The 115,343-nt window shown below is 38.9% G+C and carries 119 protein-coding genes (2 of these 119 cut by a window edge); 77 read left to right on the top strand and 42 right to left on the bottom strand.

Annotation, left to right across the window (positions count from 1 at the left end):
• Window positions 1-337 carry the 5' end (the start) of a hypothetical protein gene (locus tag ACF8EG_RS17095; RefSeq protein ID WP_180208908.1) on the bottom strand. It extends 374 nt beyond the left edge of the window, so the window shows 337 of its 711 coding nt (coding positions 1-337); it begins with the start codon at window positions 335-337; its stop codon lies off the left edge, out of view.
• A gap of 308 nt (window positions 338-645) precedes the next feature.
• Between ACF8EG_RS17095 and rdgC the strand changes: the two genes are divergently transcribed.
• Together rdgC and ACF8EG_RS17085 are read left to right on the top strand one after the other, a co-directional pair.
• Window positions 646-1,617 carry a recombination-associated protein RdgC gene (gene rdgC, locus ACF8EG_RS17090; protein WP_138937744.1) on the top strand — a complete coding sequence of 324 codons (972 nt, stop codon included), beginning with the start codon at window positions 646-648 and terminating at the stop codon, window positions 1,615-1,617.
• Window positions 1,618-1,832: 215 nt separating this feature from the next.
• A complete protein-coding gene (locus tag ACF8EG_RS17085; RefSeq protein WP_138937745.1) occupies window positions 1,833-2,273 on the top strand; it encodes a hypothetical protein in 441 nt (146 codons plus the stop codon).
• Between the two features lie 54 nt (window positions 2,274-2,327).
• Here the strand turns inward: ACF8EG_RS17085 and ACF8EG_RS17080 are convergent, their stop codons facing one another.
• Together ACF8EG_RS17080 and ACF8EG_RS17075 are read right to left on the bottom strand one after the other, a co-directional pair.
• Window positions 2,328-3,332 (bottom strand): hypothetical protein, encoded by a 1,005-nt coding sequence (locus tag ACF8EG_RS17080; protein WP_138937746.1) that lies wholly within the window; start codon window positions 3,330-3,332, stop codon window positions 2,328-2,330.
• 2 nt (window positions 3,333-3,334) lie between these two features.
• Window positions 3,335-4,282: a hypothetical protein gene (locus ACF8EG_RS17075; RefSeq protein ID WP_155006934.1), complete on the bottom strand. Its 948-nt coding sequence runs from the start codon at window positions 4,280-4,282 to the stop codon at window positions 3,335-3,337.
• 290 nt (window positions 4,283-4,572) lie between these two features.
• Here ACF8EG_RS17075 and ACF8EG_RS17070 point away from each other — a divergent pair, with 290 nt between their 5' ends.
• The 13 genes from ACF8EG_RS17070 (at window position 4,573) to ACF8EG_RS17010 (ending at window position 23,024) form a co-directional block, all read left to right on the top strand.
• Window positions 4,573-5,394, top strand: a complete 822-nt coding sequence (locus tag ACF8EG_RS17070; RefSeq protein WP_138937748.1) for a DotI/IcmL/TraM family protein — start codon at window positions 4,573-4,575, stop codon at window positions 5,392-5,394.
• Between the two features lies 1 nt (window position 5,395).
• Window positions 5,396-6,598: a DotH/IcmK family type IV secretion protein gene (locus ACF8EG_RS17065; RefSeq protein ID WP_138937749.1), complete on the top strand. Its 1,203-nt coding sequence runs from the start codon at window positions 5,396-5,398 to the stop codon at window positions 6,596-6,598.
• 10 nt (window positions 6,599-6,608) lie between these two features.
• The gene (locus ACF8EG_RS17060) at window positions 6,609-8,249 is read left to right on the top strand and encodes a hypothetical protein (protein ID WP_180208906.1); all 1,641 of its coding nucleotides are present in this window, start codon (window positions 6,609-6,611) and stop codon (window positions 8,247-8,249) included.
• Between the two features lie 136 nt (window positions 8,250-8,385).
• Window positions 8,386-9,858, top strand: coding sequence for a hypothetical protein (locus tag ACF8EG_RS17055; protein WP_258486290.1), 1,473 nt, complete (start codon window positions 8,386-8,388; stop codon window positions 9,856-9,858).
• Window positions 9,859-9,868: 10 nt separating this feature from the next.
• Window positions 9,869-10,444 carry a hypothetical protein gene (locus ACF8EG_RS17050; protein WP_086048467.1) on the top strand — a complete coding sequence of 192 codons (576 nt, stop codon included), beginning with the start codon at window positions 9,869-9,871 and terminating at the stop codon, window positions 10,442-10,444.
• A gap of 185 nt (window positions 10,445-10,629) precedes the next feature.
• A complete protein-coding gene (locus tag ACF8EG_RS17045; RefSeq protein ID WP_392419628.1) occupies window positions 10,630-11,064 on the top strand; it encodes a hypothetical protein in 435 nt (144 codons plus the stop codon).
• Between the two features lie 20 nt (window positions 11,065-11,084).
• A complete protein-coding gene (locus tag ACF8EG_RS17040) occupies window positions 11,085-11,801 on the top strand; it encodes a hypothetical protein (RefSeq protein ID WP_193286188.1) in 717 nt (238 codons plus the stop codon).
• Window positions 11,791-12,993, top strand: coding sequence for a hypothetical protein (locus tag ACF8EG_RS17035; protein WP_258486292.1), 1,203 nt, complete (start codon window positions 11,791-11,793; stop codon window positions 12,991-12,993). Before ACF8EG_RS17040 ends, ACF8EG_RS17035 begins: the two co-directional genes overlap by 11 nt.
• 3 nt (window positions 12,994-12,996) lie before the next feature.
• The gene (locus ACF8EG_RS17030) at window positions 12,997-13,176 is read left to right on the top strand and encodes a hypothetical protein (protein WP_086048464.1); all 180 of its coding nucleotides are present in this window, start codon (window positions 12,997-12,999) and stop codon (window positions 13,174-13,176) included.
• On the top strand, window positions 13,166-16,369 hold the full coding sequence (locus ACF8EG_RS17025; protein WP_392419626.1) for a hypothetical protein: 3,204 nt from the start codon (window positions 13,166-13,168) through the stop codon (window positions 16,367-16,369). Before ACF8EG_RS17030 ends, ACF8EG_RS17025 begins: the two co-directional genes overlap by 11 nt.
• Window positions 16,370-16,464: 95 nt before the next feature.
• Window positions 16,465-18,474, top strand: coding sequence for a trypsin-like serine protease (locus tag ACF8EG_RS17020; RefSeq protein ID WP_171055897.1), 2,010 nt, complete (start codon window positions 16,465-16,467; stop codon window positions 18,472-18,474).
• A gap of 258 nt (window positions 18,475-18,732) precedes the next feature.
• Window positions 18,733-20,901: a hypothetical protein gene (locus ACF8EG_RS17015; protein ID WP_138937757.1), complete on the top strand. Its 2,169-nt coding sequence runs from the start codon at window positions 18,733-18,735 to the stop codon at window positions 20,899-20,901.
• 104 nt (window positions 20,902-21,005) lie between these two features.
• Window positions 21,006-23,024, top strand: coding sequence for a hypothetical protein (locus ACF8EG_RS17010; protein WP_138937758.1), 2,019 nt, complete (start codon window positions 21,006-21,008; stop codon window positions 23,022-23,024).
• Window positions 23,025-23,256: 232 nt separating this feature from the next.
• Here ACF8EG_RS17010 and ACF8EG_RS17005 read toward each other — a convergent pair whose 3' ends face one another.
• Complete coding sequence (locus ACF8EG_RS17005) at window positions 23,257-23,913, bottom strand: hypothetical protein (RefSeq protein ID WP_258486309.1); 657 nt, start codon at window positions 23,911-23,913, stop codon at window positions 23,257-23,259.
• Between the two features lie 168 nt (window positions 23,914-24,081).
• Here ACF8EG_RS17005 and ACF8EG_RS17000 point away from each other — a divergent pair, with 168 nt between their 5' ends.
• The 9 genes from ACF8EG_RS17000 (at window position 24,082) to ACF8EG_RS16960 (ending at window position 32,399) form a co-directional block, all read left to right on the top strand.
• Window positions 24,082-24,855, top strand: coding sequence for a hypothetical protein (locus tag ACF8EG_RS17000; protein ID WP_258486310.1), 774 nt, complete (start codon window positions 24,082-24,084; stop codon window positions 24,853-24,855).
• A 4-nt stretch (window positions 24,856-24,859) separates the two neighbouring features.
• A complete protein-coding gene (locus ACF8EG_RS16995; protein ID WP_025767536.1) occupies window positions 24,860-25,381 on the top strand; it encodes a hypothetical protein in 522 nt (173 codons plus the stop codon).
• Window positions 25,382-25,392: 11 nt separating this feature from the next.
• Complete coding sequence (locus ACF8EG_RS16990) at window positions 25,393-27,408, top strand: EAL domain-containing protein (protein ID WP_392419622.1); 2,016 nt, start codon at window positions 25,393-25,395, stop codon at window positions 27,406-27,408.
• Window positions 27,409-27,420: 12 nt separating this feature from the next.
• A complete protein-coding gene (locus ACF8EG_RS16985; protein ID WP_258486315.1) occupies window positions 27,421-28,845 on the top strand; it encodes a hypothetical protein in 1,425 nt (474 codons plus the stop codon).
• Window positions 28,846-29,348: 503 nt separating this feature from the next.
• Window positions 29,349-29,810, top strand: coding sequence for a hypothetical protein (locus ACF8EG_RS16980; RefSeq protein ID WP_258486325.1), 462 nt, complete (start codon window positions 29,349-29,351; stop codon window positions 29,808-29,810).
• A 135-nt stretch (window positions 29,811-29,945) separates the two neighbouring features.
• The gene (locus tag ACF8EG_RS16975) at window positions 29,946-31,379 is read left to right on the top strand and encodes an Eco57I restriction-modification methylase domain-containing protein (RefSeq protein ID WP_258486332.1); all 1,434 of its coding nucleotides are present in this window, start codon (window positions 29,946-29,948) and stop codon (window positions 31,377-31,379) included.
• Between the two features lie 397 nt (window positions 31,380-31,776).
• The gene (locus ACF8EG_RS16970) at window positions 31,777-31,944 is read left to right on the top strand and encodes a hypothetical protein (RefSeq protein ID WP_258486334.1); all 168 of its coding nucleotides are present in this window, start codon (window positions 31,777-31,779) and stop codon (window positions 31,942-31,944) included.
• A 5-nt stretch (window positions 31,945-31,949) separates the two neighbouring features.
• Window positions 31,950-32,234 (top strand): hypothetical protein, encoded by a 285-nt coding sequence (locus ACF8EG_RS16965; RefSeq protein ID WP_258486336.1) that lies wholly within the window; start codon window positions 31,950-31,952, stop codon window positions 32,232-32,234.
• A 9-nt stretch (window positions 32,235-32,243) separates the two neighbouring features.
• Window positions 32,244-32,399, top strand: a complete 156-nt coding sequence (locus ACF8EG_RS16960) for a hypothetical protein (protein WP_258486338.1) — start codon at window positions 32,244-32,246, stop codon at window positions 32,397-32,399.
• Window positions 32,400-32,801: 402 nt separating this feature from the next.
• Here ACF8EG_RS16960 and ACF8EG_RS16955 read toward each other — a convergent pair whose 3' ends face one another.
• A complete protein-coding gene (locus tag ACF8EG_RS16955) occupies window positions 32,802-34,046 on the bottom strand; it encodes a Y-family DNA polymerase (RefSeq protein ID WP_258486339.1) in 1,245 nt (414 codons plus the stop codon).
• Window position 34,047: 1 nt separating this feature from the next.
• Window positions 34,048-34,782 (bottom strand): S24 family peptidase, encoded by a 735-nt coding sequence (locus tag ACF8EG_RS16950; RefSeq protein WP_138937767.1) that lies wholly within the window; start codon window positions 34,780-34,782, stop codon window positions 34,048-34,050.
• A gap of 233 nt (window positions 34,783-35,015) precedes the next feature.
• Between ACF8EG_RS16950 and ACF8EG_RS16945 the strand changes: the two genes are divergently transcribed.
• From ACF8EG_RS16945 to ACF8EG_RS16915, 7 genes are all read left to right on the top strand, one after another.
• Window positions 35,016-35,615, top strand: coding sequence for a hypothetical protein (locus ACF8EG_RS16945; protein ID WP_258486341.1), 600 nt, complete (start codon window positions 35,016-35,018; stop codon window positions 35,613-35,615).
• Between the two features lie 161 nt (window positions 35,616-35,776).
• Window positions 35,777-36,715: an FtsH protease activity modulator HflK gene (gene hflK, locus ACF8EG_RS16940; RefSeq protein WP_025767526.1), complete on the top strand. Its 939-nt coding sequence runs from the start codon at window positions 35,777-35,779 to the stop codon at window positions 36,713-36,715.
• 1 nt (window position 36,716) lies between these two features.
• Window positions 36,717-37,697, top strand: coding sequence for a protease modulator HflC (gene hflC, locus ACF8EG_RS16935; protein WP_025767525.1), 981 nt, complete (start codon window positions 36,717-36,719; stop codon window positions 37,695-37,697).
• 77 nt (window positions 37,698-37,774) lie between these two features.
• The gene (locus tag ACF8EG_RS16930) at window positions 37,775-37,951 is read left to right on the top strand and encodes a hypothetical protein (protein ID WP_392419618.1); all 177 of its coding nucleotides are present in this window, start codon (window positions 37,775-37,777) and stop codon (window positions 37,949-37,951) included.
• A 191-nt stretch (window positions 37,952-38,142) separates the two neighbouring features.
• Window positions 38,143-38,574 (top strand): hypothetical protein, encoded by a 432-nt coding sequence (locus ACF8EG_RS16925; protein ID WP_025767523.1) that lies wholly within the window; start codon window positions 38,143-38,145, stop codon window positions 38,572-38,574.
• Between the two features lie 51 nt (window positions 38,575-38,625).
• Window positions 38,626-39,183, top strand: coding sequence for a restriction endonuclease (locus ACF8EG_RS16920; protein WP_145471819.1), 558 nt, complete (start codon window positions 38,626-38,628; stop codon window positions 39,181-39,183).
• A gap of 77 nt (window positions 39,184-39,260) precedes the next feature.
• Window positions 39,261-40,664, top strand: coding sequence for a DNA cytosine methyltransferase (locus ACF8EG_RS16915; protein WP_258486372.1), 1,404 nt, complete (start codon window positions 39,261-39,263; stop codon window positions 40,662-40,664).
• A 24-nt stretch (window positions 40,665-40,688) separates the two neighbouring features.
• On the opposite strand, the gene ACF8EG_RS16910 is transcribed toward ACF8EG_RS16915, so the two are convergent.
• Window positions 40,689-41,129, bottom strand: coding sequence for an HNH endonuclease (locus ACF8EG_RS16910; RefSeq protein WP_138937771.1), 441 nt, complete (start codon window positions 41,127-41,129; stop codon window positions 40,689-40,691).
• Between the two features lie 326 nt (window positions 41,130-41,455).
• Here ACF8EG_RS16910 and ACF8EG_RS16905 point away from each other — a divergent pair, with 326 nt between their 5' ends.
• From ACF8EG_RS16905 to ACF8EG_RS16890, 4 genes are all read left to right on the top strand, one after another.
• Window positions 41,456-41,731, top strand: coding sequence for a hypothetical protein (locus ACF8EG_RS16905; RefSeq protein ID WP_180208893.1), 276 nt, complete (start codon window positions 41,456-41,458; stop codon window positions 41,729-41,731).
• A 44-nt stretch (window positions 41,732-41,775) separates the two neighbouring features.
• Entirely contained in the window at window positions 41,776-42,315 is a 540-nt protein-coding gene (locus tag ACF8EG_RS16900; protein WP_392419615.1) for a hypothetical protein, read from the top strand.
• Window positions 42,316-42,568: 253 nt separating this feature from the next.
• Window positions 42,569-43,795: a hypothetical protein gene (locus tag ACF8EG_RS16895; protein ID WP_258486375.1), complete on the top strand. Its 1,227-nt coding sequence runs from the start codon at window positions 42,569-42,571 to the stop codon at window positions 43,793-43,795.
• A 170-nt stretch (window positions 43,796-43,965) separates the two neighbouring features.
• On the top strand, window positions 43,966-44,373 hold the full coding sequence (locus ACF8EG_RS16890; protein ID WP_025767516.1) for a hypothetical protein: 408 nt from the start codon (window positions 43,966-43,968) through the stop codon (window positions 44,371-44,373).
• Window positions 44,374-44,431: 58 nt separating this feature from the next.
• Here the strand turns inward: ACF8EG_RS16890 and ACF8EG_RS16885 are convergent, their stop codons facing one another.
• Window positions 44,432-45,388, bottom strand: coding sequence for a hypothetical protein (locus tag ACF8EG_RS16885; protein WP_138937776.1), 957 nt, complete (start codon window positions 45,386-45,388; stop codon window positions 44,432-44,434).
• Between the two features lie 694 nt (window positions 45,389-46,082).
• Here ACF8EG_RS16885 and ACF8EG_RS16880 point away from each other — a divergent pair.
• Complete coding sequence (locus tag ACF8EG_RS16880) at window positions 46,083-47,210, top strand: GIY-YIG nuclease family protein (protein ID WP_258486382.1); 1,128 nt, start codon at window positions 46,083-46,085, stop codon at window positions 47,208-47,210.
• Window positions 47,211-47,236: 26 nt separating this feature from the next.
• On the top strand, window positions 47,237-47,491 hold the full coding sequence (locus ACF8EG_RS16875; protein ID WP_392419613.1) for a hypothetical protein: 255 nt from the start codon (window positions 47,237-47,239) through the stop codon (window positions 47,489-47,491).
• A gap of 654 nt (window positions 47,492-48,145) precedes the next feature.
• On the opposite strand, the gene ACF8EG_RS16870 is transcribed toward ACF8EG_RS16875, so the two are convergent.
• Both ACF8EG_RS16870 and ACF8EG_RS16865 read right to left on the bottom strand, forming a co-directional pair.
• Window positions 48,146-48,535 (bottom strand): hypothetical protein, encoded by a 390-nt coding sequence (locus ACF8EG_RS16870; protein WP_392419612.1) that lies wholly within the window; start codon window positions 48,533-48,535, stop codon window positions 48,146-48,148.
• A 163-nt stretch (window positions 48,536-48,698) separates the two neighbouring features.
• Window positions 48,699-49,082, bottom strand: a complete 384-nt coding sequence (locus tag ACF8EG_RS16865) for a hypothetical protein (RefSeq protein ID WP_138937778.1) — start codon at window positions 49,080-49,082, stop codon at window positions 48,699-48,701.
• Window positions 49,083-49,213: 131 nt separating this feature from the next.
• Between ACF8EG_RS16865 and ACF8EG_RS16860 the strand changes: the two genes are divergently transcribed.
• The 14 genes from ACF8EG_RS16860 (at window position 49,214) to ACF8EG_RS16795 (ending at window position 64,457) form a co-directional block, all read left to right on the top strand.
• Window positions 49,214-50,164, top strand: coding sequence for a hypothetical protein (locus ACF8EG_RS16860; protein WP_392419611.1), 951 nt, complete (start codon window positions 49,214-49,216; stop codon window positions 50,162-50,164).
• Window positions 50,165-51,409: 1,245 nt separating this feature from the next.
• Window positions 51,410-53,596, top strand: a complete 2,187-nt coding sequence (locus ACF8EG_RS16855) for a hypothetical protein (protein WP_392419610.1) — start codon at window positions 51,410-51,412, stop codon at window positions 53,594-53,596.
• Window positions 53,597-53,794: 198 nt separating this feature from the next.
• A complete protein-coding gene (locus ACF8EG_RS16850) occupies window positions 53,795-54,361 on the top strand; it encodes a hypothetical protein (protein ID WP_258486399.1) in 567 nt (188 codons plus the stop codon).
• A gap of 322 nt (window positions 54,362-54,683) precedes the next feature.
• Window positions 54,684-55,238, top strand: coding sequence for a hypothetical protein (locus ACF8EG_RS16845; protein WP_138937781.1), 555 nt, complete (start codon window positions 54,684-54,686; stop codon window positions 55,236-55,238).
• Window positions 55,239-55,255: 17 nt separating this feature from the next.
• Complete coding sequence (locus tag ACF8EG_RS16840) at window positions 55,256-56,257, top strand: hypothetical protein (protein WP_258486401.1); 1,002 nt, start codon at window positions 55,256-55,258, stop codon at window positions 56,255-56,257.
• Window positions 56,258-56,854: 597 nt separating this feature from the next.
• Window positions 56,855-57,910, top strand: a complete 1,056-nt coding sequence (locus ACF8EG_RS16835) for a hypothetical protein (RefSeq protein WP_171055899.1) — start codon at window positions 56,855-56,857, stop codon at window positions 57,908-57,910.
• Window positions 57,911-58,101: 191 nt separating this feature from the next.
• Window positions 58,102-58,701 (top strand): hypothetical protein, encoded by a 600-nt coding sequence (locus tag ACF8EG_RS16830; RefSeq protein ID WP_138937784.1) that lies wholly within the window; start codon window positions 58,102-58,104, stop codon window positions 58,699-58,701.
• Between the two features lie 23 nt (window positions 58,702-58,724).
• Window positions 58,725-59,060 carry a hypothetical protein gene (locus ACF8EG_RS16825; RefSeq protein WP_258486404.1) on the top strand — a complete coding sequence of 112 codons (336 nt, stop codon included), beginning with the start codon at window positions 58,725-58,727 and terminating at the stop codon, window positions 59,058-59,060.
• Between the two features lie 144 nt (window positions 59,061-59,204).
• Entirely contained in the window at window positions 59,205-59,678 is a 474-nt protein-coding gene (locus tag ACF8EG_RS16820) for a hypothetical protein (RefSeq protein ID WP_258486405.1), read from the top strand.
• A 129-nt stretch (window positions 59,679-59,807) separates the two neighbouring features.
• Window positions 59,808-60,392: a hypothetical protein gene (locus ACF8EG_RS16815; RefSeq protein WP_258486406.1), complete on the top strand. Its 585-nt coding sequence runs from the start codon at window positions 59,808-59,810 to the stop codon at window positions 60,390-60,392.
• Window positions 60,393-60,451: 59 nt separating this feature from the next.
• Window positions 60,452-61,114: a hypothetical protein gene (locus ACF8EG_RS16810; RefSeq protein WP_258486407.1), complete on the top strand. Its 663-nt coding sequence runs from the start codon at window positions 60,452-60,454 to the stop codon at window positions 61,112-61,114.
• 56 nt (window positions 61,115-61,170) lie between these two features.
• Complete coding sequence (locus ACF8EG_RS16805; RefSeq protein ID WP_392419606.1) at window positions 61,171-62,052, top strand: DUF2971 domain-containing protein; 882 nt, start codon at window positions 61,171-61,173, stop codon at window positions 62,050-62,052.
• A gap of 48 nt (window positions 62,053-62,100) precedes the next feature.
• Window positions 62,101-62,802 carry a YiiX/YebB-like N1pC/P60 family cysteine hydrolase gene (locus ACF8EG_RS16800; protein ID WP_392419604.1) on the top strand — a complete coding sequence of 234 codons (702 nt, stop codon included), beginning with the start codon at window positions 62,101-62,103 and terminating at the stop codon, window positions 62,800-62,802.
• 38 nt (window positions 62,803-62,840) lie between these two features.
• Complete coding sequence (locus ACF8EG_RS16795; RefSeq protein WP_283658492.1) at window positions 62,841-64,457, top strand: DUF4365 domain-containing protein; 1,617 nt, start codon at window positions 62,841-62,843, stop codon at window positions 64,455-64,457.
• Window positions 64,458-64,533: 76 nt separating this feature from the next.
• Here the strand turns inward: ACF8EG_RS16795 and ACF8EG_RS16790 are convergent, their stop codons facing one another.
• Window positions 64,534-64,989: a hypothetical protein gene (locus tag ACF8EG_RS16790; RefSeq protein ID WP_138937792.1), complete on the bottom strand. Its 456-nt coding sequence runs from the start codon at window positions 64,987-64,989 to the stop codon at window positions 64,534-64,536.
• Window positions 64,990-65,600: 611 nt separating this feature from the next.
• Here ACF8EG_RS16790 and ACF8EG_RS16785 point away from each other — a divergent pair.
• From ACF8EG_RS16785 to ACF8EG_RS16760, 6 genes are all read left to right on the top strand, one after another.
• Window positions 65,601-66,221, top strand: coding sequence for a hypothetical protein (locus ACF8EG_RS16785; RefSeq protein ID WP_258486429.1), 621 nt, complete (start codon window positions 65,601-65,603; stop codon window positions 66,219-66,221).
• Between the two features lie 249 nt (window positions 66,222-66,470).
• Window positions 66,471-67,175 carry a hypothetical protein gene (locus ACF8EG_RS16780; RefSeq protein ID WP_392419601.1) on the top strand — a complete coding sequence of 235 codons (705 nt, stop codon included), beginning with the start codon at window positions 66,471-66,473 and terminating at the stop codon, window positions 67,173-67,175.
• Window positions 67,176-67,211: 36 nt separating this feature from the next.
• Window positions 67,212-67,565: a hypothetical protein gene (locus tag ACF8EG_RS16775; RefSeq protein ID WP_025767492.1), complete on the top strand. Its 354-nt coding sequence runs from the start codon at window positions 67,212-67,214 to the stop codon at window positions 67,563-67,565.
• A 29-nt stretch (window positions 67,566-67,594) separates the two neighbouring features.
• Window positions 67,595-68,551, top strand: a complete 957-nt coding sequence (locus ACF8EG_RS16770; RefSeq protein ID WP_258486434.1) for a hypothetical protein — start codon at window positions 67,595-67,597, stop codon at window positions 68,549-68,551.
• Between the two features lie 22 nt (window positions 68,552-68,573).
• Complete coding sequence (locus ACF8EG_RS16765; protein WP_025767490.1) at window positions 68,574-68,876, top strand: hypothetical protein; 303 nt, start codon at window positions 68,574-68,576, stop codon at window positions 68,874-68,876.
• Between the two features lie 569 nt (window positions 68,877-69,445).
• Window positions 69,446-69,745, top strand: a complete 300-nt coding sequence (locus tag ACF8EG_RS16760; protein ID WP_258486437.1) for a hypothetical protein — start codon at window positions 69,446-69,448, stop codon at window positions 69,743-69,745.
• Window positions 69,746-69,893: 148 nt separating this feature from the next.
• On the opposite strand, the gene ACF8EG_RS16755 is transcribed toward ACF8EG_RS16760, so the two are convergent.
• The 3 genes from ACF8EG_RS16755 to ACF8EG_RS16745 all read right to left on the bottom strand — a co-directional run bounded on the left by ACF8EG_RS16755 (window position 69,894) and on the right by ACF8EG_RS16745 (window position 73,040).
• Complete coding sequence (locus ACF8EG_RS16755; RefSeq protein ID WP_138937797.1) at window positions 69,894-70,304, bottom strand: ProQ/FINO family protein; 411 nt, start codon at window positions 70,302-70,304, stop codon at window positions 69,894-69,896.
• A gap of 1,671 nt (window positions 70,305-71,975) precedes the next feature.
• On the bottom strand, window positions 71,976-72,500 hold the full coding sequence (locus ACF8EG_RS16750; protein WP_392419599.1) for a hypothetical protein: 525 nt from the start codon (window positions 72,498-72,500) through the stop codon (window positions 71,976-71,978).
• A 12-nt stretch (window positions 72,501-72,512) separates the two neighbouring features.
• A complete protein-coding gene (locus ACF8EG_RS16745) occupies window positions 72,513-73,040 on the bottom strand; it encodes a hypothetical protein (protein ID WP_392419598.1) in 528 nt (175 codons plus the stop codon).
• 213 nt (window positions 73,041-73,253) lie between these two features.
• On the opposite strand from ACF8EG_RS16745, the gene ACF8EG_RS16740 reads away from it, so the two are divergent.
• Together ACF8EG_RS16740 and ACF8EG_RS16735 are read left to right on the top strand one after the other, a co-directional pair.
• Window positions 73,254-73,682: a hypothetical protein gene (locus ACF8EG_RS16740; protein ID WP_392419597.1), complete on the top strand. Its 429-nt coding sequence runs from the start codon at window positions 73,254-73,256 to the stop codon at window positions 73,680-73,682.
• A gap of 411 nt (window positions 73,683-74,093) precedes the next feature.
• A complete protein-coding gene (locus ACF8EG_RS16735) occupies window positions 74,094-75,401 on the top strand; it encodes a site-specific integrase (protein WP_171055900.1) in 1,308 nt (435 codons plus the stop codon).
• Between the two features lie 220 nt (window positions 75,402-75,621).
• On the opposite strand, the gene ACF8EG_RS16730 is transcribed toward ACF8EG_RS16735, so the two are convergent.
• A complete protein-coding gene (locus tag ACF8EG_RS16730; RefSeq protein WP_392419596.1) occupies window positions 75,622-75,885 on the bottom strand; it encodes a hypothetical protein in 264 nt (87 codons plus the stop codon).
• A gap of 619 nt (window positions 75,886-76,504) precedes the next feature.
• On the opposite strand from ACF8EG_RS16730, the gene ACF8EG_RS16725 reads away from it, so the two are divergent.
• From ACF8EG_RS16725 to ACF8EG_RS16690, 8 genes are all read left to right on the top strand, one after another.
• Window positions 76,505-77,416: a hypothetical protein gene (locus ACF8EG_RS16725; RefSeq protein WP_392419595.1), complete on the top strand. Its 912-nt coding sequence runs from the start codon at window positions 76,505-76,507 to the stop codon at window positions 77,414-77,416.
• Between the two features lie 2 nt (window positions 77,417-77,418).
• Entirely contained in the window at window positions 77,419-77,841 is a 423-nt protein-coding gene (locus tag ACF8EG_RS16720) for a hypothetical protein (RefSeq protein ID WP_086046987.1), read from the top strand.
• 326 nt (window positions 77,842-78,167) lie between these two features.
• Entirely contained in the window at window positions 78,168-79,775 is a 1,608-nt protein-coding gene (locus ACF8EG_RS16715; RefSeq protein ID WP_392419593.1) for an EAL domain-containing protein, read from the top strand.
• Window positions 79,776-79,830: 55 nt separating this feature from the next.
• Entirely contained in the window at window positions 79,831-80,394 is a 564-nt protein-coding gene (locus ACF8EG_RS16710; protein WP_138937805.1) for a hypothetical protein, read from the top strand.
• Between the two features lie 293 nt (window positions 80,395-80,687).
• A complete protein-coding gene (locus ACF8EG_RS16705) occupies window positions 80,688-82,007 on the top strand; it encodes a tyrosine-type recombinase/integrase (protein ID WP_138937806.1) in 1,320 nt (439 codons plus the stop codon).
• Between the two features lie 146 nt (window positions 82,008-82,153).
• Window positions 82,154-83,590: a DNA cytosine methyltransferase gene (locus ACF8EG_RS16700; protein WP_392419590.1), complete on the top strand. Its 1,437-nt coding sequence runs from the start codon at window positions 82,154-82,156 to the stop codon at window positions 83,588-83,590.
• A 297-nt stretch (window positions 83,591-83,887) separates the two neighbouring features.
• Window positions 83,888-84,520, top strand: a complete 633-nt coding sequence (locus ACF8EG_RS16695) for a hypothetical protein (protein WP_258486459.1) — start codon at window positions 83,888-83,890, stop codon at window positions 84,518-84,520.
• Between the two features lie 134 nt (window positions 84,521-84,654).
• A complete protein-coding gene (locus tag ACF8EG_RS16690) occupies window positions 84,655-85,407 on the top strand; it encodes a DNA/RNA non-specific endonuclease (RefSeq protein ID WP_025767473.1) in 753 nt (250 codons plus the stop codon).
• 27 nt (window positions 85,408-85,434) lie between these two features.
• Here ACF8EG_RS16690 and ACF8EG_RS16685 read toward each other — a convergent pair whose 3' ends face one another.
• Window positions 85,435-85,812: an H-NS family nucleoid-associated regulatory protein gene (locus tag ACF8EG_RS16685; protein ID WP_171055902.1), complete on the bottom strand. Its 378-nt coding sequence runs from the start codon at window positions 85,810-85,812 to the stop codon at window positions 85,435-85,437.
• A 540-nt stretch (window positions 85,813-86,352) separates the two neighbouring features.
• On the opposite strand from ACF8EG_RS16685, the gene ACF8EG_RS16680 reads away from it, so the two are divergent.
• Together ACF8EG_RS16680 and ACF8EG_RS16675 are read left to right on the top strand one after the other, a co-directional pair.
• The gene (locus tag ACF8EG_RS16680; protein WP_258486470.1) at window positions 86,353-86,901 is read left to right on the top strand and encodes a porin family protein; all 549 of its coding nucleotides are present in this window, start codon (window positions 86,353-86,355) and stop codon (window positions 86,899-86,901) included.
• A 180-nt stretch (window positions 86,902-87,081) separates the two neighbouring features.
• On the top strand, window positions 87,082-87,495 hold the full coding sequence (locus ACF8EG_RS16675; protein WP_180208873.1) for an H-NS family nucleoid-associated regulatory protein: 414 nt from the start codon (window positions 87,082-87,084) through the stop codon (window positions 87,493-87,495).
• A 613-nt stretch (window positions 87,496-88,108) separates the two neighbouring features.
• Here ACF8EG_RS16675 and ACF8EG_RS16670 read toward each other — a convergent pair.
• Genes ACF8EG_RS16670 through ACF8EG_RS16660 form a run of 3 tightly spaced genes read right to left on the bottom strand, consistent with a single transcriptional unit; the run spans window position 88,109 to window position 88,974 of the window.
• On the bottom strand, window positions 88,109-88,291 hold the full coding sequence (locus tag ACF8EG_RS16670; protein ID WP_180208872.1) for a hypothetical protein: 183 nt from the start codon (window positions 88,289-88,291) through the stop codon (window positions 88,109-88,111).
• Window position 88,292: 1 nt separating this feature from the next.
• The gene (locus ACF8EG_RS16665) at window positions 88,293-88,520 is read right to left on the bottom strand and encodes a hypothetical protein (protein WP_283658487.1); all 228 of its coding nucleotides are present in this window, start codon (window positions 88,518-88,520) and stop codon (window positions 88,293-88,295) included.
• A 1-nt stretch (window position 88,521) separates the two neighbouring features.
• A complete protein-coding gene (locus tag ACF8EG_RS16660; RefSeq protein WP_193286212.1) occupies window positions 88,522-88,974 on the bottom strand; it encodes a hypothetical protein in 453 nt (150 codons plus the stop codon).
• 179 nt (window positions 88,975-89,153) lie between these two features.
• Between ACF8EG_RS16660 and ACF8EG_RS16655 the strand changes: the two genes are divergently transcribed.
• The 3 genes from ACF8EG_RS16655 to ACF8EG_RS16645 all read left to right on the top strand — a co-directional run bounded on the left by ACF8EG_RS16655 (window position 89,154) and on the right by ACF8EG_RS16645 (window position 91,573).
• Window positions 89,154-89,678: a GNAT family N-acetyltransferase gene (locus ACF8EG_RS16655; RefSeq protein WP_138937814.1), complete on the top strand. Its 525-nt coding sequence runs from the start codon at window positions 89,154-89,156 to the stop codon at window positions 89,676-89,678.
• Between the two features lie 244 nt (window positions 89,679-89,922).
• Window positions 89,923-90,444, top strand: coding sequence for a hypothetical protein (locus ACF8EG_RS16650; protein WP_283658486.1), 522 nt, complete (start codon window positions 89,923-89,925; stop codon window positions 90,442-90,444).
• Entirely contained in the window at window positions 90,434-91,573 is a 1,140-nt protein-coding gene (locus tag ACF8EG_RS16645) for a hypothetical protein (RefSeq protein ID WP_392419586.1), read from the top strand. The genes ACF8EG_RS16650 and ACF8EG_RS16645 overlap by 11 nt, the downstream gene beginning before the upstream one ends.
• A 53-nt stretch (window positions 91,574-91,626) precedes the next feature.
• Here the strand turns inward: ACF8EG_RS16645 and ACF8EG_RS16640 are convergent, their stop codons facing one another.
• The 4 genes from ACF8EG_RS16640 to ACF8EG_RS16625 all read right to left on the bottom strand — a co-directional run bounded on the left by ACF8EG_RS16640 (window position 91,627) and on the right by ACF8EG_RS16625 (window position 95,850).
• On the bottom strand, window positions 91,627-93,624 hold the full coding sequence (locus ACF8EG_RS16640; protein ID WP_392419584.1) for a hypothetical protein: 1,998 nt from the start codon (window positions 93,622-93,624) through the stop codon (window positions 91,627-91,629).
• 255 nt (window positions 93,625-93,879) lie between these two features.
• The gene (locus tag ACF8EG_RS16635) at window positions 93,880-94,086 is read right to left on the bottom strand and encodes a hypothetical protein (protein ID WP_138937818.1); all 207 of its coding nucleotides are present in this window, start codon (window positions 94,084-94,086) and stop codon (window positions 93,880-93,882) included.
• 71 nt (window positions 94,087-94,157) lie between these two features.
• Window positions 94,158-94,691, bottom strand: a complete 534-nt coding sequence (locus ACF8EG_RS16630; RefSeq protein ID WP_283658483.1) for a hypothetical protein — start codon at window positions 94,689-94,691, stop codon at window positions 94,158-94,160.
• A gap of 7 nt (window positions 94,692-94,698) precedes the next feature.
• Window positions 94,699-95,850: a hypothetical protein gene (locus tag ACF8EG_RS16625; RefSeq protein ID WP_392419582.1), complete on the bottom strand. Its 1,152-nt coding sequence runs from the start codon at window positions 95,848-95,850 to the stop codon at window positions 94,699-94,701.
• 315 nt (window positions 95,851-96,165) lie between these two features.
• On the opposite strand from ACF8EG_RS16625, the gene ACF8EG_RS16620 reads away from it, so the two are divergent.
• Genes ACF8EG_RS16620 through ACF8EG_RS16610 form a run of 3 tightly spaced genes read left to right on the top strand, consistent with a single transcriptional unit; the run spans window position 96,166 to window position 97,387 of the window.
• Window positions 96,166-96,510 (top strand): hypothetical protein, encoded by a 345-nt coding sequence (locus ACF8EG_RS16620; RefSeq protein WP_086048417.1) that lies wholly within the window; start codon window positions 96,166-96,168, stop codon window positions 96,508-96,510.
• Window positions 96,503-96,949, top strand: coding sequence for a hypothetical protein (locus ACF8EG_RS16615; RefSeq protein WP_193286217.1), 447 nt, complete (start codon window positions 96,503-96,505; stop codon window positions 96,947-96,949). Before ACF8EG_RS16620 ends, ACF8EG_RS16615 begins: the two co-directional genes overlap by 8 nt.
• Before the next feature lie 21 nt (window positions 96,950-96,970).
• On the top strand, window positions 96,971-97,387 hold the full coding sequence (locus ACF8EG_RS16610; RefSeq protein WP_283658482.1) for a TraR/DksA C4-type zinc finger protein: 417 nt from the start codon (window positions 96,971-96,973) through the stop codon (window positions 97,385-97,387).
• An 84-nt stretch (window positions 97,388-97,471) separates the two neighbouring features.
• Here the strand turns inward: ACF8EG_RS16610 and ACF8EG_RS16605 are convergent, their stop codons facing one another.
• On the bottom strand, window positions 97,472-98,344 hold the full coding sequence (locus ACF8EG_RS16605; protein ID WP_392419579.1) for a hypothetical protein: 873 nt from the start codon (window positions 98,342-98,344) through the stop codon (window positions 97,472-97,474).
• Between the two features lie 328 nt (window positions 98,345-98,672).
• On the opposite strand from ACF8EG_RS16605, the gene ACF8EG_RS16600 reads away from it, so the two are divergent.
• Window positions 98,673-99,713: a toprim domain-containing protein gene (locus ACF8EG_RS16600; RefSeq protein WP_283658480.1), complete on the top strand. Its 1,041-nt coding sequence runs from the start codon at window positions 98,673-98,675 to the stop codon at window positions 99,711-99,713.
• A gap of 121 nt (window positions 99,714-99,834) precedes the next feature.
• Here ACF8EG_RS16600 and ACF8EG_RS16595 read toward each other — a convergent pair whose 3' ends face one another.
• From ACF8EG_RS16595 to ACF8EG_RS16560, 8 genes are all read right to left on the bottom strand, one after another.
• Window positions 99,835-100,242 carry a hypothetical protein gene (locus tag ACF8EG_RS16595; protein ID WP_283658479.1) on the bottom strand — a complete coding sequence of 136 codons (408 nt, stop codon included), beginning with the start codon at window positions 100,240-100,242 and terminating at the stop codon, window positions 99,835-99,837.
• Between the two features lie 24 nt (window positions 100,243-100,266).
• The gene (locus tag ACF8EG_RS16590) at window positions 100,267-101,010 is read right to left on the bottom strand and encodes a hypothetical protein (protein WP_258486505.1); all 744 of its coding nucleotides are present in this window, start codon (window positions 101,008-101,010) and stop codon (window positions 100,267-100,269) included.
• Between the two features lie 172 nt (window positions 101,011-101,182).
• A complete protein-coding gene (locus ACF8EG_RS16585; protein WP_257228260.1) occupies window positions 101,183-101,311 on the bottom strand; it encodes a hypothetical protein in 129 nt (42 codons plus the stop codon).
• 9 nt (window positions 101,312-101,320) lie between these two features.
• Complete coding sequence (locus ACF8EG_RS16580; protein WP_258486514.1) at window positions 101,321-101,692, bottom strand: hypothetical protein; 372 nt, start codon at window positions 101,690-101,692, stop codon at window positions 101,321-101,323.
• Window positions 101,693-102,136: 444 nt separating this feature from the next.
• Window positions 102,137-102,364: a hypothetical protein gene (locus tag ACF8EG_RS16575; protein ID WP_258486516.1), complete on the bottom strand. Its 228-nt coding sequence runs from the start codon at window positions 102,362-102,364 to the stop codon at window positions 102,137-102,139.
• A gap of 37 nt (window positions 102,365-102,401) precedes the next feature.
• Complete coding sequence (locus tag ACF8EG_RS16570) at window positions 102,402-102,584, bottom strand: hypothetical protein (protein ID WP_258486518.1); 183 nt, start codon at window positions 102,582-102,584, stop codon at window positions 102,402-102,404.
• 25 nt (window positions 102,585-102,609) lie between these two features.
• Window positions 102,610-102,789: a hypothetical protein gene (locus ACF8EG_RS16565; RefSeq protein WP_180208853.1), complete on the bottom strand. Its 180-nt coding sequence runs from the start codon at window positions 102,787-102,789 to the stop codon at window positions 102,610-102,612.
• Window positions 102,790-103,339: 550 nt separating this feature from the next.
• Window positions 103,340-103,555: a hypothetical protein gene (locus ACF8EG_RS16560; protein WP_180208852.1), complete on the bottom strand. Its 216-nt coding sequence runs from the start codon at window positions 103,553-103,555 to the stop codon at window positions 103,340-103,342.
• Between the two features lie 89 nt (window positions 103,556-103,644).
• Between ACF8EG_RS16560 and ACF8EG_RS16555 the strand changes: the two genes are divergently transcribed.
• Window positions 103,645-103,767: a hypothetical protein gene (locus ACF8EG_RS16555; protein ID WP_257228259.1), complete on the top strand. Its 123-nt coding sequence runs from the start codon at window positions 103,645-103,647 to the stop codon at window positions 103,765-103,767.
• Between the two features lie 514 nt (window positions 103,768-104,281).
• On the opposite strand, the gene ACF8EG_RS16550 is transcribed toward ACF8EG_RS16555, so the two are convergent.
• The 10 genes from ACF8EG_RS16550 to ACF8EG_RS16505 all read right to left on the bottom strand — a co-directional run.
• Entirely contained in the window at window positions 104,282-104,737 is a 456-nt protein-coding gene (locus ACF8EG_RS16550) for a hypothetical protein (protein WP_138937610.1), read from the bottom strand.
• 253 nt (window positions 104,738-104,990) lie between these two features.
• Window positions 104,991-105,563 (bottom strand): hypothetical protein, encoded by a 573-nt coding sequence (locus ACF8EG_RS16545; protein WP_258486529.1) that lies wholly within the window; start codon window positions 105,561-105,563, stop codon window positions 104,991-104,993.
• 15 nt (window positions 105,564-105,578) lie between these two features.
• Entirely contained in the window at window positions 105,579-106,088 is a 510-nt protein-coding gene (locus ACF8EG_RS16540; RefSeq protein WP_138937612.1) for a prepilin-type N-terminal cleavage/methylation domain-containing protein, read from the bottom strand.
• A gap of 114 nt (window positions 106,089-106,202) precedes the next feature.
• A complete protein-coding gene (locus tag ACF8EG_RS16535) occupies window positions 106,203-107,387 on the bottom strand; it encodes a hypothetical protein (RefSeq protein ID WP_180208849.1) in 1,185 nt (394 codons plus the stop codon).
• A 121-nt stretch (window positions 107,388-107,508) separates the two neighbouring features.
• Window positions 107,509-109,740: a GspE/PulE family protein gene (locus ACF8EG_RS16530; protein ID WP_258486540.1), complete on the bottom strand. Its 2,232-nt coding sequence runs from the start codon at window positions 109,738-109,740 to the stop codon at window positions 107,509-107,511.
• A gap of 8 nt (window positions 109,741-109,748) precedes the next feature.
• Window positions 109,749-110,588 carry a hypothetical protein gene (locus ACF8EG_RS16525; RefSeq protein ID WP_086048403.1) on the bottom strand — a complete coding sequence of 280 codons (840 nt, stop codon included), beginning with the start codon at window positions 110,586-110,588 and terminating at the stop codon, window positions 109,749-109,751.
• The gene (locus tag ACF8EG_RS16520; RefSeq protein WP_258486543.1) at window positions 110,581-112,188 is read right to left on the bottom strand and encodes a hypothetical protein; all 1,608 of its coding nucleotides are present in this window, start codon (window positions 112,186-112,188) and stop codon (window positions 110,581-110,583) included. The genes ACF8EG_RS16525 and ACF8EG_RS16520 overlap by 8 nt, the downstream gene beginning before the upstream one ends.
• Before the next feature lie 11 nt (window positions 112,189-112,199).
• Window positions 112,200-113,789: a type II secretion system protein GspD gene (locus ACF8EG_RS16515; RefSeq protein ID WP_180208846.1), complete on the bottom strand. Its 1,590-nt coding sequence runs from the start codon at window positions 113,787-113,789 to the stop codon at window positions 112,200-112,202.
• A gap of 12 nt (window positions 113,790-113,801) precedes the next feature.
• Window positions 113,802-114,332, bottom strand: a complete 531-nt coding sequence (locus ACF8EG_RS16510; protein ID WP_138937618.1) for a hypothetical protein — start codon at window positions 114,330-114,332, stop codon at window positions 113,802-113,804.
• A 3-nt stretch (window positions 114,333-114,335) separates the two neighbouring features.
• On the bottom strand, window positions 114,336-115,343 hold the 3' portion of the coding sequence (locus ACF8EG_RS16505) for a hypothetical protein (protein WP_258486550.1). 582 nt of this gene lie beyond the right edge of the window; the window shows 1,008 of its 1,590 coding nt (coding positions 583-1,590); the start codon falls outside the window, past its right edge; the stop codon is at window positions 114,336-114,338.

The following is a 115,343-nucleotide window of genomic DNA, read 5'->3' as shown; positions in this document are numbered from 1 at the left end:
ATGGGGCTAGCGAGAAACCGACCGTTGAAGTCATTCGCTTACCAGTTGCAGAGCGCCATTGACCACCAGCCAATGAACAGCTTGTAGTGTTGTAACTCAAGCTGACTGGCTTTTCAGAAATTAAGGAAAGAATTACCTCTTCGGCACTAGAGAGGCATTGATATTCAGAAGGGGCAATTGACTTGACTTGTTTTAAATCGAATGCACTTTCTAGTTGAATCATGGTTGAGTTATTGAAACTAGATTCAGGTGTCTGATAGTAGAAGCTGATGAAAGCTTCTTCACTATGAGATTCAAAGCTAAGCACTAAGAGTGAGGGAATGAGGAATCGTTTCATGTGAGTATTCATTATGTATCCGACCTTTTTAGGTAACTCATTCAATCATACAGAAAAATACTAGGGAATGAATACCGAACACATCGATTTATGTGAAATTAAATGCCTAAAGATTTAGCGATTTTAACAAGTAAAATCGAAACGATTTTGTATTATTTAGGTCAATCTTTGGTTAGACATTACCTATTGGGTAATATGATAATAGTTTAATAATTGTTCGTTTGGAGTTTCGATTCGATTAAATAATCGTAGTCGAACGTCAGATAAAATTTGAAAAGTTAGTCTTTCAATGCAAAGGAAACTTCTTAATGAAACCATTTTCTAAAGGCGTATTATACGCATACCCTCAACGCTTGGAGAGCGCAGAAGTTATGACGGAACTGAAGAAGTTACCGTTGGAACCTACAAGTGCATCCAATCCACATACATGTGGGTTTGTAAATGTTGAACATGACTTTCATCCAAAAGGCGACTATTTAAAAAAGCTTTTTGGTCAGGTTTACGTGAGCACTTTTGCCTTTGAGAAACGCGCCCCATCTACGCTTCAAGTTGACATATTAGAGAAGAAAAAAATCAAAGCTTACCAAGAAACCCTTAAAGAAGGGGAGTCGGTAACTCAGAAGAAAAGGCGTGAAATACGCCGAGAAGCCAAACGCGAACTTGTTAGTCAAGTGGACCCGCAGCAAAGTTATGTGTGCATTGCTTGGGACTTTGGACGCAACCAGGTGATCATTGATACTACCAATAAGAAAGAACTAACGACGATTTGTGACAAGCTTGCAACTTCGGACATCAATTTAACGCTTGAAAAGTTATCCATAGAAATTTCTGGATTTCTAACTGACATAATCGACCGTCCGAATGAGACGTTAACGGACGAGTTTGATGTTGGTGATAACGTCACGATGGCTGACCATTCCAAGGTAAAAGCTACTGTCAATTATCAGAACCAAGAAATTACGAATGATGAGATTGAACAGAATCGGACGAGAGAGAAAACCCCTGTTGCAGTTGGCTTGTTACACAAAGATGCGGTTTCATTTGTGCTTACAATAGAACACACTATTAAATCCTTAAAGGTAAAGAACACTGATAAGGATTACATTCTTAAACTACTTGAAAACGTTAGTGAAATTGAAATGAATGAACCTGAAAAACAGGATTATTTTCAGAAAATGGCTGCGCTACTAATGATGCTAAGGAATATCTTTGAAGATGTTCTTAAAATGAAAGATTCGAGTGGTTCATTGATGGAATATTTAGAATCTGGCGACAGTTAGATGTCGTCGTATTTAAATCATAATGAACGCCCATGTTTCTATCATTTTAATCGGCTTGATGCGTCGTTGATCTCAATTTGAAACTTTATAGACTTGTAAAGCACACAATTTAACCGTTAAAATCAGAGGCATGTCAGAAATTGGACAAAATACAATTATAATTTATTAAATCGCGCTCATGGTCGAGCGCCAATTGACAAGCAGCGATAACAGTTATGGATCTAGAAAATTTAAACAGCGCCGACATATGCAGATTGGTAATGAATGGGCGCATTAGCGCTAAAGTCGTTAACGATGAACTTCGATATCATCTTGATGACTTAGATGCTCACGACAATCTACTTGAACTAGTAACAGCAGCTCGCTGTACCGATCACTTAATTCAAGAAGCATTACAAGAATACGCGGAGACGCGTGGCTTTACTGATGAACCTATTAATGTTGATTTGCACACAAGCATGTTATCAGATCACAATTTCATTGAATGTGCTATCGACGTTGTTAAAAGTAGAACACTTAATATCGCCTTCAAATTTTTTGGTACAGACAGTTCAATGTCAAATCAAATACCAAGACTTGTCAAAAAGCATATCGATCTTTTAGCTGACCATAAAATGCTTGTTTCTGATGAAAAGCTTATAGGCATAACTGCCTGAATAAGTATTACGACACCAAAGAATCCTTACTGACGGCGCTCTATTGAGCGCCGTTTATTCGTTCTCAAGAGAGAAACTACCACAATACTTGATACAACATTTTTCAAATATCTGGTCCCGAAACTGGCTAGTAATCTCACCATCGGAATCGATTAAGGTATAAATTTCACTACCGAAGCCGCCACGGTGCGTGGTTAACAGACTAAGGAATTTGATGAGTTCATCCCTTGCGAATAGCTCACTCTCTTTGATAATGATATACGCATGATAGAAGGGGGAGCTTTTTAATATGTTTGTATGGCTAAATGCCATATACATTTCTAAGTTCAAAGGTAGGAGATAGTTATCTACCTCTGCATCACATTGAGCACGTTTAATCATCAAATCAAAACTATCAGGATCGAAATGGTCTATGTAGTCTTTCGATGTTAGTGCTTCAAGTAGGTACGAAACACCAGTAGAAAATGCGGTGTTTTTAACCTGCTTTAAAGCTACCAGTCGAGAAAGTAGCAATTGATATGCTCGACTGTTGTACAACCCCATAGCAATTGCAGTCGTTATGCTAAAACGTATTGCATTTTGGGACATTGTTGGGCTATTCCCGCGATAGTGGTAACAAAAATTATCCGCGCTTAGCTTTCCAAGTGCCATCCCCTTAAATTCTATTGAGCATTTAGCTAGTTTCGTGTTTTCATCATAAAAGCCGCACTCTTGTAACTTAAATCCATTCGGACGGTTTGCTAAATCGGTATTTTCCGAAATTAGCATTCGTTGTCGTTGAATCGAGTACATGTCAATGGCAGCAAAGCTTGGTGTAATTTTGCCATTATTATCTTTGACTAACGCCTGGTTAATCATTAAACGCGCAGCGAAAGTCAATTGTGCGATACCTTCATTGCTGACGTAATCGTTCATGTCTAGTAGCTCAATAATGTTTGACTTGAACATGCTTTCAATAAACGGGTTGTTGCTAAACTCAAGGGTTACTGAATCTACGTATCGGAAATCACCTCCAATGGAGCAAAGAGGCGATAAATTAATTTGTTTGACGTTGTACATGATTAGTTCCCCGTCGATGCAAGTTCAATAAGGCGATTAAGTGATGCTTTAATTTCTGGGTTTGTTGACTCGGTTAGAACTGCTTTTTCTCGAAAATTTGTGCCAATTTCGTATTGATCGGTCATTAAACAGTTCTCAATAAACTGAATTGCTAGTTCGGCATCATTAGGCAGAGAATCATAGAGCTTAAAAATCAAGAATTGTGCTTCCTCGGTGTTCAAATACTGAGGAAAGCCGCTATCAAGCCCTACACCGTTGGAAAAAACATATTCCGCTAATACTTGGATAGCATCGTTATCAGGCTCACCAACCAAAAACTCGAAAAGGACAATAGAAATATGGCTTGGTTCAACTCCTGGTTCGGGGAATTGGTTAATTGTCGCTTTAAGCAAAGCAGCATAAACATAACAGTAGATTTTTGAGTCAAAGACATCATCTGTCATGTTTAGTTGTGTCGCTGGCTCATATTTAAGGGACATTTCACAGAATGCTTGAGTCAGCTTTTTAAGCTTGAGCGAGTTGAGAGTCGATAACACGAGAGAGTGAGTTATTGGTAGATCTCCGTTATTAACCACAAAGCTATTAATTAATGAACCAAAGTCAGAGCGGCGAGGAAAAGACACCAATTCAATCATCAACATTTCCAAGAGTGCTACCTGAGTGTTCCATGTTTGATCATGTAACATTTTAACGCCTTGGATGTTGTCAGCTTTTCTTGCTTGAAGCTCGTTTACTTCAAGTTGATTTAATTTTTCAAGAACCGACAGATTAGCAGCACGATTATGTTTAAGTATCTCGTTATGTTGCTGAGTGCGTTGACCTTGCAGTTGTCTTTGTTGTTCCATCAATTTGTTGTTTAGAAATTCATGATGGCGACGTTTACGAAACTCTCTTCGGTCATGATTACGTGCTGCAATCCTGGCTTTGTATTGCTCTAAAAAAATACTCACTGGAAAATCTCTATTGTCTCTTCTTTAACCAGATTCTACAAAGGCATAACTTAAAGTCAATTTACTTGTTAATAATTAACAGGTTAAGTTCTTATCGACAGATTTCGGAACTAATTCTTGTCGTTTTCTTCCTAAGAAAGTTCTTATCGGCTGATTACTTTAACGAACGCAGCAAAAGAAAGTGATATGCAAAGTTTGTATTTGACTCGATATTATTTATTCAAGAGTATATAATCCAAGCATAAAGAGTACACATTATGAGTGTTTAATGGATTTATTGAGGGGCTTGGATGTTTGCAAAGAAAGATGGTGAGAATTCTCCTAAACAAGAAAGAATCCGCCAACAGGCAAAAAAGGTTCAGGAGTCCGCTAACAATGCAGCCAAGCAAGGGAAGACAGAAAAAATGCTTATGCTTGATTCAGGCGTACTAGAGTACGTAGTACTGAATCAAGCTTCCCGATTGAGACAGAGCGCTCAACTCATAAAAGCATTACTTGTAATGATCGCTATATGCCTAGTCATCATCTTTACTAAACAAAATCCTCCACTGCCTAAAGATCGATTCTTCGGGCAACAATCCGATGGTGGTTTCACTGAACTGAAGGAGTTAAGTGAACCGTTTACCAATATTACTGAGATGCGTAATTGGGCTGAAACATGCGTACTTGACTCGCTTGAGCTTTCATTTGACCAAAAGCTTAGTCGGATCAATAAGGTTCTAACACGTTGCTACAACCAACAAGGGCAAGCTGAATATACACGTTGGCTATTGGTTGGCAGTTCCTCAAGTAAAATGAAAGTTGCGAATGGCAGCGGCTTTGTAGAAATCCATGATGACAGTGAGTTTGCGCAAATAGTCCGTAAAAAGATTCGTATGTCAGGTTCTAAAATCTCTCCTGCTCGAGTTAAAGCGATTAAACCAAGAATTGTAGATGGAGAATCAATTGCTCGATGGGAAATGCAGATGCCTTTGGTCATTGCCAAATACGAAGGTCTAAGTAACCCAGGGACCGTGAGGTTTATTTCTAGAATTGTCCTAGAGCGAACAACTGACCAATCAAAAGAAAAAGGGGTCGCGATTTCCTCTTGGACACTAGTGCGTGGTGATTAGAATGCACTCAACTAGGCTTTCATCAATCATTGTTACCATAGCATTTGTTGTAAATAGCTCATTTGTGCTGGCTGCAAATGAAAAGCAACAGTTCACCGCCACGGTAGCTGATCTAACAAAAATGCTTGAGGGGCAGGTGGTTGTAAATAAGGCTGCTGAGAACGAAACATCGAATAGAGTTAGTTCAGGGAAAAAGTATGACTCTAGAACAGTAGTTCATGAATCTGACAGTTCTCAGAATCACAACCACAGCACGCAGGACGGTGACTGGCTGGAAGTAGCTAAGCTCATGAAGTCTGATCCTCTAAAGCAACAACAATATATTGCTGAGCGCTTAAGTGAAGTGAGTGACCCTGAGTTTGTCCTCCAAGAGTTAGTAAGAAGTGGGGAGCTTGCTCTTACCCCAGAAGAAATACGCTTTATTCTTTCAGCAATGGATTTGAAATCAAGGGCACTAAATACGCCATTAATGACCCCTGATGTAGTATCTGGCTTGGTAGAGTTCAATCCCAAAAATCGATATTCCACTTATGAATTTAACATTCATGAATCAGGGATAACTACGCTTGAGTTTTTTGATGCGAACGGTGAGCGATGGAAAATTGTTGATTTCACGCCAGCAAATGGGTTTAAGTTAGATCACGGTTATCATGACAATATGCTGACCATTCAGAGTGAAATTCCTTATAAACAAGCATATACCTACGTCCATCTCGACGGTTATAAAAATCAAATATCGATTAAGTTAAATTATAACAATCAAGTCAGAGATGGAATCAGAACCTTCACGATTCCCTTTTTATACAAAATTAATGAAGGAAGTGGTGAAACGAGCGTTTCATATACTCCTTTATCTTCTATTCGGGCGTCCGATGCCCCGACTGATACACAAAAGATTCCCGATCTTGTCTATCAAGACCTGATGTATATAGCCACAATGGGGTTCCCAGATGAAAACAGTCAATCTTACCCGTATTTCAAGAAGGTGTTTGTTGATAAACCTGAAATAGCACAGATTTGGAGCTATGGCTCCAAATATATAGTACGTAGCCGCTTTCAGCTTATGTCCCACCAATATCAAGCATACGTGCCTTCATCAGACGATGTGGCTGTCTATGTAGCCGATGAACTCGATACTGTCATTGATTTTAATGTTAGTGGCAAAACAGAGAGTGTCTACCTACCTGATTATCACTTGTATTAAGAGTCTATTCATGGAACCACTTTCAAACTCCGCAGATGAATCAAAAGTAGATGAAAATCTTGACTCTGACGCTTCACAAGGCGTCGGGGGGCAGAACATAAAAGATTTCGGAAAGAAGATTTCAAAAAGATCTGCCATTAATAAGGTCTTTTTTACTGGTCTTGGTGTAACCATTGTTTTAGTCGGAGGCTATTTATATATCGACACAAAAATGACTGAGTACGAAAGAAACTCGGGCAGCTCGGCTACTAAAGAAGAATCAGTACCGATAACTTCAGTCAGGACTACTCGAGGTACAGAACAAGATGTTCTTCATAATGAAGATCATATTGAAGCAACTAAAGCTGCAATTAAAGCTGAGCGCCAAGCTGCAATTGATAGTGGTGGAATTGATAAAAGTTCATCAATTGCAGATATTCAAGCTAATACAAGTTCTTACCGAACCGACCTTGATTCTGAAATTGCACAGGGTTCTGGTGGCACATCCTTTAGATTGAACTCTGATTTCGACAACTTCATTAAGAGTGAAAGTAGAAATTATGAGTTTGTTGATGAATCGGAGCCTGACAATTCGAAAGGCTCAAAGTCTCGTCCTGAGCATAAAAAGGAACCTGAGTCAGAATCAAAGAACAAAACGGCTACTGAAACGCCTCGTAATAAAAGAAAAAGTGTCCATCGAGGTATACAGAACCTAGCAGATATTAGAAAGAAAGCCGTGGCAGAGATCGTTAAAGGGACAAAAGAACCTTTAGAAGTATTGACCATTAAAAATAACAGTGAAACTCGTAGCCCAGTAAATACTGCTAGCAGATCTGCAGAGGAATCAACTAATAGCTCAACCACATCCACATCAGGTCAAAAATCACTATTTAATACATCTGGGTTCAACACCCAGGGTGCAAAAAACGGACAACGTAGCAAATACGATAACAATGTGAATCCGCTTTTAACATCTAACCCGCTTTCAAACCAACAAATGGCTAATGCACAAAGTGAGTCTAATGCTCACGCGTCTGAAGTATCGAACTATCGGTCGCCAGAACCATTGGGAAGCACCAACCCAGCGAGTAAGGGATTGATGATTGGCGACAAGATGCTCGGAGAAGCAACTCACGGTCTGCATTCAAGTAGTGAGTCAATGTATTTAATTGTTGAATTAATACAAGGACCGCTTAAAGGTGCGAAGGTGGTTTATAAGCCAACGTTGTCATATGACACATTTGTTTACCAGTCCAGTGAGATTCAATTCAATGGAAACAGGGCGGCATTTCCTTCAATTATTATCACCCCAGATGAAAACCAGACTGTTGGCTATCGTTCCGGTGTTGACTACCACACTCTATACAATCTTGGAATGGTGTTTGTTTATGGTATGACTAAAGGTGCTGCTGAATTCGTCAACAATGTTGCTGATGAAGTCGTTGTTGATGGTTCTACCGTCACTACGAGTACCCAATTTTCGACTGAAAAACTTTTGTGGTCTGCATTTGGTGGAGTGGCAGATGCTGCCGACCCAATAGTAGAAAAGCAATTAAATAAACCACCGACAGTTTGGGTCAACTCTGGTGACGTTGTTGGGATCATGATGGTTGGCGAGTGGAATCCTGAGTGGAGTCCGATCATTACTGTTCGTACAAACGGTATTTATTAGATGTTGTACTCAACAAGTACCTTCCAATGATTTTATAACCGTGACACTGTTTATATTAAGATTGATTCTATTGCTTGATAATTTCATTGAGCATATTTAACATATACACATTATGAAGTTTTAAGGGAATTTTATCGTGAGCGGAAAATCCGAGTTAGATGAAGTGAACACAAAAGAGTACGAACCAGTTGATTCAACAAATGGACTTGCTTCATTTGATGAGGATAGCGATTTTGAGCAGAGCTTTTCAGATGAAGAATTGTTCGCTGAATTCCAAGCAACTCCATCATCTGAGCAGCAATTCATTGATGAAATGAACAATGACACCTTTGTTACTCATGAAGCGTTCGAAATCGAAGAGGGGGGTGCCTCCGATGAAAAAGTGCTTCAAAGTGCTGTCGAGGCTTTTGGTGAAGAAGATTTGAACAATGAATTTTCTACCGAGGAATCGACAATTCGAGCTGCCATAGAGCCAAATATGGACTTTGAAAAAAATAGAAAAAGCGGTGGCAAAACTCAGAATAAACAAGTTAATGAACCTGAAGAATCACAAAATCATGAGTTTCAGAAGGCACCGGACGCGCCGCAAAATGATCCTGAATTAGATGATGATGAACTTGATTCCGATGACTTGCCTCAGAAGAAAAAGCCTATTCTTCTCTATGTCGTTGTATTTCTGGTGGTTGGTACAATTCTTGGTGGTGTTGCGTTCGGATTTAAATTGGTATTGGACAGCGCAAACTCGACTCCAAAAAGTGTAACCACAACCAGTCAGCCTGTACCATCTTCACGCGATCAAGCTCCTAAAGAACAAACTCCGGCTATCGAAACAAACTTCTCGACCTCTAGTGACGACATTACGGATGAGGTGTTCAACGGTATTGCTGGTCTTGAATCAGGGTCAGGCACATCTCAATCAGACGCATTGCTTATTGCAGACCAAGATCCAGCAGTTCGAAAGTTATTTGATGAGCAACAACAGAAAATCAATGAACTTCAATCCCAAATTTCACAAGAAAATACAAAGAAGAATGATCTAGCAAACTTAGCAACTAAAGCTGAAGCCGAGCGTAATAATGCCCTAAGACAGTTACAGACTGTTCAGAAAGACCTTGAACAACTTAAGCGAGAAAAATCGATTAACGATGCTGATTACCAAAAGGTAATTAATGGATTGAAAGAAGAAATTACGAATGTTGAAGGTGAGCTTGCTAAAAGTAAAAATATTATTGATAAGCAAAATATCGAATTGCAGGAAAGCAAGACAAGGGCATCATTACAAGCTTCTAGAGACAGCAAAGTTATTGCTGAGTTGGCAAAAAACGTAAAAAGTTTAACGGAACAAATTACGAAATTAAACACACCTAAGAAATCAGCGCCAAGGAATAGAAAGCCTTTAGCTGAATTAAGATTTATCGGTGCAAATTATGCTGAAAACTCAATGATCTTTGAAGTGTACCGTTCTGGTGTTAAGGACAATAAGCCAATTCAACTTTCAAAGGGTGAGCAGTTAAATGGTCGCGGAGTTATAGCCAATATTGATGATTATGGCTGTATCTCATTTACTACCGGTAAGCAATACCAGCCAATGAACGCTAAGTGTCGATAAGGCTTTTGTCATGGGTCCATCAGACGTACAACTGACTTATGCTTTCGCATACATCACATACGCACTACTTTTTGGTGGTGCAATGTATGGGATTATCCGCACTACTAAAGCCTTTATGATGATACCTAAGTTGGCAGAGCCAAACCGTTACCCAGAGGTTGTCCCTACTTTAGTTTTAACTCGGGGTATCAGTGGCTTAGCGTTTCTAGCAGTAAACGTGATTAACCTATCTCTTGCTGTGTCTCTTGGGATTACACAAGAGTACCTATATGACGCAGGTGATCTCTTAAGTTACGTTTCAACAAATCAACCATCGAATGATGAAGTTGCCCTTTCTCTATTGGTTAGCTCAATGCTTAGGATGACTGGAACCATTGGTCTAATGCATGGATGTAACGCGATAGGTGATATTGGGCACCGGGATGAGAGTGTAAAGAAAAAAGCAAATACCCGAGTCTTTTGGGGCTTCATTTGTGGAGTTGTACTTTGGACTCCTGAATTTTGGGCTGAGTTAGGAGGAAAGTATTTCGAACCGCTCAAGCACCTTTCAACATTATTAAAAGCAACAGAACTTGTTTCAGGATAGTGAGGTGGTGATATGCATTGATAATTTTCATATTCGAAAATCGCAATCAGTAAAATATAAAGTATTGAACAACGACATTTTATTATGATTAACGTCAGTCAGGAGCATCATTTATGCCTTTTCAATACTTGTTCATCAATAAATTAATTATTTAAATTGTTAATAAGTCACAAGAGGGACTTCCAATGAAAAAAACTGGGGAATTGCTTCTGAAATTCAAAGCAGTATTTACCACTTTATTTTTAACTACTTTACCAAGTATTGCGTTTGCTAGTGAAGAAGTTCAAGGTTTTGAAACCTACGGTAACAAGATACTTAGTGGATTCACATATGTTGCTGGTGCAATTTTATTCGCAGCATTCATTTGGGGGCTTATTAAGTTCACTACGGCAATGTTTAAAATTCCTGAGCTTCGTGATAACTCAAATGACCGTGAAGCTAAACAAAAGATTTTGCTCAATATGGGTGGTGGATTAGCTGCAATGGTTGCACCACTATCCATTGTTGCGTTTCTAATTTCGTTCTTTGGTACAGGCATGATCAAGTTTCAATTGTCGGAAGATAATGAAAATGCTGATTCATTAGGCGTCATCAACCAGTTAAAAGAAACATCGCAGTAATATTGCTTGGGGAAGCTCACATGTATTTTAGTATTAATAGATCAGTATGTGTAGACCATGCTAAAGAGCGTCAGGATGATGCATTTAAGTCTGTTGCCTTACAATATCTAAAATATCGAAAGCATACGTGTGAGCTTTGCCATTTTTCCGAACCTCGTCTTCAGCAAGTAATAACAAAGAACGGGTTTTATCGTGCCGAAGACTTTAGACAAGATAACTTTTTAGTCGTTTGTCCTCATTGTTATTATGGTTGTAGGTTGGGGTATGCGGCGGTTAATGATGCCATTGATGTCATTTATGCGCCAAATGTTTCTCAAATTGCATTAAACCAGATGAACCGACTTCTTACGTTTTATACTGACAATGAAGAAGGCAGTTATTTACATGAACTTAAAGAGACACTTAGCGAAGCTGAGCTAGATCTCTGTAATAGTATTTCACACAGTGCAACGTCCATATTGATTGAAATGGACGATACAAAAAATCTTGCTAAAAACGCGTACAAAGGGTTCGACCCTAGTAACTTAAACCATATTGTTTCTTTCTTATTTCAATCGGATGAGGCGACTTATCAGCAACGTGACAGATTTTTTGAACCATTTAGATACATGCTACGCCCTAAGATCGCTCGAAAATTAAATAAAACCTACTCACATAGTGTGTTTAAGCAATTTGCCCCTCATCTTGTTCAAGATAAAGCAAGTGAGTTTATAAAAATGGCACAAGATGGCTTCTAAACTTTGTTTACTAGGGTCTGAGTACCACCAGCAATTTGTGCTTGCTGACAGTATGCGAGTTAGCCAAATCATCGGTATTGAACAACTACAAGAGCAAATGTCTGATTGGTTACTCAACGATGAAGCAGTTTGCTTGATAACCAACCTTCCAGAAGACTTGGTAGTTACTTTGCTCGAAAGCGAATTTGTCACATCTCCTGAAAAAATAGAATCCATCAGCATCAGTTCACCTGAATTAGAGATATGGTTAAACCTAGCAGGTATTGACGCAAGGTTTGGTGATCCGTGTTTTGGTAATTCCAATCATAATGCAGACAATCTGTATTCGGTATTCACTCGTTATCTTGACTGTTCAATAGAGGTAAATGCATGTCTTCAGACTGCCGAAGATAACTCTCATCAGCATGAGCTTTCATGCGATGTAAGTGAACCTGTTGTTCGCCTATATCCAACAGGAGAAAGACAAGACACATTAGTATTTTGCCAACGTTTTTATGGTCTTCATTACGCATCAATCTTGTCTAAGGGTACATTGCCTCAAGGGGAACCTATCCAAGACCCAAGATTACTCCGATACCTCAGAGAATCTTTGAGTGAACAAATTTCGAAGGTTACTGTCCCTGGGTTTTGTAAAGTTACTTGCCAGAAGGATGTTGACCTTCTCGATATCCCTAAAGGGTATTCAAAATGGTTGAGTATAAATCAACTAAAGGCTCTGCTTAGTCATTATGATGAATCCTATTTTGAGTTAACTGACGTTTGGGTATTTAAAGAACATAAGTCGATTGAGAACGAGTTTATTACGGAACAATCTAACTGGTTGTCAGTAACTTTTGGTGTAGCACTATCAATAGAAACCACTCAGAAACCTGCCAATACTTGGACTCGTCTTTTCATTGCGTGTGAAGAGAAAGCATTCTGGTTAAATCTTATTCATGACGTACTAAGCCGCTTTGAAGTGACCGTAAGCGGTTATGGTGGCGGAGCTTTGAGCTTTTACTGTTGGAATGGAGAACTTGAACGAGTTTGTAATTTTATCCGACAGAGAGCCGCTGTTTTAAAGCATTGGGACAAACAAGTTGAAGCTAATATCCAAGAAATCATTAATGGGCTGGATGTGATCATAGGCTTTGAATCTGAAAGTATTGACCTAACAAATGACACATTAAACCAGCCCATCAGTGTGAGGTAAATCATGGATAAGTTAGTTGCTCTTATCGCTGAGTTAGAACACACAAACCGAGATACTTTTCAAACCTTGGACGCCATCGTTGATTTTAAAAGTAAAGACGAAAAACTAAATTGGATTCAAAAAACCATTGCTGAATTAGTTCAAAATAAGGACAAAAGGGAAGATCAATCTGATGCTCAATAAATTATCAAAGTTACCAATGATGATTAAACGAATTCTTTCCACTGACCAGAAGTCAATCTCTGAATATATTGATTTGGAAATGAACAAGATGGGGCATAAGTATGCTCTACAATGTACGTCGGGTGCATTAGTCTCTTTGATCAAAATTAATGGAATTGGTGTTGTCAGCGAGAAAGAAGAAAAGCACAAAGTTCAACGAGCATTGTTTGGTTTGATTAACCAGTTCTTCTTAAGTAAAGATGCTCCTATTGTTTCTGTGATGTATGCACAGACATCTGGGACGGTAGGTACTGAGCTTGATGCTGGCTTAAACCCCTCTAGACAGGCAGCTCATCGTTTAGGAATGGATGCTGACGCGATAATCGACGATATTGTCTCATCGAATGAACCACTTTGTCATACGGAAGAGATTTACCTTGCTGTATGGACGTTACCAAAATTTAATAAAGAGTTTAAAAAAAAGAAAGAGGTAACAGTTAGAACGGGTGAAGACAAATTAAGCTCTTTCTTCCGGGATAATCTTAGAGAGGGTGCCAACCCAATCACAACCAATACTGTAACCCTAAAGCAGCATAACGTTGACCTAAAAACAGTAAAAAACCGACTAACTGAAGGTGGGTTACTACATCAATTCTTAGAGCAGCTTGATGCACTTCAGTGGATGAAATTTAAATTAAATGACGGGAAAGTTTCTCGTCATGAGCCATTTGAATTATTCAACCACAATGATAGCCCGGTGCGTTATAGAGGTGGTAAAGTCAAATTTGACCTTAACACAGGTACAACTGCGCACTCCGCAATCTTCTTGCCTCCGCTTTCGGAACAATTACCAGAGTCGATTTTCATACCTTCTGAAGATGATGCAGATGGTATTTTGTATTCCAATGGTCGTTATCATGCTTGTTGTGAAATAACCACTTCTCCTGGGACGGTGGCTGATTTCAATAACCTTCGAAAAAACACGATTGGCATTGATTTCAGAATGACATTTATCATGTCTGAGGTAGATACGAGTGGCTACCAATCACTCAATCAGTCGGTAAACAACTTCTTTAGGGCAAATTACCAATGTAAGAAGGCTTACGATGAAATCCAATTTCAAAAGTACATGAAAACAGAAGAGGACGCTTCTGATGTAAACCTCCAAATTTTGGTTGTAATTTCTGCCGATGACCGCTCTACGCTGATGACTCATAGAAAACAAATGAACGATGCTGTTGTTGACTGGGGTCGTGCAGAAATCAGTTTGGATCTGAATGATCCTATGCAAACATTTGTAAGCTCTATTCCGGGGTTAAACTACAGATCATTCCATCTTGGTTGCTGGATTAGCTCAGACAGACTAGTTCGAATTCTACCGCTTGATCGCCCTGCAACATTCTGGGATTACGGATTGATTTGTTTTAGAACGGTAGATGGTAAGCCGTTTTTCTTCCAACCACACTCTAATTTGCAACATTACCACCTTTCACTTTATATCGCGCCTCCGAGACAGGGTAAATCGTTGCTAATGAATGCCCAAGGTATAGCAAGCATTTTAGGTGATGGGGTATCACAACTCGGTTTAATGGTGATACTTGATATCGGACCAACGTCACGAGGGGCTTTACAGCTTCTTAGATACATGATGGTTAAACGATATTCAAGAAGCTCCCAAACTAAGTCAATCCAACAAATCAGAGACTTCAAAGCGTATACAGAGAAGCTAATTATTGAGCATAAGTGGTCGCCCCTAACTGATGGTTGGTTTATCAATCCGCTAGAAACACGCTTGGGCTTTAACGTACCTACTGAGGATGAAAAATCCTTTATGCTCAATTTTTACTTAACTAACTGTACTAAGCCAGAAAGTGGGGAGCCACTTGATGGAACATCAAAGTTGTTAGAGGAATTGATTTCAGAAGTCTTTCAAAACAATATTAGTCGCAATGAAATGAAGATGTTCAACGGTACAATCGATAAAGAACTGACAAAAATTGCGCGTGAAAAATTGGGCATTGAGCCAAACGATGTTTCAAAACAAATTAGCTTGTTTCAGTTACGCGATATGCTTTTCCAACGCAATTTAACTGATGCTGCAATCAAGGCTCATAGGCTCGCGATGCCAACGGTGAGCAATATGGTTCAGACACTTACAAATAGTCCATCTATTAGGGATGGACATCCAAAAGAATTGATTAACGCTGTTAAAAACATGCTGAACACCCACATTCAGAAAATGCCTTATTTATCTAAAGCATCAACCATTGATTTTGAAACAGCAAAAATCATTAGTTTTGACATGAAGCCGGTATCCGAGTCCAAGTCTAACCAAGGTAAGTTAGATACATTTGCTCAATACCTACTTGCAATGCATGTTGGAATGAAGAAGTTTCGTACAGCGGAAGAACTGGTAAAACGAGCGCCACCACTTTATAGAGAGTATTGGAAGAACCAATTTTTTGAAGTATCACGTCTTAAAAAGTGCCTCTCTTTGGATGAGTGGCATACCTTATCTGTTAAGGCTACGGATAACGATGGGAACGAGTACTCTAAATCACAAGCAGGGGCAGAGTATATCGATTATCTAATCCGAGAAGCGCCTAAGTGGAATCTATCAATAAACATCGCTTCACACCGAGTCGCTGACTTTACAGATACTATGAAGTCGATGAGTACTAACCGCTTCTTCTTCGCAGGACTAGAGGAAAAGGAAATTAAGAGTGTCCGTACTCAAATGTCTCTTACTGATTCTGAATACAAACTCCTTGTTGACGGTATTCACGGTCCACAACCGGGTGTGGGTAATGAGTTGTTGTTCATTTTCCGTGCAAGAAATGTGAGTGGGTCAGGTGGAAGAGAAAAATTTTCTGCACGGCTCAAATTCCTTTGTTCTGGAATGCTTATGTGGGCGTTATCGACAGATAAGGAAGACATGCCTCATAAATTCCACTTGGAACAAGAGCATCCAGAAAAAGAGTGGTTAGAAGCGTTATACAAGGCATTTCCATCTGGAAGCATGAGTGAAATTCGTGAGCAAATCCGCAAAGAGATGCGCGAACAGTTAGATAGCTCACAAGAAGTAGAAGGACGTACTAACGATATAGAGGAACATCTATATAGTGAAGTAATAAAACACCTTGGTGCAAATCCGCATATTAAATCCATTACAAGAGAAATCTTATCTAGAAAAACTCCGGAAATGTGCGAATAAGACCAAAGTTGTTAATAATTAACATGTTTGATTGACTTAAGTTACTGGTCTGGTTACTGTTTATGCGAATCATACAGAAAAGGAATGTCCACATAATGATTAAATTACCTAAAACAACGTTAACGCTCATTCCGTTAACACTTTTATCAGGCAACGTACTGGCGATGAGTACCGACGCCCTTGTCAAACCACTGCATAACAGCCAGAACAACATGACTGAACTTCGTTCAATGAACGTAAGTTCAGACCCTTGTGATGATCCAGCTTTAGCTAATTTTGCTCAGTGTCAACTGGAAAACTCTGCGAACGAATTTCATTGGGTATCCGATGCAGAGTATCGCGATAATGTAGTGCAAGTTGTGTATTCTGACTCAACTTGTGGCGGTCTACTTATTGATGGTCGATTTATCCTTACAGCTCGTCACTGTACTCCGCTATACACGGAAAATGGAAATTGGGAGCAGGGCGATGTGCTTGAAGTTTATCAAGGCATCAAAACTCAAGCTGCTGAGTCTTTGGTGTTTAAAGGTACGCCAGAAGTGTTTATGCATGATACTACTCAACGCGTAGAAGATGGGATTAACTATCTTCAAAAACATTGGGCACATATCCCTGATGAAATTGAAGCAGAATGGTTAAGCCGTGATTCAAAGAATATTTCTGCCGGAGATCCACAAGCAGACACGTATTCAACTATTCGATCTATTCATAGCGCTAGTTCGTTAAATGATGTAGCAATTATCAAGTTACCTATAAGCATTGAACATTCCAGTAGCAACTCATTTGCTCTCGTAGATAATTTTGATATCAACAGTCCAGTCACTATGGATAACTACTCGACATTGGTCAGCAAGCCAATTGGTACGCAGTACAACTATCAGGGCTGGGGGCAAAACGCCTATGGCGCGACGCCTGAAAAGATGAAAAAGTGGAGCCTAACTCACTCAAAGGGTCAGTTGGATGGAACTTTTAGTACGTTTGCTTCTCTTGATAAATTCGATCTTCTTCAATCGTTTGAGTCGGATGTTAACTTCTTTGATACTTGTGATTCTGAGTCACTGATTAACTTTGGCGACTCTGGGACTCCATTGTTTGATCAGGAAGATAATGTTGTTGGTATCGCAAGTCGTATTACTGGATGTGACAATGGCTTTAGTGCTGAATGGTCAACACATTTAGCAAACTATGAGTTTTATAAATCAGTAATTAACGGCTTAACCGCGCCAACATTACTAAAAGAGACTATTTACACAGATGTAGGTGATGGTGTCTTTACCTTTGCTGTTCAAAATATTTCTAGTGACCAACACGTTGTTACACCGACAGCAACTGGCATGTTTGATATTAATCATGACTGCCCACAAACTCTTGAGCCGATGGGACAGTGTCACTTAACTGTGACCTATAACGGTGATAAGTCTAGTGCACGTTCAGCGACAGGGACAGTGAATCTTAACGCTGACAAAACTATTCCAGTAGAGATCATTGTTGCAGGTACTGCTAAGCCAAAACCTGACGTTGAAACTTCAGAATTACCTAAGCAAATCGTCATCGATATTACTGAAGATGACTTAACACACAATGAATGGACATTTGATTTTGATGTGTCGCATTTAAGCAGTAAGGACTTCTTGCTACAACGTGATTTGGTAGTTACTGCTGATAATTCTGAAAGTGCAGCATATATTCAAGACAATTTCTTTACTATCGAGAAGCTTGATTATATTGATGTTTCAGATGATGAGAATGTGGGTGTATACCGTCATGCAATGAAAACTTGGGGTGTTGGTTTTGAAAACAAACGCGATGTAGATGAGTTGTTTTGGGCAAAACCTGGCACTTATACTGCAACACTTACCAGTGCTTCAGCGGGTGTTTCGATTCCAGTAACAGTTAACTACCTAATAGACCAAGTACCTACCGATCCAGATGGTGGTGATGGTGACAATGGTGGTGATAACGGCGATACAGGCGACGGTAATGACAATGGTACTGATACTGGTGGCAATACTGGAAGCAGTAACTCAGGTGGCGGTAGCGGTGGTTCAACTGGTTTGCTCTCACTCTTGGGTCTTATGGCGTTAGCGCGAAATCGTAAGAAATAACAATCAATAAATTAAACAAAAAGCCTATTAGTTCGTGGACATGCTAATAGGCTTTTTTCATTCTAATGTTAGTGATCATTTCTGTTCCGGTTGCTCCGATTATCTGTCATGCCTTCTAATGTTTGTTGATTAACCAAATGAGATTGAACTGACTTCATAGATAATCTAAAATGACATAAAAGTATATACAAAAAAAAGAATCTGCACGGTTACGAGTCAAATGGATTTCGGTTTCGTGTCAATCTAATAGGATTGAACATGCAGAGCATAAGACCAACTTCTTGCGCAATCGCATTAGGCGTTGCATTAAGTGGACTGTTCGCACCGATAGCTTTGGCTAATACACAAGATATAGGGCAAGCAGAACTTGAGCAGTCAATGCGTCAAACTAGCCTTGTATCTTCAAAGTTAACGACACTCCAACGCGCTGTTAGCGCATTCTATAGCGATAAGCTTAGATTTCCATCTAGTTTTGATGATCTTGATGGCACAAGTGGTTTTCCAGAAATTTACTATAAAGGTAATTACAAAACACCTATAGGCACGATTTCAGGAGTGGCTACCGCTAACTCTTATACGCTTATTATCCCGGTATCCTCAAACCCTACAAACCACCAGCTAGGTATTTATTCTAGCGTTGCTGGCGAGGTCGGTGGGGATTACAATTCGGCGTCAAACACAATTCGAGTGAGCGTTCCAATACCGCACGCCGCGTCTGTACGAAAAAACATGCTTCAAACAACACCTGATACTTCAGGATTTGGTTTGAATACGATGGAAACAGATCTGTCTCTTGGTGATAACGATATTACCAATGTTTCAAAACTGCTAGGTGAATCGGCTACGTTTACTAACGCAACGACTAACGAAGTCCAAGCGGTGTCTGGTTCAATGGATAACCTGACAACCAATGACCTACTAGTGAACATTGAGTCATCTGTTACGGATGGTGACGCAGACACAATTCTCTTTAACACGTTGGACGTAACCCAAACGTTAACGTCTAAAGATTTTGAATTTAACTCAATCGACTTTACTTCGGTTTCTGCAGATAACACGGTAGCACAGTCTCTTGATGTGGCGTCGGCAGCAACGGTAGGTACATTAATTGCCAACGAGGTAGAGTTCGAACGAGGCAACTTCCATGCTAGTTTAAGTGCAGATATTGTTAAAGTGTATGACAAATTTGCAACTGACTCATTGAAAGTAGATCGATTCATTTCTCCGATTAGCTTTAATTCACCAGTTCTAATCAATGACGTGATGACTACCATGTCATCTTTAACCATTAATGGACAGTTGATTCAGAACTCTGGCATTGCCCAACTTGGTAAAACAACTGTTCTTGGGGATCTTCAAACTTCAACTGCGCAGTTTGTTAATAACCTAACCATAAATAACTCAGTTTTAGCTAACACCGCTCAGTTCGGGGGTGATGTTGGAGTAACGGGGCGTACTGACCTTGAAGCAGTCGTTGGTACATCTGCAAATATCGGCAACTTGCTCCGCATTAACGGTAGCGCGAACGTTTCGAATCAGCTTTCTTTGAATGGGGATCTATATGCCGGGTCAAGGTTAGTGGCTCGCAATGGCGAGTGGTATGAAAACGGTCAAAAACTTTCCAGTCGCTACTACGGGAAAAATGACAAGGTCGCGAATGCAGATAAATTAGGTGGCAAGGATTCGAGCTTGCTTGCAGTTAAATCACGCAATAACGTCTTCAAAGGTGCAACTACCTTTAGCCGCAACTTAGTTGTGAACGGGACTATCCGTTCTGGCTCTGGTGTTTTAGTTGATTCAAGTGGTCGTTTGTACGACCAGGGTGTCTTGGTATCAAGCAAATATGCTTCTAAGTCAGATTTGAGTCGAGCTGATTCTGATATGCAGAATTATATGAACCAGATCGAAACTGCGGTCGTAAGTGAGATGAACCGTAAACGTTCGGAGTTGCAGGGGTATGCGTCTCGTATCAATAAGGTACGATCTGGGCAGGGTGCGATTGATACCAAAAACAACCAATCGCAATCATATCTCAATACAGCAAGTACAAACCTTTCAACGGCACTTAACTACACAAATAGCGGCACTCAAAGTCTTGATGGTGTAAAAGGGAAAGTTAGCAATCTTGAGCGCTTAGGTAACACTGTTCAGAATATGACAGCTTATAACACGACCGTGACTCGCAAAACTCACACCATATATAAAGAGAGCCAAGGCGGGACTGGTGGTGGCGGTGGCACCGGGCATAAATGGGTAGTTTCTGGTTCAACATGTAGTACTCAACAAGCTTCTGGTACTGCTGGTGGGAGTTGTAGCTCTCCTGGTGCGAAGGCATACGGTAAAGTTATTGGGATGAGTTGTAACTTAAGTGGCAATCCTGCTAACCCATCATGGGGTCCATCATTTGAACAACTTGTTTGTAGGTAATGAGATGACAGATCTAAAAATGAAATTAATGACTGAATTACGGTCACAAAGACTAGGCTTGCTACCATCAAACTTTATCGTTACAGGGTGTCAAGGAGGGCAACATGACCTTTAATCAATCACATTTGGCATTGAGTATTGCACTTATTGCCTCCGTACCCAATGCTTTTGCCGATCAATTGCAATCTGAAATCTATGAACTTGAAGCTCGTGAGCTGAAAGTGAATGAAACCATTCAGAAGCTATATCAATTGGAATCAGCCGTAACAAGCTACTTCTTGGAGAAAGGAGGATTCCCTGCCAATTTGAGTGACATTACTAGCGGTACAAAACCATTCTTCAATGGAAGTTTGCGAACTTCTATTGGTGAGTTTTCATCAAAAGTAACCTCTAACTCATTTGAACTTGTGTTTAAGCCTCGCGACGCAACAAACGACAGACAAGTAGAGATGATGGCATATATTGCTTCATTAACTGCATCTGAGGTTCAGGGCACATCCTTTGAATATTTCATCCCGGCACCGCAATCAACAGCTATCGTAAATAATATGCTAAACCGCGTTGATAGCTCTGCGAATGGGAATAGAATGTTGACTGACCTTAGTATGGGTGGCAATGATATTACTGATATCAAAAAGTTGTTCACAGATGAGTTGGATCTTACCAATTCACTTACTCTGGATAATCTAAATGCTACTTCAGTCACTCTCGAACAGCTTACATCAGCTACACGCCTGACAGCTTCAGGGAATACCGCTCTTGGGAACGCAAATTTTACTGATTTTACGGTGAACAGTGATGGTACAGTAAATAATTTTACCATTAAGAACTTAGTATCGACTAATGAAGCAACAGGTAATGATGTAAAAACCGATAGCTTTAACTCTGCCAAAATGTCTGTTGTTGACGCCTTTATTGATGAGTTGAATGGCGATACCGCAACAATTGAAAGTGCATTATTTACACAAAGCACTACAGCCTCGACATTTAACGTAAGTCAGCGTTTAGAAACAGACTTAGTTGAAGTTGATGTTATTCGAGGCTATAACTCGGTTCCAATTGAGCTTACTGGTAGTGCTGCATTTGGTGATGTTTCACTAAATGCCCCGCTGGAACTTAGAAATGGCATGATAACTAATGGTAATGCTAAGCTTGCTGATACAACAGTTCAGTCATTGGATCTTCGTGGAAAGCTTGTTGGTACTAATATAGATGTAGCAAGAAACCTAATTGCTCGCGGGGCGGTAAACATTACCCGAGGTGCAAGAATAGATGGAAATCTGAATGGTCGAGATGTATTTGCTACAAATGCTGATTTTACTTCTACTGTTTCGGTCGGGAATAATGTTCAAGTAACTGGATCACTTAAAGTCGGTAATAGTATTCGTCAAGGTGGTCGTTTGTTGTCAACAGGAACTACTCTGTACAACAATGGGTCTTCATTAAGCTCATTACTTCTAGGAAAGAACGCGACAGCCTACGATGCAGACAAAATTGATAACTATGACTCTTCTCAGTTAGCTCAACGTAATCAAGCGAACACATTTGGCGGTACTCAAACATTCAAAAACACTGTGAATGTATCTGGTAACGTATACGTAAATGGTAGGCTGGTTGTTGACTCATCGGGTAACTTGTATGACGGTGGTCAAGCAATCAAGAATATCTACTCTACTAAGACAGATGCTGGAACTATGTATGCCAAATGGGACAATGAAATAGCTCAATTGCGTTCTAGCTTGTCGGGGGATTATAACTCACTTAATAGTTATGCAAGTGGCGTGAAGGGTAGTTTATCGACCGCTCAAGCAAAAGCTAATGCACAGAAAAATACTTTGAATTCATTAGAGTCGACGTATGCGTCAGTAAACAATACAAGAAATGTTGTTAATACGAAGATTTCACAGCTAAGTTCCGCACGCTCATCTGAGAATGCTAAGTTGGTTTCTGCTGTTTCAAAGCTTGATGCTGGACCAACATATACCAGTCGTTCTTGTCAGATAGTCACTACTCGAACAGAAACGGCAGTTGACTCTGGTCGATTTACAACGTCAGTCAGTGATGGTTGTGGTAGTAAAGCAACAACCCAATACAAAACGGCTCAGTATGGTACGTTGAAGTAGTATTGCTCATGAACTACGATGAAAAAGGCTTGCGTGGCAAGCCTTTTATTTTATTCGATTGCTAATTTCAACTACGTTCTTTCATCTACTGAAACTAAAAAGGAACCAGTGAAGCCTTGTAACCAAGCCCGGTGAAAGGATGTTTTTGCTGTAAATTTCCGTATCCATCTTGGTAATTTTAACTGATATTTATAGGTCGAAATACGAACCAGTTCGAATGAGGTTTGATCTGTCATTTATCCTCTCTTTCCATATTACTTTGCCTTGGGATTGGTTTTAATGTTTTACCTAAGTCATTCAAACTATTCATTAATTCTTCGTGACGATTAGAGGACTCTAAATCCTGAACTTTACGTTTAAGCTGAGTGTTCTCTTTAGTGAGGCGTTGGTTGAGACGGTTCACGCCGTTTAAAATTTCAAAATCCCCTGCTTTGGCTAGAAGAATGGATGCTACTCCTAATTCAGCATCTCTGTTTGACTGAAAATGCCAATCTTTCTTATCGCCCAAACAGTGCCCACAGATCACTGTTGCCTTACCGCGATAGCCAATGTAAATAAGCCCCCATTTAGGAGGGAGTTCACTAGCGCGTATCAATCCTTCTGGGCAGAGATAGTATCGATAGTTTCCCATGCCGTTCTCAGGGTTTTGTCTGAAGGTTTTACGCTGATCGGCAATAAAATCCGAACGATTTGTTTTCACCTCAACAACAATTGTTTCTGTGTTTCTTGAAGTTTTAATGCCTATCGCATCTGGAATTTCTCCATCGTGAGGATTGGAGCGAACTTCACTAAACGCATTGGTGCAGCCACCACCACCAGCCTTTTGTGTTCGTCTTAACCATATAACCGCCTTTTTGCATAACTCTGCATGAGTCCAGATTTTTGTCATTCCATTACCTACGAGGTCAATTGCATTCGAACAACTTAGATTGAAGACCGATTGTTTGAACCCTACCAAAGATGTTAATTTCAGTTTGTTTTTGTTCAAATTGCAATATTTAACTTTATGTAAAACTAGCATACAATATATATTGTGTAATTAGTTTGGGTTAAATCAATGGAACTGAAATCTGAGGATTTGATAAACGCTGCGTTTCGAATTCAATGCGGCGTGACGCCTCTCAGTGAAACATCATATTGTTCACTAGGGGTAGGGGAGTTTGGTGAGGCATTTCAAACCGAAGATGACCGTGTGGTTAAGTTGACAACATCTTTTACTGAAGCCTTAACAGCTTCGGTGTCATCGAGATTGCCGTCAGAACATATGCCTGATTACGGTCTGGTTATTGAAGTCGTCCGAGATTCCGGAGAGCGAACTTGGCTCATAGAGCAAGAACTTATCGATACTGAACATGAACTAGTCGAAGTGGCTACATCTCTACTCTCAGCCTCACCAAGCATAAGTCACATCGATTCATTTGATTTTGATTTTAACGACAGTGATAACGACTGGGCATTTGAATCAGGTTTATCCGAAGATCAAATTATGAAGGTCATTACCGACCTACAGCAATCTATGTTTGCTTTTGAAATGACCGGCTTTGTTCACACTGATATTAAATCGGATAACATCGGTGTTAAGAAAATTGATGGTATTGATACTTTAGTGCTCATTGACCCTTTCAATCACCAGCTTGAAGAAGCATACAGAGGTCTTAACGCGTCAATAACAGATCTCGATGTTCCTAATCAATCAGTTTCAAAGCTAACTATGAACCAATGCGTTGAGAACGACCGTAAACATACGTCCTTACTCGATGACGATTTTGACATGAGTTATCAGATCGATGAGAACTTAATGCCGTCCAACCCTATTAGCTTATCGAGATAGTTTTATGACAAGTGCAGAAACCAAAGAAGAAAAAAACTACCAAGAAATTAACGACCAACGAAAAGCGATGTTCAAGTTTCATATCGAAACTGAGTTTCCCGCCTTACGACGAAAAAGGAGCGGCATTGTGTTTAGTTTGAGAATAGTTGAACAGATTGGTGCTTTTGTCAAAGGTGATAATAAGCCGGACTGGGCAGATGCTTTCACCTGTATTGAAGATGAAGATAAAGGTCGCATACATTCGATTGATCAGCTTATTCGAAACTATGTCATCGAACTTACAAGAAATGTTGAATACAGAATAAACACTCTCCAAGCATTTATGGTAATGCCAGAAACGGGGCGGTTGAATTTAGACGGTACTACGGCAGAAGTTACACCAACCGATGCAATTAATACGATACAAGCCCTCAAGTCACACGAAAAGTACCAACTTATGGAAAAAACACATATTGGTCGAATGGTTAAGTCTGTCGAAAATCGCATCAAAATGAACACAGAGAATGCAAAGGGTACTGCATCATAGGACGGCAAGGAATGCTTAAGAAATTAACTACTCTGAAAACCGAATGCAGTCTTGTTGCCGCCTTTTTTCTTATTGTCGGTGCATTGACTAGCATAGAACTCGGCAATCGAGAGTATCAGTTCAAGTTAGATGTAAATTACTTCTCAAATGAAATTAATTTAAACTCGATTGAAGTTCAATCAATGATCGACCGATATGTTTCAAACTTTGATGGCGAAACAAATGAGGTAATTGCAAATAACATCTATCATCTAGAAAACAATTTGCTCTTTATCCAGTACCTCGATGGCGAGTCAGTGTCTTCGATTGATAACTCTTCAGGTGTTAGTTTTAACCTAGCCCCTCCAATCCTGAAAGAGAGCCAATTTAAGGGGAATGGAACATACTCGCCAACGGTAATCAGCAACAATAAACTCGTTCAAACAACTATCTCGAATGAAATCGCCATCTCAAATACGATTGAGATACCTCGAGAGTTGCATGACTTTGAAATGTTGTTCATTGATTGCACCCAGGTTGAATGTAGTGATTCAAAATCTACTACCGATTATTCTGCATTTGTAAACAAAGACCTACAAATCAAGGTTCTTAATTACAAGCAGATCCTTTGGCTAGAAACCATAAATGGCTTGATGTATCAGTACTTACTTTTATTAATGACTATTGTGGGTTTAGTTGCTCTAGTCCGGTTTCAACGAAACAAGATGTACCAGGAGCAGCTTAAAAAGGACTTTGAACGTTCACATGATCTGAAGCTTGATGTGAAAAACCAGTACGGATTGATGCAAGACCTTAATACATGGAATAAACCTGAACAGCCGATTATGGTCCTCATTGAGCCAGATAACGTTTCGTCGATTAAATCTAAGCATGGTGAACAATCGGTCACATACTTGTTAGAACAAACTCGGAATCGACTAATTTTGTTAACAGCCGATAGCGATGTTTATAGTACAGAACAGAATCAGTTCGTTGTTCTGACAACTGACCGTAATCTGGCTGAAAACATCCACCAGGTAATAGGACAGCCAATCAAGTTCCGAGAGCAAATGCTTTTCCCGACTACTTCAATTGGTGTGGCAGAAAGGGCGGGTAGCGAAAGCACGCTTAAACTGATGAAAAATGCCACCATAGCATTATGGGAAGCAAAGAAGAAAAAGAACTCGGTTCATTTTTACTGCGAAGAAATTAATAATCGGTATCAACAACAAGTCGAACTAGAACAGTCGCTGTCCAAAGCCATTCAGGATAATCAAATTACTCTCAATTACCAAATTCAAGTAAATAGAGATGGCTTGTTACATGGTATTGAGGCTTTAGCGCGTTGGCGTCATCATCGACTAGGTAACGTCACCCCAGACAAGTTCATACCAATTGCTGAGTCAGCCGGGTTGATGCCAGCGCTTGGAAAGCTCATTTACAGTAAAGCAATTCATGATATCAAATCTCTATCCCAACAACTCAATATGAGATTGCCGCTATCAGTAAACGTATCAATCCGAGAATTTATGATTGAGAACTTTGCTGAGTCATTGGTCGAAATATGTGAAAAGTCTAACTTTCCGACATCAGACCTAATGCTTGAAATTACAGAAACGCTAGAAGTCGAAGATCGCGCAAACTTCGACAAGGTGGCAAACCGATTAAAGTCTCTCGGTTTTAAACTATCACTAGATGACTTTGGAACTGGGTATAGCAGCTTAAAGTTGTTAGCAGAGCTTCCTCTTGACGAAGTGAAATTAGATAGAAGTTTCGTCATTCAGATCGATTCAGAGCCGAAATACAGTGATATCATTTGCTCTGTGGTACATATCGCCAAGTCTTTAGATTTGCAAATCGTGAGCGAGGGCGTGGAAACGCAGTCACAATTTAAGATCCTTTCAGAGTTAGGGTGCACTAATTTTCAAGGCTACTTGTTTGGGTATCCTGTTCCCATAGAACACTTGAGTGACAGCATCATTGCAACCACCAACAAAGCTAAAGTTCAATCTATTACGTCCAAGAAAGATAACGCGGCTTGCGTTTAAAAAGGAGTAGCTGTGCAAGAAACTTCAACTAATGTTGTGGCTTTAAATGTCCCATTTATGCCAAACGAGCAATTACAAAATTCAGCTAATAATTTACTTAGTGCGTTCGATGACGTGCACTTACATCTCGAAGCTAAAGTCAAAACGATTGTTAAATTGCACAAAGAGCGCAAGTTTCCAGTCGCTCGTGCTATGTCTGAAGTAACACTCAAGTACATTATTGACCAACTTGTTCATATTGAGGCGCGGCAATCGGAGTTTGTTGAGGCATTAGATTGTCTTGACGATCTGGACATTGCCAAAGATAAAGCTGAAAGGCTCGCTGTAGAGTTACAAGCGGAAATTGATCGTCAACAAAAGCAGATTGATGAGTTACAAACACAACTAGATTGCGTTCCAAACATTAGTCATTCTGATCTCGCAGAATTACGTGAACAAGCCAACCTCCTTGCTAAATCAGAAGTGACTTGCAAACAATTACAGCAAACCAACACAGAGCTTCAAAATCAGTTATTAGCATTGGAGAGTTTGTCTGAGAAAGCTAACCAAGCTGATAACTTGACTCTATCAAATCAACAATTAAGTGAAAAAAACAAAGCACTCGAAGAAGAAGTTGCTCAGTTGAAAGCAGAGCGAACTAGTCTTTCTCAAACAATCACCAAGCAGTCTCAAGAAATCTCAAGCTTTAACAAGTCAAAGCTTTCACTCGAAACTAATGTTAACCAACAAAAGAAGACGATCGAAAGGTTGGAACGAAAACTGAAGGTAAAAGCTGATTCTAAAAAGTCTACTCCATCTTCGAAACGTACCCAGCAACCGAGCGGAAAGAGTGCAAGAAATGGTGTAGTGACTTTGGCTGAAATACCCTCAACCGATCCAAGTCCAAAAACCTCTAATAGTTTTTTAATCACAAGAATTCCGGAGCAGATTGGTCAAAACATAGAAAATGTAGGCTTGAACCTTCTTGATATGAAATTCACCATCATGGTTTCCGATCAAAATGGTGTGGCAATTAACTGCTTAATTTCTGAGTGGCTTACTCCAATCATGCCTTATAGCACAGAGATGCAGCAAGGTTGGAATTACGATATTGAGCAAACCATCCATGCTGAGGTGATGAATTACGTTGGTAAAGAATTCCCTAACTACGTTAAAGGCATCAAGGAGTTAAAGCACCTTCGTATCGAACCATTTGCCAAACGTGGCGCTTTAACCAAAGCGCAATTCGAAGCACTTAAAAAGGCTGGCGTGACTACCTTGTTTGAGGCAGTTTGCAACTCATTTCAGTGCTTTGTTCGCGCTCTTGAAGTGTATAAGCCAGGTTTCACATTGGAAGAGTACTCTTTGCTGTTCGGTAAGCTCAATATGTTAGCTCGCTTGAGTATGAAGAAAGTTGAAAAAGTACCTTTAATTACTTTTGAACCAGTCATCAAGTAGGTTGAATTTAAATGTTGGAGATACAAAGTCTCATACAGAAGCATCAATTGCTGCACACTAAAGTAGACCAGAAATCTATTCTTCTCATTCGAGATAATGAATCGATTCGTTATTGGTATTCTAGCGGAATTTGGGCTGTTAATACCGGGTCACATCCAAGGTTGTCAGCCAAAGGGCTTTCTACGTTAGATGAGTACCTTACTGGTAAGTATGTTAAGCCGTCAGTGCCAGTATGCGATTATGAACCTTCTGATGTCCGTCAGAGCCGACTAATTTCCGAAGGTAAATCTTTTTTAAAGGAACTTGGTGTCGAGTATTTACGTTTTACTGATTTCCATTATCGGATCACACTTAAGAATGGTCAGCTCGTTGATTACTGGATTACTACACAGAAATGGCGTTTAGTGAGCTGTAATATAAATGAACGGACACAATATGGTAATAAGTCCTTAGTCCGTTTTATTCACAAACACTCTTAGCTAGGATTCTACGGGAGGCTAATAATGAAGACTCCACGGTATTTTGAGTCATTTGGGAAGTCGGCATTACAAATTAAGAGAACTTCCGCCAGCAGAAATGATGAAGCAACTCTTACATTCACATTTGCACCTATGCTTAATAGTCAGGGAGACTGGACGCGCAAAGCAGATTTTCAACTCAAAGCTCAATCTGAGTTAGTTGAGTTTGCTTTGTTAATGCTGGGTAGAGTGTCCGAAGTCAAATTTAAAAATCATGGCAAAAATTGTGATAAATCGTTAATCGTGCGACGTAATGTTAATGCTGATATTTATTTGAGCTTTAAAAATTCTGAGGTGCATTATGACGTAGTTCTGAGCTATACCTCGTGTTATATGTTGCTTTCCTTGGCTACTACTCAACTTAAAGATCGCCTTGTAATGACCTTTGAAGAAGCGCTACAAGTCCTTAGACTAATGCCGATTCCGCAACATACTCCCGAAAGTTAGCTTTACCAAGTCACTTCTCACCCGACCAATCACGCCATCAAAGCCACTTAAATCAACTGATAAGACCGAAATGATAGAGTTTTGGTCCACTCGTATTTAAGTTTCTTCTACTGATAATAATTGAAAGATAATTCAATGAGTGCTTTAGAAAATTTTAACTTTGATGTCTCTGAGCCAACAAGGTTGTCTGATGGTTTGCAATCTATCCTATCCTACGTTGATGAGAAATCAGATTACTGGACCGATATTACACCAAGAGCTGTTGCTAAACAGAACGGACAAGTTTTTACTCCATCAAGAATGGCTTTCATGCTTGCGTCATTACTTCCTGACCGAAGCATTGATGGTCAGATAGCTCATATAGCTGACGCTGGTTGCGGTACTGGCATTCTCTCCATCTCGATGGCTGCTCGTATTGCAATGATTCATCAGCCACCAGCATTACGTGTTACCGGTTATGAAACAGATAAACGTTTGGTACACGATTGGAACAAATCATGGGTAAGACTAGAGCACTACCTCAATAATCCAATTCACATAGAGTTAAACGAAGATTTTACGAATGATGCTGAACACGTTCTAACAACAGGTACTGTTCCTGGTGTCGATAGTAAGCCGAATGTGATTGTTATTAACCCTCCGTACATAAAGCTAGCAGCCAAATCATCATTAGCTCGATTGTTACGTGAGCACGCCGTTCCCGTACCCAATTTATATGCTGCGTTTACTTTGTTATCACTATGTTGGCTTCAGGACGGTGGAGCGTTACATTGTATTTTGCCTCGCTCGTTTTGTAATGGTGATTATTTCGCAGCGTTTAGAAGGTTCCTATCCGAAAATGCAAGTATTGAACACATAGTGCTATATCGTTCAAGGCACTGCTTTAAGCACAGTTTACTAGAGGGTATTTTGCTCCGATTTACAAAGACTAAGTCTCAAAGTAAGCAAATTCGATTAAGTGTTGCAGATAGCCCGGATACAGAACCGGATGTAGATTTGCTCTTAAACAGCAACGAAGTGTTAACTGATGGCGCTTGGCTGTTACCCCGTAGTATCGAAGATATTGAGCACTTAAATAACAATAGAAAGCGGAAATTTACCCTTAACACTAAGGGCATTAAGGTTTCAACAGGTAAACTTGAGCTGCACCGCGTTAGTGAAGGTGATTACACACGCGTTCTTTACAGTAGAGATTTCGATGCGAATGGAAATATTACTTGGAATGAAAAACGAAAGCCGAGAATGCTAAAAGCTGTTGAACGGCAAATCCATGTCCTTCCCGAAGCTGGTGGCTTTGTTGCGATTAAACGGATTAGTAGTAATGAGTCAGCTAAAGCAACTAGGCTATTTCCTGTCGCATTAACTAAGCAATCTCTAGGGGTGAACAAGATAACACTCGATAATCACTTACAAGTTTTTTCCAAGCAAGATGGCTCTCCACTAAGTGAGCTAGAACTAACGCAGCTAATTAACTTTTTGCGTACCGATGAAGCCAATGCTGTTATTCGAACTGTATCTGGCTCGACACAAGTTAATGTAAGTGACCTAGCTCAACTTCGTCTTCCGTGATATCACCACATTAATTTAAATCACGGTCGATGACAGTAGGGCATACTGGGAAGATGATTGAGCACACTATGAATGGACATTAGATTGTGATGTGTTTTTAATTTTAGAATAACGAGGGAATAAACTATGAAGATCACGCTAAACCCTAAAGTTAGCGAGGGAAAAGACATGAATAGCGTAACGAGACTTTGTCTAACGATACCTGCCTTAATTGTAGGTGTCATTTTGTCGGGTATTCACGGGCAACTAATCACTTTGAATAATGGGTCAACTCTGATTGGATTGCTCTACCATTTTATTGGAGGTATAGGGCTTCCCTTTATGGCGTGGCGTGCATGTAGTGCAATGATGCCAAAAAAGGAAACATCAAACCAACCTGAGTCATAGAGGGAAAATCATGAACGTACAACATATCTTAGCGGAAGCACCACAACGGGCGGTATATTGGAGTCCTGTTGTGGGGCAATATTTCTGCCGCGAATTTCGTAGCTTTGCCAATCGCAATGTGATGATAGAACAATCTGAACGTGGTGATTTAGTGCGTTTAGGCAGTCTCAAGGGGTAAATTTCGTGCGTGAGTATATTTGGGTTGAAGAAGGGGCGGTTAAAGAGTCAGGTCATAAGTTATGCGACCCAATACCTTTTTCGAGCGATAAAAAACCTGTTCGTCTCTGGACGTTGGTTCACTTTAGAAACCAAGCGATTGTCCCTCCTGCCAATTTACCTTTAGTTCATCGTGATACGGCAATTTTAGAGGATATTTCACATGATTGGAGTATTCGACAAGGACACCTTATCTATCGCGGTCAGTATGCCGAAGGTGGCATTTGGTTAGCTGTAGAATTTGATAGTTAGGGAATAGGTATGAATGTTACTGATGAAAAATACTTTGAATGCTTGAGTGTCATCACTGTATTAGAAGGTAAGCCCGTTAATCAGCTTAGTGATAACGAACTAAAACTACTTGGTGATTGTGAAGCGGCTATTCGGGCTTGGGAAGATAAACACTTACCTTTTTAAATTTGGCGACTCACTATGCAAAATTGGATAAAGAAACGCTTTGAAGTATGGCGAATATCAGTAGCCAGAAAGATACTTATAGACCGAAACGTTCAGAGGTCAGATTTGTATCACGCAGAGATAACAACGATATGTGGGCTATGGCAGAGCGTTTAGAGGCTATCGAAAAAGGCTTATAAAGGGTAAATGGCAGTGAATGTACCACTGCCATTTTAGTATGATGTTTTAATAATCAATGGTAGCTTGATTAGGACTTAGTGGTAGCAATCAGTATGAATCTTTATTTTTGATCATGTTTAAGATTAAACGGTTCGATCAGGGTTGCTTGACTGTTTAGTATGATTCTTATTCCTCTCCTATAAGAACATTATGAAATTAGCTCTCAGCGATACAGCAACGACATTAGGCTCTTACTAGAGGAATGTCAGTCCAACGAGTCGTATATTTCGGTGTTAACAATTCTCTCTTAACCGCTGATTTATTGCTTCCGGATGCAGCAAGATACAGTGCGCTTTTACCATATCTTCGCGTCAAACTATCATATACTCCCATCAACTTGTCATCAGTTGCTGAGTCAGGAGCAAAGAGATCTAGCTGTTCTTGCTTTGCATCCTTCAGGTCAAGCAAACACACACCAACTTTACTCACCTCCGAACCAAACTTATAAATTTGAGATACTAGAGATTTAACAGCTTTGGTTAACACCACTACGTCATTGGTTGGATATTCCAAACTGACCATAGCTTTTTTTGAGTAGTAGTTAGGATCATTCATTGTCGTCCGTATCGTGACGCTGAGTGTTTTTACCCTTGATTTTTGTTTGCGTGCTTTTGCGGATGCAATATCAATCAACTCACAGAACACTTGGTGCAAATCATCTAGGTTACAAGGTCTTACCCCCAACGTGCGACTAGTTATGATCTGCTGTTTATCGGGCATGGTTGTGTTCCAGTTGTAGCAACGAGTACCGTTTAGCTCTAAAACAGTGCGTTTTAAGTTAACACTAAACGATTTTCTAACCTCCTCTACCGATAATTGCGAGAGTTTAAGTGCGTCGTTGATACCCATGAAGGATAATTGCTTTGCGGTTGATGTTCCAACCCCCCATATATCCTTCGATTCAAGTGCTTGTAGCTCTCGAGTTGACGGTGAAAGGAAATGGACCCCAATCCCATTTGACTTTGCGATTTTGCTCGCAGCCTTACTAAGCGTCAGCGTGGTAGCACAACCGATGCTGACTGGAATTCGGGTCCGACGCCAAACCTCTCGACGGATATGAGCCGCATACTCAAGAGCATTATCCGGATTCATTCGGCAGCATAACCACTGCTCATCTATCGAGTAACAGAAGTTATCGTCAGAAAACTCCGATATGACACTGTGCATTGAATTACTTACGCTATTGTATAATTCGTAGTTACTGCTTAGAAACGTAATCTCATTAGCACGAGGGTGCTGTACTGCATCTGAATAAAAGCTGAACTTTTTTATTCCCAAAGCTTTGGCTTCTCGTGACATCGCAACAATAGTGCTATCACCATTGCTTAGGACACATAATGGACGATAGCGTAAAGCAGGGTTATATACGCGTTCCGCTGATGCAAAAAAACCGTCGGCATCGGCTAGAAAATATATTAGCTCACTCATTTCAAATATTAAAACCTGTAGGACATAAACTTCGGATCGCAAAGGTAATGACCCCTTCAATGGAGAATATATCGTGGGGTCTTATTATTGTTGATTTGGTGTGTCCGTCCTTATCAACGGACACAAGTGCCTTGTTGTAGACATCGAGCTGCTTCAGTACAAATGATGAGTTGTAATTAGCAACGATTAGATCGTTGTGTTTGGGCTTCAGTTTACGGTCAACGAGAACGATATCTGAGTCCAGAACTTGACGACCTTCTAGAGAAGTACCAGATACTCGTGCAACGAACGAGCTATTAGGATCGCTCACAAGTAGGTTATCCAGATCCGTAGGGGAAGGGTCGATATGGCAATCAACAAAAGGTGTTATGACAGAGGTTGCCACCCCAAGCAATTGGAATTCAAGAAAGCTAAACGTCGGTAGTTCAGTCGTGTTGCCAGAAAGTAAACAAAGCGACTGTTGATGTTTGTTGTAGTATCCGATCACAAGTTCAGCATCTAAATAGCCAACGACTAAGCAGTTATGTGTGGGTTTTAAAGCTTTATCGATAACTAGGATTGAATCGTTAAAAACTCCATTGCAGTCGAGATGTTCAGAGTTAACTCTAAGTAACGTATACGAATTTGAGCTTCCAATAAGTAGTTGATGGATGCTCAAGTCACGCTCGCTATAGTCTGTGCTAGGGCTGGTAAATGCACAAATGGTGGCATTCACACTGAAATTAAGTAGCTTCATAGTGATGATTAGACATTAATCTTAAATGCATGTGTTTATATACAGTATTGTAGATCCATACAGACGCCTGTTCAATGTCCGGCGATCTGAGTGGTGCTAAAAGGTGCAGCAGCAAACCTCTCTACGAGCTAAGTCCAATTCAGATTTCATGTTTGTGTCTTATCGGCAGATTTATCCAACAACTTACGAGCACGATTTTGCATTATCTCTCTATCTAAAAAGGAGAGCGATATATGTCAGAATCAATTTGCGCTGCACAATTCGGTAAAAATGCTTCAGTTCAAAAAGTTGGCGAGCTATATGAGCCGCAACTAGAACGGTACGCTGATTACGCGTACTCGGAGTTCTTTCATTCCCAAGAAAATGTTCTGTTTATTGGAATTAATGGAGCCAACGCTGTTGAACTAGAGACGTTACGTAACGGAAGTGTCACTGCCAAAATTCAGCATGACCGTGCCACAAACGGGCTTATGATTAGTTATCACATTAAGCATGGTAATTCCGAACTGCTTTACGATACGTCGGTTGATGCATCTTCTCTGGCTGATGATCAGTTTGGTGTTGGCAGCAATATTATCGTGATGCAAGTGGTCGATACTTCAACGCAACTAATCTTGGCGGTACGCGCCCTTCAAATGCCTACAAAGTTTCAACAAAAAGTCGAAAGTGTTGTGTCACTTCAACGTCAGCCGACTCATTCAATTGAGAAGGCGCGTTCCTGGGTTAAATCAATCGAGTCGAAATACACTCCTTATGAAATTAACCGTTTACCGCTTGCCGTCCATTCATTGTCTTCGATAAGAAATTTTGATGCCGTTATTTATCTAAATTAAAACTTCTTCATTTTGCAAGTTAGGAATAAATTGTACAATGTAAATTAATTATTGAGATTTTAAACTTACCCACAGTATGTGGTGACAAATTGTTGAAAAGGTGTTTGCAGTAATGAATGTAAACGCCTAACAACTGAAATAACTAATTGAAAGGAAAAGAAATGATTAATGATGGAGTAGGTGGCAGCTCAAGTGGCAAGGACTTGGCAAGTAGTTATAAGTTGACCATAGTTCTATCCGCTGCGCTGGCTCTGATATTTGGGGCGTGGTTAGTGGCAAGCTCATATTTTGTAGCAGAAAAAGAAAGGATGTTGGTTTTCTATAATGGAAAGTATGTTGAAACAGTAGGTGATGGCTTTCATTTTCTGCCAGCTCCATTCTATACCGCACTAATAAAGGATGTTTCTACAATTAAAAGTATTTCCGTTAAAAATCAAGCCCTGACTCTGGATGAGAACCTTGTTGTGGTGCAGCTTGATTTGCAATACACCATAGCCGATCTCAAAACTTACTATATGAAAAGTCAGCGTCCAGAACATACTTTGGAGTTTTACTTCGAATCAGTGATTAAAGCTGTCTTAGCTGACGTAAGCTTCGACGAGGCGCTGACAGACAAGCGCACCATCGTCAAACAAATCATTTCAAAAGAGGTAGGACACTTACTGAATGTTGAAACTTACGGCGTTAACATCGTCGACGCTATTTACACAGCAAGTAATCCACCTTCCGCAGTAACTGAAGCATATCGAGACGCGGTGAATGCCCGAGAAGATGCCGAACGTTACATGGAAGAAGCAGAGTCTTACGTAAACACAAAAATACCAAAGGCTCAAGCAGATGCTAACAGACTGAATGATGAAGCGGCTGCATATGCAAAACGTGTAGTTGATGCTGCAAATGGTGAGGTAGCTGGCTTCAACCAATTATTACCTCAGTATCTCGAACACCCTCGCATAACAAAGAACAGAATTTACTTTGAGGTAATGGGGGACACTTACAGTAAGTCGAAGAAAGTCGTGAACGATATTCAAAATTCAACTGGTAACAATCTTTTAAACCATGTTGATCTAACTGAAATGATGAAGAAGAAAGGGCAGTAAAATGAAAAAGTTAAACTACGTATTGGGTCTAACTCTTTGGCTTGTCCTAATTATTACTGTTGGATTTACGATGTTCACAGATGTAATTCCAAATCATAAGAAAGGTTTAAAACGCCAATGGACTTCGATAGAAAAGCTAGAAAACGGGCAGTTTAAAATCTACGAGCCGGGTCGCTATTTTACTATTCCTATGTATGAATCATTTGAGATGATCGACGTAAGGGAGTTTCCTCTTTCAGTGGAAGATATGTTTGTAACAAAGCTAAAGAAGAACTTAGTTGTGGACTACTTTGTACCGTGGCGTGTGGTTGATTTTGGGAAATATTATTTAGCAACACGGAATGACCTCGCTCTAGCTCAAGACCGATTAAACAAAAAGGTTAGAGAAGCCATTCAATCTGAAATTGGTGAACATTCAATTTTGGAAGTGAGTACCGGGGCAATTGTACACTATGAACAGGAAGATAAAACGCTGGATGTTAGTCGAGAGTTAACAAACCCGCGTAAGCACGTAGAACAGATCGTTGGGAAACGTGAAGAAGTCCTTAAAAATGCATATATGCGAATCAAGAACCAAGTTTATAAGGATTTTGGTCTGGAAGCTAAATCCGTCGAATTCGCTAACCTGTCATTACCAAGTGAAGCATCACAAAGTGTATTTAAACGTATGAATGCCGAACGAAAAGCAGTAGCCGATAAATTTCGTTCTGAAGGCAGAATGCGCGCTGATGAAATGATGTCTCTCACAGATAAAAGGGTAGATGCAATTTTGTCGGAAGCTAATAAAGAGGCGATTAAAACTAGAAGATCTGCGGATGCAGAAGTGGCAGAAATATATTCAAGCGCCATTGGTGCAGCCCCCGAGTTCTACGAATTCTACCTTGCTATGGAAACAATCAAAAAATCGTTTAACCCTGATGATGTGCTGATGTTAGATACCAATTCTCATTTGTTAAAGCATATGAAGGGTATAGACGAGTAGTCCATCAACAAACAGATTCAGGGTATTCACCGTGTGTATACCCTGAAATAAACTAATCCGGACCTGCAAGGTGAGTTATGAATGTAATAAAGACAAAAGTCGGTATTTACTCCGTCCCAGACAACCCTAGGGAGCCTGACATTACTGCGACTGACGGAATCATGATGTATGGATATCGCAAAGTGAGAGAAAAGAATGGAATTGGGTATATCCTTGCTCACAACATGAAGTTCGGGTGCAGCGAACTGGCTTAACACAAAGGAAGGTGGGTGTTTGTTGATGTTTCTGAGTATTGGGCTGTTACTGCAATAATCGGATGGACCCACCCCAACAAACATAACGGAATCAAATATACCGGAGTGCACTGTAAAGTGCTTTCTGAAAGTGACATAAATCAACATAAGATAGGGTGAGTAATAAATTTTTGGAAGTATGGATCATTAACATGACAGAAGTGCAAAAAGTTGAACCCAAGAGCTACGACATGCTAAATGAATACGCAAGTGCGGTCGGAGCCTTAAGTACACTACGTGAAGCCAACACTGCGGAACTAAAGGCATTTATAACAAACTGTTTTGGCGTTCAGTTGGAGCGGTTATCTGCACTCCATTCGCAGTTCTTTGCTAGACCTGTAGATTTAGAAAACAATATTGAGATCAATGAAGGACTTGATAGAGTGCTCCAACATTTTTCAGCTTGTGGATTATCAACGAAAAAAGCTCTTAGTTTATTATTTCCCGATGCAATTAAGCTGGCTGCTTTTAAATATTCGGAGCAAGCGGCGAACAACGCTTATGAGATGGAAATGCACAATATTCAAATGGTAATACAACACGAAACTGAAGTAGAAGATTGGGTTTCCACACATGATAGCTAAACCGGAAGTGGGTACAGCTAATGCGAATCGAAGAATAAGAACTTTCTGAATATGGTAATGATGAATGGACCTCTGCAATACGTATTTATCCTATTGGCAATCCCGGTAACTACGTTGCTTCTAAGTTCAGTAATACAATATCTGTTCAAACCGCGAGTTTACTACAAGCGACATGCTAAAAGAGCTTACAGAAGGATTCGAAGGGCGAGCACGAATGAAGCAGCCCTGTTAATAATGAACCAGCTTTCACCGTATTCATTCGAAGAATTGGTGGTTTTAGCTTTTCGACGAGCCGATAACATAAGCAAAGCTAAGTCGTCCGGATATTCACGCGACGGAGGGTTTGATGGGTATGCAAGAACTAAGGGGGGAGACTGGCTAGGTATTCAGTCGAAGAAATATAAAGGTTACATAAACCGTGGTCATGTACTACAGCACTCTAAGTTATGCAGGAGAAGCAACCGTAAACCAGTATTTGTTTATACAGGTAAAGCCAGTACCGACACGTTGCTGGAAGCAAGGCGACTAAAGGTAACTATGGTGGATAGCCTTAGCGTAATAGAACTCATTAAGAGTAAATCAACTCATAGCTTAAATCATCTTTCTTAACTTCTGTCTTATCGAGTGATGTTCTGAACTCGCGAATGGCAGCTTAGCCGATAATACCCGTAAATAACGGAGGTCAGATGGCAAAGCTGAAGAAATTAATTGAATCAAAAATTCGAACCTCAAGAAATCGAAAAAGCATCTGGTTTGAGTTGTTCACCACAGGTGTGACAGATTTTGTTTACGGTAGTCGGTACGATGTTTCGAAATTAGAAGGGGAGCCGGGCATCATCTTTACACCCAACCCGGATGGAAAGTATCGAGTTTCAGCAAGAAATGCAAACAACCCAGACAAGCCGACAAAGGAAATCGTCGAGCACTTCTCACCAACACTAAATGAAACATTCGAAGTCGGTCAGCCAATTCGCATCGAAATTCATACCAATAAAATCGTAATCAAACTCCATCATTCAGTGACAAGCATCCAACGCCGTGAAGGGCGTATAAAACATAAAATCCGTCAAGGCATCCCTTTAAATGGATTGTCAATGTGCATGGGTGGTGGGGGGCTAGACTTGAGTGTAAGTCGCGGTTTAGAACAATCAAAAATCTCGACTCGTGTAGCGATTGCAAGTGAGTATGAAAGAAAATACTTAGAACCCTGCTTACGTAACAACCCTGAATTATTTGACGAAAATACGTTGGTTTTAGAGGGGGACATGAGAAGATTTCCCGTAAACCAAAATAGAAATGAAGTTGATTTTGCAGTAATTGGGATACCTTGTGAACCTTCGTCTCTTGCCGGAAGAACTCGAAATGGAAATGCACTACCTGAACAAAATGAGCGTACTGGGACTATCCCATTCCACATTCTTTGTTGGCTGCAATCATTCAACCCGGCTTTTGCAATATTAGAAAATGTAGAAGGGTTCTCACGCTCTGGGAGCTTTTACATGGTGATCAACGTCTTAAAGGAGCTAGGTTATAAATTGTCAGTTAGAACGCTATCAGGCAATGAGTTTGGAGCGATAGAAGACAGAAGTAGGCTATCAATTGTGGCGTTATCAGAAGGTATAGATGAATTTGACATCGATGCAGTGATGCCGTCTAACACGAAATTAGCTACTGTAAACGACATTCTTGATAATGTGCCTCTGGATAGTGAAATGTATAAACCCTACGAGTATATTTTCACCAAAGAGCAAGCTGATATCAAAGCAAACAAAGGCTTTCGTGCCGCCGTGTATACAGGTTCTGAAGCTAAGCTCAATTGCATCTTGAAGGGGTATCATAAAGGGCGTTCAGGTGAGCCATTATTAGCCCATCCTAAGATTGCAGGTTTATACCGATTATTAACTGAAGCTGAACATGCGAGAGCCAAAACTCTACCATTACAGATGATCAAAGGAGTCTCAACAGGTATAGCGCATCAAATCTGTGGGCAAAGTGTAATATATAACGCGTTCTTTGATTTGGCAGCGGCTCTTGGTAAGACAATCCATCGTTGGGCGATGGGGAACACAATAAACATGCAAAGTGCATAATGAAGAAAAAATGCCGCGTTCTAGTTACGCGGCATTTGAAGATTCAACAGAGTCATTTGCTTCATTATCTGAGCCATCGTTAACACCCGGAATTACCACTTTCTTTTTATTCTTTTCAAACCAGAAAACAACAGGATGGCGATTTTCTTGGAGTTGACCATATCTTTTGGCGAACTTGTATTGGTTTGTATACTTATTCAAAGAATCAATGAAGTTGTAGATGTAATCACGAAAGATTTCTAATGGTAATGAAGATTTGAGTTTGTTGCAGGGAGCACAAGACGGCACTTTATTCTCTTCAACATCCAACTCAGGTGACATGCATGTCCCATCCCCATTGCGTCGGATAGGAAAAAAGTGGTCTTCATGCCAGCGTACATTAGCCAACGGATCGCCACAGTACCAGCAGACCCCATTTGATTTGTCGAAAATCGCCTGTCGCCGTTTGCTCATCTTTTTTCCCATATGATGACTCCTTATAGATAGTACTTAAAATCATTCGAACAAGGTTTGCTTGTTAGCATTGAATTAGAGTAAAAAAAAACCGCAGTATCAAACGGTACTACGGTTACATTCATTGAATGAATGAGCAGATTCTTGAATTGACGTTGAAATTCAAGATGTATACACAACCTACCAAGTATACAAAATATGTCAACATAGTGAAATCTAAAAGAGTGACAGGTTTCATAGAATTAATATGTATAAATCAGTGGATAAGACATAATTCTTTGCAGCCATTTAACTAGTCAAACATAATCAATATACGATTTTAAATAAGTGGTAGCCATATGGAAAAGTACACCGCAATTGGATTCAATATTACGCATCTTACTCCTTCTGATAAGCAAGTATTACAAACTCTTGCCGACGATCCGAGTGTTAACAGAGTGATGGATAGAGACTCGGGGTTTATTCTGAAGCTGTGTGGGGAACAGCCTAGCTTTGCAGATGGCATGTCTGACTCGTTTGAAACATTAATTTCAATCGCAAGAATGCATTTTGCTAATCAAGTGGAATTTGATGTTGATATTGAACAAACGGATGGTTTAGATACCTTTGAGTGATGGGATGCGCCAATTTATCGTTGTTGGAAATTAAAGGAGTTAGAGTGAACTTAATAGACTTGCAATTAAAAATTCACGAGCAGAATAAGGCGAAAGGCTGGTGGGACAATCATCGTAGTTTCAGCAAACTGACTAACCTGAATATTTCGGAGGTGTCCGAGGCAGTGGAAGCGGATCGAAGAAATCTGTTCGATAGTAAGCTTACGAAGTATAAAGGGGTTCCGGTTGAAGCGGCAGATGGATGTATTCGCTCGTTTGATGTGCTGGCAAGCCTCGGTAATGAAAGTTATGAAGCATCAAAAATGGCGATTGCCATTTTTGAAAACAAGCCGGATGACATTGACTACCTTCTGGCTTTTTCATCTTGGTGTTTTTCTATGGCTTGGGAGTTTCATGAACTAAAGAACGCCCCGAGTGCTGCAAAGCAATATTTAGTGGATGCAGTAAATGCACTTTTTGTAGTCATAATGAAATACGGACATAACCCAGTCGATTTGATGCTTGAAAAGATGGAGTTTAATGAATCACGTCCAGACCATTTGCCTGAGAACCGACAGGGTAAAGTGGGGCAGAAGGCGTATTAAACGCGTATCCCCTGAAGCCACTAGTGGAGTTGTAGTTCCATTAGTGGCGATAAATCCAAGTACAACACGCTCCCTCGATAACCTTCATTGCCCTTCACATTTATCTCAAACCCTATCAGTTAACCAGAATGTGATTAAACCAAATAGGAAGTGCCAGTTTCGTCTTTCAAAGTGTAAGTAAAAAATTGATTTTAAAGCTGTTATTATCTGATTTTGATAAAATAGATAGATTGGCTTTGTGAGAATTAGGTTTATGAATAGATACTTGGAAGCATTAAGGCAAAAGGAACGGAACTGGAATGAACCACCAAGGTTTGACTTTATTACGGAATGTGTCCTCTGCCAAGATCATGATTTATTGCAATTAGTGGATTGCGTAAAGAGCAATCCTCAGTATGTTGAGAAGGCATTGTTAGAAGAGTTGCAGTTTGAATGCATCAACGAAACACATAATATAAAAGATAAACTCGAAAATTCATATGGCTCCGAGATAATCTATCTAGATAATATATTGTTTTATGCTGTTGGTGCGAAGATAACTCTAAAAAAGTTCCGTATCACAAGCATTGAGGAATATATAGCTGAGTTCAAAGAAGAGTGTTTTGCATTGTATAGCGAAATATATAATGCACCATCAGAAAAAACTCTAGCTGAGAATGCAATTTACTATCGGATCTGTAAGTATCTCTTCGAAAACTATAAACGAAAAATGAACAGAGAAGAGTTTGACTTTACATCACTCATGCCAAGTGATGACACTAAAACTACACTAAATGAGGTTTTTGGTGGCAATGCTTTGTGCAGGTATGACCTACTTAAAGTGAATGTAGAAGGTTTGGAAATAGTAGATGATGACTTTCCTCATCTGGTTGTTCGTAACCAGGTTGGATATAACTTTTGTATCGATAGGAGGATAAGTGGGCTTGCAAGTTTATTTCATCACTTAATTGATATGGGGTTTGTTACTGAGATTGCCTTCAAGATTGAAAGTGTCATGGACTCCCAATACTGTGCAGAAGAACTTTTGTACGGAAAAAAATTCTCATTTGATCTTACTGAACTTCCATCGCTATCAAAATTCTATGACGTAGAAGCTCAAGAGGATAATGTTTGGGTCACTGTTGAACATAGTAGTGATAAAGTTTCCATTACTTTTGAAGAAACGCTGGAAGACACTTTCTATGATAAAAATTCTATGGTTATTACTCATGTGGTTCACCTCGAAGTTACAAAGAGCGGCGATGAAGATGTAATAAGTCATCTCGATCATGAGTATATTGTGTATGAACTAGATACCTATATCTCGCGATTGGACAATCCAACCACGAAAGGTGAAACCAAGATAAAAACATTCAAAATCGACAATGCGAGAATACCACTGAAACACAAGTTTCAAGAGGTCAATGTCCTCTACATCATTGTTAACGAGGTAATGAACAAAAAGGAATTAGTCACAGAATACTTTGAGAACGCGCTCTAATTTTAATGGTTAATCAGCAGTGACGTAAAAGCTAGAATAATTCGAGCAGACTATTTCTACTTAATTCACATTGGGGCTGTAATTTTCAATTTTTAAGCGCTATTGCCCCACCCATTTTACGGCAATCATCTATTCTCTATATTACAACCCCGAAATATGGAGACTGTTTCATGATCCGGTATGCTTTTTTATTTTCATTCACGTTAGCAGGTTGTGCTACTTTCAATCAACTGGAACAGGGATTGAATAATATGATGGGTGAGCATGAATCTATAGCGTTCAATGTACTGGGATACCCTGATTCTGCACAGCAGTTTGGTTCTGATACCGTTTACTACTGGGCTGTAAACAAATCGGGAACAGTTTTTGTGCCCCAAACCAGCACGACATATGGGTCCGTAGGAGACGCATCATTCTATGGTAAAACGACCTACAATCAAGCTGTGCCAGTAAATTATAGCTGCCTGATAAAACTGGTTTCTGATTCGTCTGGGTACTTAAAATCGTGGGAATATGATGGGAACTATGGTGGTTGTAGCAACTATATCAACCGAGTTGATGCCTATTACAACCGATAAACCATTTAGAATTCACTTTATCAGGTTTAAGCAGTTAGAAGTACATTATTCCAAACTACTAGAGTGAACGGTAGAAGCGCCGCGTATGTTGTCCTTTGACAAGGTCTAGCATTCGAGAAGCTTGCTCATGCACATCATGGACCTTTAATTTTGGAATGATCGCAGTAGTGATAATGTCATCTAAGAACTGACTGTTGAATTCAATAATAGACTGAATAGTGTCATTTAACTGAGTATTTACCTTTGAAAGCGTAGCTATTTGTGCATCTAGTGATTTAATGATGACCTTAAGTTGCTTGCTCGTGAACTCGCAGTTAAGACGCGAACCTATTTCAGCTAGCTCCTTACACTCCGAGTTTATATCATCGATAAGTCTGACCCCGAAGCTATCTTCGAGTGCTATATCGTGTTCTTGTCCAAAAATTTCAACCCAGCCTAGTGTATTCAACGCGTTGTCCAGTTTGACCGCTGTTGAGGTATTCAATTCAATCACTTGTAATAACTCAGTTGATAGTTGGGTTGAGTTTGCTTGGACTATCATTCCAGATTCAGCTTTAGATAAGCTGGCATATTCAAACTCTTTAGATGCAAAGTCACGGACACTTTGTGTTTTGCAAATTGCTGTAACCAGTTGGCTTTTGTACCCTCGAAGCAGACTTATACGTTCAATGAGTGTATTTTGTGATACCTCTTTCTGTTCCATCAAAGCTTCTGTCAGCAAGTTATCAATTGCATGGTGTTGTATGGTTTCACAATCTGATTGATATTTGTCGATTTTGCTTTTGAGTTTTTGATACTTCTTACGTCTTCTTCCCATGATTAGTACGTAAGGGATACAAAACACAGTTCGCCATATCAGACCAAGATCACCAAAATTTTGCTTAGCCCCTAAAATTGATCGTTCAAGTGAGTCCAATTGCGGGGTGTAGTTGTCGATGTTTGTTTTTGCTAGTGACGATGCAACGACGTATTCCTTGATGAAATCATTGTCAGTGCTAATGCTTTGTATGTTCATTTTCTTCTGGTTGAATTTTACTAATTGACTTTATAGTATACATATTAAATTGCATTTAAAAGGTTGAATTCGCTATGAGTGGTGAAGTTAAGGTTCAGACATTATTACTTGCAACAAATGTTGAGCTTGAATGTCCGGCGTGTGGAGAAATTGAGTCGGGGTTCTGTGGGAACCCAGCAGGACGACAGTTTACATGTGACTCTTGTCATGAAACCTATAAGGTGCATAAAGAAGCTGACATCGAATATAAATATTAATGAATATAAATTTTTCTGTTTCTGTGTTGCCCCTAAGAGATTGAATATCCTTAGTTTTTGTGACTAATCTCAAGTCAAAGCAATTCAATGATGTTAGTATGATTAGTGGCTCATTATATGAGTTAAATTCGTTAGCAGCGTTAAGCTGCGAGTTTCAAACTAAGGAATATTTAAGCTATGGACCCGATGGATAAAATCTGTGATGGTTGCGCCCATCCAATGTCAGCATGTGAATGCGGCTACTGTGAAAACTGCGATCAAAAAATCGGTGATTGTGAATGTGACGAGTAACAATTAACAATGTACAAACCTTCAATCAACTGGCTAGCCTTTTGATTGAAGGTTTTTTATAGTGTGTCAAAAAAGTATTTTGAAATTCGTGAGGTTCTTTTCTAAGTTATGATGACAATACTTTACTGATACACCAAGGAGAGCCTTTGTTTTTAAATTATGGTGTCGATCAATACGGCGAATCCGTTTATATATCAGAAGTAGATGCTGGGAAAACTGAACTTGTTTGCCCCTTTTGCCAAGCTCTATTAGTCGCCAAAAAGGGCAATGTACTTGAGCATCACTTTGCCCACCTTGGTCCCACCTGTAACGATTCAAAACAAACACTTTCACAAACTGGTGTTCCATTTTTTGACTATCAGTCAGGTTTACCAAACTATCAGATGTCATTGCTTCTTAAATTGAATCGGTGGAGAACGTTTAGTCGACACTGGCTCACCTCGAGGCAAAAGTTAGTTTACGATTCATTTCTCGACTCCGGATTGCTACTCCCGGCAGAAAACGTGAAGCCTTTTAAACTTTCAGACGAAGCTGACGCACTTGTTAGGTTAAATCAAGGGTATATGCGGTGTAGAGGGCTATTAAGCCACGCTCAGTTACAAGAAGCACTGTTCAGGATACGATTAAAGATGCTTACATACATCGATCTAGATACTGGCTCGAATACAGCGACTTTCTACAAGCAAAGATTATCTTCATACCTTAAACAGCATCTGTACGTCATTTCAGTCAAGTTGGAGTTTTCCGACGTATCCTATCCACTACTAAAAATCGGGATGACAAGAAGAAAGGTTACAGAAAGGGTTGCTGAGATAAATACTGAACTGTCAAAGTATGGAACTGTAATTGAAATAAAAGTATTAGGTTACTACGAACACTATGGGGCGCTTGAGCGAGTTATGCTTCAAATGTTGAGCGACCATCGCTTTAAATTTGGCACGCACCAAGAATACTTTTACGCTATAACAGCAAACAGTCTAATTGAACGTTGTATGTTGGACTCTTTGGGGCGGCGCATAGTGAATGAGCACGAAGTTAAGGTGCTATATCGGGATCACAAAGCCAAAGTTAAGGCAGGGCAAGCGAGACAAAAGCTACTAAACAATCGGCACTTAGGGCGTAAATCAAAATCTAATCAAGAACTGCTCAACGATCACCAGGACATAGTTTCTGCTTTCGGTGCAGGGTTGTCGCTTCGAAATGCAAATGAATTAACCGGTAAGTCAATAAATACAATTCGTAAGGTTTACGATCTTATTAAACGAACAAGATAAGTAAAAACTCAGGAAGGAGATGGCTCGTGACAATGGTTATACAGCAAACAATACCAGCGAACCTTGAAGAAGTTAAAGATAGCGCTGAAAAAAGACAGCATAGGCGTCGGAAGAACTTTGCTTTCAAAAGTTGGCAGCATCGATTAAAACGAGGGGACACCTTACCCCAAGGCAAATTCTTCCGTAACAAGATTGCTGGCGCACCAATAATGATATTAGATGAGTGTGGCTTTTACTTTAATTGTAAGTTGAATGATGACACTCTCAAACTAGTCGGCTGAAATAGCGCATTATGGCAGGTAGTGTCTATTCGATCTAAGACTCACCATATCGAGTTTGTAATCGAGCCTTCTCAATCATTTAGGCTCAGCATCTTGAACGGATGTTTTAACAGATGGTAGTGAATCTATCTTGCTTGAAGTACCTGCCAAAATGGGGCGAGGTTACATTTATAAAGTTTTTCAATATAAAATAGGGAACTGATTATGGAAGGACTTCGGTCAAAGTTGGTTGGTACGTTACGAACAAGCTCAAAACAACAAAGTCAAAGTCTTTATATAACTCAAGACGATTTGGACGCCGCTGTGATGTATCTCAACTCGAACGAATATAACCAAACGATGCCCAAAACTTGGCATGAGAGAATGCTCATAAATTGGATAAGTGAAGAATTACCAAGCAACGTGAATTGGAATACTACCATTCAAATTTCGTCGGGAATCTATGGTCATGTTGTACCATTAGCAAGCCATTTTATAGGGGCTGAAGATGAAGAAAGATACTTGCTCATGCTAACCTTTCGTGTAACCGCCCCAAAGTTAGACTCGTTAGTGACTATTAGAACTCTAAAGTCTTAGCGACTCTAATAAGAAAGTGTACCAGGCACCAGCGGAACTTTAGGTCTGGATAGCACTTTCTTGTCTGACTTTTTTCCATTACTTTGCTCGTTTCGGTGTATTCAAGTATCTCATCCGAGCAAGAACATTTGATAAACTGGTTAGCGCCCCATAGTGACTCATGATAAATGGCAAATGTAGCTCATCATTATCACGTCGGATTGCAACGAAGTTATCATAAACCACCAGCATCGCCTTTTCTGGAAAATCGGGGCGTTTAATCGGTTCCCATGAAATGAGATTCTTCAACCCCCCAAGCTCTATTGAAAAAAAGTTGTTCACAAAGTCAAAGTAAGAAACATATTCAACGTTACTTTTATGAGCATTACATACAGCGATGTTGTGTATGTCGTTTACCCCAAGGAATATCAGAGTGTCCTTAGAGATAATAACATGGACAATTGTTTCATTTGCGCTAGTAATAAGCATCTTTAGCTCTGACAGAAAGATGTGGAACTTGCGATAGTCTAGCTCATATTTCTGCACGTAATTTACCCCAATTAAATAGTTGACCCAGTTAGTTGATAGCTTACATTTCAAACGACATTTAAACTTTCAGAAATGTGTCGATAAGAACAAAACAAAGCGCAATCTAGCTAAAAACAGGTTCGAACAAATACTTTTCTTGATTTATGTGAATTGAGCATTCATTAGCTGCGATTGATAGCACAACGTTTTCTAGCATTTCTGGTTGCTGGTGGTGTGCATCGTAGAGGTCTAATAGTGGGCGAATACTGTCTATCACAATCGATGTAAAGTCGTCAGCTACTGAATTACTATCCATACCTTGCATTAGATTTCTAGAGTGGATGGAATCGTAGTTAGATGTAGATAGAGTGAGCCAAAAGATGTGTAGAGAGTTTGAGCTGTAACAGATCATGTAGGCGTCCGAATTTTCAGTCTGATTTTGACAGAACAGGTCTTTTGCCCTAATACAAAATTCGATCAATTCATCTTTACTTACCTTATAAATCATTCGTTAAATCCTCTTATGAGTCTAGATGAGTGTACTGTAGTCGAATTTTTTAATTTGTACTAATTGTGAGTGTTCTGTAAAATCATCTGTAATCTATATGAATTGCAATTGTGATTGGTTGTGTTAATGAAATGGATATCTTAACCAGTAACTACAGAGAATGTGAACTTTCAGCAGAACGCCATAAAAGCTCTGCTCAATGGCAGTGTAATGATCTTAAATCTTATACACTGGCAGTTGAAAATGATTGGCTTGGCTTTTTCTTTCCTCATGAATTTCCCAATTTTAAGCCTCGCTATACATATCAAGAAAGTTATCAAATATCTTGTGAATACATTAACCGCAATGAATGGTTTGATAATGATCGGATTAGCTTCAAGTTTGCAGAGCAGTACCATTGGCTGGATGAGTTTAAGCCTCTTCAAGCACAGAAACTTGATTACCAGAGTTGTTTTAGAATCGGTCGACAATTCGACTCTCAGAATGAATGGAAGCGAAAGCACTTAGGTTCTTATAAACAGGCTCGAAAAGAAAAATGGTTGAATTTAATTTTACCGAAGTCTATTCATCAATTTTCATTTAAAGAATGCGACCAGATCGCAAAAAAATACTCAAGCCGTTTACATTGGGAAAAGCGACATCCTGATAGTTATTTTTGTGCCAATTACCACGGTTGGGTAGATGCGATTAAACCACTTGGTTTGCCGATAGATTATAACTACGCTGAGCTTGCAAGAATATCAAAGCAATTTGATTCTCGCCCTCAATGGGCAAAACAAGACCCTCTATCATATTCCCTGGCTAGGGACAGAAAGCTCTTAGATGAATTGATGCCAATATACGATGAAAGGCAAGTATTTAGCTTTACTCGATGTGCTCACATGGTAAAGAGATTTAAAACAAAGGACGTATGGCAAAGGGAACACTCTGAGTCATTTCAATTTGCAAAGGATGCCGGTTGGATCGAAGAACTATTTTTAGTCCCAATGGATGGAAAAGTTGTTCATAAAAGCAAAGAACAGCGTTCTGCTAACAGGATTAAGAAAGCAGCAAGCCTTCAATCCTTAGCACGTCCACGCTAATAATTACTGAATAGATGGAATTGACGTCAGCTTTAAGCTGATTGGTTTGAGGGAACGATGATGCAAACTAAAATGAAACTTTATGGGGATTTATGCGACGGCAATAGCTGGCAGCTTCTTCATCACCATGATCTAGAAAACAAACTGAGGTTAAGAGCGGGTAAGTTAAAGAGAACCCATTTTGAAAATGGAAATGTGAGATTTGTCATAACCAATAGTGACCTGATAGTTAAATCTGTAGGAAGGTTACAAGGGGCGCGACTTTATTGGGACGAAATCAGTGATAAAGTTGGGCTGTTGGCTGGGTTTGAGAATACGGAACTTCCGAAGCTGAAACGATGCTGTTCTTCATTTACAGTCGACATCTCAACTTCTGAATATGGCTACTTTGTCGCTAGTTGCTCTAATCCCAGTTGTCCGGCTATCGCATCGTGTGCTCAGTTAACACCGCTTAAAGCATTTTGGGAAGAGATACTATCCTCCGAGGTAGAGCTATGACATTCCCACTTAAATTGGTATTCGTTAGTCACGTTTGGTTTTGGTCCTTGATGAGCGTCTTATTAATTTGCTATCTGATAGATCAGAGTACCCAAGGTTTAGTATTAAAAACGTTAACCTATGGAATATACTCTACTCCTTTAATTCCCATAGCGGCACTGGTTTGGTCCAAGTACGACGGATTTGAAGCTTCTGAGAATGAATCTGTAGATGTCGAGAAAATTGATTTTGACTCAAATCTAGCTGCTAAATCATCGAAACGTTGCTGCAACCAAAACTTTAAAAGCATGAGCATTAACTGAGATACGCTTGTGGTGACTATTTATGCGTCAAAAGGTTGAAAAGTAAAAAATAATGCGGGGTTTTACTTTTTGTGGTGAATTTAAATGTTTTATTTGTGGTTGTTTATGCGTGGTGGTTCGGTGTTTTGGTCTGATAGTCCATCCAAAAGACTTGCCACGTTGTAGTTCTTTCTAGATGCGATTGAACAGTAAAGCGTACCACTAACTTAAAAGATAATTTGAGTTTTTTTTATCAACTATATAAAATAAAAGTATTCTATAAAGTCACTGAGCATCAAGAATGGCATGTTTGTTATGGCATTCAGCGAAGAAACTACGATTTAGTTCTCAACTGACTGAACCTCACGTTAACAAACATATTGCTCGTGTGTAAAATTTAAATAGAAGAAATGCCACGGTTGCGTTCATCTGAACAGGTTTCGTGCGTTTATATAGGCTTTACTAAATGGACGTAACCAATCTGAGGAAAAGCGCTCTTGCGCTTTCTCTACTCACAACACTTGCAGCCCCAATGCCTCTGTTGGCATCGCAACAGGAAGTTCTAGACTTACAGGTTGCAAATGCTACTCATCACGAAGAAGAAGTTAAGTTTACCCTAACTAAGATCAATCAAGTTAAGGATGCGCTTTGGGCATTCTATTCTCTTAATTATGGTTGGGTTACGAACCTTACAGAGCTGACTACAGGTACTGACCCATTTTATGTCGGGACGTTCAATACACCTCTAGGTAATTTAAATGGGGTTTCTAACTCTGGAAACTTTATTTTAACCTTGTCTGCACCATCTAATGTAATGATGGCAGAACTTCAGTTGCGTCGAATCGCTGCACAAACTGGCGGTACATACAACAAAGCTTCGTCTAGCGTCGTTATCCCTGTTAGACCACCTCAATCAGCTAGTTTAGTAAGTAATATGCTTTCTCGTACAGCTGATCCATCTGGGGGCGATCTAAACAAGATGATGGTTGACTTAGAAATGGGGGAAGTTGGAGTATCCTCATTTCAAATTACCGACGTGAAAGAGCTATTTGGTATTGATCTTGATGCCACGGATAAAGTCCAAGCAGATTTACTTGATGTGGGGTCAGCATCCGTAGACAGTGTAACCACTGATGAAGCAACACTTAACTACCTAGAAGCAGGACATGTTAATGTTGATACCGGTACGGCAACCAACTTCTCTATTGCAGGAAAACTAAAGTCGACGCAGGGTGAAGGTGAAACAGCTACTTTCAATTCTTTGAATGCTGATATTGAAGCTAATAACGCATCGATCAACAAACTAAATGTATCTGACAAGTTATTCGGTACTGAATTAAACTACCGCGTAGGTTTAGTGACTGCTAATCTGGAAACACCGGAACTGATTGTTGAAGAAGCCCACGTACCGGACCTACAAGCAAATAATGTAGCAAGTCGAAATGGTAGTGCGATCACGATTGCTGACTCGGTTCTGTTGAAAGGTGCAGTGAGCGCAAATGATTTTACAGTAAATGGTAATATCAATCAGTCGCCTAACTTAACGGCAGTGTTCAACAAAAACCTTACAACTGATAACCTAACGTTACTTTCGGCTTCAACACTGAATCAATTAGAAGCTACAAACAGGCTTGACGTAGCGGGAGATACCACCTTCGGCTCCACACTGCGGATTGGTGGTACTACGACAATTGGTGGTGCATTAAACTCTGATTCATTTACTATTAACGGTCAGTTTAAATCTAAAGATCTGAATGCTGGTGGCAATGTTACAGTTAACGGCGGTATCTACGTTAACAACAAGCTTGTTACTCGAGATGGTACTGCACTGTATGAGAATGGACAGTTGATTAATTCGAAGTATCTAACTCGCGGAAGTAAAGCAGTTAATACAAGTCGATTGGATGGTAAATCACTGGCATCATTTGCTCAACTAGATACTGCCAACACGTTCACCCAGACACAGACCTTCAACAATTTCACACTCTCAAATGCAAGTTTAAGAGTTGGGGGTAAGCTCATTGCCGATTCAAATGGTAAATTGTATGAACGTGGGTCAGCGCTATCATCGTTGTATGAAACGAAAACTTCTCTAGCATCTGCTCAGCAATCCCGCCGAAGTAATTTAGATTCGCTTAAAAATGAAATGCTTAATAAGGTAGCAGGTGTTACTAGTGGTATTTCAAGCAGTACGGTTTCACAGCTTGAGTCGTTGCATAGCCAAAACGTTAGTAGAGCAAACTCAATAAACTCTAATTCAAGAAACTTGGCTTCATTAACTGATACGACTAAAACAAATGCATTGAACCAGCGTAACTCAGTAACTTCACTCGTAAGCTCTGTGAACGCGCAATACGATAAAAAACGTACATACACAGTAAACAAAGTAACAAATCGCTCGACTAGTAGCTCAGAGACAGAGTACGTTGGTGCTCAATGTCCTGCCGACGAGTTTACCCCGCCAAATGACTATGTCGCATTAGAAGGCAGTTGCTATCAGAATGGTGGCTATGGTCGTCCTAAATACCATGACGCGGTATTTAAAGTTACGTACAAATACAATTCAAATCTAGGGAGATGTACTTCTTCGCGGAGTCTGTATTCGTACACTTGGGAGCAATGTGTTGGGGTGTCAATAAACCAACCATATTAAACAAGTTACCACTTAGAAATCACGGCAAATTTACTTGCCGTGATTTTTATTTACGTAAGATAACTTTTAATATTATAAATATAATATTTTAAATGATTAATAAATTTATAATTATTTATTCCAAGTTTGATGTTTTGTGATATCCTAAAATAAAATAATCGCGTAACAAAGCGTGAGTTTCAGTAGGATAAATATATTATGATTTATATTAAAGCTTTTATTAAAAACTACGGCTGCGTAGTTTTGCGTGTTTTGGCATTAATTTTATTTGGAACGATTTCCTATTTTGCATATCAAAACATCAAGAATCAGATAGGTGTGGATGTCATATTGATCGAGGAAAAAAACACGAAAGATGCCTTCGAATCGGTAAGTAAAATTATTCTTGATGACAAACTCTATCCTGTGAATAAGAAAAAAGCCATCGAACTTGCTAAGCTTGGAATAATCCTTAATGGATATACAGGTCAAGGAGGTGAGAAGTGTGTAAATAAGTTCTCAGATATCCTTACGGGAGATGTTGAAGGTATCATCATCAATAATATGGGTTTGATAGGTACTTATTTGTTTATTGCTAATGCTACGAACGATTACTTGAAGAGAATATCTGACAAGGAGCAAGGTTCGGGGTCAAAAGCCGCACATGTTGCTGGTCGCATCTACAGTGATAAAGCTGTAATAATTTTGAATGGTGTTGAGCGAAAGTTTGCCTATGTGAAGGATCTTGGGGATTGTTCCAAAGCGTTAGAGGAAATCTTTGATTAACGTAATTTAGGGAGGGCTTGGTCCTCCTTTTTTTTTTGTTAATGACGTTACTAAAGGACAAGCCTTTAAGAGCGAGAGATAAGAACATAATCTAGTCAATTTGGACTTTCAATTCCAAGAACAATTCCTAAATTTCTCACCCTAAAATCTATGCAGCATCTTCATACGATTTGCACAATCAAACATACATAGTCGAAAAATGCTGCCACTTCTACATAATTTGCTATCCAGTTCATAAGCAATGGAAATTTTAAAGAGTACTAATTATACTGCTATAGTAAAATGTAAGAGTTTGAATTTTTAACCATTGGAGTTGCTATACATGAAAAGTCTAACGCAGGGTGCTTTGTTATTAAGTCTAGTTGTTGCCTTTGGCGCTGTGGCAGGAGAAGGGCAAAGTGATCCCCAAAAAACGGAAACAACAAAGACAACAGTAGAGAATGCAGTTGGAAATGAGCCTGAAAAGCAAGGTGATATCACCCCTGAAGAAATTAATCAAATGGCTAAGAACGCCGCGAAAATTCTTGCAGGGTCCAGTGTTGATCTTCAGCTCGAACAATTGAACGCAAAGGCACAAGAAGAAATGGGGGATACCGGAAAAGTATCCAATGATACTTCAAACTCAATAGCCCTACTAAGTGAGTTAAAAGAAAGAATTCAAGCTGAGTCGGTAGCTGATATTGGTTCAAGCAAGGTGTATGAGTTGACGAACTTAGAACTTGTGAAATTTGAGAAGCAATTGGTTGATTCAACAATAGAGAAGTGCCTGTCAAATGCAAAGTATCAAGTGGTAAAGCATGACAAAAATTATCTCAATAGCTCTAGTGATTGTTTGATTAAGGAGTTTACCGAAATCCAGCTAGGTCAGAGCAAATAGGGAGTTAAAGAGAATCCATGTTTACCGATATTCAATTTTTAGACAAAGACCGCAAAAACCTTCATGAAGCTATCAATGCGAAAGATGAAGCTAGTTGGTTAGAAGCAGCAAAAGATGCCCCTCTAGACAAAAAGGTTGAGACATTATGCATGGGTAACGTCGCATACTTCTCCATGCCGAAAGCTGCTTTTACAACATTAAAAGAAATTTTTAATGAAGAAGAGATTTCTCATTGGTTTAAAGATATACCATTTATTGCGCAGCATTGGTCATTAGCAGTCGCTGCAGAGAAGATAGTTGAACTTGCCGATGACAATCAAATTTATCAGTTCATGAAGTGGTTGCTCGGAGAGAGTAAAAATTACCTTTTATTTGTTGCACTTTACCACCAGGTTGACCAAAACTTTGATTGGAGCGGCTTTAGCTCCGAAGATCTTGAAGGGATATACAAAAATAGTAATCGTTGGGGGGCATCTGCCACTCACTGCTTGGAAAGGCAGGGGGTGCGCGTTAGTCCGGATTTTCAGCATTTATCTTGGTATTCAAAAGTAACATTGGATCATGATTTCTCTAACTGCCAAATTGCAGATGAAGTCATTGCTATTTGCTTAAAAGAGAACCGATGTTTGTATCAAGCTATGCCAATTTTGAATCACAGACATCACTATCACTTTGTTATTGCAAGGGCTTTGGTGCAGGGGGTACTTCCTTATGGGCAAAGCTTGGACAAGATGAAAGCAATAATCCCAGACGAAGAAATCGAAGATATCGTTATTGAAGACTCGGCAATATCGTTTCCGACAAAAAGCAATTTGGCGAGTAGTTTTAGAACGATTGTTGAAAATGAACTGCTCTTGACGATCATCGATGATGATAGCAACCCAAATAACTCAATTTTAAGTGTCGTTTCAGATAATCAAGACACTGATGATGAGTTTGATTTCGAAATCTTCGACACCATTTCGATAGACAACGTTGAATTACGAAGCAATATACAACCGATGGACGCTAACGATTAGTAGTAAGCTCCCATTAAATAATCCAACTCGAAACCATCGTAGATTCGGTGGTTTTTTTCATTGCATTAATTCAGCCTAATACAAGAGGCATAGATGCAATTAATCTATACATTGGATAGTAATGTAATATGTTTCATAAAGAAAAGAGATGGGCATCAAATTTGGTTAAAATCTGTACGTTGATATTCTTAGTGTAAATGCATATTCTAGCGATATTAATGGTTCTGTTGCTGTCATCTCTGTCAATAGAGTAAATGAATCATCATTCTGTCATTGGGGTATTAAATCCATATCAAAAAATATGAGAGTTCAGGGAATCAGCATGATAAGAAAAGTAGTTCTTGGCATTGTAATTTATTTTCTGAGCTTTTTATCCCCGTCATTTGCAGACCGAAACTCAACCGTGTCGTTCCCAATCGAAAGTCCATTGTCGTCAGCAACTAAAATCACTCATAAATAGCGTTGTGATTCAACTCTGGCGCGTTCCGCACCAATCCACTCGATGAGCTTCATATAATTCACCTTAAACAATATTATCACATTGCATCTGATGTAAATGTTTGGAGAATGACTAGGTGTATAAACAACAGTGAGTTTGTGAAATTGGAAGGTAAGTCGATTGTTGAAGCGCAATACAAGGTTGATAGTGCAATAAGGCATTTAGAATTCGATGTAGAGGGTGAGCGCTGCAGCGTTTCGATTAATACTAACCAGATCGCGGATAATCAGATCAATACTTTTTTTCATTTACTTCATGAGAGGGTATTGTTTCTAACCAAAGCACCATTACAGCGATCTAATTCTGGACACAGTCGTGCTGCATTTGAACTCGAGTTCTATAATCGGGGTGTACCTCCTGAAAACTCTGTCGTTGAGAGCGTTACCTCGTTCATTAGGGGACAATCTTATGTAGAAATCACTTCGAAGATGCTCATGAGATTAGTAAGGCAATATATAGAGCCGTATTTCTATGGTACGCCCATCCAAGAACTCACTCAGTCTGACTTGAATAATTTCAAGCAAGCGGTTTGCAGAATTGAGGGTATTAAAGCTGCCAATAGAGACAAGACGTTTAGAGTTATACAACATACTATCAACAGCCTATCACTCCCATTAGACATTTCTACAGGCGATAAGCCACGTCCTGACCGAGACAGAATCGCCCCTCTTAGCTCCAATCAAGTTAGTGAACTTTCTGCATGGTTTCGTACAACGCACTTTCATGAGTATTTTCAATTTAGGATATTAACTGGAATGAGCACCAGGGAAGTGAATACATTATGTTGGTTTCAACTGGATTTTGAAAATGAGATGTACTATCCATCAGTTGGCTGTTCGAAAGGCGTAAAATTTTTACCCCATATGGCAGAAATTCTCAGCAAGCAGAAATCGAAATCTCAGGGTTTAGACTATGTCTTTTGTACCCCAAATCACCACCTTATTGATTCACATAACTTTCATCGTAGGTATTGGCGCAAAGCAATAGATGATGCCGGATTAACAACCTCAATATCTAGACTGCGCGATAACGCAATAATCAACATGATTAACATCGGTATATCTCCCGACACAATCAGTGCATATACCGGCTATCAAGACTCAAAGCGTCTAATGAGGTTGTATCGACCGTTTATAAATAAGGAGTGCAAGTAGGCTCGTAATGGATGGAAAGACATATAACTTGATAATGGAGCAGGGTGCCCGAGCATATTACGAAAATCTCCCTTACGACCAGAACCCGCACACTGATGATGAATCTAAGGCTGCGTGGGTCGAGGGATGGCAATGGGCTGCGCATAATGAACGAAAAAACACGACACGTAGTGTTCAATAAGGAACCAGGTATGCAACTTTCTACGAAGCCAAACCAAGGTATCTTTAGTTTATCGACAGAAGAAGTAAGTGAGGTGTTTTGTAGCGTTTTGGAGCTTCACCATAGAACATATGATTTGGATTCGATTAAATCAAAGTGCACTTTGAAGTTACTAATTGAAAATAGGGATCAATTTGTCGTTGAGCATTATCTAAGATACCTGCCGGGGGCAGACTTGATCGATACGGAACTTCCTATTGAGCAAGTTTTGCAAACACAGGAATTTAAATTTTGTGAGAAAGTCTTCAATCAGCGAAAAGAACTCGTTCTAACTGAGCTTGATCTACTGGTTAGACGCTCTCTGGTTGTTCTAGAACGTTATTTGGCTGCGTCGGAAGGGGTGTTGCTCAATAAGTCAATCAATCATGCTCAAAGGCAAGTTGTGTTGACCATTTCAACGAACAACATACTTGCTTCAGATAGTGTAGCTTGGGAATACTTAAGAATGCTCGGGATTAGAAGAGAGCAGTTATATGTAACCAATACATTAGATATCATTAAGTTGTATCTGTTTAAATGCCCGGTAGGGTTTCGGGTGGCGTTAGAATCGAGTTACACTAGGGCGTTCTAAATTCAGTAGTTTAAGGCACACTTATGAAAGCAACTCTCTTACTGACTCTAACATTGTTACCTGTTACTTTTTTGCACGCTGAAGAACAAAGTAACACACCATTAACTTGTACCACTGAGCACGGAAGCATGTTTTTAGTTGATGATTCATTGGTAACGGAAATAGGTGGAAAACCAGTTAAGTTTAAGGTGGTAGACAAGGACAACTACTCGGTGACTGGTGTATATGAGCAAGAAGATGATGTAAAAATCCACATCAGGCTTGTTCACCTTTCGTATCTAAACAAGGTTGTCGCATATTCTGCAGTGTTCGAGAATGGTCTGCTAAAATCAGCAAATAAGGTTGACTGCAAACAATAATCGCCCCTCTCTTTCTATCTCAAACATCTCAGGCTGTTCATAATGCTAGACTCATGATTGGAGTAAACTGTACTCGTGGGTCTAATTCATTTCTTTGGCTTTTCAGACTCACCCATCAATCCACCACTCATATAGGAGGCAATAATGACCATCTTTGGCACAGTCTTATCAGGTGTTTTAGTGTTTGTTCTTGGGCAGATAATTTTGAAGCTGTTAATTGAACCCATCCAATCGTACAAGAAGCACATATCTAAAATTGGGTTCGACCTAATAAAGTTTGGGAATGTTTTGGGGAACCCAAAAGGCAAAGAAGACACCGTCACAAACAATGCTTGTACTAAAATGCGTAGCCACTCTTCAAGCTTGTACTCATATTTCTATTTGGTTCCGTTTTATAGAGTCACTTGTCGTATCTTCAATCTACCAACTGAAGATGACGTTTTAGAAGCGACTAAGCAGCTCATCGGTCTTTCCAATGGTCATGATGGGGAGGTAGCAAATCAAGGTATATTGAACAGCTACTCTGCACAGAAAGTGAAAGTAGCTCTTGGTATAGCCATTCCAAAGAGTGAATGGTTAGAACCAGAAAAAGAAATTGAATTCATCAAATCAAAGTAGGGCTTGCACGCAGCTTACTTTGAAGCGATACGTTTGGCATTAAGTAGACTGAACCGAATAGCAAATTTACTTTCTATTGAGGGGGCGAGAACGTCCCTTCCACTAAAATCTAAGGATTATGGAGGTCAAATGAGCCTTTCATTTGAACAGCTAATAGAAAATCACATGTCCCAACTCGATGTCGAGTATATCGACAGCTTTAGATCAATGTTTGCTGAAGTAAAAGATAAGGAGTTCGCTAAATTAGAACGTGACCAAGCCGACCATGCCCAGATGACATTTATCAACAAAGACCACCAGCAGCTACATCAATCCATCATTGAGGATGAAGCAATGTATTATTTTGGGGTGTCCGATTTGGTGGATGAGTTATCGATACTCGCGCTCTATAAACGGATTGAGCTAAAGCATAACGATCTGGTTAAGTTTTTTCACTATTCGGACAAGGGCATTTATCGGTGGGCAAAGCTTAAAGAGGCGTTGCCAGATGAGGTGCAATCGATACCAGAATTTGACGCCGTTAATGAACTTCGTTTGTTGAATAATGCCATTAAACATCAAGGCTGCGTGAGCGATGAGTTAGTAAAGTACTATCCAAGCTATGGAAAGAGAGGGGATGAGTTTACTGAGCTAGACATTACATACGAAAGACTGAAACCTGCAGTTTGTATATACGTGAACCGTCTTTACACGCTTTTAAAATCTAAGAAATGACATCTAAGCTTCTTGTTAGTCGCTAGCGAATGATCGCTTGCGACTAACAAAGGAGTTGAATGATGATTAAACGCAAAATGGGGTATTTCCGCGCAGTTAATTTTTTTCAAATTGCCATAGATGCCCGTGATCGTACTCATGCTCAACCAGAACAAGCATTGGTTTGTTTGATTTTTGCCTCTAATGCACTTGAAGCATTTATCAATGAGACAGTTGCCTGTTACGAAGTTACGGCTGGTGGGCAATTTTCCGAAAGAGAGAATTCCTTCTTTACCGTGATGAGCGAGCAACAAAAGAACAAAGGCTCGATTCTAAGCAAGTTCGAACTCGGTAAACTGATTTTAAGCGGTGCTGGCTGGGAGCGTGACAAAGCCCCATACCAAGACTTAAAACTGATGCTTAAAGTGCGAAATGAGCTTGTACATCGAAAAGCAGAGGTGCACAAAGATACCTTAGTCAGTGGAGTAGGGTTTCCTGAAAAAACACTGAATTCGCATCCGAAATTCTTCGACGAGTTATCTTCAAAAGGACTCTGTGATTTTTCTGCTATTGATGGGAGTTGGATTGACATTATCCAAAACCATACATTTGCAAGTTGGTGTTGTGAAACCGCCAAAAAAATAACAACTGAATTTTTGAACAGTGTAGATGATGCCCCTAACAGTAATTTTAAAAGCAAACTGCAAGAAAAATTGGATTTTGAACCGCTACTTTCCACTTGATAGCTGGTAAAGGCATAATACGTCCTGAATACAATGGATTCTTACTAGGAGACGTAGTGCAAGTACCGGATATTTTGTACAAATACACGACCTCGAGTACAACACAAATCGTACTTGAAACTGGACGTTTAAGATGGCAAAGCCCATGTCAATTTAATGATGTTGCAGAATTGCAGCGAATGCCGACACTATCCCCCGATTTCGATGAAGCAAGACCAATTTATGTCAATAGACTGTTGGAAATAGGGTATTCAGACTTAATAACGGACTACTCATCTTACTCCGAATGGACTCAATACATTCTTAGTCTTATACAAAAGCTGAAGGTACAAGGTGTACCTTCAGCCGATGTACGGCAAATGCTTAATTCAGTTGTACCGAACAGCACGGTTACATTGGAAAGCCTGTTTAGAAGAAGTACAGAGTTAAATAATGATGGGTCACTTCGTGTCTTTTGCCTCACAGAAAACGTTCTCAATGACCTGATGTGGGCACATTATGGTGATAGCAACAAAGGCTGTATGTTGGGTTTTAGACATATTGATGAATATTCAACACCTTTTGCAGCAGCGGAAAAGGTAAGGTATACCGATGAAACACCTGTGATTGGTAGTGCTGTTGATTTCTATTTGTATGGTCCTAGTGCGGCTCAAAACAAAGAGACACGCTTGGCAATATACCACACTAAAAAAAGTGCATGGACGTATGAAAACGAATGGCGTGTCATACATAAACCTAATACACCAAACGGTAAGTTGTATTCGGATTTTAAGTTTTACCCAGAGGAATTAGAGTCAGTAACATTTGGATTGAAAATTAACCCTGACGACAAAGCCAAAATCATAGACCTTGTTGAACACGGATACCCTCAATGCAAGCTTTACGAAATCGTTATGATTGATGGTGAGTTAAGTCGCCAACAATGTACAGTTGGCTAGTGACGTGGACTGAGCAAGAGGAATTAACAATAACTAAAGGGCAAGAGTATGTTACCAGGCGATGTGCTTCTCATAAGCGGAAAAGGCAAAATTTCAAAGACTTTGATTACGGCGCAAAAAGCGATTTACCCTAATGCAAAGTCAAGTCATGTTGAGCTATCACTTGGTGATGGAGTGTTTATACATGCAACGAGTGTTAGTGGGGTCCATATAACCATTCTCACAGACGAAGACAAGGCGTGCAATGGTGATTGGAGAGTCATAAGGCATAAGTCTATCACTGAACTCGGGAACGTTACTCAGAGCCTTCAGATCGCAGCCACGTATCATGCACAACAACGTTACAATAAATTGTTTATGGGCAAAGGTAATGACCACTCTTCCTTTTGTTCAGAGCTGGTGGCTAAATCTTACGCTAAGACTGGTATCAATATAATCAATGGTAAGCAACCTAGCAAAGTCACACCAGCGCATTTTGATAAAGAAGCAGATCAGTTAATTGATTGGATTGATGTTACAGCCGAGTATCAGACTTTATTAACTGATATGAAACTCAACGAGTTCCAGTATCGAATGGTCGCTGGATTAATTAGTAACAAGTTAAAAATTCGTCAAAACACTGAAGCTTTTCGGGATCTGTTTCTAGAAGCGTTAGAGGGAGGTACAGAGGTTGAACGAAATACAGCCGATCGATTAAAAGCCATGCTGGGCGAGCGAGAGTTGAAATTCTGGTACGAAAAGAAAAAGTAGTTCGTGTCTCTAGTTTGAAAATTTAACAAGGTTCTATTATGTATGAAGATGAAGATTTGGGGCGAATTGGCGAGACACTAGTTGATGCCGCAGCAGCTCAAGAGTCAATAACATGTTCGCCACCAGCATTAGATAGGTATGGCTGGGATCTGATACTAGAGTTTCACAATAAAGGTTCAGCGTTGTTATTAGATGCGTCTGATAGTATGTACACCGTTTACGCTCAGGTAAAAGCATTTAAATCTTGTTATGACAACTATCCTGGTAGAGCAATAAAACTATCCAATCTACACCATATGATTACCTCGCCAAACCCGTGTTTTATTTTCTTTGTCGATGCCAATACAAAAAATTTCTATGTTGTCCATTTATGGGAAGAATTGATTTATGAAGGCTTAAAGAGCATACGCCAAGCAGAAAAGGACTGTGTCCCATTACACAAAAGGTCGCTTACAATTAATCCCAGAACTAGAAACGCGTTAAAGATAGAAAATTGCAATGGTGACTACAATTTAAAAGATAAGCTATTAAGTCAAATTGCACTTCAACCATCTTGTTATTCAAAGCGAAAGTTGGAGATCAGGCAAACTGTTGGCTATGAGAATGGTAACGTTAAGATCATTGCTAACTTAGAAAAAAAGGAATTTGCAAAGCTAGAACTAGGGCTTATCGATTCGCTTGAATTAAACGTTGAAAATTTTTTTGATAATCGTTTCAACATACCGCTCGTTCCAACGAAAATACCAGAAAAAATCGAGTTATTAAGTGATGACTACTCAGTTGAGTTGGGGCTAGCAAAGCAGCCAACTGGCGACACATGTGAATGTGTTGTTTTCGACGACAACAATCAAGAGATTTCATTGTCTGGGGTGCTCAAAGCTTATAAGAGCAAGAAATATCTTATATTCAGTCATCGATACTTTAAGTTCTGGATAGATAATACAGCCTCGGTCAATAATGTTGCTGGTGACTTTTTGATAGGTAAATTGGAAGGTGATAAATTATCTATTGATGAAATAGAGCGAGTGTTAAAATTCGCATTTGTCATTTTTGACCCTAGCCCTAAAACCTATGATTTCCATACCGACTCTAACACTTACTCATTTCAAGTAGATTGTAAAGAAAAGCACAATTCTGATGGGTTGAAAGGTTTTAAGTTGGAAAAAATACTCGGATTTATACCTAATCTGAAGAGGTTATTTCAACTTTTACAAATCGACGTAGCAACAAAAGTAACTTTGTATGACCTAGGACGGCTCGAAAGCAGTTTATCAATTTTAATGAATCAACTAAATAATACTGAAAAGTCAGTAGCAAGAATTTCTCTGCCAGAAGGTTGCGACTCAATTGAAAGTGAAAAAGTCCACTATTGTTACATTCCTTTATCTCTGCCGTTGTTCAATGAAATCTATATTATTTTAATAGAAGCTCAAGGAACAATTGATACTTTCGATGGTAATACAATGTATAGCACGTCCATGCAGATGAAAACGCCGCTAATACGAAAAATTCGAAGAAAAGCTGATGTTAAGCGATTTGCGATTTCAGCAAAAAATTTAATGGATGTTGCCAAATCAAAAGGAAGGATGATCCTGAGTTATCAATCATTATCAGAAGAACACATACAGGTCTTTAGAAAGGTACTCAAAAATTAATTCTTTAGTGGAGGTACTTACTGAAGATAGTAAAACTCCTTATCATGAAAGCGATTCTTGATAAGGAGTTTAACGTTTATGTTGGAGAAATAGCGTCAAGGCTTTGGTTTTCATTCGTGATCAGGGAAAGTATTGGAGACATTGGAATCGACTCTATGTCAACTTGTTCGACATCCCAAGTAACCATTAGACGAGACAAGAATGAGCCTTCATATTGAACAAATATCTCAATACTGAAAATGCCACCATCACCTTGCTTTATGCTTTTTAGATCCTTCCATGAAAGTAATGATTCAACAGCAATAGGATCACCTAAGACTTCGCAAGAACCATACATACAGGGAGTATCCATTCTTGGCTTTACATAGGACATATTGGTGAACTTCACTCCCAGTTCTGAAAGTAACTTGTTCATTCCTGATTTTGAGAAGTACTTATCTGGGATATCAGTAATGTTTGCCTTAAATAATGCGCCATCTACCTTCTCACTCGATATGTATCCCGTATGGTCTTCAAACATTTCTCTAAGCATTGGTTTAATCCACTTCAGCCATTCACATCAAACGAAAGGCATTCCTTGTTGAAAAGTATCCTGCCTTCGATGACAAGCCGCGAGCTTTCTACACTAGGGAATGTTAATTTGTTCCCGTTATAGTCATAAATTACACAACCCTGATTACTTGGTGTAATGCCTACAGACATCAATTCAACCGAATGTAAGTATACTGGTTCATCGGTTGTAGTTACGTTCTGATGTGCATTGGAAGCTATCACATTCGATGAGATGAAAAATATCATAGGTAATACTAAAAGTGCTTTCATTGGACTGTTGTTCCTTTGCTTTAGACTCAAGAGTTACACAATTTTGGCAGCTATGAGATGTAAATACTTGGTCCAAGGGTAGATGTTTTCTTTAGATCATAGCTTATCATTAAAGTTGAGCATTATTGCGTGATATTTCGTTTTTCTAAAATTTGTTAGACTGTAGCCTATGTGCAAGACTAGTAAATATTAGAGATTCAACTTTTACTAAAAAATGAGACTTAACTCATTGACTCAATACATCTTATGTATATAACTAGTTCAATATACGTTACATAATTTTTTTGTGATTACACTTCAATAATCAAGGATGATAAATAAATGAAAACTAAGTTAAGCAGTAACAACTTACTTATCGCTAAGGTACTCAATAAGTTTGGAACTTTTTCATATGTAATGATTTTATTTGGTTCTTTTGTGCCTTTACTAACATTTAACGTGTGGGGGACTACTCAATCAATTAGTGGCGTAGATTTCTACGGATACTTTGTGCCGTTATTAATGTTTGTTGGTTCGTTTGCTTGCGCACTTGGTGTTCCAAAGCATGTAGCCAAAGGGATAGGTGTACTTACATTGATGTATCTATACTATCATTTTTTCAAATTCTACGGCGATGTAAGTGAAGTCATTAGGTTGATGGGTGGAAGTCAGTTGATGAGTAAGATTGAAGTGTCTGACATTGCACAAGTCTCACAATTAGCGTTAGCTTCGGTAACTGCAAGTTCATCAATCTTACTGTTGGGATTTATCTGCTTGAACATATTCATTTTTAGACCATATAACCTGAATCCCAAACATGAATATATGGATCTTTTATTTAAAAATTGGTTATCAAAAGCACTCCTGGCTACAAAAGTGAGGTTTAACAATTTTAAGAACACAATAGAAGAAAAGGCTAACCAAGAAGGTTCTTCTAAAGAGAAAGACCAGAATAATACTTAAGTATGATAAAGAGATAACTTTCATCACATGCTGAACATAGATTAACCGCCACGAATGGCGGTTTTTTTTCAATTAATGCTGCGAAATGTTTACGATAAATTAGTAATAACTATATGGTGTTCATGAAATTAATCGCACCCTGAAATAAATTTGGAAATTATTCTCTAACTAGTAATAATACAAATAGTACATTATGTGGTGTGTTATCAGAGCTTAATAAATCTGGGGGTGAGGGTGAAGAGTGTTCCAATGGTATTTCAAGGAAAGATGGTTCAGGCATTGTTGGACGATCGAATGAGTGTTACGCGTAGACCAATTAGTATTGAAGACATAACTAAGCTTAAATCTGCGGCGGTAACATTAGGGGTTAAGTCTATAACAGATCCTACAGCACAAAGTTGTTTAAGTGGATTTGCACCTTGTCAAGTCGGTGATCATATTTGGGTGCGAGAAACTTGGGGGGTGGTATCGCATTGTACGGATGAAAACGGTGTCCATTCTAGCTGGGTTCCGAATAGGGACGCGCAACCGATCAGCGAGCTTAAGTATGGTTCTGGCTATTACTCCGGACATGTTATCTACCGTAGTGACGGAGAGTTCATCTGGGAGAATGATATTGGGGATGCGGTAAGTGCATGGCATAGTCCTATCAGCATGAATAAATTTGTTAGCAGAATTACATTGAGAGTTAAGTCTGTTCGTATACAACGCTTAAAAGATATAACTGATGAAGATGCAATTGCAGAAGGGATGCCAACTGAAGCTGAAGCAAAAGCTATGGCAGTTGACGCTGGGCTAAGCTGGTACGACAAACCTAAAAAATGGTTCAAACGCATGTGGATAAACTCATATGGCGATAAATCATGGAACTTAGACGACTATGTTTGGGTTTTCGACTTTGAAGCGGTTAAGTCAAACGTTTTGACAGTAGTTAACCAAAACTCAAAAATTTAGTCTATTTAAGCGATAAAATTAAGGCTTGTATTAAGTATGAAGAAACAAAAATCTCTAATTACATCCCTCATTGTTTGGGCTATCACATTGTACTCGTTAGAAAGTAATGCAATGCCAGTGAATCAACCGTTAAAAAGTTGGAATCAACCTTTGGCTGTTGAACTGGGAGGTTATGTACGGCTACTTTCTGAATCAGCAGGGTATACATTCCTGGTTGGCAGCCTAGATCAACGTTGCTCGAAACGAAAGGTCGGATTACCCAACAAAGCAAATACGCTATTAGATGGGTTGCTCGAACTACAGGCAGAATATCCAGGGAACTATCAAATCGATTTAGATGTCATTAAGCGTGAAGTAACGTTCACTTGTACTGACATGACTGATCGTTAACCAATATTCATACTCTACTAAGTGAAACTATGAACAATAACGGAATTTTTAGTGATGAGTTTAAGTTAAGTGGACGAATGGAAGCCTCAAACCCTAGTTTGATCTTTAATGTACCTCACCTCCCTCTTAGTTTAGTCTGTCAGTTCGATTATGACTTGCTAATCCATTATCACGCGATAAATGATGATTATTTTGAAATCTGGTATGACGAACTAATGTCATTAGCAGAAGAGAATGACTTGGATTCAGCGACTGAAGCTTTTTATAAGCTAGTACTGAATACCAACTTAGATCAGTTTAACGATCCTCGTCGTAAGGAAGAATTAGCGAATATCATGACTTTGTTTTCCTTATCCATACTCTCAGTATTTGATAAGGTAGTCCTAAAAGGGCAGAGTATTCATTTTTTTGAAACTATGCAGGATATCACTAACTTCTCAGCAAAAGCGATGGAAGAGAAGGTTTTCGATGCATCTTTTAGTATTCATTCTCACGATCTAATTACAGTTGGTCACAAGTTATTAGTAAAGCAACGTCGTATGGCACCCCAGCAAGTTAATACACCAAAATTAAAGTATCCACTCATTCACAAAATGAACGGTCGATTGAGTGATATGGAGTTTTGTCTATGCCATGATCATGAAAAGGTGAAACTGACAAACCCAAATCAAATTATTGTTGAAATTGGACGCTTTAAACGGGTTATTGATGACTATTATGACGAAGAAAAGCTTAAAACACGTCAGAAAATCCTTAAATACTATAGCGAAGTTAAAGGTTGGGATTTGTCTAACGCAGTAATGAGAGAGCTTTTCTTACTGCAACTTTCAGAGCACTTTAAAGCTCATGATTCAATTGCTGAATACGAGTATTTGATTGAACAGCACAAAGAAATGATGAGTGACATTCTGGTCGCTTTCTCACATCAATTGAATTACAGAGTACAAGGGGTAGTTTCAATTGAGATGTTACTAAAATCACTTTAATTGAATTTGAATAAGGATATTTATGAACAGTTACGAAAGAGCCAACTTAGAAGCGAAGCTAGCCCTTAGTGCAACATTTGAACCAGCAACTGAAAACGTAATAGTGCATACGCCGTCTACGGCAGAAGCATTCATAAAAAACTTAGTTGATATCGATATACCAACTTGGAAAAGTAGTGAAGAAATGGACCGCAAACGAACATATTTTTTGGGGTTAGTAACTGGTTGGGCAACCGCCGGGTTAATTGACGCGGTTAAACTCGATGAATATCAAAGGCGAATTTCATTAGCTTTAAACACCAGGATTAAAGAACTATTGGTTTAAGTGGGAAGGTAGCATGTTTTATTCGATATTTGACTGGAAAATTAAGTTGGGCATTGTGGTTACTGTACTATTAGCCGTTTGTACAATAATTAGCTTTATTCTCGCTTGGACCGCAACAACTCCCATTGATGGTCACACTGCGATAAATCAGTATCTAAAATATCGCTGGTTTGCTTCGTTTATAGTAAGTTTCTTCATGGTTGGAGCAGCCACGTTAAGCTATCATCATAACAGCCTTAAAAGGCACTAGGGGCAGTTATGTGGAATGAGTGGGCAGGGCTTGGTGTCATACTTCTGGTTGGGTTCGTAATTTTTATCTTTTGGGCATGTAAGGCTGACACAAGTTCCTTTGATAAATGGCTATCAGCTATTCTTGATAAGGAGCATTTATCTTCTAATAAGTCAAAGCATAGTGATCACAAACAGAAAAGGACTAGCGTTTCTGCAAACAATGGGTTGTACCAAAATCATCGCAGAGCGAAACGAGCTAGAGAAAATCTAGATCGTAATAGACGTTGAGGTTTTGAAATCAAATTTTACGCAGTTATTGAGCAACACGGAGGTATTAGGTGCGAAAACTCGCAGATTATAAAGATACAATCGCTGACTTGATTGCAAATTTAGACGAAACTGAAAATGACTATGTTGTTCGACAAGACCGTTATTCCGTATGTTGCAATGTGCAGTTAGCATTAAGAAATAATGGCTATGACATTTCTTTACAGCAAGCTGAGCAACTTTGGTCCGATTATTCACATAATAATTACGCCGGGTGGATGGCTGGTGGGGAGAATATAGAAACCGCTGAAGGAGCCATAGCAGATCTCTGCCATGATATTAATTTTGGTGAAAATCATATTGGGTTATGACCATTGAATTCATCATCAGCTACTTATCTCGGTCAACGGCATTCTTGAACTGTCAAGAATGCCTAACAATTTGAGAAAGATAACTCTTGAATTGAGTGACGCCGTAACACAATCCATTGAGCCAAATCCTTCTATCTTCACATAGAACTTACTTGCTACTGTTTTTCGAACCAGTCTTTGTTCTCAATTTTTTTAAACGTAAAAGGGCTTCATTCCGATGCTGTTCGGTGATCTTGCTCCCCGGTGTACCGTCAGGATTGTACCGCACCGTACCGTTGATAATAGCAAGTAAATATAGCTTTGATGATGTAAAGCGATAAATAGCATTGCTTGAGTCGCGGTGACTATGTCCATGTGACCTTAATATCTCACGAACTTCCTTACCAGTACCGACCTCTAAGGGTAACTTGGTGAACAGTGACCTTAAAGTTTGAACTGCGGCTTTAATTCTCTCACGCTTACTATTCGTTATTACATCTTGCTCTTTTAACAAATTCTTCCCATCTGACTTTTCTGAATTAGAAACGTTAGTTACTTTGTTCTTCAATGTTTTAGACATGATAATTCCTCGGTGGACACAATTGAGAAAGCTTGCATTTAGAAAATACAGTCGTATGTTTTAATTATGCAAAGCAACTATCAAGTATACTAAATCTGCATTCCTAATAAGCTCATGTTTGGGTTTTTTGTCTTAAATCCAGATTTCCGAAAAGATGAGTTCAACATCATTAATTAGTGAGATATGAAATAACCATTTAGGGTTAATGAATGTGATGTATGCAATAACAAATACAAAATGAAGTACTTCATTGAATGCTTGCTCATTGAAATTAATCAATTCATTAAAGTTGTAATTAATATCATCCATTCTCTTGGACATGTTACAAATTGAATCACCCAGCCAATCGATGCAATCCTAAACGGCACATTGAGGAGTAAGGAGGGGGGGATATCAAGATACATTAGCATATGCTCAACTATTGAAAGTCAAGCAAATGACAATTATCAATACACATCGACACCGGTAAGTAGAGTGACAGGTTTAAAACTGGCGTTACTTCATTCGCGTAGAACGGCAGTAAGTCAATATAGTTAGCCATTAAAAAGGGGCTTTCTAAGGGAGCTAAGCACAGTAATGACTTTCTCGGTTTAGAATTCACCATTTAAAAACAATAATTTATGCACTATGGGCAAACTTAGCGTCTAAACACAAGTATGGTTGCATACATTCTATTTGAGAGTCAGACCCATCACGCCCATCTCAACCCACGCGTTCGGCTGCTAGAATCATTTTTCCATTTCTATTCCCATTCTTTTCCATTTCATTCTCATTAATTTCGGTCGAGCAGGGGGGCTATGCACATATGAGTTGGTTTGGAGTGTTAATTATCAACAGAGTTGAAATCATAAATTAAACAATTACTCGAAAGTTAAGTCGGGCAGGGACTTTCAAGAAATAAATAGAAAGGAAGAAGAAATTGGGTTTAAAGTAACGCTCGATACCAGCCAGTTACTCGATCTATTTGCTGGTCGCGGGGCTGATAATCTATACCAAGACTTTAATAGAATGTATGCAAAGTAACCAATTCGATTTAGAGTTAGCTCAACATATAAACTGGGAATCTTTAAATAAAAATGGTTAATCTTAGATTAGGTCTGATACCATAAAATCGACGAAAATTAAAAGGGATGACAATGGAGAAATTATCGGCTGAGACTGCGACTCACTTATTATCTTGTCGACATGCGTTTGGTAAGAATGGCAAAACCTATGACATGAAATGCCATATTCTGAAATCTATGCCGGATGGTCGATTAAAAGTTCAAGTGTACGGTGAGAGATATTGGGCAAACACCCAACATGTTGTTAGAATTCGGTACGTAGAACCATACCGTGTTAGGGTGCGTTTAAAAAATACGAATGCTGGCAATCATCATGATGAAAATTAAGCTTCCAAACAGAGAGGCGACACTTAGCCTCTGTCTCCATTATCTCATTGCATTTTTGGCTGCTTGGTCCGGGATGGCTTGCTTTAATGACCTATCCTTTAAAAATATCACTTCCTTTAGTGTGTCACTGATTGTGTTGGCTGCTTTTAAAACTCTCGATAGCAAATCAGAAATCAGAAAAAAGCGGTTGTATATCTTTGGTGGGGTAACTCTTATTCTCGTCGCGGTAATAGTGCCACTACCGTTCTTACCTGGGTAGTGGCAACGTAGCGTTTATTAGTTAGTAAAGGTTCGGGGAATACCGATTGTTGATCCTAACCGCGATTTGTACTCGTTTGTAATTCTGATTTCCCGACTCTGAGCCTTCGTCATGAATCGTTACATACTGGCTTCCATCCTCTCCTGGTAACAATTTATACCGGTTCGAGAAATCAACCACTTTGACATGTGGCATCACAACATTATCCATTAAAGCTATTGAGCTTATATAGCTATGACTAAGTTCTATACGGTAGACATCATCACTGTTTTCAATGCGCAATGTACTTGGACAATCTCGAGTTAAGTCATTCATCTTGATGTGACAATTGTTATATTGCTGTTCATAAGGGAACGAATCAATATTGAAGGTTACTTTGCCAGTTGCCATCTTGTTTTCTACCATGTCTTTAACAAACACAGTCACATTCGCAATGGCATTATCGCGCTCACCGAACTCTTGAGTAACCATCGGCACTATGGTTTTGCTTGAGCTACACGCTAACAACGAGCTTGCCGTCAGTACTAGACTTAAAGTCCTTTTCATTGGAGTTCCCTGTTACTTAAGAGTTACTGTAGTGATTACTTTCGGGAAATCATTGCCAATTTTTTTATCAGAATTGACTAACTGGTCGGCGAAACCGCTTTCCTCGTCACTGAACGAACCCCTGAACACACCATGAATAGATCGGACAACGTGCGTTGGGAGGATTGTATCTCCACGTCTCTCTAGTTCTTTCAGGAAATTGACTTCTGATGTGTACAAATAATAATCGCCATGCTTGATAAGTTGAAAATTCGACGGGCAGCTAACCTGCAATGGATTTGCCTCTTCGCAGGTGTCAATTTTTACCCTTAATGGCAGTTCATTAATGAAGATTGTGATGTTTCGCTTTTGTACTAGATTAGCGTCATCCATTTGTTGGTATTCAATTGAAATTTCACCAATTGATGCCGATTCCGAGCCAATAACCATGTGCTGCGTCTGATTTAGGTTTTCCAACATGCTTTCTCTTTGTAGGTCAGTTGTTGTTGTACAACCAGCAGCGATTAGAATTGAAAGGGGGATAAGTTGTTGAAGCTTCATTCGGACATTTCCTGAACTGATTATTGAAATTGATAACATAGCTTAGTATCTCATAAAATATACCTTTTATGTCGAGTATCTGAATTTATAATTGATGTGATGTGACTAGATATTGAACATGCAATGTTAATTATTAACAATTCTAATTGTTGATGTTATACTTCAATATAATTGGGCTTTTGCTAATTAATTATTGATCACGAAAGGAATTTCATGAGAAAAGAAAGTAGCGGCAGTAACTATACTGATGTTGAGAAACTTATTAAGGGGTTGAGTGTTGAAGAACGCCTAATCTTTGGGCTTAACGTCAAGTCGTTGTTGAGTAAACGCGGCATGACCAACAAAGCAATTGCACTTCTTTTGGACATTCCTGCAGTAACCGTCACTCATATAGCGACTGGTGAAAGACCTGCGCCCACCTCTTTTATTCTAAATTTTGTCAATTATGAAAAATTAACCCCCGAATCCATCAAGTTGTTATGCAAACCACCAGCATTCACTGAGAAGTTGATAAAGATGTTAATTAATGAGGACATCGATGACGTTAACACTGCGCTTGTGCTTTTAGAGAGAAAGCAGAAAGCAAAAGGTACTGATAAGAAATCTGCGAAAGGGAACACTACAGTTGATCAGTGCACATAGGGTAAAAAGCCCGAAGTCTTATAACCTCGGGCTTTTCCCTAATTCGAGACATGGAAAACGCAAACAATCAATGCCTCAAATTAAAGTCCCAGGACAATTCAAATTAGGTGTGCTACTAACCTTTGAGTAAAGTCTATGGGAGCAAAACTCTGTCATTACCAACTTGTTCAATGACGAATGGTGGTCTGACTTAAGAAAAAAAAGGTCCAACTTAATCACTTGAAAAAAAAGTTGGACCGAATCTAAGTACCCTCTTAAGGGTCAAAACGTCAGTTGGCTAGGCGACAAGAAGAGTGAAAAGCATATCCTGTCGTCACCATTTAGATTACACTGTTTAATTTTAGAGTCAAATTATTTTTCCCAGTTTAGACTGTGGCATCATGAAGTGTACTGAATAAAATGGAATTCAAAATGAAATTAGAAAATATGTTGCCCTTATTTTTGCCTTTTAAGTACCACAACATTGTTGTTCCATCGTTTAGAACACGTCTGTTAGAGCTGTTTCGTTCAGACCCTAATCGTCAAATGATTTATGAGTGCGCAACAGACTTTCTAACAGAGCACCTGACCAATAAAAATAATTATGATGCGATCCAAATGGAGCTATCGCGCTACCTAAATTGGGTCTGGGCAAATGAGCTGGATGTTCGAGAGGTTAAGCGCCCTGATATGGTTTCATTTATAAATTTTTGCAACCAACCTCCAACCGAATTGATTAACTGCAAAGCCGCATCTGTGTTAGTTGAAGAATACGGTGAGTTAGAATTGAATCCAGAATGGCGACCGTTCAAAACGAAACAGAATGAACCATATGTTCGAAAGGACTCGACGGTAAAGCGCCAGTTGTCCATTTTATCGTCATTTTATGTGTATCTAGCGGATGAAGATATTTGTCATCGCAATCCTGCAGAACTTGCATTACGAAGACTAAACCTGAAAAAAATGGATAATGTGAGTATTGAGGAAAAAGATAATAAAAGCTTATCTCAAATTCAGTTGAGCTACGTTTTACGTGTTCTCGATGCCCTATGTGAGATAAACCCTGCTAGATTTGAACGCTCTCGGTTCCTATTCTATCTCATGGTTATGGCATTTCCGCGAAGAAGTGAAGTGTCAGCCAGCCTTACATACTCGCCTAAAATGTCCGATTTTGAGCGTCATTCAGTTAGCGGAGGTAAGGTTCGATTTACCTTTAATATCCGTCAAGCTAAAGGTGGTAAGCAAAGAAAGGTACTTTGTGGTAAGCAATTGATTAACGCACTAATGCGGTATAGAAAATTTCTTGGTCTTACGCCATTACCTAGTGACGCAGAGAAGGATGCACCATTATTTATTCGACATCGCCCAGCATCACATGGTCGAGAAGCTGGTCTAGTGGATGCAAATCTATCATCCAATACAATTGCGGGTCTGATTAAGGAAATTTACTTGCTTACGTCATATCAGCTCATTGAAGATGGCTACCATGATGAAGCAAAAAAGATTGTAGAACTTTCAGCTCATAGTACGCGTCATACAGGGATTACCGCCGCGTTGTCGGCAGGTAGAAAACCTGAATTACTTATGAAAGATACCGGGCACTCATCTATTGATTCTTTGATGATATATAACAACGACAGACTTGATTACCGCTTAGAAGACGTAGATAAGTTAGACAGTAAAATTATTGAGATTGCAAAGCTTGAAACGACTCAACCAGTATATGATTTAGCAATTTAGTTCTTTAGGTAAATGATATACACACTCGTGTACAAATTGCGTTAGCGTATCAACCTTGCTATGAAAATGAACGTTTACACATTGCAGATGACTGGCATCGAATTGCGTTGTATGTGAAGGTCGGGTGAAAAATATCCCGGTTATTGTCGGCATCCCAACCTACCACCAGCTCCGCTAAACAATCGATCTGGTAACACAATTGAAAGATATGCTTGTTTGCCTATCTACGAGTACGTAGAGGATCGTTCTTCATTCGGTAGTGGATGCTTCCCGAATTCGCAGTATTCGTCAGAGTTTGCTTGCGTAGTCTTTCCCGGTGGATTTTAGACATGGGCACTTTATGTGCCGCAGGTTTTGCATCATTTTCTAACAGGCTTTTCAAGCGTTCATCAAAGCCGTTTGTTTTAGCTGTAAAAGCCCATTTCATAGCGAAACCAAACAGGCAGATAAGAACTATGCCATAAACTACACTTTCAGCGTTCATTTTGTTGATCCTTAATTTTATATTCCTATATCATGGTCAATCAGTACGCAATAGGAAATCAATAGGTTAATAATAATTCTACAATGTTTTTATATATCATCAAGGTTGAATAGTAAGTTCTGATTCCCTTTAAACTCCTGCTTAAATAGCCTGTAAAACAGCGTCAGTTACCTTCTTTGCCATGAGAGGTGGCACCGCATTGCCTATCATCATTTTGGTTGCTGCTTAAATCTTTTCATTCTAAACCAAGTGGTCGCTTGCCTGATTTTCAGGGAGCACTATCGATAGAATAAAGGCCCTCATTCTGTTGTGATATCACAACCTTTACTGTTTTCCTGAATTGATACTATTGAGCAAGTCTCGAAAGACAAAGATTGAAACTAACATTTGCCCCAAAATAAGCTGGAATAAATACTCTACAAAATTTGGTACTTGCGTTTTACCCTACGAAAAGTTATCCGATAGAATGTAACCCAACACTACTGAGCCTTCATTGTGTTTGTTTAATCTGTCAAACTGCCTATTTAATTGGTTAAATCATCAGGTTATCTTGTTGAAGATGATAAATTACTGAAAATATTGTTATTATCCTTCTTATTCATCAGTAAAACCGACTTCTATGAGATATGAATCCGCTCCTGTAACCCCTATAGAAAGGCCAAAAACCACTAGAGAAAGAGCAGCTCGCCAACGCCGAGAGCGTCAGGAAGAGCTGAGATATACCGCGAGCGATGAAAAACGATGGGCTGAAAATAGAGAGCGCGTTCTTGCTGAACGAAAACCTGCTCAACAAGCGTATGACCTTACGAAAGAAGAATGGAATAAGGACTTACAGGATCAAGCGAAAGAATACCAGTGGGACACCTCACAGCAAGAGAACATCAGTATTGCCGTACTAACCGTTGAAGAAGCCAACGAGTATTTAGATTTGCTCATCAAAGACACACACGGTCAGCTTTCTACAGGTAAGGACTACACTGGCGTTGGCGTAGGACTCAAAGGGGCTTATGAAGTCGCTAAAGAGCTTGGTGGATGGGGAGCAACCGCCAAAGCCGTCAATATCAATGGTGTAATGAATATTGTGGTTGAGAACTACAAGCCTCGATATTTAGATCTCGGTATCCGTTGGCAACAAGCAACGCCTAAAATGCTTAAGATTGGTCACGCATTGAATACTGTCCAAGGTAATGTCCGTTTTTTGAGAGGCAACATCTATTTAGAGTTTGTGTTTAGTAGTGCGGTCAATGCGGTTGATTACATGCTGCACGATGAGAAGACGCTAAGCGAAGTCGTAGGCCAACTTACGGCGGATGTAGCTAAAGGTGTAGTTGCTGGCGTGGCCGCTCAGGGAGTGCTTTTGGTTGCTCGTGCTGGTGCTGGGATTTTGTTTGGGTTTTCTTTACCTGCCGCAGTTGGGTTAGGTTTGTTTGTTTATTCAGCATTTAAGATCGGTGGATATGTATCGGAATTAGATAATAAGTACAAATTCACTAAGCCAATGAAAGAAACTGTAGAGGCATTAATTGACTGATCATGTTAGATTTTTTAAAGAAACTTACATTTTTAATATTTTTTACAGGACTTGCGTCATGGTGCGGGTTGGGAGCTTATAATTTAATTCATACTGTAGAAAATGTAGGAATTAACCCCGTAATCAGAGTATCGGGATACCTTAACAATACGTCGTCATTTGTATTGTTTGGTTTTTTTCTTCCTTCTATCCCAATGGCATTACTCAACATTGCCAATGGCATTCAACTACCAAAGTTAACTCTGAGATTAATGCTATTCGGAGCATTAATCTTTGCTTTAATCGGACACTATTTCGATACCTCGTTAAGAAAAGGTATAGAAACGTCAAACTACATCGAATGTACATCTAAGCGAGAACTTACATTGAAGCACTCAAGCCGTATTTATGTTCTTCCTCCTGCAAAGTGCGATGATTTAACTTAAAGACTTTTTACTGCGAACCCAGCTAATACTTTTTCTGGTGCGATGTTACTCATCGCATCAGGGCTTCATAAGTAAACTTACCATACCTGTAGTTATTGATAGTTTGCCAATCTAACAAAGTCACTAGCAAGCTTTTGTCCAAAAGTGAGTTTCTAACGTTGTTGTCAGGTTTGACCTCTGGCAACCTCGATAGGAAGTTACTTTATGGTTGCCAGAAACTAAGATCGAATAGATTTTATAGTTTTATTAACCAGGTACATAAAGTACCTTTTAAATCTTACAAGTGATATTCTAATGAGCAAATTGATTGTTAGATGACACATGGAATGGATTTACAATTAACTGCAATTTTGTTGCTCATAACTGGACTCAGTGCATTATTAATAACCTTTAACGGCTTGATAAAACTAAAGGCTTTTGGACTTAACAAAGGCTGGAAAGCTCTGTTAGCAATGCTTATAACGTTATCGATTATGTATGTCGTCACGATTATTCGATCGTTGTCAGGGAATATCACACCAACATTCATCATTCTTTGTTCAATGATGGTTTTAATCAGCCTCTTTTCAGGCGTAGTTATACAAGCTTTTTTTTCTAACCTAGTAAAGATCCAAACTCTTGCAGAACAGCATAAAGAAGTATTATCAACTGACGCTTTAACTAAACTTCTGAATAGAGAATCTACTATTGCAGCTTTAAATGAATCTTGTTCAACCAAAGCTGGTTTGACTTGCATATTGGTGAACATAAACCAATTTAGTCATATAAATCATTCAATGGGGCGAGAGTTCGCTGATAGGGTTCTTTGCTATGTTGGCGATAGGCTCAAGTTAGCGTTCATTAATGATGCTACTGTTGGGAGAATTTCTGGTGATGAATTCTTAATAAAACTCGATTCGGTAAGTAAGCACAAAATCCAATGTTACATAACTGCAATTGAGGCTATCTCTAACGATAACCTGCTAATCGACGATTTCAGTGTTTCATGCAAACTCTCGGTTGGCTATTGTACTTACCCGAATGAGGCTGAGAATCTGGACAGCCTACTTGAGAAATGTAATATTGCCTTGAAAGAATCAAAAAGATTATGTTGCCCGGTAGATTACAAGGAGTGTGATTACTTAAACGGGGAGATTTCCACTTCAGAGATGCAATCCATTCTGAATGGTCTAAAGTCCGGGTCATTCGAGGTGCATTATCAACCAATCCTAGAAGCTCAAAATTTAGAAATAAATAGCGTAGAAGCACTTATTAGATTACCAAATGGTAATGGTGGATATTACTCACCATCTATTTTCATTCCAATTATTGAAATGCAAAACAAAGTATCATTGCTAACCACGGCTGTAATTAATAGAGTTGCAAAAGATATTCAGAAAATAACTAAGTTTACGTCGATTGTAAATGTGCATATTAATTTATCATCTAAAGATCTCTTAAACGTGAAGCTTCTTGAGTTAATTGAATGGCACGCTCATAATACTCCTGAATTCAAAACCATGATCAGTTTTGAGATTACTGAGTCGACGGCATTTGAAATGAATTCGACGAGTAATAATGCAATTATTCGATTAACTCAGTTGGGATATCAGATCTCATTAGATGACTTTGGTACTGGATACTCGTCACTTTCATTATTAAGAGAACTGCCAATAATGCAGGTAAAGCTCGACAGAATCTTTGTATCTAACATCATTGATTCAAAGGTAGATTACAACATCGTTAAAACCATGATTCAGTTGGCACATGCATTGGGTTATACCGTTGTCGCTGAAGGGGTAGAAACAGAAAGTATTGCCAATCTAATCAGTAAGTTAGGTTGTGATTATATGCAAGGCTTTTTGTTCAGTCCCGCACTTCCACTTACAGACTTACTTAAAATTAATATCACAGATGCTATAGGTTCATCTGAATCTTCGCTTAACTATGGATAATTTTTTATTGAATAACTTTAAGTGGTATCATCCATAATAGTTAAGGAGATTACTCATGAATATAAGAAAGCCATTTACTGTACAGCAATTTGGTAAATTTATTATCACAATACTTTTAGTTAATTTTGTAATTCAATGCATGACGCTGTATACGTTCGGTCGAAGTCAATATAATTTGGCTTTGGAACTTGTCGATAATGATAAAAATGCTTTGCCAAAGATTGCACTCGATAACAGCATATATTATTCAATTGATTCAATAAAAGAACTAAAAAAATGGAACGATAAGAAATTTTTTGAGTTTATTACTGAAAACTCAAGATTAGAACAACAAGAGATTCAAAATGTTAGTAACGAGCTTGAAAAGTCATCAAATATTGTAATAAATCAACTTGATACTCTTGTATCAATTAACAGTATATCTTTCGGTCTTGCTAAGTGGATAGCGCTTACTTCGATAATTTGTTTCGTCTTAGCGAACTTACCATTTGGTAAAGCCAGAAGAGAGCAGAACACTAAAGTCGTTCGTATATTTGACGGAATTGCAAGTTCACCGACATTGGTCTATTGTGGTGCGCTAGCAATTGTAATGCATTTAGTTAATAACGGTCTATTTTAGACCATACTTATGAGGCACCGAATGGTGCCTCATTGATCTAGTTAATGAACGCTACTACATTTCACTGAACTTCATGTGAAGTTTACCCTTCTGACAAACCTATTCATACACATTCTAAAAACATCTTTTCTGACTCAGTATGCATTTGGGATCTCGTTGATTTTTCTTGCTATAATTAGCGTATATAGCCGTGATTATATACGCTAATTATTACTAAGCTTTTTTAATCAACCACTTATGAAAATTCTTATTCAAGGTGGTTGAGCAATTTTGACTAAAATCAGGTGGAATGAATGGTAACTGATTTGATCGAAAGATCTGATGCCCCCAATTTAAATCATGAGAACAAGTACGCCTTATCGTTGATAGATTTAAATGGTTACAATGTCACTAATCAGTTCACGTTTTCTCAAATGGGAGAAGTCAGTCCCTGGGCATTAGACCAAATTCTATTCAATATGCTCAATACTGATCAGGAGATTCAACCGAACGAAATTGGAGCTTTGGTCAATGAATGCATATTGCACCGTGTTCGACTTACACAAAGCAAAATTTTACCCGTTGTTTCATCACTTCTCATTCAATCTGAAATTAACGCCATTGAGGTTAAGAACACTCGCGATCAGGTTAAAGCCAATTTGAATGTGTGGGTAAACTGGTGCCAAGAAGCCGGTGAACTTCCATTCCCAGCAAGCGGGGCGACATTTGCTAGATTTGTTGAGAGTAAAATGGACGCGGTTAAAACGAAGACGATGCAATCTTATGTTTGGGCAATTCGAAAGGTGCACATAAGTGGTGGACTACCTGACCCCACAACTATGCGTTCTTCTAATTCGTCGTTAAAGAAATACTATGCTCACAGAACGGAACATTGGAGGGATTCACCAATACAGGCTGATCCTATGAGGCTTGAGCATGTCGCTGCATTGTATCAGCATTATGAAAAGTCCTTTTCTGTTAATGGCTTAGAGTGTCGTAATTTATTAATAATGCTTATTGCATACGATACATTGCTTCGTGAGGCTGAGTTGGCTCGGATACGATTAAACGAAATTACAGAGCGTGACGGCGTCACTTTAATACAAGTCACTTACACAAAAACGAACCGTGGTGTGAGAGTTGAATACCGCCCACTTTCAGCACTGACAGTTTCAGTATTGGATACATATTTGTCTCTTACAAACAGAAGCAGAGACATGAATTCACCATTATTCCTTGGGCATACTAAAAGTGGTCGAATTAACAAAAGATCGGCTGATATCGTTTTGAATAGCACCCGAACTTCAAAGGCGCGTCGCAGGAAAGATTCAAGTACATTTACGCCGGGAAGTGATGAATATTTAAGACCACAAGCAATCTATAAAGTCTTTGTTAAATGTTCAGATGTTCTTAATAGAATGGGATTTGATACTTCCTTTTCTGGACACTCTGGGCGTGTTGGTCGTGCAAAAGATCTTAACAAGGAAGGTGTTAAAATACACCACATCGCAGATGCCGGGGGATGGAAAGATATTAAGACTCTTCTGACGTATATGGAAGATGCAGATGACCGGATCAAGCTCATTTCAGAGGTGAATAGTAAGGCGTCGGAATATATAAAAAATAGACATTAGTTCAAGATTTTTTACAAAATTACTAATGTCAGTTTTTGTTAATGACACTGTAATCAAATTTGTGTCTTAAATAGGCATTTAATCACCACAATACTGGCATCTGCCTTCAATATAGATACATCAAGAAGGTACTAAAGGTGAATTAAATGAGTGCATTAGAAAATCAAGTAAAAGTAAACCTTAATATACCGAATATCGGAACAAAGAAGCTTAAGATTACCCAGTATTCAGACGGAAAGCGTAAGTTTCAGCTAAGCAGTAATTTACTCCCTTTATTCAATTTCAATAAGGGCGATAAAGTATATGAAGAAAGTCGCGGTGAGGGGCTTGGTTATGTAATAAGAAAACTTAACAGTACCCCCTTAATTAGACGCGTAAAGCACGTATATTCAAGAACTTATAAAAGAAGGTTATCTAATCCGTGCGAGGTTTCTTACGAGAGTACTGCTAAGGATATTTTAGCTTCAATTCCAGATACTTGTACACATGTTCAGGTTATCATGCAGCCGGATTGCATTTACGTCTTACCAATCAATAACCTTGTTGCTGATAGAATTAACAAGGTAATGACCGCTGAAAACCCATTCACTGTTTTTTCATGTTGTAGCTCTGGTATTGATGGTTACGCAGCATTTAAAGCTGGATTCCAAATAAACAGCCTACTTGATTGGCGACCTATTGAAGCTCGTGACGAGAAGAAGGGGCAGGACTTTTCAGAAAGTGGAGTTTTAACAGCCCTTAATAACTTGAAAGTCAAGCATGTATTTAATCAGGATATCACCGATATATCTACCGGGATGCTAAAACGCCTGATAGGGAAAGACGACTCAATGGTATTGACTATCTCATTACAGTGCGATGGGTTTTCAGGAGCTTGCAGCCCCGCTGACAAACAAAGAGCCATTGATGAGTGCAGTAGTAATATTGATATGCTAATTGATGGCTTAAGGCTCGTTTCAGCCTTACAATTCCCAATAGTCGTGCTGGAACAAGTTCCGGGCTTCAAATCGTCCGATATTGGCAATGTATGGAATCTAAGACTTTCCAAAATGGGATATAAGGTTCATGAAGCAATATTAGATTCGCGTGACTACGGTGGTCTAACGTCGCGTAAGCGTTATTTTTCAGTTGCAAGTACATTACCTGTACCATTTGAGTTTCCTACACAAGAACCAAGAAGGACCACTCCATTTTGGAATGAAATTGAATCCGAGGTTGGAGAACTACGGAATGTAAGTAAATCGACTAGCATTCAGAAAGGTGCAGAGTGTGGTCGGTTACGTGCTTTTAACCGAGAGTCTTTATACGCAAATTCATTACTCAAATCCCAAAATAGGATGTGCAAAGATTCCGTAGTATTCGAAGATAACGGTGAGTATTACTTTCCAAACGAGATTCTTGAAAAGAAACTCATGACTGTTCCGGATTCATTCAGTTTAAATGCAACATCAAAAACATTAGCTTCCGAAATACTAGGGCAGGGCGTTTGTTTTAAACTGTATAATAAATTGATGGTTAGTGTTAAAAATCACATTGAATCATTTATTACAAATAATTCTCATACGAATATTGACCTCGCATGATAAGGATGTATGATTATTTCCATCGTCATGAGGGTTTTAATTATTCCAGTGTTAAAGACGATAGCTCTAGCCAAGCCCACCCTCAAAAGTGCATCGAACGATAGCATTTCTAATTGCCCATATCTTGGAATGCTATGCACGAACAGAAGCCGCACTTACTTGAAAAAGTGCGGTTTTTTCCTATCGTTTCTCTGTCTTTTTTCAATACTTAAATGTCGGGATAAGACCGAATTTATCGCAATTTACTAGTCAAAATCTTATAAATAATCATCTTTTATATGATTGGATTAGATAGTTATGCTCAAACATTCAAAGGCAATAATTCAGCAAGCTACATATATTAGTGGTAGAGATATTTTCTTAAATGAATTTATCCATCACTGGTTCTTCTTACATACAGGTATGCAACAGCCTAGCGAAGTCATTAGCCGAAATCCGAAATTAGAGTGTCTAGCAATTGAACTCACTCATGAATGCCAAAGGCTGATGCTTTCAGGTAAACACAAAACACCATTAACGGACCTAATTGCCGAATTTTGCGTTAGCACAGTGCGTTCAAAATCTTACTATCCAACAAGCGATGAAGTATGCAAACTGGTCGCTCAATTACTACCAAGTGATCAGGCTCATTCGGTATATGAACCTTGCGTTGGTCCTAGCGGGATATCATTCAAGCGAGTTGAACAATACTTTGAAGCAAATTCTCACTTACCCAATCCATTACTCGGGTTACGAATTTCTATCGAAGATATCGATCAGGTTGCGCTAAAAGCGTACTTCATTCAGCTTATTCATCTTTTGCAGTATCTTACGGCTACTCACGGAGAAGGCGAAGTTAGACCTGATTATGTACACATTTTACAAGTTGACACTTTAACCAGGAAGAAAGGGCAGCTCGATATCAGTTTATATTCTCCGGAGTTACATTGAGCAATACGTTTGAACCAACCAACTATTCATCTGAATCCTTTACATGTTAGCTCAATTTAGTGTTAGCATGTTTTTTAGACTAGGCATTTTATATACATAAAAAAAGCTTTTAGAGAATGGAGACAAGCTAAAGCATGATTAAAAAATTATGTGCATTATTAGTGCTTCCAATCACAGTTGTGCAACCAGCCATAGCAAGTTCAAACTTTGATCTTACTAAGTTTGCCAATCCAGAGCGCTATTTCAGCATCCAGTATGACGGGTTTTCAATGTTTTATGATTGTTACGAAAAGTCTCCTGTCATTGTTGAGGCGATCATTGGTAATGATACTGGTAACGTCAAACGTAGTGATGATTTCAAGCTCGATCCAAATGTACCTTTAGAGTGCCAACAGAAATCTACTAAATCTTATAGGAAATACCGCAACGTAGCATATGATAGAGGTCATTTGATTTCTCATAATCAGCTTGATTATAGTGATAGTGCAGCATCAGCAAGCTTTTACTTTACAAACATACATCCACAAGCTTCAACGTTTAATCGTTCTGGCTGGAAATATACTGAAGATCTAACAGAATGCTTTAGAGATGATTACGAACAAGTTAAAGTGCTTGTCGGGTTAAAATTTGAAGATAGTTCTAATGATTATCAGATAAAGTCACATGGTATAAAAACCGCTGATAAATGGTGGAAAATCATCCAGACTGGTGATTCATATGTAGCTTGGGTTTTTCCGAATTCAAATTCAGTTCGTAAGTCTTCCGCAAATAGGTATCTTGTCAGCAGCCAAGTCATAGAGCAAATGATAGGGTTGCCTTTAAATATCAAATCACGTCAATTGACAGAACGTGAACTGCCTGATGTATCCAAGTGCGATTTAAGCTAATGAAAAGGGGCTAAGCCCCTTTAATCTCTAATTCTTCTCAGTTAAGAAATAGTCTTGGGGTTTGTTTAAACGTTTCATAGCACTTTTTAAAGCTGAAGGTGTCCTGCCTTGCCCCGACCAATGATGTGTAACGCCGTCTTCATCATCAAAGGTATACTTTGGTTTGGATTTGGGTTCTTGAATAGCCCGAACAAGATTGTCCAAATCTAATCCTTGATCTTGAGCGGATTGAATAATTCGCTGTATAGCCAATTCTTCAGCTTGTCTAGCTTCTTCCGCTTGTTTCTTTTCCAGTTTTTTCTCTTCAAGAACTTTATTTAGCCGTGTGATGTATGTTTCAACATCTTTAATACTAGCTGATTTAAGCTCCTTTCGTAGCTCTCTCAGAGTCTTCTCTAAGTCCATTGTCTTTTTTATACCTAAAAAATAGTTGTTTTTTCGGTTGGATCTTTTTGTAGTGCCATGAACGAATGGCAACATTATTTAATAAATGCTTTCAAAAGAAGACCCAAGCTCCAAATGACGTTTCCTAATTTTCTTTACATTTTATCATCTCCTTTCTGTCTCATTACTCTTGCCCAAGGTAATGAATACGGAGAGAACTCTATAATACAACTGTACTAAAGAACTGACAAATAACAGCTTTTCAATTACTTGCCACAAAAATTTACAACTAAAAGTAACAAACATCCATCGGTTACTTTATGCAATGGTGCTGGATAAGAATAACGAAAAGAATAAATTTTTTCGTATTTTTTGACTCATACCTTATTTTAAACGGCTTTGTTTTGTTCGTTCGAATTTGTACTACCTTATGAAGTGACACAATTTACTGTTTTTATATACAATAGTTTTAATACCAGAAAGTAATATGATCTTTATCTTTTCAGTATGCACTTATAGAATGTACATAAATTAACGTCCATGCATATAAGGAAATATCACATGCAGCTAAAATCTAATCTTATCCTAGTCCCATTCATTCTTCTATCATCACAAACTATCGCCGCAAGTAATCAATACCAAGGCTACCATAGCACCATCGGTGTACGAGGTTCTTATGTACAAACCCAATTTGAAGGAATTAAAGACAAACTTGGTACTTACGGCATAGAAGTAGGGATGGAGTTTGATACTTTTGAAGATACAAGCATCCAATTTGGATTCGATGCTTATTTCGAAACTGGTAAATACGAGCCTAACAAATCAATCGGTTCCGTGAACTTCGACACATTTGCTTTTATGCCCAAGGTACACAAATTTTTTACCGATGATTTCGACCTATTCATTAAAGCCGGTGTTGCTAATTGGGTCCATGAGCCATCTACAAAAACAAAACTAGATGGGTATGATCCAATTGTAGGCGTCGGTACGCGGTATCATATTCAGGATACTGTCTATATTGGTGGCGAATATTCATATCTATTCGCAGACGAAAACAACTTTGAGTTTGATACTTCTTACTTTACTTTAAAAGTAGGGTATCGATTCTAGTCTTGAACCACATGGCATCTTTGCTCTTGGTCACGATTCAATATTTCGTCAATGGAAATCAGTACCAATTTCGTATAAATAGAAACTCATTCACAACAACCTGAAGTGACGCAATCAACAAATTTAATGTTCAAGATATTTTAGTTTAAACTTGTCTAAAATTCTAAATGGAGAAAGAAAATGGCATTTGCCCTACAAGACATTAATAATATCCGTACTCTACGCGCAATTGCTCGTGACACTCCAATGGATGTCCTTCTTGAGTTAAGAGAAAAAATTAACGTTGTGGTCGAAGAACGCATTCAAGAAGAAGAAGAGAAGAAAATAGAGCAGGAAAAACAAAAGGAAAAACTAGAAGCTATCATTCAAAAAGTGAATAGTGAAGGTATTGAAGTAAATGAGCTGATTGCAGCACTTGGTGCCACCGGCGCTAAGAAAGCTGGTAAAACGCGAGCACCACGCCCACCAAAGTATAAGTACGTCGATTCTAACGGTAATGAGAAAACGTGGACTGGGCAAGGGCGTACACCTTCAGTGATTCAAGAAGCACTGGATAACGGGAAAAAGCTCGAAGATTTTAGTATTGATCGCTAACGTTTTCTTATGATTTCACAGCTCAGCGCTCATCTAGATTTGAGCGCTTTTTTATCCCATTAACAAACATAGTTTAAAGTAGGGTACTACGAAGCAATTTATGCACAATTGTGCATTCTGATTCACTTTATTATCAAATTCTTCGGGGAAATACTTTTCAAACTGAATATTCATTGCATATACAGTTCCATAGGTAATAACAATTATAGGCTTAGATTCGTTTTGTATCTCTTTTAACAGTAACGACGTGGTCTACGGACTTGTTTTAGATTGTTACGTCGGTCGTTTTGTATTATTAGTACCGAGCGACTGAAACTGCTATCAGTGTTTGCCCAATACAAATGTGTAAGCTTTAGATACTAGCGACTCATATCATCGTTTGGTCAGGTCATCTTGAAATTAATAACAGTCACTTACACAAGATCGTACTACGGCTTAATAAAGCCACTTATTAATGTAGTGAGTAACCCTTGGATTGTATGTGAGATGAGAAGGTATATGTAGAAAAGGCATTTAAAAGGTTTTTAATCAATGCTTTATGTTTAATAACCCCTATTATTAAACACTGCATATGAGATGGTTAGTAGGTTTAACTTAAAGCACATGTTTCCCTTCACTCTTCCTTGCCCATAGCATTCAGCAAACATGTGATAACCTCTGGTGCTGTTAGCATTAAATAGCCAATAAAGAATAATGTGGCGTACTTATGCTCGCTTAATCCTAAAAACGCAAACGACGTTATGATTGAGATTGCAGCTACCCAGCGAACATAAAATGAAATTTTCTTGATGCCCATATCATCCCTGCCTCTCATCAAATTTCAATACCAGGAACGCTATCATTGTGGGTATGAAACAAATCAACCAAATTTTCCAACTTGGATTTTTTTCATTCAGATACTCTAAAACTCCGACATCGCCACTTTCAATCAAGCCAATTGCCAAGTAAAAAAAAGTTGGAAAACCATACATTATTGCTGCAAATCCGAGGTTTTTAGCTAGAGTTTTTATTATTTTACGGTCCATCTCAAGCCTCTTTACCCAACATTTCATCTATGAGTTCGCGCATTTCGATAAGGCGATTCTTCAGTTGTTCCTCATCTGGGGTAACGTTTAACATTTCTGATTTAAAATCGTCTATCCGACGCATTATCGCGTTAAGATTAAAATACAGCTCAGAAGGCACTTGATCATTAAATCTGAAATGCGCCAACTTCCCCACTTCAATTTCAGCTAACTTATTTTGTATCCTTAGCAAAAGGTGTTCATTTGAAAGCCCCTTAGCTAGCTGAAGTGAAAGAAAGATCCGTTCTGCAGCATGAGATTTTAATTCTGGTGTTAATGAATATGAATAGGTTGTTGTTGCCAACCCAATACTCTTGTCATTGACCAAAATCCGAATGCTGTTGTTGTTGCTAATCGTAAAGTCAGAGTTGTTCAATACTGACTCATCATCAAGTTTGTTTATTGTATTAGACATTCTCACACCTCAAATTTCTTGTTAATTATTAACATTCTACGCTTCCATTTTTAGTTGTAAAGATGTGCATAATAAATTTTATTAATTTCTCACTTTCTTCATATTTTGTACATTTAATTGAAGAAGTAGATATGGTTGTAATGTAGATTACACGTAACTTGAAATTAACTTCGGAATGAATGATGGAATTTATACAACATTCGGATAACTATTTGCCTTTGAAATACCAATCAATTTTTCATTTGATTGAGTCGGGTAAATCACTATCTCAAATCAACATCAACCGTGAAACTCAAAAGGTTCGGAAGTTTTTGAACACCCAATCTAAACAAGCAAGAAAGTTAGATAAGATGGCAATTGGTTCAACAATTGAAGTTGTTACGATGAACAATAGTGAAGGTGAAGAAGTCGGCTTTTACATTTTTTCTACAATTCGTGACTTCACTATTCTGCGAGGGTTGGCAATCTATGAGAATTTTCGTGGCAAAGGTTTTTCAAACTACCTAATCGATCATTACAAAACCAAAAGTGAACATCAACTGATTGAGGTATTACCCTCATACGTCGACTGGGCAAAGAAGTTTTATAAACCACACGGTTACAACAAAGCGGTCCAAGGTTTGTTCGGAACTAATTATATGCTTGTCACGGATATCAGTGTTATCAAACGATTCGAAGATCTACTCAAATCGATGTCTAACTAAGCCGTTCTCATAACACGCTGGTGTGTACCAAAGCACCAGCGTACTCTAACCCTTTATACAACATACCAGCCCTTTGCTGCGTCCCCTAGCCTTTCATTGCCTTGTAAATTTCAATCTGATTCGCAGATAGCGGTACTCAGATCGCACTAAATGCATTCTTGCAAACTGGATTAAAGACGCATTCAATGTACTATGTATAATGCATTAGCAAACTGATGGATTTTTAACAAGGAAGCAATTTAAAATGAACAGAAGTGCCAAATATCTTTGCATCGTTGGAATTGTATTAATGGCGTTCAATTTCAGCATTGCATCGTTTTTACAATTTCATTTAGATAAGTTCTCTGAGGATGCCGACAGTATAATCATACATTACATTTCTGATGACCTTGGAGGGAGCCAGCGCATACCACTTTCGCTAGTTTTACTCGCACTAAGTAATGTCGGGAAAGAACAAACTGGTACTTATAGGGAACAAAAGTTATCTATTGAAACGCGCCTTGAAATTGCTCACCAACTTTCAACTTTTCAAATCCCAAGCTCTCAACTAGCGCAACTCACATCTAAACAATTTTTTTTATTCACGAAGCGGTATAAGCATCTGATAAAGCTTAACCAAAGCAATTTGCTGTTCTATCTCGTATTCGCGTTGTGCATTACATCGTTTGCTACACGCATTGTGGTGAGCACTCGAGGGAAAAATAACAGTAAGCATATGTCACAGTTGTCACAGTTTTTGATACGGGAGCAAAATAATGAGAAATGAAAATAAAATTGCAAACGAAGCAATGAGTCATTTAATGAAAGTTAAACCTGCCCCATTAAATATCAATAACTTAAAACAAATTGTTGATTCAAAGTGTACTGGTAGTCACACTGTCCAAGGCAAGGTTATCGTTTTTTCAACGCTTGGTACTACAGCACATCATGAACTTAATAAACTTACAAAACTCGCGCATGAGAAAGCTCACAACCGTTTATACAAAGCCTCTCCAAAGCTTGCTGTTATTGGCACCGAGCCGGGTAGCATATCTAAACATTACAATAGCTCAGATAATTCACTGACCAATCGTGTATCACTAAAACAATTGGAGCATAACGCGCAAAAAATCGATCTTCTTATGAACATCAATAAGGCAACAACAAGTTCATCACGAAGTCTTACACGCCAGGTTAAGCCTGAACGAGAGCTAATTTCTTCATTCGTGTTTGCCGCGAGTGTTGTTTCATTGATGGAACAGAACAAAGAGATCGCAAGTCAGCTCATAGAAGAATTTATACATTTACTCGATAAGTTCCCGAAAGAGTTTGAAGAAATGTTCGGGGGCAACGTTGAGAACATTGAGCGTTTTCTAAGTGAAGCCTTTACTGTTGCTGAAGTATCAGAACTGGTCGAAAAAATTACTAATGTCTTGGAACATTTTCCAGATCCAAATAGTGAATTCGTCATCGAGCTTGCGTTGCAAGCCATCGATAAGGTGATTAATGAATTTGAATCGGCAAAAACACCTATATTGAATGATTTCTTACAACTTCAGCTTAATCCCGAAATGTCGCCTCTCGACCTCAGTATCGGTCCAATGCGAGTTAGAGATGCAGACAAAGAACGGTACAAACAGGCTCTTTTGGATCACCAGCCATCTAGTGAACTTTTACCAGACTCGCTGTTAAACCTTGAAATTGTCAACCAAGTTATAGGTCCGGTAGTTGAAAGCGTAATTAGAAAACATGTTGAAAATCGAATAAGCATGGCAAATATCATTGAAGGTGAATTGAATCGTCTTAACCAGAAACTCCATGAAGATATTAACCAGATATACTTAGATAATGTTGTCGTGACATCATCTGATATTTCTGCCCCATCTCCTTACGATTTACCTTTCCAACCAATATAACAAAGGGAGCTAGTGCTCCCTGTTTCAATGTTTAATCGATGCTTAAGTAATCGTTAAGCGTACTTTCTGCGCTGGAACTGCAAGTCGTCAAACGCTCTTTCATCTTCAAAGGCGCTGATAAAAAAATCACTCCACTTTCTTAAAATGTCGGTCCGGCAGAGCTTTGAATCTGTTGGCTTGTAATTAGCCTGGTTATTAGGTAAGGACAAAGCAAGTACATCATACTCATGAACTTCCTTCAGATAGTCACGAATAGCATACAGTACGACCCCTAGTCGATGTTCATTTGCAGCGTAGCTAATATTCCACATGTACAGTTGCTTGAAATCGAGGGAGTATACGTTAAGTACAAACCATTCCAATATGTACTTAGAAAGCTCAACTTCTGTATCTGCGGAGCCTTTTATTGCAGGGTTACATTGTTCTGGACATTGGATGATGCAGTGATAGCCTCGATCGTCATGATAAAAGTCTTTTTCTGGAACACTGCCACAACAGTCGCATGAAACAAGCCACGTTTTCGACGGTTTGGGGATATTCAATGATTTTAGGTTTACATTAGGATGATACTTATTTAACTCTCGAAATAGGCGATTTGACAGCTCTCTAAATCGCACTTCATCTTTGGACAATGGTTCCGGCTTCGATTCCTTTAACTTATGAAATTGCTTTACTTGTTCGGTAATATACTGATTATCAAATTGTCCTTCTACAAAGAGTACTTGAATCAAAGACATGAAGTGATTAAACGAAGCTAGTGTCTTAATTTTGCTAATTACAGGTGTATCTACCATCACTAAATTTGGCATGTAAAGTTCACAGCCACCTTCCATCGTCAACAGATCACCAATTTTTGAAGTGGTAAAAGAGCATTGTCCTAACACCGACCACATATTTAATCTTGAAACACATAGATTTCTAGTTTTAAGGTCGCGTTTTGGTAGCTTGCCTATCAAAGCTTGCTTTAGTGACCTTACTATCCCTGCTATCTTATTTGCTTGAATTTCTGTCTTGCCCCAAGTGAAGTCCACCAGCTTGAAATCAGGATCGTCAAAAAGCTTTTCTTGGAGTGATAGATAGCGATAGTAGGTTTTCTTTGCTCGGCAAAGCATGTATACACAATTGATAATCGCGTCAAAACTATCAAGTTTAAATTTACCGTTACTCGGGATAAGGGGAAGCCCATTATCCGTTTGAGATTTAACTGAAACATAAATTAGGTTTCGTTTGATAACTAAGTCAAAGAATAAGTGATCATTAAGAGTTCGGTCTAACTCCATAACTTTACTTTTTAGGTTGACCTGACTTATTGAAAATCTTTTAGAATAAGTTTGTGCTGTCGTCCCGGCGCTATAATATGCCTCCAAAACCTCGTCAGATTGAGCTTTTAATTGAGCTACATCTTCACTGGGTAGGCAATTTGGAACGTCAAGGTAAAGCGTATCCGCTAATTCCACCTTTTGGTTACGTTTGGTTGAGTCTGCCGAAGTTTTGGTAGCTTTTTGTTTAGGTTTGGAGTGATTCTTAACAGTCGTATTGGCACTAAATGAATCAAGATATGTTCGGTATGCAATATCCCAGATATTCTTATCAAACTTTCCTTTGACTAAGAATGGCTCAAGAGTATCTATTTCCTCTTGCCCTTGGCTTAATAACTTATTTAGCATTAGTTTGTTATAGGCAATCGCAACCGCGTTGTAATGAGAAATCCATTTTAAATAGCGCTTTTTAAGCTCCCTTTCAGCTTCACCACATGATTTGTAGGAAGCCCAATACACTTCTAGGGTAGTAGGCTTGTTTGTCTCGAGTACCTTGATACTACAACGGGAGCGTTGAAATTTTTTTTGTCGCGTTATTGATAGGTCTGATTCAGTTAGCATGTTCAGTTGGTAAAAGGCAGGGACATTTCCAACTTCAAACTGCTTTTGACGATACTTTAACGCAGCCTTAAGGGGGTTATCATATAAAGTAGATGAAAAACTCTTAGAAACTTTACCAATACGAATTTGGATAGACGTAGGCAAAGTGTATACACAAAGAAACTTTGACATAATCGTAAACCTAATAATTAATGAGACTTAAATCTCGAACAGGTTTAGATTAACACAGAGATTTCAACTTATGTTGATATGAATGAACAATTTTACCGTAATTTTTGGGGTTTAAGGTAATGTAAAGCTTGTTGATATGAAGTTCATTACTTTACATGAGATTTTTCTGAAAAATCACATTATATGATAAGTGGAGCATTAGGTGCTTTTGTATTTGTTTGTTGGGAGTTATTTACGTAACACCACTGAAATAGATTATTGAGACAACTTGGCAGAAGAATGATTCGATATAATCTCAGCCAATGAAACATCACTCGGAGAAGTATTGAAAATTTTACCAAAAGCCTCCTGTTCTTTGCTTGTGAGGGTAAATCCAATTTCTCTTGCTCGCTGATTTAAATCAGAAACATCTCCTGATTGAACCATGCGAGATTTTGAATTTGCTTCGCTACTTTTGCACATTATTCAACTCCTTATATTAACAATCAAAATAGTATTAGCTATCGTATCATAGCAATTTTAAAAGTAAAAAATTATCCAAGCAACCATTCAATGGGTTCTTTATTAGTAGGTTCTTCGTTTGACGGTACTAATTGAATCATGCCGTATCCACCTACTTCTGAGTTTACGGCAAAACAAGCGGCTTGCATTGATTTTTCATAATTTTCAAAAACGGCTATCTCTTTATTATCATGAACCAAGGCAACACTACCTACATGATCATCTGATAACTCAGACACAATAATGCCGTTATTATTTTCAATTTGTTGATCGCAAAGGTCTATTTGAACTGATTGATCAGAAACAGAAATCGAACTTTCCCATATTTTATATGGAATTCCATCCAAGAATGCCGGATGGAAAGGGTTTGAGATGGATTCAATTGAATACGCTGAGTTGTGAGCCTTAATGGACGACACCACACGAATAAACAGTACTAACTCATTTTTCAATTCAGCGTTGAACTGAAAGTCGTACAGTCCAGACCATCTTTGAAACCCTGACTGATTGCAGAACCATATTGGAGCACGATTCTTTCTAAGAGTACTCTTAACTAACTGTCCCATAATGTTGTTATCTCATCCCCATTCGTTCGCCACGGTCTTCGGCATAGTTCTCATGGGGTTCTTTCGTTTGTGCATTAGATAAATTAGAAATCAATTGTTTTGTTATCTGACTATCATAGTCAATCCAATCGCCCATATACGCACAGTTCAACCCATTTAAATCTAAACTAAAGGTCAACAGCCCTGTTTTGGGGTTTATGGAATCTACGGTTAAACAGCAAGCATCCACTTTTAGACCGACACCAGTACCATCAAACACCGTATGTGATGTGTCACCGTAAACAGTTAATCTCCCTTCAGAAGTAACATGATGCGTGTTTAAAAGGTTCTTTCCTTGTTGGACTGTTAAAGGTAAATAAACCGGTATTCTGTCATCTGAGATTTCAGTAAGTGAATATCGATCTATAATCTGGTTGATGACTTCATCACACGCTACGTAATCAATATTTCGGTTAAACATAGACGAAGAATGCAAGGCTAACTCATTGGGCGGCAATGGAGTAATTTCCGCTTCTGTGATGAAATCTTGATTGACTACAAATATCTCATTACTTGGAATACTTTCAGTCTCGATGGCGTCAATTCCTAAATGCCCAGAAAAGAATCCATTTGCAGAAGAGTTTTCAATGTTCGTTATGTCCTCCATTTTGTGCAAAGCAAATTGCTCTTGAACCAAAAAATATAAGTCCATTAAAGTGAAATCATCTCCATATGAATCTATTTTACTTCGCAATTCAACACAGTCGGATTTCGTTACTGTTTGTAAAGTCTTTAGATATCGCTGAAGTTTCTCGTCATCGACTAATGTGTTTGAGGCAACTCTCAGCTCTGGCAAGTAGACTTCGTAATGAAATCCAGACACTACACCGATTTCCTTATCCAACTTGTCACTGATTACCCTGGCAATAGTGACTAGATCTAAGTGAGCATGAACAAACCCAAACTGCTTGTGGATTTCTTGCTTAAGCTTTTTTACATAGTCTGACTCGTCTAGAACCTTACCGGAACATATATCATACACACTGAACTCATTATTCATTGGATGAATTACTGGTTTGTGATGCAGTTGAATACCATTCCATGATTCTACAGGGATTTCGTAGTATTCAGGTGCAACAACTCCATCAAGTTTTTTATTTGTCGATAAAACAAGTTTCATTTGCCCTCTCCCTTTAGACGTATCAAGATCTAATCGAACACTCTCAAGCAGCATTTGTTACACCCAACGTTTCAAGCGACCACTCAACATTAATTTATTGTATACCTTTTTTGATGGATTTGCAGAATCATGCAATTTAATTAAAATGTGCTTTTAGTCACACATTCATCATATGAACATCGTTTATCTTAGACATCGTGGTGAAAAGCCAAGAAAATCACCAGCAATTTCAGGTTATATGGATTTAGCTTAGAAATGCCGAGAAGGAGCAGACTTTGACATTTTTAGAAAATCACGAATCAGCGGGGTTCACCAATGAAATTTGATAAAGTTCAAGACTATTCTTGTGTTGATAAGACTGAATTGGTGCAGTTAGAGAGCTTTAATAAACAATTTTGCTTCGTCTTTAAACAACCATTCGTGAAACAGTTCCTGCTACTTGTGATAGTCGGTGGTCAAATCAAAACAATTTCTGCATGGCGTAGCAATGAAGCAAGAATTTATAAATCTAGCTCGGCTGCGATTGCTAATGCCAAAAAACTAGGGATTGACCTAGTTATACATTTAGAAGGTAAAACGATTTCTCAAATTGAAGGGTTAGTTGAATCATTTGGGCAATGCATCACGCCACATGAATCCCTTGGAGTTTCTTATGCCTAAAGCAACTCCCCAGGATCTCACTAAGCTAAGTGACATTGCTGCTAACAATTACTCAATTGATAAACAGTTATTAAAAAATGGAATTTTAAAGTCAGACATACTAGCCATGTTACAACGTCACGTAGACGTACTGATACACCTCCGTTCGGACACCTCTATCGGCACCTACCTCGGCAATACAGAATACCCTCTGGCTTTCCACTATCAAGCAATGTTTAAAACCGCCAACTCTGTGTTTGTTACCGCTCTTTCAGACATGGATCTTTGTCAAACTCAAACTTTCAAATACCTATATATTGAATCTTACTTGTCTCTCCCAATTCTTGAGAAAATTTTCAATATTGAGCTTACAAAGCGAAAAGTTACTGAATTTGAACTTTTGGCAGCAGTGACTGAGCTAGATCAACAAGAAATTAATCTTTCGTTGCTCAACTCATAAAACAGGACATATGGTGAGATCATGATTGGAACTACCAAAACACAAGATACCAAATTCAAAGCTAAGCCTCTTAACATCATTGAACTACAAGGAATGATTCCACTGTTCAAAAAGGAAGACATTGAAAAGCAGAATACTATCAATCAACAAATCATCGATAGAACGCGTGAGAGAAGTGAGTGTAGAGACGAATCAGATAAATCAGCCATAGATACAGACATAGCTTTACTTCAAAGTCGCTCTAAGAAGATTGCAGAACAATTAAAACGCTATGATGCCGTTGAAATTGCGATTAAAAACAAGCAATTCGGTCATTGCAATGAATGTGCTGAGCCGATCGATATTCTTCGTTTAAATCTTGAGCCTACGACGACAACATGCATGACATGTAAGTCACACCGCGCCTATCGGGACAGAGTTCAATTTGCACATCATTAAAAGACCGCCCCGAAACGATTATTCGGGGCAGTGTTTAATGCTTAACCTGTTAGCTTACAATCTCGATTATGAATAAGAGTTAATTTATTCAGTTTTTAGTAATTCATCTAAGCCATAATTTATCTGATCTGTGGTGAACCCCCTGTCAAGCAAGTACTTAAAGGCTTTTGATTTATCAGAATATTCTTTTAAGTTTAACCTTCGTTTGGATGCATACTTACTTAACTCTAAAGTAGCTATCTGGTAGAAATCTACATCCCCATCCAAAGCAAGCTCATTAGCCAATTTTTCAATATTACTGACATCAACAAGTTTTGATTTAAGTACTTGTGTTATAAAACGCAGTCCTTTGCCTCGACGCGACATTTTAACTATCTCTGCTTTAACATCGGTTTTTTCTGCTTTTACTTGAATCTTAGTTTTTAACGTATTGGACTTAGGATGTTGCTTGATTGCTTGATCTACAGCTTTCCAATGAAACCCCCTCTTTTCTAGATTGCGACGAAGGCTCTCAATAGTAATTGGAAAGCTGATATAGGTGCTGTTTACATATCCGTTAAGGATTTTTTGCTCATCTATGTTGTGGGCTAATTTGTATTTTGAGATATGAGACAATACAAATTCTTTCGAAAGCCCTTTTTTCGTTAATTTATTTACAATATACCCTGAGCCGTAATCACCAAAGAAACATTGTTGCGCGTAGCTTTCAACAAAGGCAGAGTCTAATTTAAGCGAACCTACTTCCACCAGCCTATTAACTACTTGGTCAATCCATGTTGTTTTGTTCGTCTTACGTGCTAAACGTTCTTTCATTTCTGGGATTGTCAGAAAGTAGTTTTTGTACTCAAGCCAAAAGCGTGCATATGAACTTACATCATCGATGCAGCTAGCTTGCTTAAGTTGCTTTTTCTTTACCGTTTTGGTTTGAACATCAGTGTTGAGTTCATCATTGTACATATTAACTACCAGAAGTTGGGTGATTCCTTATTATGCCAGGCACATTGAAAGATAAGGGAAGGAAATCAGGCGCTAAGGAAAAAGTATCTTATTATAAGTGATATTAGTAATGCAGTTGGTATGAGGCACTTAGCAATCTGACCAAACCTAAAGATTCATTTTTAACTGTCTTGCTGGATTCTTCGTGGGAGACACTTGGTAACAGGTGTCGTCTACTAGACAATATCCAAAGTTTTTGTTGTGTTAATACGCGTTTGAGTTATTCTGGAATTAGTCCGTAGCTAAGCTGCGCTAAAAGTCGCTTGTGTTACAAGATTAGGAAAACCATATGCGTTTATTGATTGTAGAAAAGCCCTCACGTTTCCAAAAGTTGGCTGATTTAGGTCTTTTACCTGATGACACCGAAGTTGTATTTACCCAAGGCATGGGATTGTGGCAATTTAGTCTGCCTCGTTTATCTTTTAATGACATTCCTTACTCTCAACAACCCACAAAACTTAGACCTAAGCAAACCCCGTTAAAGAAGTTGCTGATTACAAAAGAAGGAGAAACGTTAGTCTCAGTTCCTGACAATCCATCTCGTGTTGATTTAACTAACCAACTTCAGCAATTAATCAACTATTTAAATAAAAATTTAGCCAACTATGAAGAGATCATATGCTTAGTAGATCCAGATAGAACTGGATATGGAGGGGCAAATCAACTTCTTCAAAACCTTTCTATTAATCAACTACCGCCAGTTCATTGTTTATATTTGTCTAGTTACACACGATCCAATATCAATAAAGCATGGGAGAATAGATCCCAAAGTGTTTGGGATGATAATTCCAAAGCTAACAAACTTGCAAAACAACAGAAAGTTAAAGATATTTTTGACTACTGGTGGAATTCTAATGCTTCGATCGTATTTTCTGAACTTTGCAACTGGTCAGGGCTAAAAGGTGATCCGATAGTTTCAAAGTATGAACTGATGTTATTAGCCGTTTTTGCCGAAGAAAACCGGCGCATGAATGTGCATGATGTATTGGAAACAATGAGTAATTGGAAAGGAACCGGCAAGTACCCTGTTGACCGTTTAACAAAGGGGTTCGGCACCGCGAGTTCTCGATATCCTATTTTAAAAAACGCAATCAATCGTGGGGCTTTTGTTTTATCTGAGGTCAACAATCAGGAAGTCATTGCATTATCTTCAGAAGGAAATGCTTTTGTCGCTGGACTACACAATAAAACGTTTGATCCGGATTTACCTTTCAGGTTGAACGAGTGGATAAATACGGAAGATTACGCATCAATGGAACGTTATATTCGCACTATTTTCGGTAGACAGTTTCGCCATCAACGAAAACATAAGCAAGCACTCTACAGCTAACTCTTTTTTTCATCGCATAAGATCACCTTATGCGACTTTTCCATATCCCGCTAATGTTTCGTGTACTGTTAAAATGAGTTAGCTCGTCTTGAGTCAATTTGCTTTCCATTATCTAACTTCCTTAGTCATTGAATCTAGCATTACCTTGAACCTGGGGATCACCAAAACCAATATTCACATCAGTTTGATTTGCTAGTGATTCGACCGCTTTTTCAATGTCGATGCCGTAAGATCCACCTCTTAATTTAAGTGGTACTTCCATAGCAATATCAGATTCGATATTGAAGCCTCTTATGTCCCAATCACTATTTTTTACTTTGTAGTTGGCTAACTTGTTACCACACTTAGCTAAGAAAACAGATTCTGTCTTATCTTTGTGATAACCGTGAAACTCGCAACCCTCTTTTACATACAAAGTAGTCCCGTAAGATTGGTGTTCAATTACCTCTATAGCCAACTTAATGCTTTGTGACCCCAAGACGGAGAAGCTACAAGCGGTGAGGAAGGTAAGTAGTAAGCTCAATTTCATCTTTAGTTTCCAACTTGATAATGCTCATTGACTGAGTATTGTATTAAGGTAATGTTCGACACCTTGTACAGCAACGCCCTCATGAAAAACATCCTCTAAATCATCACACATTGAGTTCCGCATAGCGTTATCAAGCTCATCTAGCAGTAAGTAATATTCTCGACTATGCCCACTTGGTACGACTCGTTGAAGCTCAAGGAGTTCTTCAACGAGTGGCTTAACTGAACCTGTTAAATCAATTGGGTAAATGGCGCGATTAGTTGGTACAGTTACCAGCCAGTTGGATAACAACCGATTTAACTTAGCGTAGTGAACCCAAGAGCATTCATAGCTGTGTATGAAGGTTTTGTTGTTGGTGGTGAATAGCGCTACTGTTCGTTCTGGACAAACGAGAACTGTCATTCCCTCTATTGTGTCAGGATTCATAACGTCAATAAGGTCTTGGGCGGTTTTTTTAGAGGTGCGTTTATCGAGCACATAAGCCCAGCCAGCACAAATTGAGCTATTTTCAACATCAAAAAACAGCTCGTATTCATTCGGAACATCGGTTGTGGGATAGTCACACACTTCTATGTTGTAACCCGCGACAAAAACAAGTTGTTCAAATGTATCGCTATTAACGTCAGGGTTTTTAAGCAATGCTCGTAACGCCCCCGCTGAAAGCCCACATCTTCCTGCCAAATACTTAATTCCCCTCCAATCACACTCTAGCATATTGGCGAACTTGATGAGTTCTAAACCACTAAAAAAACATCTATGTTCAGTCATTCAACAATCCTTGAAATTAACGAACTACCCTTTACTTGTGAGTCTAGAAGAAGACTTGTGAATCACGTTAACTTTCCAGAGAGAACTAGCGAGCAACCACTGACTAGAAAACAGAAGCCTTCAAGGTCAGACCAAAAATAAGTCATGAGCGGGTTTTCATGTAAACCCAGTTCTATTTAAACTCCAATTGTTGAAACGTACTTACTGTTCCAGTGAGAGAGTCTTTCGCATCATCTTCGTAAGGTATCAACTCTATGTCTGCATCAGTTAGACATATGTGTTTATCCACTAACCATTGCATCGAATTTTCCTACCTGTATTTAATTACGTTAAAGTCGTCTTTACGCGCCCTTTTAACTAGGTTTCTTACTGCTTCGACTTCTTCACTCTCGACCTGTATATTGTGGTGTTCGCACAAGAACATCCCAAATGATTTTGGAATCCAAATATCCTGCATAAACTGCTTGTCAGAGTTAGAGAATCTTAACTTACCTTGGCATTCAACAACCCGTATTCCTTTAATTGATAAAACCGTTGAAGAACTAGCCTTATCAGTTTTAAGACGGAAAAAAAGTTCTTGGACATCATCATTCATCCATCGGACTCTTAGCTTACAGTGATCACTCTGCCACTCGGTATTAGCAGTGCCATCTGGTTGATATTCAATTTTATAATCTGACATAATTTTCCTAAGCCGACTTTGCGGCGGTTTCAGTGGTTTCTAACCACTCAATTACGTTCCAATTCAAATCCAGATCGGAGCATCATCGGCTGTTTCCCAGCTATGGTCTGGTGCATCAACTCGGATCAATTACTAACTCCGCAGTTTAGTAATGAAAGCCTTTAGTGTTACATATTTGTATGCAAACACTATCTGCATTATTAGACTTGAGGTTAAAATTGCTACCGACTCCATAATGCTTATATTTTGGCTAATCAGACTGACTGTACCTAAAGAGAATAGAAAACTACATAAAAATGAAAGTGGAAGTTGTCACCAAGCCATAATCAAGTTAACAACACCGCCCCTTTCGCTACGAACTTTAAAGCCGTCATAAAACAACCAATAGAGAAGTAGGTAGAACAATGATATTGTGATTGTGACTAGAACTTGCATTTATTATTCCTAGATTGACGAAACTAGCTTTAAGCGCTGTGTTTTCGACATGTTTAGTAATGTTTCTGCCAACGATACGCCCTGCTCGTCACCACACTTACGTGCCTGTTCTAAGCAGTAGTTGATATGATCATCTTTGATGTTCTTGTTGTTAAGAACCATGTGAAGACTGGTTTTGTTCGTATTCACATAATGCCTAGCAATGACGAGCACATCTTTAACTGTCGGTTTTTCCATACGAATCCCCCTTATGACCTTTCCAATGTTGGCTTTGTTATTGTTCAGCAGCAAAGATGTGCTTCAGAACATTGCTGAGTGTCCAATCGGCAATTTCAATCCCTGCATTGAAAGCAAAGATCATAGCCGCAATTAGAAAGAACAAATGAAAAGGTTTAGCTTTTGCTAAGTAACAAGTCTGGTCCCAAAGGCTTGTGTTTCCTTTTGATTTTACAACCATTCTATTTCTTCCATATTTCCTAATTTTAATAACCATCTTTTTTGTTGATTGAATCAACACGCTCCTTCCAAGTACGACCATCTACATGCTTAACTAATGAGCGCATGATTTCCTTAGCTTCATCAGTAAATTCACAAGCGAATGGGTTTGTAGTGTTTGATAGTTTATCTAGTTCAAGGTCATCTCTAGTTTCAGTCTTACTCATGTTTAATTTACCTATTAGATAATCTTAAGCTTGTGCGTTACAAAATCGAGTCGCGAATAAAATTTCCGACCAATTATCTTGATACGCTTTCCGTCAAAATAGTTCCAGAAAGCACTAACAAAGCTGCCACTTCTCTGTTTCTTCGCTTTTTGATAGCAATGCCAACCTTTCTTCAATTCTTCCCACTCTAAGAGTGATGCGTAATTGGAGTAGTAATCAAAGAACCAGCTCACTAGATCTGTATTGTCACTATTCTAAGGATGGCACTTAACAGAGATGAAAAACTTATTCCCGAGAGTCATTTTTGACACTGAGTTAGGCTCTCCAAATACCTCTAATACAAGGGTCTGCCCACAAAGTGGGCTAGATGTGTAAATTTCAGACGATACGTCATTCATGCTTCCTCCTGCGATTTGAAAAAACGTTAAACGCCTTACGGTAGGAGTGAATGATCGTCCGGTTGTTAAAGAGCTTGTAGAGATTAAATTTTCCCTGGCATGTAGTTGGCGAGTGCACTCACATTGTACACGCCTAGGCGTATACTTCTAGTTTATTTGCTTATTTTGTATGCGTTTTTTATTTCAGCATCCCAATTGGAGTATCTTGTAACGCCGTTTTGAATCGCAGATTTTTTGGCGTTCAAAATCACTGTCGCCTCGGTTTGTGAGCGACCTTCTACAAGTACTAATTTTGCAGCTTTATATGCAATGGACTCGCGTTGACCTCTAATGATCTTGTTAATCAGCTCAAGTTCATCGATTGTCATTAAAACATCTCCTTCGATTTATTTCTGAGGTCGTTCCAGTTAAGTTCTACTCATCTTGACTGCGAATATCGCGATGATGGAGCAAGTTCTTGATTATCTCACATAGCACGCTGTCAGAGCATTTATTGCCGAGCACTTTCGATGCCAAACGAGAAGTGCATGACGCCCTGTATGACTGCTACATCCAGCGTGACCACATGATCGTTTTCTGAAGAGACGTACAAAAAGAATAATCCTTCCCAGACACTACTTTAGTGTGCATGGCGAACGGCTCGCAATAGACGTGATGAAAGCTCATGAAACCCCGACTGTTCGGATTAAACCCACGATAGAGATCTTAGTTCTTTCCTGTGAAATTCATTCCATTTCTGTGTTTGACGCGAAGGTCTAACCATCTATCAATGAAATAGCGCGCCTTATCAATGATCTCGGGAGATAGGATATACTTTGGTTCCTTTGTACATCTCGAAGTCATAAAATTATATAGGAAATAAACTTTACTATATGATAGAGCATAACTTGACCACATTCACTAACTCATTGTTTTATTTGAGGCGTATAGGAAACTACTAAGCATGAGCGGCTAGTTCGCCAGTTAGAAACCCCAAATGGCAGATTCTAATAAGCCACCATAAGGAGCACTAATGCCATTATTTGAGACGTTTTGAAGTAGTTGTGATGTTTTAAATTAAGCCACTTAAAGCTAGCTTCTAATTAGTGATGAGATTAAATAGGAAGAGTGGTTTTATTCCAAAACTTTGGCATTTGGATTGACTCACCAGACTCAAGTTTACGCTCGTGTTTATGAAAAAAGTTCTCATAATGCTCAAGGTTTTGTTTGCAAAACTCATTTAATTTTGAAATTGGCAACCTTGGTGAATAAACGTTTGTACTTCCATCTGAAAGATCTGCGATAATCATTGAGCCATCATCAAATTCAACTGCAGGGCTGAAAACATAGTCCATAACCATATGAATGTATTCACGATTTTTGTCAAAGTTTAGGATGATAGTTCCAGATTCATATAGCTCTGCTGGGATGTTTGGTTTACCTTCAAGCAAGTATGGCTTACCCTTAACTATATAAGTTTTTCCTTGGTGAGAAAAAATATCATCAACTTCCAATGCAAAGACATCAGTGTCTTGCCAGGTGTCATGTTTAAAGCATTTAACTGTTTTCATATTCCGTCCGATTTCGTTGAAATGGTTAATGAATAATTCAAGACCTTGTTAACTGTTCTGGTTTACAAATAAGCACGCGGTATGTCTTTTTCTTTACTTGACTCAATAGTACAAAATGCCTTGCTTTAACATCTACTCTCCAATGACACCCTCTCTCACTTAAAAAGCTACTAAGGCTGGTTTCCAACTCCGTATGGAGTTTGCACAGAACGTCTAAACTGCAAGAACCATTTACTTTATATGCGCTATACATCTAAATGCACGTCCTTTCACTAAATACACTTTCATCTAGAATTTCACGCGCTAGCCTTCGGTTAATAACTTGGTCTTCTATCAGAACTGAATGGTTTGAAATATTCGGGGTAACTTTTAAACCTGTCTCATAAAGAGCATCGACAAACATTAGATATTCATTATTTTGATCGGCTCTATATTTCATCGTAACTTGTAAAACAGTAGAGCTTTGATTCAGCCTTCTATTACCTGTTTCAGTAGAGGAAATGACGGTGCTTGGTCTGACAAGGGATAATGATATGGATGCCTTTTGAGGGTTAAAAACAGGGAAAAGATGCCAGCCATCAGCTTGTAGGCTAGCTAAAGTCGTAGGAGGAATTGGGTCAACACCTGAGTTGCATTGATGTACAAAGTATGAGGAATAGGAGTTAATGATTTGGTCAACAGACTGAACCACTCGCGCCTGACGATTATACTTTTCCTCAAGCGCGAGCATCGAGTACCAATCAAAAGCAGCGGCTGCAATAATGGATAAAACCACACCCAATGTTAACAACAGCGTATACCCTTTGCTACGATTGATACTCTTCATTACAGCCTACCCTAATTATTCAAATTCAAAGAAAACGGTTGTTCCTGTTACCTGGGCAGTACAGTCATCATAATCGTCTTTTACTCGGAGTACCGCATCATCAGAATTTGTTGGCAAAATCAAAGCAATTTTGAAAATGGTTAGATCGGTAGGTCTTGCAGTTTTAGTTGTACAACCTGAGCCATACGTAATACCACCGCCTGTAATCGCATAGTCGATATCCCAAGGGTTTTTTACATCGATGTTAGATGGTAGGTGATGATCAATATCGTCAAAGTCAATTGTCGCTGGGTATTCACCATCTTGCGAGTATGTTTTTTGTACCGCTCTTGCGATGTGAACAACTTCTTTTTTACCATCAGCAACTTTTTTACTGACACCTGAATCGAGTAGTTCAGGAACAAATTCCGCTGCAATTACTGCAATGATGGCAATAACGACCATAAGTTCGATTAACGTAAAACCTTTGCTTTTACCCTTGCGAGTATGCTGTAGGCGAGTTCTTAAATTTGTACTAGTTAACATTGAGTAGTCCTTTTACAAACAGTTGGTTTATGCAAATTAATGTATTTGCCTAATCAGATTCAAAATATACAATAAAAAATGTATTTACAAAATACTCAAGAGCATCATTTGTCACTATGCACCTAAAGATTTCATAACTGCCATGCCAACACTCAATCCACCAGCCAGTACCCAGACCCCTATACCACCAAGTATGAGCATCAATAACGTAGATAGACGCTTCATTTGGTTCACCAAATCTCTTTGACCCGTATTGCATATAATATTTAATGCAGTTTTTATAGATGCCTTTTCACCTTGACCTGCAAGTTTTAGTTTTAGCTCTAGCTCATCAGGTAGAAGACCTGTACTAAACTGGTCAGTACCTTCTGCACCAGCGACAATTGAGGCTTTGATCATATCTAGATGATCGCGCTCATATGGTTTTGCCCAAATTAAAAGCTTATCGATAGCAAGTCTCGGCTGTATCCCTGCATCTTTGATAAGTAGGGCGATATTCGAAAACAAACTCATAGCTAACTTACTTCGATACAATACTGCTGGTGGGTAGTACGAATCAGCTTTCTCACGTACTTTTCCTGATAGTTTTGGAAGGACATATCGATTAATAATCGATGCAGTGAATACAAGCAGTATTAATGGGATTGTAAAATTGGCGATGAAATCTGCGATTAAAAACTTTAACTCTGGCTCTTTAAAGAATTTGAATGCTTTAGGTATTTGAGCCTTTCTCTCTTCGTAAAAGGAATGAACTAAATTCATAGCATTCCCAGCTAGAATCAATATAAAAAATCCAGCGTATAGTTTAATCGTTGATACCAGCTCAACCCTAAACACTTCACTTTGTCTTTCAGTCGCCCCCTTTATCGCGCTTGTAATATCACTACTAGCTGCTGTCGCACTCATCAGAGTACAGAAACTATCTGAGAACATGCCGTACATCGCCTCTCCTAGTCCCATACCGCCCCTAATTCTTACAATTAGAGCCTTACAAACAATCGCAGATACACCCCCGAGTGATGAACTCTGCTCATAGATTTTTTTCATTCTTTTAATAACCAGCAAGTCTGCTACACCGCCCCCCTTACTCTGCATTTCATCTTTTCCAGTATCCGGTTTTGATTCCGTTTTAATGATCATGAGTGAGTTGATGAATTCAATTTGCTTTTTAGACCTAAAAAAAAGAGCAATTTTAAGACGCTCACCTGTGGTTAAAATTGATGTTAGTTCTGTTGATTTCTGAACAGCATTTTGGCTACTTTGCACTTTAGATGCTTTTAGTTTACTTCTGGCGGTCATAGATTGGCTCACTCTTATCTGTAGTAGTAAAGAAGAGGTGAAGGGTTAATTAATCAAGACTTTGAATTAGATAAATATGACAGCTATAAGTAACTGTCATATCTCATCCTGTAACGTCAGATTAATAGTTGTATTGGAAATTCTCTTCGTCATCGAGGGCAATCTTGACGACTCGCTGAACTTCAAAGAGATCTAATTCGCCTTCTAGAATTTTTTCTCTTGCTTGAGTTTCGAAATCTTTCCAACCATGACCGACAAGGTAATCCTTCATTCCGTCCCAGTCTTTAACTGCGATAAACTTGCGAATTGAATCATTTATTTTAATGACTTCTTGCATTGAACTCATTCCGCGCTTACCTCGGTTGCAAGTGCAGTTTTCAGAATGTTCATTTGTAAAAATTAGACTATCAACTTTGTCCATATCTGCTTCACCTAGATAGTCATAAACTGTTTTCTTTTCTTCGTCAGATAAGTGGGTGAATTTTCTTGCGCAAAGTTTACAAGGAAGGTTATTAAGCCTTGTGGCTATGATTAAAGTGAGGACTTCATCTGCTGCTAAATCTTCTGGCTTACCGCCAATGTTGATCATTCGCATCAAAGTTGAAATAGCGCTATTTGTATGGAGAGTAGATAGAGTTAAGTGACCTGTATCAACAGCTTCTAATAAGGTTCTTAGCATCTGACCGCTGCGTATTTCACCAATCATTACTACGTCCGGGTCTTGACGTAAAACGGATTCTAACGCTTCTTGCCATTTGTGTTTTGGTATCGACATTTGAGAAATACTACTGTTGTATGTCGCTCGTAATTCTACAGGGTCTTCAATTGTTCTGGCTGATAAACCAGGGAGCATTTCACGTAGGATTGCATGAAGGAGAGTTGTTTTACCTGAACCTGTAGGTCCAGTTACAATAATCATTCCTTTAGGCAAGTGCATTGCTCTGCGGAACATTTTTATCATTGGTGGTGCAATTTTTAACTGCTCTAAGGTCTGAGGTACATCGTTTTTTGAAATACGAATATACATACCAGCTGATTCTTCGCGAGAGCCACCATCTATTGGTGCTTTTTCAATACGTAATTCAACGGTAATAGGGCTTGTTCTTTGCTTGTCTTTGTAGACCTGCAGAGCAAAAGATGTACCTTCAAAATCAACATAGTTCATCGTGCCCGAACAACGTTGAGCACCCAAATCGTTAATTATGGTGTTGAATAATGATCGCCCAATGATATGTTCTTCGTTTATTGTAAGGTGGCTTTGGATAAGTTTGTTTGCACGAAATTGAATTTCAAAGTTTTCTCTTAGATACATATGAATATCAGTACAGTTATTCTGGACAGCCAGGGAAACGGTACTAACTAACAGTTCTTTAGTAGCGGCTTCGTCTTCTACTGAGCTTGAATCAACATCTGTATTTTTTCGACGAATATTTTCTGTGTGGACTTCTTTAGCATGAACAGAGAATAAAGTATCGTCGATTAATCGTGTTTGAATCTTATTGATGTCGATATCACCAGCAATCGCGACCAACTTTCTTACTTCATCGACAAAGCGAGTTTGCATCTTTGCTTTGGATCGTGGAAAGAGCACAATTTCACCAGAGTGCATAGGGATAGCAACGAGGTTAGTACCTGAGCCATACCCCGAATTAAGATCTTTTGCTCTAGAAGAACCTTTACTTGAAATTCCTTCATCAGTGTCCTCAAAGTCGGATTCTTTTCTATTGTTATAATCGTCAAACGTTGGCAGTAACGCTCGATAGATTGCGTAATCCACATGGAGGATTGAAAATGTAGAATGATGCTGATCACTTACACGATTAATTTTCACATCTTCATCTCTAAAAACCGATGCAATAGACGTGAACTCATTACTACTATGGTCAGTAAACTGTATTTCCGCTTCATCCTCTTCGATTGATTCTAAATCCTTTTCAAGAGACTGTTCTTGCAATGACTCGTCAAAGACTTCAAAGTCGGATATCTCTAGTTCATCCTCAACTTCTGTATCGTTAACACAATTTTGAGGTGACTCCCTTAACTTTTTAGCGTGCTTGATCACTTCGGAACCAAATTGAGCTTCGAATTCTTCTTGATAGCCTGACTCTTTAAGTGCATCTAAATCCAACGACTCAGCCATCTGCAATTCTGTTTCTGATAAGATGCCTAGCTCATCTGTCTCTTGTGCTGGTTTATGGTGAAATGGATGTTCCGATGACAAAATCTCTTCTACTTCAATCGCTACCGATGATTCTGAACTGGTAGCTTCAATAGTTACCTCCCCTTTCTTTTTTAGAAAAGGGATTTTCAATTCTGATATGTTTATTGGTTTCTTAAAGAAAGATATGTTCATAGCAACCTCTAGTTAAGGCAAATTGGAGCAATTTCGTCACGGTCCTCTGTTTTGAGATCCGCCAAATGTACACATTCCAATTGCTTATCTATCTTTAGAACCTCATATCTATTAGCAACTGTTTGCCCCTTTCTCGCATGAGGAAAAGTTTTATTGTTAACAACGATATAGGCTTTATCTTTAACCAAAGCTCGAAGTTCGATTTGATCTTCTTTACTAGAAGCAATGACCATGTCCAATTGTGAGCCATTTTCACCACCCGCAAGAAGCTTCCCTAGCTCGTCTGTTGAAGCAGAGCCGCTAGCACCTATAAACTTGGTTTTTCCATTCGAACCTGAATCGACACCTTCACTTTCATACTTTGCAATGCGAGCACTTGTTTCTGCCATTTCTGCATCGATTTCTAATTCTACTTGCTGAAGCCGCTTAACATTGATGACTTCTCTACGACTCGCATCATCAAGCTTTAAACCAGCCCATACGTATGCATTCTCACGTCCCTTTTCGTTTACGCGAGCGACCACATTCCAAACAGCCATAATTTTGTCGAATTGAGGAGCATCATTGTAACTAGGCGGTTTAGGTATATGAGTGTCGATATACATTTTGCCATCAACGATTTTGTTAGCTAACTCCTTGGCTTTAACCTCTTGCTGTTGAAGACGTTCACTAGATTCAATACCGGCAGAGTGCGGTTTACTTTCTGCAACAGCACTATTAAAGCTGAATCCAATTGAAGAAAATAATGGTTTAATGTGAGGTGATAACTTGTAGGTTAAGATGGCAAAGCAAACCACGAGTATAATGATTGCCACTTTGTTATCTTTCTTTTTTTGTTTGTTACCCATTTTCAGCCTCATTTTTTGTTGAGCTAGATAAACCTGTACCTTTGTGACCATATACTTCAAGAGTTATCTTTCCCGAGTACCCACAAGGCATAATTTTGTTTTTTTGATCTTCTACCGTGGCTTCGTCAGAGTACGTACCTTCAACTTTTACAAACCCATAGTTTCTTGGGTAAAGTTGGGTGCTAAAGTACTCGAAATGTTGCGGAAGCCAGCAGTTATAATTAATGTCCACCATGACTGACGACCAATTCTGGTGAGCAGTTCTTTGACCAATGCTTACGTTGGTGTGGTCAAACAAAAAGTCGACGGTATCTTGGATGTAATGGATCTCTTTATCCACAGGCGTAAGATACAGCTCAGCGTTCACCGCATAATGTGAAGCACCAAAGCCTACAATTTGATTATTATTTAAGAAGAACTGAGCTAACCCGTTTTTTTCTGCGAAATCAGATAGGTTAGTACTATCAATTTTTGAAGAGGTGGATTTCATCTCAAATGAAATATTGGTGTTCTCAGCAGCAATAGTAACCGGTCGCCAAGAAAGTTCTTTCGAGTCACGCGCTTTATCGAACTCCATGATGGCTAACCCTATCTGCTTCAACATCATCTCTGCATTAATGCCAGTTTCTAAGATTAGCTTTCGGTACTCAGCATATTCGTCAATGGTACGTTGAATTTGGACTATTCGGTTTTTCTCAGCTTCTTCAATTTTTTTTTGCTCTAAATAAGAGGGGATTGTTGAAGCTACTACGGCTAACAAGGCAAAGAGGGATAGTCCAAAGCGAGTATAATGTTTTCTTTTTAGGTACTGACCTACATCTCGAGTTACATAGGATGTCGGTAAGTCATTAAGTTCCAGATCCTTCTTATAATACTCAATTGTTAGTTCAGTAATGAATGGCTGAACTTGAGAAGCATTAGGTACATAGAGATCTACTACGCTATCAGCTACCCCAACCTTAATAAATGATTTATCAGAGTTAGCATCAGCCAAGTCAAAAGAGATAACCTTACCAATTCGAATCGATTCAAGTACTTCTTTGATCCGTTCTTGAGAAGTATGGATAAGTCCGTCAATTGAAAAAATGTCCTGGCTCAAACCTGCAGCCGATGCAACAAAGCCTTGTACAATCTCTTTCTTCGAGTTAACAAAGATCTCGATTCTGTTGATAAGTAAGTCGAACTTATCTTGGTCGAAATCAAGATTCGCTTTAAATCGTCTATCGGTATTATCGCTAGCACGGCTAAGCTCCGACTCACTCAGAACTTCCTCAATTAGCTCAGATTCGATTGTTCCGTCTTCATTAACTAAAAGTAGGTAGAAACCCGAGCCATAATGTTCGATAAAGACAAATGGTCTTCCTGGCTTAAGTTTGCCTGACTCAATCAATTTACCTGTTACATACTGATTAATCAGGAAACCACGCGTAACTGCAAGCAAAGAGATTTTGCTGAATTTTGTTGGCATATAACAAAACTCAGTTAATCCATCTGCTAGGTTTGCTTTAAATGTTTTGTTCTCTAGGTGAAAAATATGGCTACGAGTTGTTACTATCTCGTATTTATCTTCACCTATAAGAAATGGTGGTGGTATAACCATCGAATCCCCCTTTAAATGGCACTAGGGCGAATGATTCGAGGTGTAACAGCGATGATCGTTTCTACGCGCTCATTTTCGGCATAGTCGTTATATCCAAACGCATCGATACCAGCATTCGCTTTTCGAATCTGCTTATTAGAACGGCTTAACCCTGCAAAGAAGACGGTATCGCCACTTCTTACTGTGAAGCGGTTGAAAAAGTCTTTGTCAGTTGTATAAGGACTTTCAACATAAGTAGCAGTTCCGTTATCAGTCGGAATCCCGCTATCGCCATTTCGTACAAGCTCAATTAAGTTAGACAAGTTGGTTGCCATTGCAATTGAAACATCTGACTCATAAACGGTCGGAACAACATACATAGAAAATCCAACGTCCAAATCAGCTTGGCTAATGCTCTGTTCTACGCCTACATTACTTGTTGATGTGGTAGAACGTTCTTCGATGTATTTGATTCGGTCAAGATCACGTAATTTAGCAATAGAGTTGTGGTGAGCAATAACACGAGGCATCGTGCGAGTTGTCACCGACCCTTTTTCATTCAATAGCTCTATCAACGCACCTGTCCCTGATGCACGACCCCGGTTAATTTTTCCTCCAATACCGAACGTCGCTTCTGTTCCAGAAAAACGAGACGTGAAGGGGTCGCCAGCTTCACCCACACCACCAGCAGCTAATGAGATGCCCTTAGAGGTCAATTCTTTTATAGCAAGTTGAACATCAAATGAGTCAATCGCTTTGTTATCAAGTTTGACTTGAATTATTTCAACATCCATTTCAACTTGAGTGCGATATAACTGGTTTCTCTCCTTTATGATTTGAGCCATTTGCTCTACAACATGTGGAACATCACGAATTGTAATCGTGCTAGCAGAACGGTTTAAGAAAATTGGAATTTCAGACTCGCTTGAAGCAATACCTTCTTCATCGGTATTTGCCTTTGAAATTACATTTCGAAAACTAGAATATGTTTTGAGTTCAGAAACCAGTTCGTTTAATGGATCTAGTTCAGAATTAGCTGCTGCGTATTCATCACCTGACGATACGTTTTCATTGGTGGATGACGAAGCCCCTTGCTGTTTACCCAAGGCAAATTTGAACGTAGATGGGATTGCTGCAATCTTAAATGACTTAGTTTGGAATTTACTCCAAGTAAGGACATTATCCGACTGAATCGCGAATGAGTAACCTGATGCGTGACTGATTGACTCAAGAGCATTCCCAACCGTCGAACCATGAAATGAAACCAAGAGGCTTTTATCGATACCATCTTCATACTTGATGTTTACAGACCGATCACTCATCACCATATTGATTGCATCGAGTAACGGAATTTTACGACCGCGACCAATATCGAATTCGTCGAACCACCAGTTAGGTTTAATAAGGTCTTCATTTTCAATTGGTGGGACAAAAATATTTTTATTGTGGCGAATATGACGGTAACGACGCTGGACGTTATCTCGGATATCAATTGCTAGATCGACTTCCTCATCAACAAACTTAGTTATTTCTTTTTGCTTCTGGTTAATATCACCATTAAGAGTTTGGCAACCTGACATCAAAACAGCGCCTACCACAAAAGCTATATACTTAATTTTCACAGTAAATTCCTTTTAGTTTCCGACTTGTAAGGTAACGACCTTATTTGGGTAGTAGTCACCGACTACATTCCTTTTGTCATAGAATGGCGCAATCATCTGGTCCAAAATGTCCAGTACGTCATCACCTTGGAGTTGAAAGCTATTAAACATACGTAACGCTTTAGGAAAGTTTTTGGGAACCCAAAGATTGGCACCTTTTGTGTGAGCAAGTAGATCGCGTGCATTTTGTTCCAACGTCTTTGGATAAACAGTGAAAAGAATCGTCCCATCATCAAGAACTTTTAATCTTTGTGACTTTGTAATGTTTAGTTCTAAGTATTCATACGCCACATCTTTTTTCAGCTTCAAAGCTGTCCGAGGCATAGCATAACTCGTAGAATCATAGCTTGAAGACGGTTCATCGACCGCTCCACCATCCGAAATTTGAACTTTAGATGCAGCACCGCTTTGAGGTGATGATGAAGCAATCGTCACTAAGTTCGCATGTGATGTAGCTGAGAGTGTTACAGCTACAAGTACGGGAAAGTATTTTAACTTAATCATTTGCTATCCTTGTGCGTTGCACAACTTTAAGAATTTATTGCGTTCAACTCTATCTACTGTGTCAAAGCGTATAGAAACGTAGTTGTCTTCAGGCTCAATCACTGCAGAGATTGAAGTATCAGGAGTGTGCTGCCCCAGGTGACAAATCATTTTGACTAAATCAGCCTCGAGGCTATTCCCAGTAAAGTTGAGATTTTTTGTATACTCGATTGAAGGGATTTTGGAGTCATTGATGTACTCATCGTTCCAATCAAGCTGGTAACGCCAGTATCGTTTTAAGTAATTTCTCGTCTTTGACTCACCATTACCTGCAAGTAATTGACGTTCAAATTCCGGGAAGTATTTTTGACGGACTTCTGCAACTAGTTTTTCCTGTTTGACCAACTCTGCTTCGCGTTGATTTACAAGCGCTACTCGTTCATCGTAATCTCGTTGTGTCTTAATAATGAATTGCTGCTTGTCATCCGCGAGATCTTGTTTAAGAGAGGCAATGTCTTGCATCAGGTCATCAGTACGTTTTTCAATTTCAAGTTCTAGCTTGGCATGACGACCTTTATATTCGCTTTCGAGTTCAGCTTTACGTTGCACTAAAGCTTCTTCTTGAGTCTCAATGTAAGCGCGTTCAGTCTCCAACATTGACTTAAGTTGCTCAAATTTATTCTGGGAAATCTCCGCATTCTTACGTTGGGATTCATATTCAGAAAACTTAGCCGCAAGTTTCGACTTCATATTTACTAAATCGGATCGTTCTAATTCAAGCTGCCTTGAATCCAACTGATACTGAGCCTGTAAGTCTGAAAGCGTCTTGGCTACCATAGCGTTTTGAGTCGCAACTTTGTTGTCATAGAACTCTTGTAGTGCTTCGGTGTCTTGACGATATTGAGCTTCGTGAATACGCCTTAATTCTGATAGTTCCAATTGTTTTTGAGCATATGCTTTCTGTAGCCGCGCTCGTCGAAGTTCATAATCCTTTTCAACATTTCGAACAGTTTCAAATACCACTTGGTCCCG

The sequence above is a fragment of the Vibrio sp. YQ_11 genome, assembly GCF_043103065.1.
GTDB lineage: Bacteria > Pseudomonadota > Gammaproteobacteria > Enterobacterales > Vibrionaceae > Vibrio > Vibrio parahaemolyticus.
Note: the sequence above shows the minus strand (reverse complement) of the source record. Positions and strands in the feature narration are given on the sequence as shown.

Coding starts and splice junctions, on each gene's coding strand:
- rdgC (WP_138937744.1), top strand. CDS start 646: ATGAAACCATTTTCTAAAGGCGTATTATACGCATACCCTCAACGCTTG.
- ACF8EG_RS17085 (WP_138937745.1), top strand. CDS start 1,833: ATGGATCTAGAAAATTTAAACAGCGCCGACATATGCAGATTGGTAATG.
- ACF8EG_RS17080 (WP_138937746.1), bottom strand. CDS start 3,332: ATGTACAACGTCAAACAAATTAATTTATCGCCTCTTTGCTCCATTGGA.
- ACF8EG_RS17070 (WP_138937748.1), top strand. CDS start 4,573: ATGTTTGCAAAGAAAGATGGTGAGAATTCTCCTAAACAAGAAAGAATC.
- ACF8EG_RS17065 (WP_138937749.1), top strand. CDS start 5,396: ATGCACTCAACTAGGCTTTCATCAATCATTGTTACCATAGCATTTGTT.
- ACF8EG_RS17060 (WP_180208906.1), top strand. CDS start 6,609: ATGGAACCACTTTCAAACTCCGCAGATGAATCAAAAGTAGATGAAAAT.
- ACF8EG_RS17050 (WP_086048467.1), top strand. CDS start 9,869: ATGGGTCCATCAGACGTACAACTGACTTATGCTTTCGCATACATCACA.
- ACF8EG_RS17045 (WP_392419628.1), top strand. CDS start 10,630: ATGAAAAAAACTGGGGAATTGCTTCTGAAATTCAAAGCAGTATTTACC.
- ACF8EG_RS17040 (WP_193286188.1), top strand. CDS start 11,085: ATGTATTTTAGTATTAATAGATCAGTATGTGTAGACCATGCTAAAGAG.
- ACF8EG_RS17035 (WP_258486292.1), top strand. CDS start 11,791: ATGGCTTCTAAACTTTGTTTACTAGGGTCTGAGTACCACCAGCAATTT.
- ACF8EG_RS17030 (WP_086048464.1), top strand. CDS start 12,997: ATGGATAAGTTAGTTGCTCTTATCGCTGAGTTAGAACACACAAACCGA.
- ACF8EG_RS17025 (WP_392419626.1), top strand. CDS start 13,166: ATGCTCAATAAATTATCAAAGTTACCAATGATGATTAAACGAATTCTT.
- ACF8EG_RS17020 (WP_171055897.1), top strand. CDS start 16,465: ATGATTAAATTACCTAAAACAACGTTAACGCTCATTCCGTTAACACTT.
- ACF8EG_RS17015 (WP_138937757.1), top strand. CDS start 18,733: ATGCAGAGCATAAGACCAACTTCTTGCGCAATCGCATTAGGCGTTGCA.
- ACF8EG_RS17010 (WP_138937758.1), top strand. CDS start 21,006: ATGACCTTTAATCAATCACATTTGGCATTGAGTATTGCACTTATTGCC.
- ACF8EG_RS17005 (WP_258486309.1), bottom strand. CDS start 23,913: ATGACAAAAATCTGGACTCATGCAGAGTTATGCAAAAAGGCGGTTATA.
- ACF8EG_RS17000 (WP_258486310.1), top strand. CDS start 24,082: ATGGAACTGAAATCTGAGGATTTGATAAACGCTGCGTTTCGAATTCAA.
- ACF8EG_RS16995 (WP_025767536.1), top strand. CDS start 24,860: ATGACAAGTGCAGAAACCAAAGAAGAAAAAAACTACCAAGAAATTAAC.
- ACF8EG_RS16990 (WP_392419622.1), top strand. CDS start 25,393: ATGCTTAAGAAATTAACTACTCTGAAAACCGAATGCAGTCTTGTTGCC.
- ACF8EG_RS16980 (WP_258486325.1), top strand. CDS start 29,349: ATGAAGACTCCACGGTATTTTGAGTCATTTGGGAAGTCGGCATTACAA.
- ACF8EG_RS16975 (WP_258486332.1), top strand. CDS start 29,946: ATGAGTGCTTTAGAAAATTTTAACTTTGATGTCTCTGAGCCAACAAGG.
- ACF8EG_RS16970 (WP_258486334.1), top strand. CDS start 31,777: ATGAACGTACAACATATCTTAGCGGAAGCACCACAACGGGCGGTATAT.
- ACF8EG_RS16960 (WP_258486338.1), top strand. CDS start 32,244: ATGAATGTTACTGATGAAAAATACTTTGAATGCTTGAGTGTCATCACT.
- ACF8EG_RS16955 (WP_258486339.1), bottom strand. CDS start 34,046: ATGAGTGAGCTAATATATTTTCTAGCCGATGCCGACGGTTTTTTTGCA.
- ACF8EG_RS16950 (WP_138937767.1), bottom strand. CDS start 34,782: ATGAAGCTACTTAATTTCAGTGTGAATGCCACCATTTGTGCATTTACC.
- ACF8EG_RS16945 (WP_258486341.1), top strand. CDS start 35,016: ATGTCAGAATCAATTTGCGCTGCACAATTCGGTAAAAATGCTTCAGTT.
- hflK (WP_025767526.1), top strand. CDS start 35,777: ATGATTAATGATGGAGTAGGTGGCAGCTCAAGTGGCAAGGACTTGGCA.
- hflC (WP_025767525.1), top strand. CDS start 36,717: ATGAAAAAGTTAAACTACGTATTGGGTCTAACTCTTTGGCTTGTCCTA.
- ACF8EG_RS16930 (WP_392419618.1), top strand. CDS start 37,775: ATGAATGTAATAAAGACAAAAGTCGGTATTTACTCCGTCCCAGACAAC.
- ACF8EG_RS16925 (WP_025767523.1), top strand. CDS start 38,143: ATGACAGAAGTGCAAAAAGTTGAACCCAAGAGCTACGACATGCTAAAT.
- ACF8EG_RS16920 (WP_145471819.1), top strand. CDS start 38,626: ATGGTAATGATGAATGGACCTCTGCAATACGTATTTATCCTATTGGCA.
- ACF8EG_RS16915 (WP_258486372.1), top strand. CDS start 39,261: ATGGCAAAGCTGAAGAAATTAATTGAATCAAAAATTCGAACCTCAAGA.
- ACF8EG_RS16910 (WP_138937771.1), bottom strand. CDS start 41,129: ATGGGAAAAAAGATGAGCAAACGGCGACAGGCGATTTTCGACAAATCA.
- ACF8EG_RS16905 (WP_180208893.1), top strand. CDS start 41,456: ATGGAAAAGTACACCGCAATTGGATTCAATATTACGCATCTTACTCCT.
- ACF8EG_RS16895 (WP_258486375.1), top strand. CDS start 42,569: ATGAATAGATACTTGGAAGCATTAAGGCAAAAGGAACGGAACTGGAAT.
- ACF8EG_RS16890 (WP_025767516.1), top strand. CDS start 43,966: ATGATCCGGTATGCTTTTTTATTTTCATTCACGTTAGCAGGTTGTGCT.
- ACF8EG_RS16885 (WP_138937776.1), bottom strand. CDS start 45,388: ATGAACATACAAAGCATTAGCACTGACAATGATTTCATCAAGGAATAC.
- ACF8EG_RS16870 (WP_392419612.1), bottom strand. CDS start 48,535: ATGCTTATTACTAGCGCAAATGAAACAATTGTCCATGTTATTATCTCT.
- ACF8EG_RS16865 (WP_138937778.1), bottom strand. CDS start 49,082: ATGATTTATAAGGTAAGTAAAGATGAATTGATCGAATTTTGTATTAGG.
- ACF8EG_RS16860 (WP_392419611.1), top strand. CDS start 49,214: ATGGATATCTTAACCAGTAACTACAGAGAATGTGAACTTTCAGCAGAA.
- ACF8EG_RS16855 (WP_392419610.1), top strand. CDS start 51,410: ATGGACGTAACCAATCTGAGGAAAAGCGCTCTTGCGCTTTCTCTACTC.
- ACF8EG_RS16850 (WP_258486399.1), top strand. CDS start 53,795: ATGATTTATATTAAAGCTTTTATTAAAAACTACGGCTGCGTAGTTTTG.
- ACF8EG_RS16845 (WP_138937781.1), top strand. CDS start 54,684: ATGAAAAGTCTAACGCAGGGTGCTTTGTTATTAAGTCTAGTTGTTGCC.
- ACF8EG_RS16840 (WP_258486401.1), top strand. CDS start 55,256: ATGTTTACCGATATTCAATTTTTAGACAAAGACCGCAAAAACCTTCAT.
- ACF8EG_RS16830 (WP_138937784.1), top strand. CDS start 58,102: ATGCAACTTTCTACGAAGCCAAACCAAGGTATCTTTAGTTTATCGACA.
- ACF8EG_RS16825 (WP_258486404.1), top strand. CDS start 58,725: ATGAAAGCAACTCTCTTACTGACTCTAACATTGTTACCTGTTACTTTT.
- ACF8EG_RS16820 (WP_258486405.1), top strand. CDS start 59,205: ATGACCATCTTTGGCACAGTCTTATCAGGTGTTTTAGTGTTTGTTCTT.
- ACF8EG_RS16815 (WP_258486406.1), top strand. CDS start 59,808: ATGAGCCTTTCATTTGAACAGCTAATAGAAAATCACATGTCCCAACTC.
- ACF8EG_RS16810 (WP_258486407.1), top strand. CDS start 60,452: ATGATGATTAAACGCAAAATGGGGTATTTCCGCGCAGTTAATTTTTTT.
- ACF8EG_RS16800 (WP_392419604.1), top strand. CDS start 62,101: ATGTTACCAGGCGATGTGCTTCTCATAAGCGGAAAAGGCAAAATTTCA.
- ACF8EG_RS16795 (WP_283658492.1), top strand. CDS start 62,841: ATGTATGAAGATGAAGATTTGGGGCGAATTGGCGAGACACTAGTTGAT.
- ACF8EG_RS16790 (WP_138937792.1), bottom strand. CDS start 64,989: ATGCTTAGAGAAATGTTTGAAGACCATACGGGATACATATCGAGTGAG.
- ACF8EG_RS16785 (WP_258486429.1), top strand. CDS start 65,601: ATGAAAACTAAGTTAAGCAGTAACAACTTACTTATCGCTAAGGTACTC.
- ACF8EG_RS16780 (WP_392419601.1), top strand. CDS start 66,471: ATGGTATTTCAAGGAAAGATGGTTCAGGCATTGTTGGACGATCGAATG.
- ACF8EG_RS16775 (WP_025767492.1), top strand. CDS start 67,212: ATGAAGAAACAAAAATCTCTAATTACATCCCTCATTGTTTGGGCTATC.
- ACF8EG_RS16770 (WP_258486434.1), top strand. CDS start 67,595: ATGAACAATAACGGAATTTTTAGTGATGAGTTTAAGTTAAGTGGACGA.
- ACF8EG_RS16765 (WP_025767490.1), top strand. CDS start 68,574: ATGAACAGTTACGAAAGAGCCAACTTAGAAGCGAAGCTAGCCCTTAGT.
- ACF8EG_RS16755 (WP_138937797.1), bottom strand. CDS start 70,304: ATGTCTAAAACATTGAAGAACAAAGTAACTAACGTTTCTAATTCAGAA.
- ACF8EG_RS16750 (WP_392419599.1), bottom strand. CDS start 72,500: ATGAAAAGGACTTTAAGTCTAGTACTGACGGCAAGCTCGTTGTTAGCG.
- ACF8EG_RS16745 (WP_392419598.1), bottom strand. CDS start 73,040: ATGAAGCTTCAACAACTTATCCCCCTTTCAATTCTAATCGCTGCTGGT.
- ACF8EG_RS16740 (WP_392419597.1), top strand. CDS start 73,254: ATGAGAAAAGAAAGTAGCGGCAGTAACTATACTGATGTTGAGAAACTT.
- ACF8EG_RS16735 (WP_171055900.1), top strand. CDS start 74,094: ATGAAATTAGAAAATATGTTGCCCTTATTTTTGCCTTTTAAGTACCAC.
- ACF8EG_RS16730 (WP_392419596.1), bottom strand. CDS start 75,885: ATGAACGCTGAAAGTGTAGTTTATGGCATAGTTCTTATCTGCCTGTTT.
- ACF8EG_RS16725 (WP_392419595.1), top strand. CDS start 76,505: ATGAGATATGAATCCGCTCCTGTAACCCCTATAGAAAGGCCAAAAACC.
- ACF8EG_RS16720 (WP_086046987.1), top strand. CDS start 77,419: ATGTTAGATTTTTTAAAGAAACTTACATTTTTAATATTTTTTACAGGA.
- ACF8EG_RS16715 (WP_392419593.1), top strand. CDS start 78,168: ATGGATTTACAATTAACTGCAATTTTGTTGCTCATAACTGGACTCAGT.
- ACF8EG_RS16710 (WP_138937805.1), top strand. CDS start 79,831: ATGAATATAAGAAAGCCATTTACTGTACAGCAATTTGGTAAATTTATT.
- ACF8EG_RS16705 (WP_138937806.1), top strand. CDS start 80,688: ATGGTAACTGATTTGATCGAAAGATCTGATGCCCCCAATTTAAATCAT.
- ACF8EG_RS16700 (WP_392419590.1), top strand. CDS start 82,154: ATGAGTGCATTAGAAAATCAAGTAAAAGTAAACCTTAATATACCGAAT.
- ACF8EG_RS16695 (WP_258486459.1), top strand. CDS start 83,888: ATGCTCAAACATTCAAAGGCAATAATTCAGCAAGCTACATATATTAGT.
- ACF8EG_RS16690 (WP_025767473.1), top strand. CDS start 84,655: ATGATTAAAAAATTATGTGCATTATTAGTGCTTCCAATCACAGTTGTG.
- ACF8EG_RS16685 (WP_171055902.1), bottom strand. CDS start 85,812: ATGGACTTAGAGAAGACTCTGAGAGAGCTACGAAAGGAGCTTAAATCA.
- ACF8EG_RS16680 (WP_258486470.1), top strand. CDS start 86,353: ATGCAGCTAAAATCTAATCTTATCCTAGTCCCATTCATTCTTCTATCA.
- ACF8EG_RS16675 (WP_180208873.1), top strand. CDS start 87,082: ATGGCATTTGCCCTACAAGACATTAATAATATCCGTACTCTACGCGCA.
- ACF8EG_RS16670 (WP_180208872.1), bottom strand. CDS start 88,291: ATGGGCATCAAGAAAATTTCATTTTATGTTCGCTGGGTAGCTGCAATC.
- ACF8EG_RS16665 (WP_283658487.1), bottom strand. CDS start 88,520: ATGGACCGTAAAATAATAAAAACTCTAGCTAAAAACCTCGGATTTGCA.
- ACF8EG_RS16660 (WP_193286212.1), bottom strand. CDS start 88,974: ATGTCTAATACAATAAACAAACTTGATGATGAGTCAGTATTGAACAAC.
- ACF8EG_RS16655 (WP_138937814.1), top strand. CDS start 89,154: ATGATGGAATTTATACAACATTCGGATAACTATTTGCCTTTGAAATAC.
- ACF8EG_RS16650 (WP_283658486.1), top strand. CDS start 89,923: ATGAACAGAAGTGCCAAATATCTTTGCATCGTTGGAATTGTATTAATG.
- ACF8EG_RS16645 (WP_392419586.1), top strand. CDS start 90,434: ATGAGAAATGAAAATAAAATTGCAAACGAAGCAATGAGTCATTTAATG.
- ACF8EG_RS16640 (WP_392419584.1), bottom strand. CDS start 93,624: ATGTCAAAGTTTCTTTGTGTATACACTTTGCCTACGTCTATCCAAATT.
- ACF8EG_RS16635 (WP_138937818.1), bottom strand. CDS start 94,086: ATGTGCAAAAGTAGCGAAGCAAATTCAAAATCTCGCATGGTTCAATCA.
- ACF8EG_RS16630 (WP_283658483.1), bottom strand. CDS start 94,691: ATGGGACAGTTAGTTAAGAGTACTCTTAGAAAGAATCGTGCTCCAATA.
- ACF8EG_RS16625 (WP_392419582.1), bottom strand. CDS start 95,850: ATGAAACTTGTTTTATCGACAAATAAAAAACTTGATGGAGTTGTTGCA.
- ACF8EG_RS16620 (WP_086048417.1), top strand. CDS start 96,166: ATGAAATTTGATAAAGTTCAAGACTATTCTTGTGTTGATAAGACTGAA.
- ACF8EG_RS16615 (WP_193286217.1), top strand. CDS start 96,503: ATGCCTAAAGCAACTCCCCAGGATCTCACTAAGCTAAGTGACATTGCT.
- ACF8EG_RS16610 (WP_283658482.1), top strand. CDS start 96,971: ATGATTGGAACTACCAAAACACAAGATACCAAATTCAAAGCTAAGCCT.
- ACF8EG_RS16605 (WP_392419579.1), bottom strand. CDS start 98,344: ATGTACAATGATGAACTCAACACTGATGTTCAAACCAAAACGGTAAAG.
- ACF8EG_RS16600 (WP_283658480.1), top strand. CDS start 98,673: ATGCGTTTATTGATTGTAGAAAAGCCCTCACGTTTCCAAAAGTTGGCT.
- ACF8EG_RS16595 (WP_283658479.1), bottom strand. CDS start 100,242: ATGAAATTGAGCTTACTACTTACCTTCCTCACCGCTTGTAGCTTCTCC.
- ACF8EG_RS16590 (WP_258486505.1), bottom strand. CDS start 101,010: ATGACTGAACATAGATGTTTTTTTAGTGGTTTAGAACTCATCAAGTTC.
- ACF8EG_RS16585 (WP_257228260.1), bottom strand. CDS start 101,311: ATGCAATGGTTAGTGGATAAACACATATGTCTAACTGATGCAGACATA.
- ACF8EG_RS16580 (WP_258486514.1), bottom strand. CDS start 101,692: ATGTCAGATTATAAAATTGAATATCAACCAGATGGCACTGCTAATACC.
- ACF8EG_RS16575 (WP_258486516.1), bottom strand. CDS start 102,364: ATGGAAAAACCGACAGTTAAAGATGTGCTCGTCATTGCTAGGCATTAT.
- ACF8EG_RS16570 (WP_258486518.1), bottom strand. CDS start 102,584: ATGGTTGTAAAATCAAAAGGAAACACAAGCCTTTGGGACCAGACTTGT.
- ACF8EG_RS16565 (WP_180208853.1), bottom strand. CDS start 102,789: ATGAGTAAGACTGAAACTAGAGATGACCTTGAACTAGATAAACTATCA.
- ACF8EG_RS16560 (WP_180208852.1), bottom strand. CDS start 103,555: ATGACAATCGATGAACTTGAGCTGATTAACAAGATCATTAGAGGTCAA.
- ACF8EG_RS16550 (WP_138937610.1), bottom strand. CDS start 104,737: ATGAAAACAGTTAAATGCTTTAAACATGACACCTGGCAAGACACTGAT.
- ACF8EG_RS16545 (WP_258486529.1), bottom strand. CDS start 105,563: ATGAAGAGTATCAATCGTAGCAAAGGGTATACGCTGTTGTTAACATTG.
- ACF8EG_RS16540 (WP_138937612.1), bottom strand. CDS start 106,088: ATGTTAACTAGTACAAATTTAAGAACTCGCCTACAGCATACTCGCAAG.
- ACF8EG_RS16535 (WP_180208849.1), bottom strand. CDS start 107,387: ATGACCGCCAGAAGTAAACTAAAAGCATCTAAAGTGCAAAGTAGCCAA.
- ACF8EG_RS16530 (WP_258486540.1), bottom strand. CDS start 109,740: ATGAACATATCTTTCTTTAAGAAACCAATAAACATATCAGAATTGAAA.
- ACF8EG_RS16525 (WP_086048403.1), bottom strand. CDS start 110,588: ATGGGTAACAAACAAAAAAAGAAAGATAACAAAGTGGCAATCATTATA.
- ACF8EG_RS16520 (WP_258486543.1), bottom strand. CDS start 112,188: ATGGTTATACCACCACCATTTCTTATAGGTGAAGATAAATACGAGATA.
- ACF8EG_RS16510 (WP_138937618.1), bottom strand. CDS start 114,332: ATGATTAAGTTAAAATACTTTCCCGTACTTGTAGCTGTAACACTCTCA.